This window comes from Pseudomaricurvus hydrocarbonicus, from assembly GCF_011602365.1.
In the GTDB taxonomy this organism is placed as follows: domain Bacteria; phylum Pseudomonadota; class Gammaproteobacteria; order Pseudomonadales; family Cellvibrionaceae; genus Pseudomaricurvus; species Pseudomaricurvus hydrocarbonicus.
Genome location: NZ_JAAONZ010000001.1, coordinates 1 through 115,343 on the forward strand (window position 1 = coordinate 1; position 115,343 = coordinate 115,343).

91 protein-coding genes and 2 pseudogenes (1 of these 93 running past the window's edge) are annotated in these 115,343 nt (G+C 52.5%); 37 read left to right on the plus strand and 56 right to left on the minus strand.

Annotated elements, in window-relative coordinates; all coding sequences use genetic code 11:
- Window positions 1-327: 327 nt before the first annotated feature.
- The 6 genes from G8770_RS00005 to G8770_RS00030 form a co-directional block, all read right to left on the minus strand.
- Window positions 328-2,718 (minus strand): CBM96 family carbohydrate-binding protein, encoded by a 2,391-nt coding sequence (locus G8770_RS00005; RefSeq protein ID WP_167180445.1) that lies wholly within the window; start codon window positions 2,716-2,718, stop codon window positions 328-330.
- A gap of 201 nt (window positions 2,719-2,919) precedes the next feature.
- Window positions 2,920-4,356 carry a mannose-1-phosphate guanylyltransferase/mannose-6-phosphate isomerase gene (locus G8770_RS00010; RefSeq protein ID WP_167180447.1) on the minus strand — a complete coding sequence of 479 codons (1,437 nt, stop codon included), beginning with the start codon at window positions 4,354-4,356 and terminating at the stop codon, window positions 2,920-2,922.
- A 58-nt stretch (window positions 4,357-4,414) separates the two neighbouring features.
- Window positions 4,415-5,728, minus strand: a complete 1,314-nt coding sequence (locus G8770_RS00015) for a nucleotide sugar dehydrogenase (protein WP_167180456.1) — start codon at window positions 5,726-5,728, stop codon at window positions 4,415-4,417.
- A 44-nt stretch (window positions 5,729-5,772) separates the two neighbouring features.
- On the minus strand, window positions 5,773-7,308 hold the full coding sequence (locus tag G8770_RS00020; RefSeq protein WP_167180458.1) for a glycosyltransferase: 1,536 nt from the start codon (window positions 7,306-7,308) through the stop codon (window positions 5,773-5,775).
- A complete protein-coding gene (locus G8770_RS00025; RefSeq protein WP_167180460.1) occupies window positions 7,305-8,339 on the minus strand; it encodes an alginate lyase family protein in 1,035 nt (344 codons plus the stop codon). The genes G8770_RS00020 and G8770_RS00025 overlap by 4 nt, the downstream gene beginning before the upstream one ends.
- Window positions 8,340-8,406: 67 nt before the next feature.
- Window positions 8,407-10,068 (minus strand): PilZ domain-containing protein, encoded by a 1,662-nt coding sequence (locus G8770_RS00030; protein ID WP_167180462.1) that lies wholly within the window; start codon window positions 10,066-10,068, stop codon window positions 8,407-8,409.
- Window positions 10,069-11,121: 1,053 nt separating this feature from the next.
- Here G8770_RS00030 and G8770_RS00035 point away from each other — a divergent pair.
- From G8770_RS00035 to gspM, 11 genes are read left to right on the plus strand one after another with little or no spacing between them, the layout of a single operon-like run.
- Entirely contained in the window at window positions 11,122-11,721 is a 600-nt protein-coding gene (locus G8770_RS00035) for a type II secretion system protein N (protein WP_167180464.1), read from the plus strand.
- A gap of 58 nt (window positions 11,722-11,779) precedes the next feature.
- Window positions 11,780-13,741 (plus strand): type II secretion system secretin GspD, encoded by a 1,962-nt coding sequence (gspD, locus tag G8770_RS00040; protein WP_167180466.1) that lies wholly within the window; start codon window positions 11,780-11,782, stop codon window positions 13,739-13,741.
- A complete protein-coding gene (gene gspE / locus G8770_RS00045; protein ID WP_167180468.1) occupies window positions 13,725-15,206 on the plus strand; it encodes a type II secretion system ATPase GspE in 1,482 nt (493 codons plus the stop codon). Before gspD ends, gspE begins: the two co-directional genes overlap by 17 nt.
- A 5-nt stretch (window positions 15,207-15,211) precedes the next feature.
- A complete protein-coding gene (gene gspF / locus G8770_RS00050) occupies window positions 15,212-16,450 on the plus strand; it encodes a type II secretion system inner membrane protein GspF (protein ID WP_167180470.1) in 1,239 nt (412 codons plus the stop codon).
- A 12-nt stretch (window positions 16,451-16,462) separates the two neighbouring features.
- Window positions 16,463-16,930: a type II secretion system major pseudopilin GspG gene (gspG, locus tag G8770_RS00055; RefSeq protein WP_208021951.1), complete on the plus strand. Its 468-nt coding sequence runs from the start codon at window positions 16,463-16,465 to the stop codon at window positions 16,928-16,930.
- Window positions 16,931-16,953: 23 nt separating this feature from the next.
- Window positions 16,954-17,520: a type II secretion system minor pseudopilin GspH gene (gene gspH / locus G8770_RS00060; RefSeq protein ID WP_167180472.1), complete on the plus strand. Its 567-nt coding sequence runs from the start codon at window positions 16,954-16,956 to the stop codon at window positions 17,518-17,520.
- A 12-nt stretch (window positions 17,521-17,532) separates the two neighbouring features.
- On the plus strand, window positions 17,533-17,925 hold the full coding sequence (gene gspI, locus G8770_RS00065) for a type II secretion system minor pseudopilin GspI (protein ID WP_167180474.1): 393 nt from the start codon (window positions 17,533-17,535) through the stop codon (window positions 17,923-17,925).
- Window positions 17,925-18,587, plus strand: a complete 663-nt coding sequence (gspJ, locus tag G8770_RS00070; RefSeq protein ID WP_167180477.1) for a type II secretion system minor pseudopilin GspJ — start codon at window positions 17,925-17,927, stop codon at window positions 18,585-18,587. The genes gspI and gspJ overlap by 1 nt, the downstream gene beginning before the upstream one ends.
- The gene (gspK, locus tag G8770_RS00075) at window positions 18,584-19,591 is read left to right on the plus strand and encodes a type II secretion system minor pseudopilin GspK (protein ID WP_167180479.1); all 1,008 of its coding nucleotides are present in this window, start codon (window positions 18,584-18,586) and stop codon (window positions 19,589-19,591) included. The genes gspJ and gspK overlap by 4 nt, the downstream gene beginning before the upstream one ends.
- Window positions 19,588-20,865 (plus strand): type II secretion system protein GspL, encoded by a 1,278-nt coding sequence (gene gspL / locus G8770_RS00080; RefSeq protein WP_167180481.1) that lies wholly within the window; start codon window positions 19,588-19,590, stop codon window positions 20,863-20,865. The genes gspK and gspL overlap by 4 nt, the downstream gene beginning before the upstream one ends.
- Window position 20,866: 1 nt before the next feature.
- Complete coding sequence (gene gspM / locus G8770_RS00085; protein WP_167180483.1) at window positions 20,867-21,421, plus strand: type II secretion system protein GspM; 555 nt, start codon at window positions 20,867-20,869, stop codon at window positions 21,419-21,421.
- A gap of 386 nt (window positions 21,422-21,807) precedes the next feature.
- Here the strand turns inward: gspM and G8770_RS00090 are convergent, their stop codons facing one another.
- From G8770_RS00090 to G8770_RS00105, 4 genes are all read right to left on the minus strand, one after another.
- Window positions 21,808-23,043 (minus strand): LssY C-terminal domain-containing protein, encoded by a 1,236-nt coding sequence (locus G8770_RS00090; RefSeq protein ID WP_167180485.1) that lies wholly within the window; start codon window positions 23,041-23,043, stop codon window positions 21,808-21,810.
- Entirely contained in the window at window positions 23,040-24,326 is a 1,287-nt protein-coding gene (locus G8770_RS00095; protein WP_167180487.1) for a hypothetical protein, read from the minus strand. Before G8770_RS00095 ends, G8770_RS00090 begins: the two co-directional genes overlap by 4 nt.
- Window positions 24,323-25,888: a phospholipase D-like domain-containing protein gene (locus G8770_RS00100; RefSeq protein WP_167180489.1), complete on the minus strand. Its 1,566-nt coding sequence runs from the start codon at window positions 25,886-25,888 to the stop codon at window positions 24,323-24,325. Before G8770_RS00100 ends, G8770_RS00095 begins: the two co-directional genes overlap by 4 nt.
- A gap of 546 nt (window positions 25,889-26,434) precedes the next feature.
- A complete protein-coding gene (locus tag G8770_RS00105) occupies window positions 26,435-28,273 on the minus strand; it encodes a DUF3604 domain-containing protein (protein ID WP_167180491.1) in 1,839 nt (612 codons plus the stop codon).
- A gap of 445 nt (window positions 28,274-28,718) precedes the next feature.
- Here G8770_RS00105 and G8770_RS00110 point away from each other — a divergent pair, with 445 nt between their 5' ends.
- On the plus strand, window positions 28,719-30,569 hold the full coding sequence (locus G8770_RS00110; RefSeq protein ID WP_167180493.1) for a DUF3604 domain-containing protein: 1,851 nt from the start codon (window positions 28,719-28,721) through the stop codon (window positions 30,567-30,569).
- Between the two features lie 389 nt (window positions 30,570-30,958).
- On the opposite strand, the gene G8770_RS00115 is transcribed toward G8770_RS00110, so the two are convergent.
- The 9 genes from G8770_RS00115 to G8770_RS00155 all read right to left on the minus strand — a co-directional run bounded on the left by G8770_RS00115 (window position 30,959) and on the right by G8770_RS00155 (window position 41,858).
- Window positions 30,959-31,312: a cupredoxin domain-containing protein gene (locus G8770_RS00115; RefSeq protein ID WP_167180496.1), complete on the minus strand. Its 354-nt coding sequence runs from the start codon at window positions 31,310-31,312 to the stop codon at window positions 30,959-30,961.
- A 37-nt stretch (window positions 31,313-31,349) separates the two neighbouring features.
- Window positions 31,350-33,683, minus strand: a complete 2,334-nt coding sequence (locus tag G8770_RS00120) for a heavy metal translocating P-type ATPase (protein ID WP_208021952.1) — start codon at window positions 33,681-33,683, stop codon at window positions 31,350-31,352.
- 28 nt (window positions 33,684-33,711) lie between these two features.
- Window positions 33,712-33,870 (minus strand): cation transporter, encoded by a 159-nt coding sequence (locus G8770_RS23800; RefSeq protein ID WP_208021953.1) that lies wholly within the window; start codon window positions 33,868-33,870, stop codon window positions 33,712-33,714.
- A gap of 163 nt (window positions 33,871-34,033) precedes the next feature.
- The gene (locus G8770_RS00130) at window positions 34,034-34,444 is read right to left on the minus strand and encodes a MerR family transcriptional regulator (protein WP_167180497.1); all 411 of its coding nucleotides are present in this window, start codon (window positions 34,442-34,444) and stop codon (window positions 34,034-34,036) included.
- A gap of 396 nt (window positions 34,445-34,840) precedes the next feature.
- Window positions 34,841-37,978, minus strand: coding sequence for an efflux RND transporter permease subunit (locus G8770_RS00135; protein ID WP_167180499.1), 3,138 nt, complete (start codon window positions 37,976-37,978; stop codon window positions 34,841-34,843).
- Window positions 37,975-39,576: an efflux RND transporter periplasmic adaptor subunit gene (locus tag G8770_RS00140; RefSeq protein ID WP_167180501.1), complete on the minus strand. Its 1,602-nt coding sequence runs from the start codon at window positions 39,574-39,576 to the stop codon at window positions 37,975-37,977. Before G8770_RS00140 ends, G8770_RS00135 begins: the two co-directional genes overlap by 4 nt.
- Window positions 39,573-40,952 (minus strand): TolC family protein, encoded by a 1,380-nt coding sequence (locus G8770_RS00145; protein WP_208021954.1) that lies wholly within the window; start codon window positions 40,950-40,952, stop codon window positions 39,573-39,575. The genes G8770_RS00140 and G8770_RS00145 overlap by 4 nt, the downstream gene beginning before the upstream one ends.
- The gene (locus tag G8770_RS00150; protein WP_243760205.1) at window positions 40,949-41,458 is read right to left on the minus strand and encodes a DUF411 domain-containing protein; all 510 of its coding nucleotides are present in this window, start codon (window positions 41,456-41,458) and stop codon (window positions 40,949-40,951) included. The genes G8770_RS00145 and G8770_RS00150 overlap by 4 nt, the downstream gene beginning before the upstream one ends.
- A gap of 133 nt (window positions 41,459-41,591) precedes the next feature.
- Window positions 41,592-41,858 carry a hypothetical protein gene (locus G8770_RS00155; protein ID WP_167180503.1) on the minus strand — a complete coding sequence of 89 codons (267 nt, stop codon included), beginning with the start codon at window positions 41,856-41,858 and terminating at the stop codon, window positions 41,592-41,594.
- A 266-nt stretch (window positions 41,859-42,124) separates the two neighbouring features.
- Between G8770_RS00155 and G8770_RS00160 the strand changes: the two are divergent.
- Window positions 42,125-42,244 (plus strand): annotated as a pseudogene (locus G8770_RS00160) (transposase); the annotation flags it as partial.
- 575 nt (window positions 42,245-42,819) lie between these two features.
- On the opposite strand, the gene G8770_RS00165 reads toward G8770_RS00160, so the two are convergent.
- The 7 genes from G8770_RS00165 to G8770_RS00195 all read right to left on the minus strand — a co-directional run bounded on the left by G8770_RS00165 (window position 42,820) and on the right by G8770_RS00195 (window position 51,890).
- The gene (locus tag G8770_RS00165; protein WP_167180505.1) at window positions 42,820-43,683 is read right to left on the minus strand and encodes a transglutaminase family protein; all 864 of its coding nucleotides are present in this window, start codon (window positions 43,681-43,683) and stop codon (window positions 42,820-42,822) included.
- Between the two features lie 315 nt (window positions 43,684-43,998).
- Window positions 43,999-45,387 (minus strand): Na+/H+ antiporter NhaA, encoded by a 1,389-nt coding sequence (gene nhaA / locus G8770_RS00170; RefSeq protein WP_341771037.1) that lies wholly within the window; start codon window positions 45,385-45,387, stop codon window positions 43,999-44,001.
- 807 nt (window positions 45,388-46,194) lie between these two features.
- Window positions 46,195-47,079 (minus strand): OmpA family protein, encoded by an 885-nt coding sequence (locus G8770_RS00175; RefSeq protein ID WP_208021955.1) that lies wholly within the window; start codon window positions 47,077-47,079, stop codon window positions 46,195-46,197.
- Entirely contained in the window at window positions 47,076-47,417 is a 342-nt protein-coding gene (locus tag G8770_RS00180; protein WP_167180507.1) for a DUF4398 domain-containing protein, read from the minus strand. Before G8770_RS00180 ends, G8770_RS00175 begins: the two co-directional genes overlap by 4 nt.
- Before the next feature lie 392 nt (window positions 47,418-47,809).
- A complete protein-coding gene (locus G8770_RS00185) occupies window positions 47,810-50,359 on the minus strand; it encodes a chemotaxis protein CheB (RefSeq protein ID WP_341771051.1) in 2,550 nt (849 codons plus the stop codon).
- 41 nt (window positions 50,360-50,400) lie between these two features.
- Window positions 50,401-51,003, minus strand: coding sequence for a PAS domain S-box protein (locus G8770_RS00190; RefSeq protein ID WP_167180509.1), 603 nt, complete (start codon window positions 51,001-51,003; stop codon window positions 50,401-50,403).
- A 683-nt stretch (window positions 51,004-51,686) separates the two neighbouring features.
- Window positions 51,687-51,890 (minus strand): CsbD family protein, encoded by a 204-nt coding sequence (locus G8770_RS00195; RefSeq protein ID WP_167180511.1) that lies wholly within the window; start codon window positions 51,888-51,890, stop codon window positions 51,687-51,689.
- Between the two features lie 876 nt (window positions 51,891-52,766).
- Here G8770_RS00195 and G8770_RS00200 point away from each other — a divergent pair.
- Together G8770_RS00200 and G8770_RS00205 are read left to right on the plus strand one after the other, a co-directional pair.
- Window positions 52,767-53,027, plus strand: a complete 261-nt coding sequence (locus tag G8770_RS00200; protein ID WP_167180514.1) for a hypothetical protein — start codon at window positions 52,767-52,769, stop codon at window positions 53,025-53,027.
- 444 nt (window positions 53,028-53,471) lie between these two features.
- The gene (locus tag G8770_RS00205; RefSeq protein ID WP_243760207.1) at window positions 53,472-54,230 is read left to right on the plus strand and encodes a Crp/Fnr family transcriptional regulator; all 759 of its coding nucleotides are present in this window, start codon (window positions 53,472-53,474) and stop codon (window positions 54,228-54,230) included.
- Here G8770_RS00205 and G8770_RS00210 read toward each other — a convergent pair.
- Entirely contained in the window at window positions 54,225-55,067 is an 843-nt protein-coding gene (locus tag G8770_RS00210; RefSeq protein WP_167180516.1) for a BON domain-containing protein, read from the minus strand. The genes G8770_RS00205 and G8770_RS00210 overlap by 6 nt on opposite strands.
- Window positions 55,054-55,209, minus strand: a complete 156-nt coding sequence (locus G8770_RS00215) for a hypothetical protein (protein WP_167180518.1) — start codon at window positions 55,207-55,209, stop codon at window positions 55,054-55,056. The genes G8770_RS00210 and G8770_RS00215 overlap by 14 nt, the downstream gene beginning before the upstream one ends.
- A gap of 444 nt (window positions 55,210-55,653) precedes the next feature.
- On the opposite strand from G8770_RS00215, the gene G8770_RS00220 reads away from it, so the two are divergent.
- The 3 genes from G8770_RS00220 (at window position 55,654) to G8770_RS00230 (ending at window position 58,114) form a co-directional block, all read left to right on the plus strand.
- Window positions 55,654-56,850, plus strand: a complete 1,197-nt coding sequence (locus tag G8770_RS00220; RefSeq protein ID WP_208021957.1) for a diguanylate cyclase domain-containing protein — start codon at window positions 55,654-55,656, stop codon at window positions 56,848-56,850.
- A 453-nt stretch (window positions 56,851-57,303) separates the two neighbouring features.
- The gene (locus G8770_RS00225; RefSeq protein ID WP_167180529.1) at window positions 57,304-57,468 is read left to right on the plus strand and encodes a hypothetical protein; all 165 of its coding nucleotides are present in this window, start codon (window positions 57,304-57,306) and stop codon (window positions 57,466-57,468) included.
- Window positions 57,469-57,565: 97 nt separating this feature from the next.
- On the plus strand, window positions 57,566-58,114 hold the full coding sequence (locus G8770_RS00230) for a porin family protein (protein WP_167180531.1): 549 nt from the start codon (window positions 57,566-57,568) through the stop codon (window positions 58,112-58,114).
- A 159-nt stretch (window positions 58,115-58,273) separates the two neighbouring features.
- Here the strand turns inward: G8770_RS00230 and G8770_RS00235 are convergent.
- A pseudogene (locus G8770_RS00235) lies at window positions 58,274-59,068 on the minus strand (IS5 family transposase); the annotation flags it as partial.
- Window positions 59,069-59,517: 449 nt separating this feature from the next.
- Here G8770_RS00235 and G8770_RS00240 point away from each other — a divergent pair.
- A complete protein-coding gene (locus tag G8770_RS00240) occupies window positions 59,518-60,012 on the plus strand; it encodes a PRC-barrel domain-containing protein (RefSeq protein WP_167180533.1) in 495 nt (164 codons plus the stop codon).
- 118 nt (window positions 60,013-60,130) lie between these two features.
- Here the strand turns inward: G8770_RS00240 and G8770_RS23805 are convergent, their stop codons facing one another.
- The 3 genes from G8770_RS23805 to G8770_RS00255 all read right to left on the minus strand — a co-directional run bounded on the left by G8770_RS23805 (window position 60,131) and on the right by G8770_RS00255 (window position 60,922).
- On the minus strand, window positions 60,131-60,325 hold the full coding sequence (locus tag G8770_RS23805) for a hypothetical protein (protein ID WP_208022004.1): 195 nt from the start codon (window positions 60,323-60,325) through the stop codon (window positions 60,131-60,133).
- A gap of 103 nt (window positions 60,326-60,428) precedes the next feature.
- Entirely contained in the window at window positions 60,429-60,767 is a 339-nt protein-coding gene (locus tag G8770_RS00250; protein ID WP_167180535.1) for a DUF4112 domain-containing protein, read from the minus strand.
- On the minus strand, window positions 60,764-60,922 hold the full coding sequence (locus G8770_RS00255; RefSeq protein WP_167180537.1) for a YqaE/Pmp3 family membrane protein: 159 nt from the start codon (window positions 60,920-60,922) through the stop codon (window positions 60,764-60,766). The genes G8770_RS00250 and G8770_RS00255 overlap by 4 nt, the downstream gene beginning before the upstream one ends.
- A gap of 351 nt (window positions 60,923-61,273) precedes the next feature.
- On the opposite strand from G8770_RS00255, the gene G8770_RS00260 reads away from it, so the two are divergent.
- The 3 genes from G8770_RS00260 (at window position 61,274) to G8770_RS23810 (ending at window position 63,766) form a co-directional block, all read left to right on the plus strand.
- Window positions 61,274-61,438, plus strand: coding sequence for a hypothetical protein (locus tag G8770_RS00260; RefSeq protein WP_167180539.1), 165 nt, complete (start codon window positions 61,274-61,276; stop codon window positions 61,436-61,438).
- A 268-nt stretch (window positions 61,439-61,706) separates the two neighbouring features.
- The gene (locus tag G8770_RS00265) at window positions 61,707-62,777 is read left to right on the plus strand and encodes an endonuclease/exonuclease/phosphatase family protein (RefSeq protein WP_167180541.1); all 1,071 of its coding nucleotides are present in this window, start codon (window positions 61,707-61,709) and stop codon (window positions 62,775-62,777) included.
- A gap of 734 nt (window positions 62,778-63,511) precedes the next feature.
- Window positions 63,512-63,766, plus strand: coding sequence for a hypothetical protein (locus G8770_RS23810; RefSeq protein WP_208021959.1), 255 nt, complete (start codon window positions 63,512-63,514; stop codon window positions 63,764-63,766).
- A 485-nt stretch (window positions 63,767-64,251) separates the two neighbouring features.
- Here the strand turns inward: G8770_RS23810 and guaA are convergent, their stop codons facing one another.
- Both guaA and guaB read right to left on the minus strand, forming a co-directional pair.
- Window positions 64,252-65,829 carry a glutamine-hydrolyzing GMP synthase gene (guaA, locus tag G8770_RS00275; protein WP_167180543.1) on the minus strand — a complete coding sequence of 526 codons (1,578 nt, stop codon included), beginning with the start codon at window positions 65,827-65,829 and terminating at the stop codon, window positions 64,252-64,254.
- Between the two features lie 120 nt (window positions 65,830-65,949).
- Window positions 65,950-67,425: an IMP dehydrogenase gene (gene guaB, locus G8770_RS00280; protein WP_167180545.1), complete on the minus strand. Its 1,476-nt coding sequence runs from the start codon at window positions 67,423-67,425 to the stop codon at window positions 65,950-65,952.
- A 306-nt stretch (window positions 67,426-67,731) separates the two neighbouring features.
- On the opposite strand from guaB, the gene xseA reads away from it, so the two are divergent.
- The 3 genes from xseA (at window position 67,732) to G8770_RS00295 (ending at window position 72,501) form a co-directional block, all read left to right on the plus strand.
- Window positions 67,732-69,081 (plus strand): exodeoxyribonuclease VII large subunit, encoded by a 1,350-nt coding sequence (gene xseA, locus G8770_RS00285; RefSeq protein ID WP_167180547.1) that lies wholly within the window; start codon window positions 67,732-67,734, stop codon window positions 69,079-69,081.
- A 130-nt stretch (window positions 69,082-69,211) separates the two neighbouring features.
- On the plus strand, window positions 69,212-70,150 hold the full coding sequence (locus tag G8770_RS00290; RefSeq protein ID WP_167180549.1) for a TetR/AcrR family transcriptional regulator: 939 nt from the start codon (window positions 69,212-69,214) through the stop codon (window positions 70,148-70,150).
- 389 nt (window positions 70,151-70,539) lie between these two features.
- Window positions 70,540-72,501, plus strand: coding sequence for a DUF3604 domain-containing protein (locus G8770_RS00295; protein ID WP_167180551.1), 1,962 nt, complete (start codon window positions 70,540-70,542; stop codon window positions 72,499-72,501).
- Window positions 72,502-72,512: 11 nt separating this feature from the next.
- Here the strand turns inward: G8770_RS00295 and G8770_RS00300 are convergent, their stop codons facing one another.
- From G8770_RS00300 to tilS, 9 genes are all read right to left on the minus strand, one after another.
- Entirely contained in the window at window positions 72,513-73,055 is a 543-nt protein-coding gene (locus tag G8770_RS00300) for a rhodanese-like domain-containing protein (protein WP_167180553.1), read from the minus strand.
- Window positions 73,052-73,411 carry an ArsR/SmtB family transcription factor gene (locus tag G8770_RS00305; protein ID WP_167180555.1) on the minus strand — a complete coding sequence of 120 codons (360 nt, stop codon included), beginning with the start codon at window positions 73,409-73,411 and terminating at the stop codon, window positions 73,052-73,054. The genes G8770_RS00300 and G8770_RS00305 overlap by 4 nt, the downstream gene beginning before the upstream one ends.
- A gap of 131 nt (window positions 73,412-73,542) precedes the next feature.
- Entirely contained in the window at window positions 73,543-74,022 is a 480-nt protein-coding gene (ispF, locus tag G8770_RS00310) for a 2-C-methyl-D-erythritol 2,4-cyclodiphosphate synthase (protein WP_167180557.1), read from the minus strand.
- Window positions 74,023-74,192: 170 nt separating this feature from the next.
- A complete protein-coding gene (gene ispD, locus G8770_RS00315) occupies window positions 74,193-74,906 on the minus strand; it encodes a 2-C-methyl-D-erythritol 4-phosphate cytidylyltransferase (RefSeq protein WP_167180559.1) in 714 nt (237 codons plus the stop codon).
- A 102-nt stretch (window positions 74,907-75,008) separates the two neighbouring features.
- Window positions 75,009-75,290, minus strand: coding sequence for a cell division protein FtsB (gene ftsB, locus G8770_RS00320; RefSeq protein WP_167180561.1), 282 nt, complete (start codon window positions 75,288-75,290; stop codon window positions 75,009-75,011).
- Between the two features lie 184 nt (window positions 75,291-75,474).
- Window positions 75,475-76,770: a phosphopyruvate hydratase gene (gene eno, locus G8770_RS00325; protein ID WP_167180563.1), complete on the minus strand. Its 1,296-nt coding sequence runs from the start codon at window positions 76,768-76,770 to the stop codon at window positions 75,475-75,477.
- 248 nt (window positions 76,771-77,018) lie between these two features.
- Window positions 77,019-77,870, minus strand: a complete 852-nt coding sequence (gene kdsA, locus G8770_RS00330) for a 3-deoxy-8-phosphooctulonate synthase (protein WP_167180565.1) — start codon at window positions 77,868-77,870, stop codon at window positions 77,019-77,021.
- Between the two features lie 22 nt (window positions 77,871-77,892).
- Window positions 77,893-79,518 (minus strand): CTP synthase, encoded by a 1,626-nt coding sequence (locus tag G8770_RS00335; protein WP_167180567.1) that lies wholly within the window; start codon window positions 79,516-79,518, stop codon window positions 77,893-77,895.
- A gap of 304 nt (window positions 79,519-79,822) precedes the next feature.
- Window positions 79,823-81,172 carry a tRNA lysidine(34) synthetase TilS gene (tilS, locus tag G8770_RS00340; RefSeq protein WP_167180576.1) on the minus strand — a complete coding sequence of 450 codons (1,350 nt, stop codon included), beginning with the start codon at window positions 81,170-81,172 and terminating at the stop codon, window positions 79,823-79,825.
- A gap of 304 nt (window positions 81,173-81,476) precedes the next feature.
- On the opposite strand from tilS, the gene G8770_RS00345 reads away from it, so the two are divergent.
- The 8 genes from G8770_RS00345 to G8770_RS00380 all read left to right on the plus strand — a co-directional run bounded on the left by G8770_RS00345 (window position 81,477) and on the right by G8770_RS00380 (window position 96,059).
- On the plus strand, window positions 81,477-83,555 hold the full coding sequence (locus tag G8770_RS00345) for a S9 family peptidase (RefSeq protein ID WP_167180578.1): 2,079 nt from the start codon (window positions 81,477-81,479) through the stop codon (window positions 83,553-83,555).
- Window positions 83,555-84,058 carry a transcription elongation factor GreB gene (gene greB / locus G8770_RS00350; RefSeq protein ID WP_167180579.1) on the plus strand — a complete coding sequence of 168 codons (504 nt, stop codon included), beginning with the start codon at window positions 83,555-83,557 and terminating at the stop codon, window positions 84,056-84,058. The genes G8770_RS00345 and greB overlap by 1 nt, the downstream gene beginning before the upstream one ends.
- A gap of 359 nt (window positions 84,059-84,417) precedes the next feature.
- Entirely contained in the window at window positions 84,418-85,617 is a 1,200-nt protein-coding gene (locus G8770_RS00355; RefSeq protein ID WP_167180581.1) for an efflux RND transporter periplasmic adaptor subunit, read from the plus strand.
- 133 nt (window positions 85,618-85,750) lie between these two features.
- Complete coding sequence (locus G8770_RS00360; RefSeq protein ID WP_167180583.1) at window positions 85,751-88,915, plus strand: efflux RND transporter permease subunit; 3,165 nt, start codon at window positions 85,751-85,753, stop codon at window positions 88,913-88,915.
- Window positions 88,916-89,171: 256 nt separating this feature from the next.
- Window positions 89,172-90,977 carry a putative bifunctional diguanylate cyclase/phosphodiesterase gene (locus tag G8770_RS00365; RefSeq protein ID WP_167180585.1) on the plus strand — a complete coding sequence of 602 codons (1,806 nt, stop codon included), beginning with the start codon at window positions 89,172-89,174 and terminating at the stop codon, window positions 90,975-90,977.
- A 361-nt stretch (window positions 90,978-91,338) separates the two neighbouring features.
- Window positions 91,339-93,552: a molybdopterin oxidoreductase family protein gene (locus G8770_RS00370; RefSeq protein ID WP_167180587.1), complete on the plus strand. Its 2,214-nt coding sequence runs from the start codon at window positions 91,339-91,341 to the stop codon at window positions 93,550-93,552.
- A 13-nt stretch (window positions 93,553-93,565) separates the two neighbouring features.
- Window positions 93,566-95,575, plus strand: coding sequence for a DmsC/YnfH family molybdoenzyme membrane anchor subunit (locus G8770_RS00375; protein WP_279537064.1), 2,010 nt, complete (start codon window positions 93,566-93,568; stop codon window positions 95,573-95,575).
- A 103-nt stretch (window positions 95,576-95,678) separates the two neighbouring features.
- Entirely contained in the window at window positions 95,679-96,059 is a 381-nt protein-coding gene (locus tag G8770_RS00380; RefSeq protein WP_167180589.1) for a hypothetical protein, read from the plus strand.
- Between the two features lie 104 nt (window positions 96,060-96,163).
- Here G8770_RS00380 and G8770_RS00385 read toward each other — a convergent pair whose 3' ends face one another.
- Together G8770_RS00385 and G8770_RS00390 are read right to left on the minus strand one after the other, a co-directional pair.
- Window positions 96,164-96,607 carry a DUF3237 domain-containing protein gene (locus G8770_RS00385; protein ID WP_167180591.1) on the minus strand — a complete coding sequence of 148 codons (444 nt, stop codon included), beginning with the start codon at window positions 96,605-96,607 and terminating at the stop codon, window positions 96,164-96,166.
- Window positions 96,608-96,726: 119 nt separating this feature from the next.
- Window positions 96,727-97,902, minus strand: coding sequence for an amino acid aminotransferase (locus tag G8770_RS00390; RefSeq protein ID WP_167180593.1), 1,176 nt, complete (start codon window positions 97,900-97,902; stop codon window positions 96,727-96,729).
- Between the two features lie 154 nt (window positions 97,903-98,056).
- On the opposite strand from G8770_RS00390, the gene G8770_RS00395 reads away from it, so the two are divergent.
- Entirely contained in the window at window positions 98,057-98,542 is a 486-nt protein-coding gene (locus G8770_RS00395; protein WP_167180595.1) for an Lrp/AsnC family transcriptional regulator, read from the plus strand.
- Window positions 98,543-98,652: 110 nt separating this feature from the next.
- Here the strand turns inward: G8770_RS00395 and G8770_RS00400 are convergent, their stop codons facing one another.
- Window positions 98,653-99,177 (minus strand): shikimate kinase, encoded by a 525-nt coding sequence (locus tag G8770_RS00400; protein ID WP_167180607.1) that lies wholly within the window; start codon window positions 99,175-99,177, stop codon window positions 98,653-98,655.
- A gap of 386 nt (window positions 99,178-99,563) precedes the next feature.
- Between G8770_RS00400 and G8770_RS00405 the strand changes: the two genes are divergently transcribed.
- Window positions 99,564-99,773 carry a cold-shock protein gene (locus G8770_RS00405; RefSeq protein ID WP_167180609.1) on the plus strand — a complete coding sequence of 70 codons (210 nt, stop codon included), beginning with the start codon at window positions 99,564-99,566 and terminating at the stop codon, window positions 99,771-99,773.
- A gap of 833 nt (window positions 99,774-100,606) precedes the next feature.
- On the opposite strand, the gene G8770_RS00410 is transcribed toward G8770_RS00405, so the two are convergent.
- The 4 genes from G8770_RS00410 to G8770_RS00425 all read right to left on the minus strand — a co-directional run bounded on the left by G8770_RS00410 (window position 100,607) and on the right by G8770_RS00425 (window position 105,292).
- Window positions 100,607-101,401, minus strand: a complete 795-nt coding sequence (locus G8770_RS00410; RefSeq protein ID WP_167180612.1) for an enoyl-CoA hydratase-related protein — start codon at window positions 101,399-101,401, stop codon at window positions 100,607-100,609.
- A gap of 211 nt (window positions 101,402-101,612) precedes the next feature.
- Complete coding sequence (locus G8770_RS00415) at window positions 101,613-102,800, minus strand: acetyl-CoA C-acyltransferase family protein (protein ID WP_167180614.1); 1,188 nt, start codon at window positions 102,798-102,800, stop codon at window positions 101,613-101,615.
- A 243-nt stretch (window positions 102,801-103,043) separates the two neighbouring features.
- Entirely contained in the window at window positions 103,044-104,300 is a 1,257-nt protein-coding gene (locus tag G8770_RS00420; RefSeq protein WP_167180616.1) for a CaiB/BaiF CoA transferase family protein, read from the minus strand.
- Between the two features lie 2 nt (window positions 104,301-104,302).
- The gene (locus G8770_RS00425; protein ID WP_167180619.1) at window positions 104,303-105,292 is read right to left on the minus strand and encodes an NAD(P)H-quinone oxidoreductase; all 990 of its coding nucleotides are present in this window, start codon (window positions 105,290-105,292) and stop codon (window positions 104,303-104,305) included.
- 297 nt (window positions 105,293-105,589) lie between these two features.
- On the opposite strand from G8770_RS00425, the gene G8770_RS00430 reads away from it, so the two are divergent.
- Window positions 105,590-106,363, plus strand: coding sequence for a glucose 1-dehydrogenase (locus G8770_RS00430; RefSeq protein ID WP_167180621.1), 774 nt, complete (start codon window positions 105,590-105,592; stop codon window positions 106,361-106,363).
- A gap of 91 nt (window positions 106,364-106,454) precedes the next feature.
- Here the strand turns inward: G8770_RS00430 and pdxH are convergent, their stop codons facing one another.
- Window positions 106,455-107,090 (minus strand): pyridoxamine 5'-phosphate oxidase, encoded by a 636-nt coding sequence (gene pdxH / locus G8770_RS00435; protein WP_341771052.1) that lies wholly within the window; start codon window positions 107,088-107,090, stop codon window positions 106,455-106,457.
- 231 nt (window positions 107,091-107,321) lie between these two features.
- Between pdxH and mobA the strand changes: the two genes are divergently transcribed.
- The gene (gene mobA, locus G8770_RS00440) at window positions 107,322-108,053 is read left to right on the plus strand and encodes a molybdenum cofactor guanylyltransferase (RefSeq protein ID WP_167180625.1); all 732 of its coding nucleotides are present in this window, start codon (window positions 107,322-107,324) and stop codon (window positions 108,051-108,053) included.
- Between the two features lie 44 nt (window positions 108,054-108,097).
- Here the strand turns inward: mobA and G8770_RS00445 are convergent, their stop codons facing one another.
- The 5 genes from G8770_RS00445 to cobA form a co-directional block, all read right to left on the minus strand.
- Window positions 108,098-109,855, minus strand: coding sequence for a bifunctional protein-serine/threonine kinase/phosphatase (locus G8770_RS00445; RefSeq protein WP_167180627.1), 1,758 nt, complete (start codon window positions 109,853-109,855; stop codon window positions 108,098-108,100).
- 286 nt (window positions 109,856-110,141) lie between these two features.
- Window positions 110,142-111,617 carry a NarK family nitrate/nitrite MFS transporter gene (locus G8770_RS00450; protein WP_167180629.1) on the minus strand — a complete coding sequence of 492 codons (1,476 nt, stop codon included), beginning with the start codon at window positions 111,615-111,617 and terminating at the stop codon, window positions 110,142-110,144.
- Window positions 111,618-111,990: 373 nt separating this feature from the next.
- Window positions 111,991-112,320 (minus strand): nitrite reductase small subunit NirD, encoded by a 330-nt coding sequence (nirD, locus tag G8770_RS00455; protein WP_167180631.1) that lies wholly within the window; start codon window positions 112,318-112,320, stop codon window positions 111,991-111,993.
- Between the two features lie 22 nt (window positions 112,321-112,342).
- Entirely contained in the window at window positions 112,343-114,877 is a 2,535-nt protein-coding gene (gene nirB, locus G8770_RS00460; RefSeq protein WP_167180633.1) for a nitrite reductase large subunit NirB, read from the minus strand.
- A 15-nt stretch (window positions 114,878-114,892) separates the two neighbouring features.
- Window positions 114,893-115,343 carry the 3' portion of a uroporphyrinogen-III C-methyltransferase gene (cobA, locus tag G8770_RS00465; protein ID WP_167180635.1) on the minus strand. The gene runs 416 nt beyond the window's last position, so only the last 451 of its 867 coding nucleotides appear in the window; the start codon falls outside the window, past its right edge — the gene reads right to left on this strand; it ends in the stop codon at window positions 114,893-114,895.

Sequence of the window (115,343 nt, forward strand, 5' to 3'; positions counted from 1 at the left end):
TCTTCACTACCATCCTGTCTCGTCTGAACACCTCATAACTCCTCAAAGAGTGCTGCCCCGGCATGCTGACAAATACTGGGGGTAAGGGGGAGTTGTGCCCTGAAAAAGGAAATCGTTCAAAGAGTAAACTGAATCAGGGCTTGAAGCTCAAACTGGCCGCTGGCGCGGCCTTGATTGCGACGGAGCTGGGTATTGGTGAAACATCCGGGCTAGTGTTTGCTGATTATGGCCGGCCAACAGATTTTGAGATTATCTGTTGGCCTTCCTGCCAGGCACCCAAATTAACAATCCCGCAACCTAGAGCTAAAACATCCCTAAGGATTATCTTCAGGGAACTATCACCAATTTACTCGATTGCTCTACAGATCCTTCTTTTGACCTTACCCGGGTAACCGCAGTACTTTCCTCAGGATTGATAAGCGCAAAACTCGCATGCCAGGTTCCGGAAGAAATCAGGCTGTTCACATACGCAGTCACATCGATCTCATAGAGCATCCAGTTATCAGAGGCAACGGTCTTCTCACCGATGTAGGAGCCCATCGTCGGAAAGTTATTCCAGGTTACGGAATTTTCCAACCATTCATCCTCAACGGCACGCACCTGAGTGGTGACCGAACCAGCCCTTGAAAGCTCCATGTTAAGCACGAGCGTCGCGCTGGACACTGGCGCGGTTAAGGTGGAAACATCAAACATCAGCAACCCGTAGCGTATATAATCCGCTCCCGACATTTTCACTTCCATGATTGAAGCATCACCATAGTTTGTATCCGGCAGACCATCTCTGACATGGGTATCGGCATAAACATCGAACGGCAACCCTACTGCATGCCCCAAAACTGCGTATTCTGCTTCCGCCGAAGTGACAATGTCCGAAAATACGATTTCTCCGGCAGTAGCCGTCACTTCCGTGAATGGAGCATTGTCCTTGAACACTTCATACAACACCCCATCTTCCATGCCAGTCACTTTGAAATCTGTTTGAACACTGTCGCTGGCGGAAGCTGCCTTCCAGCTCTTGGTTGGACCGGTGAAATCAGGTGACCTAATCGCGATTTCTCCAGAAGCCAGAGACACCCAGAAAGGTAAAGCAGTCACATCGGTACTCGAACCGATAATTGATGATGTTAATTCCAGAATCGTCGTAGTTCGCGGAGTACCATCCGAGATATCATAGGTTGCCGTTACTACGCCAGCGCTTTCTTCAGGATCAAGAATACGCCCGTTATGATTAATGAGAATAACAGTGGCATAGTCTGTCAATTTGACGTTCGTATTTTCATCAATTTCGAACACTACGTCAGACGGAAACATATCTGAGCCATCCAGTCGGACAGAAAGCTCCGAAAACAAATGCGTATTACCGACAATTTCTAAGTTAGACGAATCGTATAATTCGACATCGGTCGGTCCGTCAAAGATATTGTCTTTGAATACGATATTGTCTGAATCTCGTATCTTCATCAGGCGACCGTTATTGCTGAAGGTGTTGTATCTGAATATATTGTCGGCAGGTCTTCCATTGGTTGTCGCCGGAAGATCGGAGCCCGAATAAAAGTACGCACCATTCTTCACGTTATCTTCGATAATATTATTTTCGATGATATTGTCATGACTCCCCAGAGACAAACGTATGCCGTGTCTATTGCCAGTCACGGTATTATTTTTGATAATATTGTTATGGCTTTCAAAAACTGCAATACCATTTTCCCGATTATCGTACACAGTGTTATTTTCAACGACACTGTCGTTAGTGTCACGATGGAGCATTATCCCATGTCGATTCCTGTATGAAACATTGCCCGATATCAGCAAATTGTTACAGCGCTTTGAACAAATAATCCCGTGATTTTCGTTATCGTGTACATCATTACTTAAAATTTGGAGCCAATCGGAATCGTCATGCGGGTCTATTCCGTAACTTTCGTTAAATGAAAATTCATTATTTTCAATGGTCATTCCATAAGAACCAAAAGTATACATTCCCATATAGTTATGATGAATATAGCTATTAACTATGTCGCCATAAACTTCAAGCCTATCGTAGATAGTTTCATCCGAATCCCCTCCTCTCACTTTCCATACCAGCCCGTAGGATTCAGAATCATGAAACCCCAAATAGGAAACCTCGCTGTTACTGATGTCCATTCTTGATTCTTGAGCCAGTACGTTGGATTCGATGGAGTTTACATGAATGTAAGCCCGACCATTACTCGAGTCCACATCAGGACCATTAGCTGCCGGGTCCCAACTGCTTACGGTCGTCCCTTCTATTAAAATGTTTCCATATTTAGCCTGGATTTTTACATGTTTTGGTGCAGAGCCATTTTCACTCAATAGTAAAAAAGTATCAGCATCACCACCATCACTGGTGCCACGAATGATAAATGTTGATCCGCCCTCTAAGCGCATTTCTGACTTTAACAACCACACCCCTGGCTGAAGCTGCTCGATCAACTGACCCTGAGCAATGGAGCTGTATTTGGCAACGACGATAGTAGCAATCTGAGATATGCTACAGGTACCGCCATTTTCAACATATACCCTGTCACTCGAAGTGGAATATCGTATATTTGATTGGTCACAGGCAATCGCTGAAAAACCGGCAAACAGAAAAATCAAGCAGGCAAGAGCAGGTGCGTATCGTTGAAACTTTAAACATTTTCGGTGCATTACTGACAATTTTCTCTGTTTTTCAGATACTCTCAGCATAAGTGACATGGTTCATCCCTCGATAACTTGTCCAATGACTTATCTAGCCCGAACAACTATCGTTTGAAAACCTAAGACAGCTGTTGTGCACTTCGGTTGAATCAACAGGGGTGGCGGTCCTACTGTTTCACCTAAGCTAATTGATTCGGCTACAAGCATTCTTTGTTAAAAATGGTTGGCGTAGGTAAACTTTCTTTGCCAACCAAAAAATTATCCGGCTTTTTTCGTTTCCGGCACTCTATTATAGATATCCTCAAAACGGACAATGTCATCTTCCCCGAGGTAACTTCCGGTCTGAACCTCAATCAACTCCAAGGGTATTGTTCCTGGATTTTCCAGACGATGTGTAACACCAATCGGTATATAAGTGGACTCATTTTCAGACAACAGCCTCTCACTGTCCCCGATAACAACTTTTGCGGTTCCTGAAACTACGATCCAGTGTTCCGCGCGGTGGTGATGCATTTGTAAAGAAAGCTTACCCCCTGGTTTAACGGAGATTCTCTTTACCTGGTATCGTCCACCATGATCTATGCCTTCATAGTCTCCCCAGGGACGGTGTACGCGTCTATGATGAAGATGCTCGGTCCTACCCCTGGACTTAAGATGAGACACGATGGCCTTAACATCTTGAGCACGGTTTTTGTTTGCCACCAATACTGCATCCGACGTTTCAACAATTATGATATCTTCCAGTCCGACTGTGGCTACACAACGGCTTTCAGACATAATTAGAGAGCCTTTTGTTTCATGACATATAACATCGCCCTTTTTCACATTCCCACTCTCATCCTGATCCAGTAAATTCCAGATTGATGACCAGGAGCCAACATCAGACCAGGATAAAGGTAATGGCAGAACCACAGCGTTTCCAGTATTTTCCATGACGCTGTAGTCAATAGATTCTGCAGGGCAAGACAGAAAGCTCTCGCTGCCAATACGCATAAACCCTGAATCCAGGGTCTTTCCTTGCATCGATGTTTCGCAGGCTTTGAGAATGATAGGCCGGTGCTCATTTATCTCGTTTAGCCAAACATCCGCACGCAGAACGAAAATTCCTGCGTTCCAGTAATAATCACCTGATTCCAAATACCGTTTAGCCGTTTCCTTGTCAGGTTTTTCAACGAATTTATCAACAAGGTAGGCACGGGTCTCAGAGAGAACCTGGCCTCGTTTTATGTATCCATAGCCAGTTTCCGCCCTATCAGGAACGACCCCAAAGGTCACTAAACTTCCGCTATCCGACAGTACCGCAGCCTGCTCAACCAAGCGTGAAAAATTGGACATGTCAGGAATCATCTGATCGGCTGGCATAACAACAACAACTGCTTCTGGATCTCTTTGAACAATATCTAGTGTGGCAATGGTCAGTGCTGGCGCCGTATCGCGCCCCTTGGGCTCCAGTATAATGGAATCAAATTTCTTACCAATTTTCAGCAACTGGTCGGCGATAAGAAATCGATGCTCCTCATTACAAACGAGTATCGGATTTTGAATATTTGAGACTTCACCCAACCGAAGCACGGTCTCCTGTAATAGCGTTTTTTCGCCACCAACTGCTAATAGCGGCTTGGGATGAAACTCTCTTGACAATGGCCAAAGGCGGCTTCCCGCCCCACCACAAAGTATGACTGGATAGATTGTCATGGCTTGTTCCTCAAAATTCGATCATGAATTAGAATTGTGGATCCAATCCTATCTACATCTACCAACAAATACCTTTATACATTCCGCTGTTGGACAGGCTGTTTATTCTCACCAAATCAATGATAGTTTGATCAGGCCGAATTTTTGATGATAAATCCGTAAACTCAGCATCATTGGTTCCAAGTACCAGCGTTTCTGCGTGATCAAGTACTTCGTCGATACCACTGGCCATCAATCGGTGGATATGGGGAATCTGGTTGAGAATATAATCCTTGTTCGCACCCACCAGTGATGCTATCGATACATTTTTATCATATAACCTTATGTCATAACCTTTTCCCAGCAGGCGTTCGATGACTTCAACCAAAGGGCTTTCACGCAAGTCATCGGTACCCGCTTTGAAAGCAAACCCCAGTATTCCAATTTTCTTCTTGCCACCACCATTAATAACCATGCTGATGCCGCGGTCGATCTGATAGTTATTATTAGCCAAAATGGAATTCATGATCGGAAGATTCAAATCCAGGCTCTTTGCCTTATAGGTAAGAGCCCGTACGTCTTTCGGTAAACAAGATCCGCCAAATGCAAAACCTGGTTTCAGGTAATATGGTGACAGGTTAAGTTTGGTATCCTGACAAAAAATATCCATAACCTCATGGCCATCAATCTTCAATTCTTTACTAATATTTCCTATTTCATTCGCAAATCCAATTTTCAAAGCATGCCAGACGTTGTCTGTGTATTTCACCAGTTCGGCAACTTCAATCTTTGTTCGAATCATTGGAGCGTCAATGTCTTTATAAATGGCGGCCAGAAGATCACCGCTTACATCATCCATTTCTCCGATGACAGTCTTTGGTGGATTGAAATAATCGTAAACAGCGGTACTCTCTCTTAGAAACTCCGGATTGTTACACACACCAAAGTCTTTTCCTGACTTCTTTCCAGAAAATTTTTCCAGCGTTGGGATAACTGTCGACTGCATGGTTCCAGGAAGCACCGTACTTCGAACCACGACCACATGAAAATCATTCTTGTCTTTTAAAGCCATGCCAATTTGTTCACAGACATTAGTAACGTATTGAAGGTCGAGCCCACCGTTTGGCTGACTTGGAGTACCCACACAAATAAAGGATATTTCAGTATTGGAAATAGCATCCTTTACATCGGTTGTAGCTCTCAACCTTCCAGAGCCAACTCCGTCCTTAATCAACTCACCAATGTCTTTTTCGATAATGGGAGTGAGACCACTGTTAATGGAATCAATCTTTGGTTTATACGGATCCACACCGATCACATTATTGCCCTGAAATGCCAGGCATCCTGCAGATACTGCGCCGACATAGCCTAATCCAAAAATAGAGATTTTCATGATTTAGAACTCCTTAACACCCAAGTAGATAAACCCCTTAACACTTAAAAAACTTGTGATAAAGGTAACGGTTTGAATATTTCAAGATATATCAACAGCGAAAACGCCATCAACGATACCCAGAAAAATGTCAAATAGCTGGCCATATAATTACGAAACGATAAGATAAATCCTTCGCTAGCAGATGGTGCCTTTTGGTTACCACGGTTCATCCATCTCTGCTTCGGCAGTCGAAATACGATATAGACTTTCACCAGGGAGTTAATCAGTTGGTTAGCAAAAAGAAAGAAAGGGAATAACACATGTATACGGCCTGCATAGACAAATATCATCAATGACAATACCGTCCTGGACGTTAACACCCAAACCAGATAAGCCAGTATATAAACAGGAGATACAAAAATCGCTACAATGATCGCCGTCATCGGTCCAATCAAGGTGGTCCACATGGCAATTCGTTGATCCAGAATACACCACCAAGTGAATAGGCCAACGTGTCTGGGTCCCAGCGCTAAAGCTCGGGCCCCATTCCTAAGTACGTTTCCGGACCATCGTAATAGGTTCTGAACCATTCTTTCATAGCCATTACCCTCGATACTTTCAACAGTGATTACCAAAGCATCCGGAACGTAAAACATGTTGCCACCCTTTTTAAGTAACCAATACCAGGTACTTTTGTCATCACCAGACAGAAAACGAAAGTCATCCCATAACCAGTGGTTTAAATGATCGGACTCAACAGTGCGGATAAAGCTATAATTGACCACGTTTTCAGCCCGAAACACAGACATTCGACCAGTTAAGGTAAGAACCTTGTTAGAAAGTGCATGTGACTGCATAGCCATATGTCTCTGGGAAAATCTCAAATCCAACCAGGATTTTATCCAGCTAGGTCCCTTGCTGAGTTCAACTATCTCATCTGTTGTTAAAGCAAGGAGATTTTTGTCGAGTTCAAAAAACGGAAGGCATTTTTGCAAACACCCTGGAGCCATAATGGAATCACCATCCATGAATACGACCGGATCATCACCGCCAACCCCATATCGGGACATCGCTCTCAGTGCGAGGCCGATTGCAAATCTTTTACCCGGTTTATTTTGCCGTATGACAATGAATTCGATGTCGACGCCTCCACCATGTACTTTTATGTATTCCTCGATAATTTTTTCATCATAGATATCACCGCTGCCTACAAAAACTTTTGCCGGAACATCAACACAACGACTTTCTCTAAAAATACTGTCCAAAACCCTCACCGTAACGCTCTTATCCTCTTTATAAGTAGTCATCATGAAGATCAGATTTTTAGGACGCCATCCGCTTTCCCAAACTTTATCTGCCAGGGATTTTTTACGGGGATAGACAAAAAGTCCAAATATTTGCGCTCGAATAAAATGCGTTAACCACCAACCGTACCTCCAGGTTCCAATAATGCCCAGTGTAGCCGCTAGCTGTACGGTATTGTCTTGCCAAATTCGATTAGGTATAAATCGTAATAAAAAGAATATTGTGAATATCAATAAAGCCAATTGAATCACTTGGTTAATACTGCATTTAAACTCTCTGCCGGTGTGTTTCAACTAAGATCCTCCTCTAACAGGGCTCTCACCTTGTGAAAGAGTAGGCGCCGATCAAGGTTTTCTCTCGCGATACGAACCATTTCCTGAGGAATCGTAACATCTCGCTCCAAAGCAATGTATGCCAGAGTTGACCTGGCCATCCTTTTAATTTCAAATTTTTGCACCTTTGCATAATGAAATCCCGCTGCAGCCCTGTTTTCATCAATTGCTGCTGTTGAGTTTTTAAACTCATCACCTGTTTCATGTCGCTGAAGTTTATCCACAACATACCAGTACGCTGATTTTACCTGCTGGTCACAACACTCACTGATCAACGCAATATCTAGCCATGCTTCCAAATCGTAAACGTGATAGTAAAGGGCATCTCGTTGTATGTAGTCGATTGACTCGCCTGTACTGGCATCAATATTTATTTGTACATGTTCAGCTGCCGATTCGGAAGCGGATCGAAAACCATCCACATTACCTAGCGCCCTTGCTATCAACATCTGCATCTTAAGTTGATGTGTCTTGTGGTTATTTAAGGCCGTCTTCGGTCCAAACTTCCACTTTTTCTTGGCTTGATACATTGCCTCAAAATATTCACTAATTTTGTCGACTTCATCAGCATTTAACTCTTCACATATAATTGCGAATGCCCACACAAGCCCATCCAGCCTTGTTTCATCTATTGGATTTCCTGTCGGTATGTTTACCTCTGACCACTTCAACAATATAAATTTAGCCATTTCGTGAAATTCTTTTCTGTTAAAGGCTACATAGGACAAAGCCAGAATTACTGCGCTGTCTGAATCCTGTAAGGCCGCTCTAGAGGCAATAAAGTAAGGGTCATTTTTGTCTTCAACACCCGCACTCCTTAAACTTGATACGGGAGATGGCTGTCGCTTCAAAGCTTGCTCTGCTTGCACTAGAAGCTCTTCCTTTAACGTTGCTTGCTTCTCTAAAACTGAAGACAAATCCACTTCTTGCCAAAGTGAACTGCCACAGCCTGCATGGACACTAACAGACACCAACCCTGAAAGAATTGTCATGATAAAAACATTCATCACCACTGAGCAACGACACATATTAATTGCACTCATCTTTATAAAAAAAGGTTTATTCAGCTTTTGTCATTGCAGGAAAATCTAATTTAGGAATACTTTCTGAAAAGTTCGCGTCATCATTGTCTCCAGAATTAAACTCTGCAGAGCCTTTTATAATGTTGGCATCAAAAATTCTTGAGAACTCTACAGTGACGGGCAATCCAGGCGGCAGGTTATCGAGTTTTTTATTTGGATTTTTACTATGCAATATCAGATTTACTTTCACCGCCACCGCTGACTCTGGCAATACTGAATTAACATTCCTGAGGGATGACTCTGGAATCAAGCCCCGCTCTATGCTATCCACGGTTGCACTCAGCGAAGTTGACGAACCCTGTAAAAATATTGTTGCAGGCCTACTCAAATCAATTTTTTTAAGATTGTCTGCTGACACAAATGCTTCTATCAGCTTTTTTCCATTACCTTCTATCACAGCTAAGGGTTGGCCTTTTTCTACGAACTGCTTAGTCCCCGACAACACCGATACGATTCTCCCATCTACTGGCGACTGAATCTCCAGCCTAAGGCGACGCTTCTCCATCAACGAAAGCCGCTCTTTCTCAAGAAGCAAACGCTCTTTAGCTGCTGTCACAGCAGGCTTCAATTCACCAACTTTGCCTTCCAGTTTGTTATCCGTGTAAAACCAACCACTGTCTATTTGCTCAACCGCTTTTCGAGCCATTTCTTCATTGGCCATAGCCACAGATAAACTTGCTCTTAGACCGATATATTCTTCAGCCACTCGATCAACAACATCATCGCTGGCCAAATCTTTCTGGTGTAGCTTCAGGTTTCTTTCATATCTGGTTTTTGCCAAAGCCAATTTTTCTTTGAGTGCTTTTGTCTCTGCTTCCGCTATTTTCAGTTCGGCCACTCCAAATGACCTGTAAATTTCCAGCATTTGATATTCAGCTGAGAGCTTCTGCTCATTTTCCATAAGCTCATTTTCTGCGTCTCGAACAACAATCTTGGCCATCTCTATGCTTTCAATCGTGGCATCATCTCGAATATAGAACAGTGGCTCATCCAACTGAACTGCATCTCCGACCGTGACATACGTCAGATCAATTGTCCCGGAAAAGGGTGCTCGAATCAGATTATCCGGAGCTGATATCGCAGCTGACTGTACCCGTATTTTGAAAATGCTTGAATAGGCAATACCAAGAACATAGCTTCCAATCAGTACTCCGGCAGCAATGTAGGAAGAGGCAATAAGGATTGCTTTGCGTTTTTTTTCAGGTTGCCTTTCATTTTTCTTGGAATCCGGTTTCTCTGAAACCAACGTAACCGGGGTATCTATGTGCTTTAGTGTATCGCCTATACCTGCAATCTCACCTGAAATAAGCGCGTCAGCAAAGTATTTCAGTAATTCCTCTTTCCTATTGTCCAAGCTAATGAACTTTGCCGACAAACTATTTAGAGACTTATCAATACGTACTATTTTGACCTCCGTTTCAAAATTTATGTCGAAATCGCTGAAGGGAATATCTACTCTAACCGGAATGATGTTTCCTGCCTCGAAACCATCAACACCTTCAAGGTTATCGATGCAAAATCCTCCAATGCTCCAGTTCCTGGTTTTATAAAAATACAGGTCATCATCCATATTCATTTGTATTTTCAGAGGCGCCGTGATCCGGAAATGCCTACGCTGACTGGCTGTTTCTCGTTTCATTCTTGCAGACTTTACGTTCAAAACCGGATATCCCCTTAAGCACTATAAAGATGCATAGATGCACAGTAGAAGCACACTACTTCTTGCAACCCCAAACAAAAGAAACATTTGGTGGTCTGGTCTACCTAACCGCCACAACTCACCACATTATAAAATTAGCGATTGGTGTATCACCGAATTCACAACGGCTGTTCCATAAAAAGTCTTGAGTTAAATACAAACGGAAACAGGAGACCTACTTCTGTGTCTCACATGGCTTGTTATTGAGAGTAGGAACTCATAAGGGATTCAACAATAGCTCATTCGGGCTAATAGGACTTATTAAAACCGAGCGTCACGACGCGCACAGCCAATCTCGTTGCTATGCTTAAAACAACTAAAAATCACCAATCGTTTACGACTAAAGTCATGGAATTCATGTATGACATAATCTGGAAAAGGACTCAAAACCATGCTTTTCACAATTTTGGCCTGCCTAAAAAACTCTCAATAATGAAAAGCAGACCTTGAATCAGGATTCACAGGCGAGTATATGGGGTACTGGCATCTTTCAAGAATGTAAAGCTTTCAGCCTGACGAAGGCCAAATCAAACCCCTCCGTCAAATCTTTAAATATCCAAAGTATTCAGCGGCGCCAGCATGACAACGCTTATTTAGCGTGGCCTAAAACAGAAAATTTTGGAAATTGAGAACATTTTAAATCACGATAAGCATCATTCGAGCGTAAATTGGTATATACCTATAAGTAATACCACCAATAATTGCACCTTCGGTGTTGCAGTTAATTATTCAAATCAAGGTGTACTGAAATGGGATTAAGTTCAGGGTTTCTATACTGCTGTGGACCAATGATGAGGCCAAAAACAGGTGATTTTCTGTTTTTTGGCTAATTTTTATCTTTATACCTTAACGGAAATACTGGTACCAAAGCTTACCGTTGCAATCGACTTCCAGCGTGATTGAAAAATTATCGAGAAAGGACCATTTTGGCATGAGTAAAGTTTATGCCATCCATATGATGTGAATAAATTCTAATTGCAGGAATTTAAGCTTATGCATTCTGATGGTGAGGTATTACGTGCATTACAATGGATAAATACATCCAATTCTGTTGCGCTCCTGGTTCTGCTTGGAGTGGGTAATTTAGCCGCCTTGGTGTATAAAGATGTCCAACTCAATCTTCAGTCTGTCCCATCAAGACACAGCGCACGCCCCATTATGCCCAAAGTAAATATCCCGATTACAGAGCTTGCGAGCAGTGATCTTTTCGGTCAAATCGCAACGGAAATTCCGCTCAATCGGGAATCTAAAACCACACAGACTGATACCCGCTTGCAACTAGAACTGAGAGGAACATTTGCAAGCTCATCAACAGCAGAAGGCCGAGCGCTTATTGCAGAAAAAGGAAAGTCTGCTCGCTACTACAAAGTCTCCGATACCCTTCCGAGTGGTGCCAAACTTAAAAAAGTTGATCCCGAGAAAGTAACCTTTGAGTTTAACGGACGTTTAGAAAACCTGAGATTTAATCTGATTAAACAGCATGCCCAAAATCAACAGGAACAGATTACACCGACCAACAGAAACCCCGCCAGCTCCCCGGCAAACAATCAACATGGCTCCAGGAAAGCCCGTGAAGACTCAAAAATCCATTGAGATAACTGCGTCATGCGAAGGATGTATAAACTCTTAGCAAAAAATACGGACTTTGAACATGCAACACCGATACGGTATTATTACAGTGATTTTTTCTACTTTTCTGTTTGGCGCAGAAGGCGTGTATTCGCAAACTTTACCCAAGCCACCAGATGATCAAGCGAAAATCACTTTGGCACTGGACCATGCCGACATTCTTGACCTCATACAGTGGGCTCGGGAAGTAACTCATAAAAGCATCATTGTTCACCCAAACGTTAAAGGCAAGGTCACAGTTTTGTCAGGTTCCCCCATGACTACTGGCGAGGCCTATGAAGTCTTTCTTTCTGCTCTGCAAGTCCATGGTTTCGCCATTGTCGAAAGCGGAAACGCTCTGAAAATCATTCCTGACGCCCTTGCCAAACAGTCTTCTGTGCCTGTCATCAACAATGGTCCAGACAACAAAACACCTCCGGAAGAGGTAGTGGTTAAGGTGGTAAAGGTTAAAAACATATCGGCCACCCAACTGGTCAATCTGCTGCGTCCCCTGGTACCACAAGTCGGTCATTTGGCCGCCTACCCAACTACAAATGCCCTGATCATTGCCGATCGCGCCAACAACATCTCCAAGATAACCGGCATCATCAAACGTCTGGATACCGGCAACACGGTGGATATTGAATTGCTACCCCTGGAATTTGCCAGTGCGAAAGACGTCGCCAACGTCATTAACAAACTCCTGCCTCAACCTCAGGGGAAAAAAGAAGAAGTGAGCACTGTGCAATTGGCGGTGGATGAGCGCTCTAACAGTCTGCTGCTTACTGGCGACATTGCTACCCGCAGTCAAATCCGCAAATTGGTACAGAGGCTGGATCAACCTCTGACAGGTGATGGCAACACCCAGGTATTCTATCTGAACTACAGCAATGCGGCCGAGTTGGTGCCCATCTTGGAAAGCACCGCAGGCAGCCTGAAAAAAAATCAAAAAGATCAAGGCGCCATGACCACTGAAATTGGCATCCAGGCCAGTGAAGCTCTCAATGCCCTGGTCATCACCGCCCCCCCCGCAATGCTCAATACTATGAAAGGCGTCATCGCCAAACTGGACCGTCGCCGCGCTCAGGTACTGGTGGAAGCATTGATTGTGGAAGTGGGTGAAGAGCTGGGTAAAGATCTGGGCGTTGAATGGATGGCACACAACAGTGATACCAGCCTTGGATTTCGCTCATTCCCCCTCACACCAAAGCTCAATATTGATCAGGACGGTAATTTGGGCACGCTCGGTTCCGGCTTTTCATTTGGCTATTTTCGTGGTGGGGATATGCGAGCATTGATTAATGCCCTGGCGACTGAATCCAACGCCAACATCCTCTCTACCCCCACGATTATGGCGCTGGATAATGAAGAGGCAAGGATTCTTGTGGGTGAAAATGTCCCCTTTATTACCGGCAGTGAAGCGCGAGCAAATGATGATCCGTTCCAGACCATTGAGCGCCAGGATGTCGGAATCACCCTTAAAGTCAAACCCCGAGTCAATAACAACAATTCCGTCACACTGGAAATAGAACAGAGTGTAGAAAGCATTCGTGATAGTACCGATGTCAATGCCTCCGACATCATTACCAGCAAGCGAGAAATCAAAACCCGTGTGCTGGTGGACAACGAGCAGACACTCGTACTCGGCGGCCTGATCCGGGATGAAGTTCAAGAGACCGAAAACAAAGTGCCCATTCTGGGCAGCATCCCGGTTCTTGGACGCCTCTTTAAAAGCACCAGCAGCAACACCATCAAACGCAATCTGATGGTGTTTATCCAGCCAACCATTCTTAATGATAGCGCTGCAAGCTTTGAGGTGACGCGCGAGCGCTATGAACGCATTCGCAGCGAACAGGGCGCCTTCCGTGAGCGGGTAGATTCCTTCTTCGTGCCAAACCCTATTCCCCAACTGCCAGAAATTACCGCGCCAAAGCCCAGTCAGCCCCCAGGTGTCATTATACGTGCCAAATCAAAAGCGGATGCCCCAGATGCCCCCGATCCCTGAAACGATACTGAAATTGCCATTTGGATTTGCCAAACGCAACCAGGTTGTCCTCAATGGTGCAGACGGTAACAATCTGTTGTGCGTGAAGCTGCCTCCCCTGGAAGTCTTGTCTGAAGCCCAACGTCATCTCGGCAGACCGCTGCACATCACTCCCATCACGGCCGAAGAGTTTCACACCGCCTTGGCCAAAACCTACGAAAGAGATTCCAGCGAAGCCATGCAAATGGTAGAAGATCTGGGCGGTGATCTTGACCTTGCAAGCCTTGCCAACGCTGTACCTGAATCCGAGGACCTACTGGAACAGGAAGACGACGCACCGATTATCCGACTCATCAACGCCCTGTTGTCCGAAGCCATCAAGCTCAACGCCTCCGACATTCACATCGAAACCTTTGAAAGCCGGCTAATCGTGCGCTTTCGCATTGATGGGTTATTGCGCGAAGTTGTACAACCTAAGCGCGAATTAGCGCCCTTGTTAGTCTCGCGCATTAAAGTCATGTCAAAGCTAGACATTGCGGAGAAACGAGTGCCGCAGGATGGTCGTATCTCATTGCGGGTGGGTGGACGAGAGGTCGATGTCCGCGTATCGACCATGCCATCGAGTAACGGTGAGCGCGTCGTGTTACGCCTGCTGGACAAACAGGCCGGTCGGCTGAAACTCAGCAATATGGGCATGCAACCGCAGGATGAAGCACGGCTAACCGAGTTGTTGCACAAGCCTCACGGTATTCTACTGGTCACCGGCCCAACCGGCTCAGGTAAGACCACCACGCTGTATGCCAGCCTGGCCAGTATCAATCAAGCTGACAAAAACATCCTAACCGTCGAAGATCCGATCGAATACAACCTTGAAGGCATCGGCCAAACACAGGTCAATCTTAAAGCCGGTATGACCTTTGCCCGCGGCCTACGGGCCATGTTACGCCAAGATCCGGATGTGGTGATGGTGGGCGAGATCCGGGATAAAGAAACGGTTGAGATTGCCATACAGGCCAGTTTGACCGGCCATCTGGTCCTCTCAACCCTGCACACCAACACCGCTGTAGGTGCTGTAACCCGACTGGTGGATATGGGTATCGAGCCCTTTTTACTGTCCTCCAGCTTGATTGGTGTCATCGCTCAGCGTCTGGTCCGGCTGCTATGCCCGTACTGTAAATCCTCCTACACGGCAGACCAAGCCGAATGCGAGTTACTCCAGGTTTCCCTCGAGCAGTCTCCCTTGCTCTATCACGCCAATGGCTGTGAACACTGTAACCGACTGGGCTACAGAGGCCGCACAGGCATTTACGAAATCATTGCTGTTGATGAAGGCATGCGCGCACTGATTCACAATCGCGCATCTGAAGCAGAATTGGTGAGCTATGCCCGTCAATCCAGCCCCAGTATTCGCAGCGATGGCCGCACCCGTATTCTCAAAGGGCAGACCACAGTGGAAGAAGTCCTGCGTGTGACACACGAGGATTAATTATTATGGCAGCCTATGACTACAAAGCACTGACCCTGGACGGCAAGTCACGTAAAGGCGTCATCGAAGCCGACAGTCCGCGCCAGGCTCGCCAGTTACTGCGTGATAAACAACTGACGCCCTTAACTCTAGTCGAAGGCCGCGAAGATCGGAACAGGCATTCATCAGCTGGCCCAGGTAAACCGTTCGCGGCAACACTACTGTCACCCGGCCTGCCCAGCAAAACTCTGGCCTTGATAACACGCCAGATGGCCACTCTGATTCAGGCAGGTCTGCCACTGGAAGAGGTTTTGCAGGCCGTTGCTCAGCAAACTGAAAATCAACGCGTAAAAAGTATCATGCTTGCGGTGCGCAGCAAGGTGCTGGAGGGGCATACCCTGGCCCACAGTCTGGCCCAATATCCCCGCGCTTTTCCAAATTTGTACCGCGCCACGGTGTCGGCCGGCGAACACTCAGGCCACCTTGACAAGGTGATGAACCGACTGGCCGACCATACTGAAGAGAGTCAGCAATTCAAACAAAAAATTCAAATGGCCATGATCTACCCCTGCTTACTGATTGTGCTGTCGATGACGATGGTCACCGGTTTGATGATTTACATTGTGCCAGATGTCATCAAGGTTTTTGTCGGTTCGGGGCAGGAATTGCCTACACTGACTCGGGGCTTGGTGGCGCTGAGCCATTTTATCAGCCATTACGGCTGGCTGCTGTTGCTGTTGGCAGCAATAACCGTTGTTGCAATTACACAACTGTTAAAACGCGAAACCATGCGCCTGCATTTTCACCACTGGCTGCTAAACGCCAGCTTTATCCAGCGATTCAGTCGCGGCTTTAACACCACTCGTTATGCAAGTACCCTCAGCATTCTCACCAACAGCGGACTGCCGTTGGTGGAATCTATGAAAATCAGTTGTGACGTACTCAGCAACGACTTTCTTAAGCAACAATTGCATATCGCCACCCAACGGGTACAGGAAGGCAGCAGTTTGCATCATGCCCTAAAAGAAACTGGTTACTTCCCACCCATGGTATTGCACATGATTGCCAGCGGCGAATCCAGTGGCGAACTGGACACCATGCTTGAGCGCACTGCCGTCTATCAGGCCCGTGATTTACAAAACCTGGTCACCGTACTGGTGGGTCTGTTTGAACCCGCCATGCTGCTGTTTATGGGAGTGGCTGTGTTACTGATTGTGATGGCCATTCTTTTACCAATTTTAAACATGAATCAATTGGTGGGTTAATAGGAGTACATAATGAAAAGACACACAAAGACAACAACCAATACCACAAAAAAGAATGCTCTCAGTCAGATGCGGCAAAAGGGATTTACCCTGATCGAAATTATGGTGGTGGTCGTGATCCTGGGTATTCTCGCGGCCCTGGTGGTCCCCAACATTATCGGGCGCCCTGGCGAAGCCCGCATGACGGCTGCCAGAAGCGACATTAACAGCATCGGCAATGCGCTCGACCTCTACAAGCTGGACAATCACACCTACCCCTCGACCGATCAGGGATTGGAAGCCTTGGTCACTAAACCCAGCGGTTTCCCGGAGCCCGCCAACTGGAACCCCCAAGGTTACCTGAAATCGCTGCCGAAAGATCCCTGGGGCAATGATTACCTGTATGTCAGCCCAGGTAATAAGAGCGCATACGATCTCTACTCCCTCGGCGCGGATAACCGAGAAGGTGGCGAAGATGAGAATGCCGATATCTATAATTAACGCTACTTGTTGACGATTGAGTCATGCGAGCGTTCATCCGTCCCATCTCACCCAGGCACAGCCGAGGTTTTACCCTGCTTGAAATCCTGTTGGTGGTGATCATCATTGGTGTGATGGCCAGTCTCGCACTACTGGCAATCGGTGGCAACGATAGCCGACTATTGCAACAGGAAGCCAGTCGGCTGCAACAACGTTTACTACTGGCGCAAAATGAAGCGGTTTTCAATCAATGCAATCTTGGCCTTCAATTTACCGACAGCGGCTATACCTTTTTACACTTCGACGAGACTCAAGCAGATTGGCAAAAACTCAATGAATCCGGTCTGACACCCTATCAGTTTGAACTGCCCATACACCTGCGCCTGGAGCTGGAGGGCAAGGTGCTGCAGCTCCAACCCCAAAGCCAGGGTAATCGTAGTAATGGTAGTAATAGTGAACGGCTAAGGCCACAGGTTCTGTTATTAGCTGACGGCGAAATTTCGGCCTTTACCCTGACAATGAGTCTGAAAGGCGTTCAGCGCCCCGATCAGCAACGCCAGCAGCTGAGCAGTGACGGCTTTTCACCCATTAGCCGTCAGGCTTTACCCTAGGAGGGTCATCTTGTGGACAGCTCTACGAATCGTGGCTTTACGCTGCTGGAGGTGATGATAGCCCTAATCATCTTTGCCATCTGTGCCACCACCCTCATTCAACAAAGCGGTCGCAGCTTGCGACAGGCGAGTTTTCTGGAGAGCCGCACGCTCGCCAACTGGATTGCGGAGAACGAATTGGACCAACTGCGCCTGGAGCAACAATTCCCCGCTGTTGGCAAAACATCGCGACTGCTGGTTTTTGGTCTGCGCCAGTGGAACGTCATTCGTGATATCAGTAAGACCGCCCACCCGGACCTGCGACGGGTGGTTATTCATGTTCAGCGGGCAAAGCCCGACAAGACGCAGTCGTCTCAGGAAATGAGCGAAGGATATCGACTCACGAGCTTTTTAGGGCGTTACTGATGTTATCGAACACTGTGACTCACACTAAAATCACCACAGACTTGGGTCGGTGTAATGGTTTCACCCTGTTGGAAGTTTTGATTGCACTCAGTATTTTTGCCATTCTGGGGCTCGCCTCCTACCAACTGCTGGGCACAGAAGTCCGCACCCAATTGGCACTGCAAAATCAGAGCCTCGAACAGAATCACTGGCAGCTTGGCATGATGCGACTGACACGGGATTTGCAACAGGCGGTAAACCGCGGTATTCGTGAAGATTATGGACTCCGCGAGCCTGCACTGCTCGGCAACGAGGACAGCATTATATTTACCCGACATGGCTGGGTAAATCCTCTGCAACGCAGCCGCAGCGATTTGCAAAGGGTGGCCTATCGGATTCAGCAAGACACCGATGGTCAACCCTACCTGCAGCGCAGTTTCTGGTTTTATCTGGACAGAGCGCCGGCCACTGAGCCCGTAAATCAACAACTACTGCCCGGTATAGAACAACTTAAACTTCGCTACTTACAAGTCGGAAGCCAAGAATGGCTGACAGTATGGCCACCTTTGAATCAAGCCACTAGTGGTCTGCCAGAAGCCATCGAAGTAACGGTACACAGTTCTGACTGGGGTGACATCCAGCGCCTAGTCACCTTACAACTGACACGGGAGAAGCTTCAATGAGATTATCAGAACCGCAAAGCAACCCTAATTCACCCTGCCCAGCCAGGCGGGAACAAGGTGTCGCGCTGATCTCCATGCTCCTGATTTTTTCACTGGTAGTGATTCTGGTCAGTACTGCCGTCAATCGCACCAGTTATGATATTCGTAAGACCAGTTACTATCTGCTTAACAGCCAGGCTTACCAATACGCGCTGGGGGGGGAGGAGCTGGCCCGACAAATTTTGTACGCAGACTGGCTTAACGACCAGAAATTGGGCCAGGGTGATTATCTTGCGGAAAGCTGGCAAATGGAAAATCTGTTTGAACCCGAAGGTGGCTTGATACAAATTCACCTCCACGACCTAAATTCCCGTTTTAACCTCAACAACCTGGTCGATAGCAACGGTCAACCTGAACAAGATGCAATCAAACAGTTTCAGCGCCTGGCAGGCGAGCTAAAGCTGACTCAAGACCACATTGCTGCCATTGTCGACTGGCTGGATTCAGACACCCAACCGCAAACGGCCAACAGCGAGGATGTCTTTTTTTTGTCTCGTGATAACGCCTATCGTAGCGCTGATGGGCCGATGAGCGACACGAGCGAACTCAATGCGCTGGATATCTTCAAGCCCGATCAGCTGGAGCGCTTATTGCAAGTTGTGGTCGCTCTCCCCTCCGGCACCAGTATTAATCCAAACACCGCCAACGAGGCAGTACTCAACAGTCTGGCTCCAGAGCTTAGCGGCGCGAAGATAATTGCGGAACGCCAGCTAATGCCGCAAGGTTTTACCAGCAACGAAGCATTTCTGCAGCACGATGTCACAAACGACGTCGACCTGTCTCACACCAACCTGAACGTTCACAGTGAATACTTCCAGGCCTCGATCGTCGCCCGTTTTCAAGAACATACGACCTACTTAACCAGCCTGTTGTATCGCAACCCTTCCACCGGTGCTGTGACCACACTGCAACGCAGTCAGATGCGCCCCCATGAGGCCCTTACCGATACGAGCAATACGTTATGAGTGAATTTCTGTTTATCCACATCACCGATTTTCCACACAATAAGGATCCATTGACCGCTGAGTTAATCCCATGTGTGATTCGCTCTTCCTCTGAGTCGGCCTGGAATGCCTGCACGCTCGCCGATATTAACTCGGACGGATTCACAAGTGTCACCGTCTACATTCCAGGCTTGCATGTACTGTCTACTCATGTATGTGTTCCAAAAGCGCAACTCAAATACCTTCCGAAAATTTTACCATTTCTGTGCGAAGAGAAACTTGCATGCGATATCGACAGTGTCCACATCGCCACAGGGCGACCACAAGGCGAACTGGTTCCCGTACGTATTACCCAGCGTTCGCTGTTGGAAGGTTTACTGAAGTGCTTGCAGGCACTGGGACTTAGTCCTGACGCTGTTTATGCCGACAACGAGCCTTTTATCAGTCTCGTGCAGGGCGACCAGCAGCTATTGTGGGTAGATGAACAAGGCAGCCTGATCATCACCCATGAGGCATCACAACCCACGCCGTTTTGCAGTATTCCCGAACAGGCCCCCACCCTGATAAATACTCTCAACACCCAGCAGCCACTCTTCGTTTACAGGCAAACACTCAGCCCAGACACTCTCAACAGCACAATCACACTGGCACTGGAAAAATTGATCAGCCAAGGTATGACAGTCGTTGAACATAGCCTCCCCCGTTCAAACGGTAACATCAGTCACTTGGCTCGCCTGGAAGCCATTGACTCCTCTCCATTGAATACAGGCATCAATTTACTCACCGGCACCTACGCACCAAACAAGACCCAAGGCACGAATGTTCGCTGGCAGCTTCTGGCTCTGACAGCCACCCTGCTGTTGGGGCTGAATGTGTTATACCTAATGGCCAGTGGCTATTTTTTTTCAGCGCGAGCCGATCAATTGCAGGCTGCCACCGAAACACTCTACCGCCAATATTTTCCGCAAGACCAACGTATCGTCAATATACGTACACAAACTCAAAACCACCTTAACAGCACCACCGGTAACGGACAGAGTGATTTTTTCGTCTTACTCAATGAGGTTCATAACGGCTGGGGGCAATTCGATAACCAATTGACGCTAAAATCGATCCGCTTTAATAAAAGTCGCCAGGAAATGCTGCTCGATATTGAAAGTGATTCCATTCAACAATTGGACCAGCTGCGTCGCTCACTGGGTGACCAGGCCGAACTACTGTCAGCCAGTGAAAGCAACCTCCCCAATAACCCCAATGGAATACGCGGCCGGCTCAAGATAGCGAAGGGATCTTAATATGGCAGACTTACAGATGACACGTTTCAAATGGCAGGCAGCGTTGCAAAATCAATTCTCGCAATGGCTTGGACGCTTTCACAAACTCTCTCATCGGGATCAAATAGCCCTCAAACTATTAGGGGCATTTGGGGGGCTGCTTTTCCTGGTGTATGGAATCCTGTTGCCCGCTTTCGACTATCATCAAAACTCCCAATACGTCTTCACCGAGCAACAGCAACTGTTTAGCTGGATGAAAGCAAAGCAACCGGCGGTTGAACAACTTCAACAAACACCTCAGTCCCCAGGCACAACTCAAAAGCCATCCCGAAAAGAGGATGAAAACCCCATCAGCCTGATCAATAATTCCGCCAAAGATTTCCAGCTAAGCATCCAGCGGTTGCAGCCAGAAGCCAATGGCAACCAGCGTATCTGGATGGAAAAAGTCAGCTTTAAGAATACCATAGAGTGGCTCAATCACTTACAAGTAAACGGTTTAGAGCTGGTTGATGTCAGCCTTGACCAGCAGCAGCCCGGCATCGTTAATGTTAGAGCTACACTTCAGAGTATGGATTAGCCTTGAAACAAGCGGGTGCTGTCGAACGAATAGATTAACGCGTCAATTTAAAACATAAATGACCGCACTTAAAACGGAAATAACCCTCAATGGCGCAGGGCTTCGAGAGAGTACGGCTCATAGATATCTGACGCTGTTATAGCTGGAATCACTCCCACTCAAGGGTCACCCGCGGCTTGCTCGATACATCGTAACTACCACGCACACACCGGATATTTCACTTTTAATGCGATTGGATACAGTTTCCAGAAATTCCCCTTTGCCCCATTCCTAATAACTCGCTTCTTTCGCTAATAGGGCCTCCTCCAGGGGGCGAGCTGCTTTGATCGAGAGCACACCGTAGGACCTGGAGCACACCCACAAAAGCACCGTGGGACACAGCACAACTAATCCCCGATCAGACCCGTATGCCAAGCTGAAAGATCAATAAACTCTACTTCATTGAGCGCCGTGGGGGTACCGGATAGCCACATCACAATTCGCTTGCCGTCGGTGAAATAGGGATCGCCCGTGAGATTGCTGCGCGGCTCATCATAGCTGGCCGCACCTACGCCCCCCACGTAGCCAAACTGTCGCAAGCCCTGAGTGTAAGCGAGATCTTCCAGCAGGAATTCGCGGGTCTCGTCTACATCAGGATCAATCTTGTGAGTGGTTATGGTTCGCGTGGTAAACCGTACCCCAATATCCCGACTGATCTGGCCGAGCCAAACCGGCTGCCCGTCGAACTGCAGCGGCGTCATCCACAAGCGCAGGTGGTTACGCTCGTGGATGCTGCTGCGAGCCCGTTGCAGAGCAACATCCTGAGCGCGGTCGAACACATACAGAGCGCTCACCGGCGAATAGCGGTAACGGCCACCGGTTAACGCCGAGACCGCTGTTTTTATCAGGCTGTTGGCGTAGATGGTTTCGGTTTCGTCCCAGCCGGCACGCATAAAGGCGTAGTAAAGATCCTGAACCTGCCCGATCAACACCAAATTGAGGGGGTCGCCGCGGTCCTCTCCCTCCCCGTCGCGCACACAGCAGGGCATGCTCTCCAGCGCGGCCACCAGATCCGGTAGCGCCAGTTCACGGATCTCTTCTTGGCTATAAAGTGCATCGCGATCAAAATCATGATGATCCAGCTGCAAGCCGGGCACCGGGACGAAAAAGCTCATCTGCGAAACGGCGGTATCGCTGAACACATCCACGTTAAACGATTTGGTGCCCTCATCCACCCGAGTGAACACATATCCCGCTCGCTGCGAACGCGGCGGAATCTCAATGCGCCGTATGGCGGCATTCTCAAGTAGGGTTGTTCCCAGGGACTGGCCCGCGGCAAGTACCCTCTGCAACGCTTCTCGCGGGGCGTAGTACGCATGGTCGATGCCCATCGGCGAGAGAAATACCGGCACCTCGCCATCATTGCGCAAGCTCACCCAAACTGGCTGGATATTCTGTGCGTAGAGGTCAGCACCGAACAACTCACGCACTTCCGTCGCGTCGGGCACCGCAACATTGACCGTGATGTCACCTTGCGTACGCTTTTGCAAACGATCATTGGGTGGTGGCACAGGTGCACCAACGGCCATCATTGCATGACTCAGCAACAACAGCTGCACAACAATGCGCAGAGTGTAACTCATTGCATTGTCTCCTCGTCGGGCGGTTCAATGCCACCGTAAAGCAACTCAACGCCACCCAGTGGTACCGGCGATTCCGAAACCCGAAGCACGTGTCGATAGCCGTTGGTAAAATAGCCTACGCCATCGAACGTCAGCTCGGGCCGACTCACACTGGAAGCCCCTACGCCGGTAACGATACCAAAACCGGACAGCGACTGACTGTACCAGAGGTTCTGTAACAGAAATCGCTGTGCCTCATCGATATCGGCGGCGACACTCTCGCGGATAAAACGTGACAGGAACTCGGAATTACGCAGTGCCTCGTTCTGCGCGATCCCGCTCAACAAGCGCTGTGCGAGCTCCCGGTAATAGACCTGCCCCACCCAGATCGACTCACCCTCGAGGGTCCAGGGAGCCAACCACAGATGCAGGTTGAGCGATTCATTGCCGTCAGGGCGACTCCGATAGAAGACCGCGTCCGGTGAACGCCCGGCAAAGCGATGTTCGCGCGCGCCCTTCAACAGAGAGGCATCTGCGCGGGTTTCCAACCAGCCGCCCCGCAGCAAACTGCGACGCAGTGCGAGTGTGGTGCCCACCATGACCACATTGAGCGGTCCACCGTTGTCACCGGCAGCTGGCCCGCCGGCACAACACGACAACTCAGTCTCAAGCACTGTGCGCAGGCTCATAAAATCCAGTTCACGCAGGCGCTCGGGGGGATACAATTGGGAAAAATCGACCCGTGTGTAGTCAGCGGTAAAGCCGGGTAAGGGCACAAAAAAAGTAAACGTGTGGCCACGGCCCTTGCGGAACACATCGACATTGAAGCCCTTGGTGCCCGGCCGGTGGCGGGTGTAAACAAAGCCCGAGCGGCGCTCACCCGCCGGTAAGAGTCGCGGCAGGCCATGACGATAAAACCAGCGTTGCATGGCCTCGTAGCCCTCACCACTGTATGCGCCGCGATTCATGTAAGCGACCTCAATCGGCGAAAAGTATTCGCTGTCGATGCTGCGCAAAACAACGCGCAGGGGACTGTCACCGTGATTCTGAATGTCCAGCCACACGGGCTGGATACCCTGGTCGTAGAGGTCGATCCCCGTCAATTCCTCGGTCTCAACGGCGTCAGGCACCGCAGCGCTGATCGTAATATCGCTTTGACTTTGGCTGAGGGCACGGGACAAATACGCAGCCGAAACCGGATCAGTGCCGCGATACCCCTGTATGCCACACCCCGCACACAGCAGACACAGCAGCCATACCAACCCGCGCAGCTCAACTTGTACTTTTCTTATGTATGTTCTCAATACTGGTCCCGGGGCCCAAGCTTCATGATCACGTTCATCACCCGCTGCAGGCCATCTCTCGCGGGTTGTGAATCTCTGGTTTCCTCACTGTTACGCCATTGCAGATCGCCGCTATCGTCCAAGGTGACATGCCAGGCATTCTCACCCGACATGTCGCGTTCTATCACGGCCGCCATATCCTCGGCCAGTCCCGGGGAATCGACGATAGCGCCCATCTCCGTGTTGATCTTTGCCGAGCGTGGATCGAGGTTCATGGAGCCCACGAACACATATCGACGGTCGACCACCGCAGTTTTACTGTGCAAGCCGGAAAACTCAGCCTGCGCCGGAGGCACGTCGATCACACTGGACTGAATTGCGGGGTGGGCACGAAACTCGTAGAGATCGACCCCGGCGCCTATCAGTTCATCGCGCCAGGGTTCATAGTGACTGTTGACCGCAGGCACATCGTGGGAGGCCAGCGAGTTGGTCAGCATACGAACATCCACGCCACGCTGGTCCAGCTCACTCATAAACTCAATGGCCCGGCGAGAGGGGATGATGTAGGCATTCATCACCAATAACTCGCGCCGGGCGCGTCCGAACAGGTTGAACATGCTGGAAATCAGGGTCTGGTCGATACTATCGGTAGCCGTGGTATCGTAGATCAATTCGCTGGTGCCGATACGCAACTGCGCCGCCTGGGCACGCATCTCCTGCGACCAGTCGCGAGGCTGACGAGGGAATTGGGCCAACTGCGGGGCGTTGGCGCTGCTGTCACGGACGGCCTGCCACTGCTCTCGGGCCACTTCCGGGTCCGGCGACACCGTCAAATTCTGCGCCGAAACCACCCAGTCGCTGTTCCAGAAGCTGTCGAACATGCCCCCCGCCTGCTCCGCGATATGCCCCAGGCCGAGCAGGTCCGTGTCGTGAAAGTTGTAGACGTCATTCAAACCAAAGTAGTGATCGCCAATATTGCGGCCGCCAATGATTACCGCGCGGCCGTCGACAATCAGCAACTTGTCGTGCATACGGGTATTGAGTCGCTCCATTTCCACCAGCAGCTGCGCGGCTCGCTCCACCAAACTGCCGCGATCGGTCCAGGGATTAAAAATACGGAACTCGATATTCGGCTGCGCTTCAAGGTTAGCAATCAACTGGTCATGCCCCTGCAACAGCAGATCATCGACGATCAGACGCACCCTGACCCCGCGCTGAGCTGCCAGCACCGCTCTTTCCAGCAACAAATTGCCGCTGGCATCGGGATACCAGAGGTAAGTCTGGATATCCAGTGAGGACACTGCTGAGTCGATCAGCGCCAGCCGCCAGTACAAGCTGGAGCGGCTATCGTCGAGAATCCGGAAACCCGACGTTGCCTCGCCGTGCCTGGCCTGCAGCTCACGACCCAGCTCCGCCAGTAAGCCCTCCTGTGCCGGCGGGAGCGCATAACCCGGGAGCGAAGTGGAAATGTCGTCCTTGAGGCTGGCGCCGGAGCAGCCCACCAGCAGGGTTAAAAACCCAATACTGCAAAAGAAGAGAATACGGCAACGACGCAGCGAAGTCGGAGTAAGGGCAAGTCGCATCTGCAGGCTCCATGCGTCCAGTGTATTGTGCTAAATCTATTAAATAGGTACTAAGTAGATAGCAGAGCCCGCGCACTACTTCCAGTTCGGCGCCATTCAGTGACTCAGCCCCCCTCCTCGGCAACTCAATGCGAGCCACTTCTGACACGTGAGCCCGCTCCGTCACTGGCCTTTGAGGCAGACGCTTTGCTGCACTTTTAAATACCCATTGGACTCAGCTCTGACGGGCTGATTTCGATAGGTTATTGAAACTCACGCCTTGAGCGCCAGAAACCCTGCAAAGAGACCGCCATCGACCAGGCACGACCCACGCAATATCACCCCATCTGGAGACTGTCTGTGTTTGGTGATGGTCGCCAGACTAAAATGAAAAAAACAGCTTTGACGCGGGTTTTCTCGTTTCGGCCCTGGTGATTATCCGTCGCTGCAGGTTGCTACCTCATCCCATCCGATGACCGATAACAACTTACTATTTCAATAGCTTAAAAAGTCAAAATAACAAGACACCCTGCAAACACAAGGAACCACCCATACCTCAATGCCAAGTCAGGGCGTGTACCAAATGGGACTCGTCCAGGCGCGCTCCTGAATCGACGTCGGCAGATCCTCGGGCGGACTGACACCCAGCTTCACGGCATCATAAAGGGACCAGCGCGGCGTGGGGATTTGTAGTACCCGCACGTAATAGACCGCGTATTGCTCTGGATCAAATTCCGGGTCGGTCCATACGCTACTCAGCTGGGTATCACCGATGGTGTTGGTGTAGGTGGCGTTTTTGGTGTTGACAGTATTGCCCACCGCCGGCGCCTTGCCGTTACCGTCGAGCTTGCGGTTGTCAGACAGAGCCACATCATAAATTTGTTCCCGGGTTTCCCCCTTGTCATCGACCCAGCCCTTGATCATCTGAATACGATCCAGGTTAGCACCGTTGGCCTCTTTCATCGCCGCGATCAGGAACGTTGGCGCCTTGCCGGCAGGCGCCTTACTCAGGTCACCGCCCATGGGGGTACCTTTGGCGTAAGCGGCTTTTAAACCATCATTCGAATCAAGCTGGGTGTCGGCATAATCAAACCCGCCAAACAGTCGCACTTTCAACCGCGGTCCGGACGTGGCGAACGTTTCCTTGCGGGCAATGGCCGCAAAGATTTCCTCACGGGTATTGGCCTTCGCCCAGACACCGGCGACCCCGCCACTGCTGAATTGTCTCACCTGTTTGGCGGCAGCCTCACTGACCCCCGGAGGTCCATTGAGTCGGTGCTTGGGGTCATTCTCAAAGCCGAATTTACCGGTGTAGTTGTCCTCTTCGATCGTGGCGGCGGAATTGTGCGTGTCGGAGTCGCCGATCACACCGTACTTGAACGGGTTGCCCTTGCCCCCCTGCTCCAGCTGCAAACCGCGAATCAGAGCCTCACGAAAATAGCCGCCTTGCTTATGCTCCGGTGGCGTTGCGGTTGACGCCAGGGTGTAGTCCCACAATTCAAAGCTACCGAATTCATCCCGGGGCGACAGGGACGGATGGGTTTCAGAGGTACCTTTGATTTGACTGATCTCATACAGCGGCTCGTTGCGCATGCGCGTCTGCGCATAGTCAGCGGTCAGACTGCTGCCACCATAGGATTTGTCGACCGGAAACATCAAGCCGTCACTGGCGTTGCCATTGTGGGGAATCGCCAGCAGCTCGGAACCGTTAGCGCGCTGCTGATCCATCCACTGCCAAAGTTTTTCCGGCACGTCGGTGTCCACCGCCGACAGGGGTTTGTCAGGTAATTGTTTGGAATCTTTGAAAAACACCACACGGTGTAAATTTTTCCAACCGGGATTGGACGTCCATTCAAACCCCACAAAAGTGGTAAATTTTCCAGGTTCATAGTGATTGTCGGCATTCTCAATCACTTTCGCCCACATACTCTTGGACAACTCATCACCGCCAAGAATCGGGTCTTTACGCTGATGAGAAATGCCGTCGAGAATTGTGGTGTAGCCATCGAACGAGGCCTTGGGATCCCCCCCGGTGATATCTGCCGCCAACGGATGCTTGCTGACTGGGCTGTCCGGGTCGTCCATCAGCGGCAGAGCGCCAAGGTACTCCGCGTGGTCGGCCACGATATACCAGTCCAGTGGCACCTTGATCTGCAGCGGCGTGCCATCGCCACCGCCCGCAATCGACTCCCCCTTGGCCCAGCGATACGCCCCATCGGGATCGCTGGCGGCACCATTGATGTAAGCATCAAACGACCAGCGAGTGTGAATGTGGAAATTGCCGAAATAAACATCCTTGAGGGGGTTCAGTTCCGGTTCGGCGGCATGAGCCTGCCAGACCAGCCCCGGGGACAATAAGGTTGCAGCAAGAATCAGGGGGGCCGGGAAAATACGACGATGGTTCATAAGACTGCCTCTGCGGTTTGATACTTTTTAATTGATACTTTAATAGATGCTGAAGCGGGGCTCGGTCACAACGATTGACTAATACCAGCATAGATTAAACAAATAAAACAACCATAGTGACTAATGCGCCAGTGGCTAAAAGGATCGGACATTCTGCCGTGCACTCGACGAGACTTGGCGCACATCATCTCAAACAGAAGCATCATTATAAACCAGAGAACAGAGTGCCACCGACTTGGCACTGCAACTCGGCTAGGCCGATGTCGCCATTTTTTGCAGACAATGTAAATCCTGGACCAGCCAATCGCCACTCACCTGGCGCAATGCCCACTGTAAAAAGTAGTGTGATACAGTACTACCCTTGCACAACCAAACTATACTGAAACCCCATTGAACATAGATTCTTTGCTGCTTTCTTTTAAACATGATTATGCAGGTTTATGCCATGAAAAATTTACTGCGTTCCGTTGCTGTCTCTGCCCTGCTGGGCATTTCGATAAACCTGCACGCAGCAGATTATCCCAAGCAAGTACTGTGGGGTGACACCCATAACCACACGAGTTACTCGTTTGATGTTTACCTGTTTGGGACCCTGAACTCGACACCCGACATTGCCTACCGCTTTGCCAAAGGCGAGACGGTGAAAAACCCGGCAACCGGCACCCGCTGGCAGCTCAGCAAACCGCTCGACTTTCTCGTGGTCGCCGATCATGCGGAAATGCTGGGCTCAATCCCCCGCTTGTTCGTCGACAAGGACCCGAACCTGGTCGACACCAAAACCGGCCAGGCCATTTTGAAATTAGCCCCGAATCAGACCGAAGAAGAACTCCTGGAAGTGTACTCGGCCATCAACTATGTGGCCTCGAACAAAGCCAATAAGCTCAATGTCAGCGCAGCAGAATTAATGAAAGACATGCACGCGGGGGATAAACGACGGACGGCCTGGGATGACGAGGTTGACGCCGCGGAACGCCACAACCAACCGGGTAAATTCACAACCCTGATTGGCTTTGAGTGGAGCTCTAATACCGGCGGCGCCAATTTGCATCGCGTCGTTTTTCAGGCCGAAGGCGGTGATGTCGCCCGCCAATACCTGCCCTTCAGCTCGCTGGAAAGTGACGACCCCGAGAAACTCTGGCAATGGCTCGACAGTACCAGCACCGCCACCGGGGCGACCTTCGTGGCCATTCCCCACAACCCGAACATCAGCCTGGGCATGATGTTTCCATTGAAGCGACACAACGGCAACAACCTTGATGCCGCCTACGCCAAAGAACGTACCCGCTGGGAGCGGGTGGTAGAGGCGACCCAGATCAAAGGGGACAGTGAGTCCCACCCGCTGCTGTCACCCAACGATGAATTTGCCAATTATGAAATTTTCGACTTCGCCCTGACCCCGGACAAGACCCGGCCGGCCCCCACCTCCGCCGATTATGTACGCAGCGGATTACAGCGCGGTCTCGAACTCGGACAGAGTCTCGGCACCAACCCTTATAAACTGGGCATGATTGGCAGTACCGACAGCCATACCGGTATTGCAGCGATTGAAGAAACCAACTTTGCCGGCAAGGGCCAGCACGACAATGTCCCTGAAAAACGCGCCCATCTCACCGGCATTGGCGCCTCCAAAGGCTGGGATATGGGAGCGGCTGGCTGGGCCGCCGTGTGGGCAACCGAGAACACCCGTGAAGCCATCGTCGATGCGTTCAAACGCCGTGAAGTGTACGCATCCACAGGCCCTCGGATCAGCCTGCGGTTCTTCGCCGGTTCGGATTTTAACGTCCAAGACGCCCAAGGCGATATCGCCAAAACCGGTTACGCCCGCGGCGTTCCCATGGGGAGTGATCTGGAACTGGAAGGCGGCAAAGCCCCAACCTTTTTGGTGGGCGTAATGAAAGACCCCGATGCCGCCAACCTCGACCGCGCGCAGATCATCAAAGGCTGGGTCGACAAAGACGGTAAGTCTCACGAACGTATTTTCGATGTTGCCGTGTCTGGCGACCGCACCATCGCCGCGGACGGTCGCTGTAAAGAAGCCGTCGGCAACACCGTCGATCTGACAACGGGCCAGTACACAAATTCGGTGGGCGCCTCCCAGCTGACTGCTCAGTGGACAGACCCTGAGTTTGATCCCCAACAGGCGGCGTTTTACTACGTGCGCGCGCTGGAAATCCCCACACCCCGTTACTCCCTGCTCGACGCCATTAAACTGGGTATTGATGTGAAGGAAACAGGCCATCCCGCCACCATCCAGGAACGCGTATACAGCTCACCGATCTGGTACACGCCCAAATAACGGGATCTGCACGCCCAAAAACCACACACCAATCACGCCACCGATTATCGCCAGCGGCAAGTTAAGCATAATCAGCCCGGCATCCCGCATGGAATGAAAGGCCGTGGTCAGTCATGGTCTATCCTCCACTTGTGAGTATCGTTGGCCACTGTAACAAAAAGCCAAACATGATCATAATAAAGGCGATATTGACTATGTTTCATCAAATGATTTTCGTTGAAGCGGTCGAAGTATTCACCACGACCGCGCACCGGGTGCCGGGTAAAGCCCATTACATCGTGACTAATGAGCGTTTCTTCTACCTCCTTCAAACGAAATTCGTCAAAAATGTCGGTCGCTTATGAGCAACCATACGGCCTCCGATCCTTGCTTTCCCAGTTCACTATTCTCTAATAAACAGTGAGTTGACCGCGATACATCTGCATCTGACAGTGAAAGGCGTACTCACCCGTTTTCAACGCAGGGAGTTGTATGGACTTCAGTTTATTGAGGGGTAAGGTGTCACTGATTTGCAATTCGGGAATCAGCAACGTTTCTGAACAGGGTGATTCATCCTTACGTATGAATTTAAGCTCAACCGGCTCGCCCGCAGGCACTTTGATCCTGGACGGTGAGTAGGTGCCGTTTTCAACGGTAATCACCAGGTCATTTTCACCCAGCTCAGCCTCTTTGGGTTTGTACAGCCAAAACCACCATACGATGAGCGCGATCAGAATAACGCCCACAATATTGATTATTAACATACCTACTCTCCTGAACGGGGTACTGGTGAACCAGCCATTAGTGTTCCTGTGCTTTGAACAAGCGCAGCCGATTAGCATTCGTCACAACGGTCAATGATGAAAACGCCATTGCAGCGCCGGCTATCACAGGGCTTAGTAGCAAACCGAAAAAGGGATACAGCACACCCGCCGCAAAAGGAACACCCGCCACGTTGTAAATAAACGCACCGAACAGATTTTGTTTGATGTTGTGGAGTGTGGCCTTGCTGACCGCAATGGCATCGGCAAGCCCGTGCAATGATCCGCGCATCAAGGTGATATCGGCGCTCTCAATGGCAACGTCGGTACCCGTACCGATGGCGAAACCCACATTGGCAATCGCCAGGGCCGGCGCATCGTTGATACCATCTCCTGTCATGCCTACCACTTCGCCTTCCATCTGCAGCTCTTGAACTTTTTTGGATTTATCTTCGGGTAACACCTCGGCGAAGAACTCTTTAATGCCCGCTTTTTCGGCGACGGCTTTTGCAGTAGCTCGGTTATCGCCGGTCAGCATGACGACGCGAATGCCGTTGTGTTGTAACCGTTTAATGGCGACAATAGAGTCTTCCTTGATGGGGTCGGCCACGGCGATGATCGCGGAAAGCAGATTATCCACGGCGAAATACATTGGCGTTTTTGCTTCAGCGGCCAAGACTTGCGCCTTTTCGACAAAATCGCCGAGTTCGATATTGCGCTCACTCATCAGTTTTTCATTGCCGAACAGCAACGTTTTTCCATCCACTTCCGCCTGTACGCCGTGGCCGGCGATGGCGTTAAAATTGGACACCTTTCCTGTTTCAATACCTTTCTCCTGAGCAGACTCCACAATCGCCAGCGCCAGCGGATGTTCAGAGCCGGATTCGAGCGTTGCCGCCAGTTTTAGGATGGCGTCTTCATCCTGCTCGCCTGCGACCAAAATATCGGTGACCTTCGGCGCACCCAGCGTGATGGTGCCGGTTTTATCCAGAATCATGGCCGATATTTTCGATGCGGTTTGCAAGGCTTCGCCATTGCGGATCAGCACACCGGCTTCGGCAGCTTTGCCCACCCCCACCATCACCGACATGGGCGTCGCCAGGCCCAGGGCACAGGGACAGGCAATAATCAAAACGGTGGTCGCCGATACCATCGCGAATGCCACGGCGGGGTCCGGCCCAAAATTAAGCCAAGCCAGCGCACTGGTGACAGCGATAATCATCACCACAGGCACAAAGTAGGCGGAAATCACATCCGCCAGACGACCGATAGGCGGTTTGGAATTCTGCGCGCGTTTGACCATATTGATAATCTGCGCCAGGGCGGTGTCCTTACCCACGCGGGTGGCCTTAAACAGAATGGAGCCGCTTTTATTGATGGTGCCAGCCGCGACCGTATCGCCAATGGCTTTTTCCACGGGCATGGGCTCACCCGTTAACATCGACTCGTCAATGGCACTATGGCCTTCGACTACCTCACCATCGACAGGAATTTTTTCACCGGGACGCACACGCACCACGTCGTCCATCAGCACCTGTTCGATGGCGATATCCAATTCCTTATCATCGCGAATCACCCGTGCGGTCTTGGCCTGCAGGCCGATAAGCCGCTTAATTGCTTCCGATGTCCGTCCACGGGCTTTCAGTTCGAGAGCCAGTCCCAGGTCGATCAAACCAATAATCATGGCGCTGGCTTCGAAATAGACATGGCGTGCCATTTCCGGAACAACATGAGGCACAAACACCACAACCATGGAGTAAACCCATGCTGTCCCTGTACCCAAGGCAATCAGGGTATCCATATTCGCCGAATGATTTTTAAAGGACTGCCAGGCCCCCACAAAAAAGTGTTTGCCAGAAATCACCATAACGCCAAGGGTCAGAAGTCCAACGACCAGCCACGCAAGACGTTCACCGGTCGTGCTTACGGTCATCTCGCCGCCGACAACGCTGTAGATCATCAAGGGCACGCCCAGTGATAATGCGATGGTCATCTCACGCATTAACCGTTTGTAGTAAGCCCAATCTGCTTGTTCTTTTTCTGCCAGCGCATCATCTTCGCTCTCAGCAGCAGCGAGCTTGGCGTTATAGCCCGCTTTCTCCACTGCACTCACTAATGAATCAGCTTGCGCATTCCCTGTAACGCTGACCGTGCGCTGGGCGAAATTCATCTCTGCACTTTCAACACCCGGCACTGCCTTTAAGGCAGATTCAATTTTCCCCACACAACTGGCACACCCCGCACCCTCAATGATGAGTTCCTGCAGTCCAGCATTGTCAGCTTGACCGTGATGGGGCGCCTCATGTGCATGATGATTTGTTGTCCCACCGTCATGGCAAGAGTCGCTACCAGATTCCGTATTGGTTGAACTCATACTCTTCTCCCGGTTTGGTCAATATCAGTTAACCGATGACGGCCGCGGGAAAGCCCGCGCGTTGCAACGCTTCAACCAGATGATCTGCCTCAACCACGCCAACGACTGACGCGATACCCGTTGCCAGATCCATGGATGCCTCACCAACCCCAGCAACGGACTTCAACGTGTGCTCGATACTTTTCACGCAGCCACCACAGGTAGCCCCTGAACCTGTAACCGGTGGAGGGGTTGCGATGATTCACTAACCTTGTTGGCATCAGAGCTAGTATAGGTAATGGATGACTTACTCGCGCAGCAACAACCACCTTGCTGCTGACTCGCGTTCGACGTTTGCTGCGTCTTCATACTCATTCCTCCAACGTGAATTCTTCAATTAAATGGCAAAGCATATGACCCGTCGGTGCCTTGTCAGGTTTCTGATTCCACTCCAACACGGCCCGTTGCATCCGATCCTTCAGTCTCAAGGTCTCGGTGAGCCTCTCTTCGGTTTCATGCAAGCGCTGATCGATCAGGCGGCGCACTGTCGGACAAGGTGTTTTTTTCTTGTCCGCATGATCGAGAATTTCCTGAATATCCTCTACCGAAAACCCCAACTGTCGGGCACTCAGTACAAACCGCAGACGATTTACCTCTTTGTCGCTGTATTCCCGATAACCGTTGGCCCTGTTTTTGGTGGGATTCAGAATCTTGATCCGGGTATAAAACCGAACCGTGTCAGCCGTAATCCCCAATAACCTGGCGACCTCAATTACCTTCATACAGCCCTCCTCTTACTCCAGTCTCAGCAGTTAGACATCACCCTAAACACTACTTGGGTTTAGGACCTTGATCTGTGTCAGTCACCGGTTATAAACCTGAGTGATAGACCTAGCTCTGTAACAGTCTATATGAGGGGGGTTATACACCTGTGTCCATGACACAGGTCAAGCAAAATTTCTCTGGCTCACCACCTTATTTCTACACGGAGCAGGCAATTATGCGCTTATGTCGACAACGCATTTTTACTGGTAATTTCGACCAAGCCTGCCCCTTTAGTCATAGTAAGGTGATGATCCTCACTCCCGGATGAGCTGAGGATTACATCTCAGCCATCCTTAGGTCATCTTTCGGGAAAGAATGAAAACCTCTGTCAAAACAGCCCAGCAGCAGTTTTCTTACTTCATTGGATTTTTACCGCTCAAGGTTGCCTGTTTCCACAACAGGTAAACGGCCGGCAACACGAACAAGGTCAGAATGACCGCACTCAGCATTCCGCCGACCATAGGTGCCGCAATCCGGCTCATGACTTCCGAACCGGTACCGGTGCCGTACATGATGGGTAATAACCCCACGATAATGGCTGCTGCGGTCATCATCACCGGACGCACCCGCAGTCCAGCGCCATGCAGTACGGCATGGCGTAGTGTATCCAAACGAGGCTCTACCCCCGTCTGCTCGCACTCTTCCAGCAGATGACAATAGGCCTGGTTGAGGTACACCAGCATGATCACACCAATTTCCACGGCGACACCGGCGAGAGCGATAAAGCCCACGCCCACGGCCACGGAGAAGTTGTAGCCAAGCAGGTACATCAGCCAGATTGAACCCACCATCGCCAATGGTAACGTTCCCATGATGATCGCGACCTCAACAAAGTTGCGGAAGTTGAAATAGAGCAATACGATAATGATGGCCAGTGTCAACGGGACCACATAGGTGAGCTTCTCTTTAGCGCGCAACATGTATTCGTACTGCCCCGACCAGTTCAGAGAATAACCCGCCGGCAACACCACCTGACGGTCTACCACGGCCATGGCCGCTTTGACGTAACTGCCAATATCCACCCCGTCGATATCGACAAAGGTCCAACCGTTAAGGCGGGCGTTTTCACTTTTAATCGCAGGCGGGCCATCTTCCACATAAACGTTCGCCACATCGGCCAAGGCAATGCGCTGGCCACTGGTGGTCACAATCGGCAGCAGTGCCAGTTGCTCCGGTGAATTGCGAAAATCTTGCGGATAACGCAAATTCACCGGGTAGCGCTCCAGGCCTTCAATGGTCTGGGTGACGTTCATACCACCGATGGCGGTGGCCACTACCTGCTGCACATCCGCAATATTGAGCCCGTAGCGAGCGGCTTTTTCCCGCTGGATATCCACCTTGATATAGCGCCCACCGGCCACACGCTCTGAATAAACCGATGCCGTTCCTGGCACATCTTTTAAGACCTGCTCCAGGCGCCGGCCGATTTTTTCGATCTCCTTGAGATCGGGTCCGGCTACTTTTATGCCCACCGGAGTTTTAATGCCAGTGGCCAGCATATCAATGCGGGTTTTGATCGGCATGACCCACGCGTTGGTGAGGCCCGGAAATTTCACCAGCGCATCCAGCTCTTTTTTGAGCGTATCGGGGGTCATTCCATCGCGCCATTCATCTCTCGGCTTGAGTTGGATAAAGGTCTCGATCATGGTCAGCGGTGCCGGGTCGGTGGCGGTTTCTGCCCGGCCGATTTTGCCGAACACGCTTTTTACCTCCGGCACCGTGGCAATCAGCTTGTCGGTCTGCTGCAGGATCTCTCTGGCTTTACCGATGGACAGCCCGGGATAGGTGGTGGGCATGTACATGATATCGCCCTCATTGAGCGGAGGGATGAATTCGCTGCCAATTTTGCTCGCTGGCCAGAAGCCAATGATCGTCACTACCAGGGCCAATACCAGTGTGGATTTGGGGTAATGGAGCGCCGTTTTCAGCGCAGGCATATAGACGGCGATCAATGCCCGATTCAGAGGATTTTTGTGCTCAGGCAAAACCTTGCCACGAATAAAGTAGCCCATCAGCACCGGCACCAGGGTCACAGCTAATGCAGCACTGGCCGCCATGGCATAGGTTTTAGTGAACGCCAGCGGTGAAAACATCCGCCCCTCTTGCGCCTCCAGGGTAAACACCGGCACAAAACTCACAGTAATGATCAGCAGGCTGAAAAACAGCGCCGGCCCCACTTCGGCAGCAGAATCTGCGACCACCTGCCAGCGGTTTTCCTTTGTCAGCGGCGTACGCTCCATGTGCTTATGCATGTTCTCAATCATCACAATCGCACCATCGATCATGGCACCGATAGCGATGGCAATACCGCCGAGGGACATGATATTGGCGTTCAACCCTTGCAAATGCATAACGATAAAAGCGGTGAGAATACCGACGGGCAGACTGATTATGGCCACCAGGCTGGAGCGGATATGGAACAGGAAGACCACACACACCAAAGCCACAACGATGAACTCCTCCAGCAACTTATGCCACAGGTTCTCAATGGCCCGCTCAATCAGGCCGGACCGATCATACACCGTCACAACCTCAACTCCATCGGGAAGCCCGGCCTTGAGGGTCTCCAGCTTGGCCTTGACTCCGTTAATGGTTTTTTGGGCGTTTTCGCCAAAACGCATCACCACAATGCCACCCACGACTTCGCCTTCGCCATTAAGCTCGGCAATGCCCCGGCGCATCTGTGGCCCCACATCAATATCAGCCACATCTTTCAACAGCAGTGGCGTACCCTTTACATCAAGCCCCAAGGGGATATTGGCTAAATCCTCGCGCCCCTGGATATAACCGGTGGCACGCACCATATATTCCGCTTCGGCCATTTCCACCACCGATGCGCCCACCTCCTGATTACCCCGCTGGATAGCCCTCTGGATATGGGACAGCGGGATGTTAAAGGCGCGCAGTTTATCTGGATGCACTTTGACCTGATATTGCTTCACCATGCCGCCCAGGACGGCAACCTCTGACACTCCCGGAACGGTTTGCAGTTCGTATTTCAGGAACCAGTCCTGCAGGCTGCGAAGCTGACTGATATCGTGTTGGCCCGTGCGATCCACCAGCGCGTAGAGATAGACCCAGCCCACGCCGGTGGCGTCCGGACCCAGTTGCGGCCGGGCATTGGCGGGCAAGGTCGGGGCGACTTGCGACAAATATTCCAACACCCGCGAGCGGGCCCAATAGGCGTCGGTGCCCTCGTCAAAAATGACGTAAACATAGGAGTCACCGAAGAAGGAATAACCGCGCACGGTGACTGCACCCGGTACCGAGAGCATGGCCGTGGTCAGCGGATAGGTGACCTGGTCCTCCACCACCTGGGGTGCCTGTCCGGGGTAGCTGGTTTTAATAACCACCTGCACGTCCGAGAGATCGGGAATCGCGTCCACCGGCGTATTTTTCAGTGACCAGCCGCCGGCACCCACCAGGATCAGCGTAGCCAACAGCACAAAGATCCGGTTTTGGACGGACCAGCGGATAATGCCTTCGATCATGGTTTCTCCACCCCGTTGTGCTGGCTGTGATCCATCTCCATGCCGTCGTGATTCATGGATTGATGCTGGCTGTGATCCATAGACGGATCACTGTCGGTCGTCGGCATGTCGTCAGTAACGGCCTCGGGCCGATGAATTTGGCTGATCACATAGTGGTCGTCGCCCTCTTTTGTAATCTCCACATGCAGTGTCATGCCGGGATTCAGGCCTTCAAGGTCTACGTTTTTTTGAGCGATGAAATCCATGGTCATGGCCGGCCATTGCCAGTCATCGATGGCCTCATGCGCCAGCGTCAACATCCGGTGCTCGGCCATCAGGCTTTTAATCTGTGCGCCAACCCAGACCGACGTGGGCGCCACAGTCTCCGCCTTATCGTCCGAACCATGGCTCATACGCCGAAAGTCCGAGGTCTTGCTGGACTCTGAATCAATCAGGAATTGCGCTGACGTCACGATACGGTCGCCCTCATCGAGCCCAGAGGTGATTTCCGCCTGATCATCGGTGATATGCCCCACCTGCACAGTCACCGATTTGAAACGGCCTGCGCCCTTGGCCAGCACGACACGGGCTTGACTGCCGGTGCGAATCAAGGCCTCACGGGGGATCAACACGATGTTGTGCATAGGTGCCGTTTCAATCCGCATCTGCGCAAACATGCCCGGTTTCAGATATCCATCGGGGTTGTTGAAGTGCACTCTTACCTGCGCGGTACGGGTGGTGGCGTTAAGGCTCGGGTAGACATAATCCACCTTGCCCTGCCACTCGCGCCGCGGTAAATAATCCAGCTGCATGTGTACTCGATCACCGACCTGCACCAGGGAAGCCTGCCGCTCAAATATCTCACCAATCACCCAGATATGCTCCAGCTGCCCGATGGCCATGATTTCCATTCCTGGTTTTACAAACATACCTTCGCGCACCATGAGGTTCTCCAACACGCCGGATTGCGGGGCTGAAATCGTTATGGTCTGGCTCACCTTGCCAGATTTTTTCAGCCGCTTGATCTCTGATTCTGGTACCTGCAGGGATGCCAGGCGCTCCATCGCGGCATCAATCAGCGCGACGTTATTGCGCTTTAGCGCCAGCAACAACTCTTCCTGGGCATTGACCAGGGTCGGGGAATAGAGTGCATAGAGCGGCGCTCCTTGTTCCACCGGATCGCCGGCGGCTTTGATGTAGAGCTTTTCAATCCAACCCTCCACCCGCGGGTGAATGTGTATCAAATGATCTTCGTCGTATTGCACATAACCCACGGTATTGACGGAGACATTCATCGGGCCCCGGGTCACTGGTGCCGTGCGGACGCCAAGGTTATTAACCACATCCGGTGAAATGGTGACGGTGCCAATCTCCTGATCGCCACCGGCTTCTTCGTACACCGGTATCAGATCCATCCCCATGGGGGATTTACCCGGTTTGTCGCGTTGGTAATTGGGATCCATCGGCGCAACCCAGTAGAGCGGTGCCTTTTTGGCTGTCGAATCTCCGCCGTCTGCAGCGTCTTTCATACGCCACAAGGCCGAATAATAGGCAAGGGCTGCGGTCGCAATTAACAAGGCAATCGTCATAAAAAACGATTTATTCAATTGAATCTTCATCGGGTCATTCCTTCCGCGCGGTTGCCGTTGGTGGCAGGGGACATCGTTAAGTTGTCTTTAGGCAGCCCTGAGCGGCTTTGAGGCAAGAGATAGTTCAGCTCGGCAACCATCTTTAGCCGGTCAATCTTGATGGTTAAGAAATCGATCTTGGCGTTTAGCTCGGCGATGCGGGCGCGCACGGCTTCGGCAAAGTCACCATGGTCGTTGTTATAGGCAGTCAGGCTCGCTTCAGCCTGCTCCGCCATTTGCGGCAGTAGTTGCCGGTCATAGAGTCCACGGCGCTGATTCAGGCGCTGGATACGCACGATAGTCGTGTTCAATTCCGCCATCAGTTTTCGCGCCAGTAGTAACCGGTCTGTTCTCAGAGCCTCGGCTCTGGAGGTAGCGGCATTGACGTCCTTATCCTGTCGATTGCCCGTGAAAAGCGGCAGATCAAACGTGACGCCGACCGAGAACAAATCGGCGCGGTCCCGGCCCATGGGGTCATCGTCCCGATAGCCATACTGCGCGGTGAGTCCCCACTCGGGCTTGTACTTTTGCTGTACCAACTCAACTCCGGTCTGCATCGCCTCGATACGCTGGTCAAAGGCCAATAACAGGGGATGCCGATTGATCTGCTCAAAGAGCCAGCGATCATTATTCATCTGACTCGTGGCCAGGCTTGGCTCATCCTCCAAATTACTGGATAAGGACCGCGCCAACGGTAGACTGGCTTGACCACCAATCCACTCGGACAGCCGTTTACGGGCCGATTCCAGCTGTTGTCGCAACACGGTCAGGCGATCTTCCAGCTGTGTGAGTTCCAGCTGTGCCCGGATAATATCCTGCTGGCGGGCGCGCCCCAGCGCGGAGGAATATCTGGCCTTGGTTGCATCCACCAGGTGTTCAAATAACGAGCGATCCTGTTCAATCAGACGGATACTTTCCTGCGCCCGGTAGGCATCCAGCCATAACTGAGTTACCGTCGCTGTCACCTTTTCCTGGCGGTCCTGTCTGAGCAAGGGCTCCTGGGCCGCCAACTCCTGTTTCTGGCGTCTGGTCAATTCCAGACTGTCGCCGCGCGGAAACATCTGGCTAACACCCACAGTCAGCTGCGTCATGGCTTCCTGGTTGATATCGAAGCTGTCGGTCGGGAAGTTGGCCGCCATCAGGCTGACCTTGGGGTCAGGCAGGGTGGCAGCGGAAATTGATTCGCTGGTCAGTGCCTCTTCACGGTAGCGGCTGCCGCTCAGCCAGGGGTCGGAGGCAATCGCCTGGGCAATCGCCCCATCCAGGGTCAAGGTATTGGGCTGGCTTTGAGCAAACTGCCCCTCAGCAAACACTGGAATCCCCACCAGCACGAGCATCAAAGGTATCCATCGTATATTCATCGTCATATGCCCTGTTGCTGATCGCGACTGATCACAGAAGCAAACACTTCTGCCAAACTGTCCTGTTTAAGCAGCCACACCTGGTTAGGCATAAACCTGTCCCCCATCGCCATACCAGGACTGCCCGCCGGCATGCCTGGCACGCTCAGGCCGATGGCAGCCTCTGGTGGGTTTTCCAGCAACGGCTGAACAACGCGTGCTGGGATATGACCTTCAAATACACAGCCTTCACTCGTCACCGCCGTGTGGCAGGATTGATAACCGGATGCAATGCCATAGTCGTTTTTTACTCGATTCAAATCCGCTGAGGGGTAAGGTTGGTGGCCATAGCCGTCGTCTGCCATATCGCGAAGCCATTGCTGGCAGCTATCACAGGTGCGACTTTGGTACACATCCAGCGTGGCAATAGACGCAGTTTTAGCTGGGTAATCTTCACCGCCTGAACAGGCGGCGAGCAATAACGGAAAAACAATCAGCGCCAGATAGCGCGGATAACCAGGTGACGGTTGCATGGTGACTCCCAACCAAAATCTGCAGTAACCGCGCTCAGCAGCGATCACGCGTTTTAAACAAAGGGTATGGGAGCGTTACACTCCCGCTTAATGGTTGGCCAGACGCCTGAATTTCAGGCATACCAACCCTACGTCAGCGGGAAATGGGGGGACGAAACAGTGAGGAGGCTTGCGGGTTGATGAAGGAAGCCAAATACTCTGTGATGAGCAACTGGGAAAACTGAACGGAAAAAGGCGACTGGGTGCTCACTGCCGCAACGCTCGCAGAGACGCAATCCATCTGAGAGCAGTGCTCCTGACTGCAACAGCCGCCAGCATCGGCTTTATCGGCTTTATCGGCTTTATCGGCTTTATTGAACTTGGTGTGGCCCATATGATCCATGTCCATTGTTCCTGCCATTATTGTTCCAGCCATTACAGGAGCAGTGGATGTATGCACCATCTGTTCGCAGGGCAATTTCACAACAGCAAACGACTGGCTGGTAAAGGCCAGTAATGCGAAAATTGCCATGTAAAATTTTAACCGACTGAGCCGCATAATCTGAAAAATAGTGATATCAAGGATTGAGAAGATACCTGATTTTGTTAAAAGTTCAAACTGTAATTTCCCCGAAAAATAATCGAAGTTTTGAATAGAGACTTTGACAATACTCGCACAAGGAGCGAATGATGATGTCTCGACTTTCTGACAGCCAGATCCTGGCGATTATCAAGCAGCACGAGGCCGGGGTGCCGGTCGCCGAGCTTTCCCGCGAACACAACGTCAGCACTGCGCTGATCTACCAGTAGCGAGCCAAGTTTGGCGCCATGGACGCATCACTTATGAAGTGGCTTAAAGAGCTTCCGGGGTACTATGGGCAGAGTACCTCTCACAGGCGCTGATAACAACGAAAAGCTACTCGCGGGTTGGAAGTCTATTGTTACATTAAGCCAGTAATCGGCTGCTTTTCCCTGATCGTATCGAGGTTGTGGATTAGCCGTTACATCAGACACCATATTGCCCAAACGGCCAGACTCGCAATAGCGGCTGGATAGCAAATATTTCAGCACCTGCCTGGTAGGTTTTGAATATCAGCATAGAGTCTACCAGCCGCTTGATCCACACAGTCGGTAGTCATAATTCGAGCAGATGTATAAATCGTGAAATCGCCTGGTGGAGCAATCAATTGCTGGTAGAGGAAACCATAGTCATCATTAAATTCAAAAGCGGGCACACTGGGGTAAAGGCGGTATATCTCACTGGCAATCCATTGTTGTGCGCCGCTCCATGGCAGAAGCATGAAAACCAATGGCGTAGAAAAATCGATGGCAAATTTTAATTCTCAGCGTGTCTGTAACCACATCGAAATATCTTTTGAGATTTAGTCTAATGCTGTGACCCATACATTCACCACCATATTTGCGCCAGATGGCCCATGAAAAGACCCTGCTATGGGCGGCACGGATTCCGGTAATCTCGCCACCGCGACAGTAATATGTTCAGCCCCAACAATGTTGCCAATGGTTGGGTCAAAGCCCTTCCATCCGGCACCAGGAATAAACACCTCCGCCCATGCGTGAGTGGACCCTGATTGACCTAATGAATTAGTGGTGGTATGAGAATAGATGTAGCCACTGACAAACCGAGCGGCAAAACCCAATTGTCTTGCAGCGGCCATAAAAAGGCTGGCTGAATCGCGACAGGAACCTGAGCACAAGGACAGGGTTTGCTCAGGGCTTTGTACACCTTCTTCATCGCGACTTTGATAGGTTAAGGTTTGATAGATGCGTTGGTTTAGGCGAAGCAATAAGGCGAATATTTGAATTTTCTCCTCTCCCTGCCAAATATCATCAATCCAACTTTTTAGCACGTTGCTTTCTGGTGTAGCTGATGAGCACATATAAGGCGATAACAGCACTTTGTCTTCATCGCTATAGTGGAAGGGATAGTGGACCGCATAATCGGCAACAAGAAAGTCGTGGGGAGTCTGGTCATATTGCTGAATAGTGACTTCGCTTTGTATCCTCAAGCTTTGTGTGCTGCCTTCGAATGTTACTGTGGCAACTGAATTTCCTTCCACATCACGATGCCAGCGCAGTCTAGCAGGTGGATAAATATCAAGCGTCGAACTCTCTATACGCAACTCGTGCCCTTCCCTTGGCCGCAACCGCAAGGTGTGTGGTTGTAACTGAACCCGTCCCGAAAAGTTGTACTGGGTGCTGTGCACAATCTTGTAACGTTTCATATAATCTTCGCCAACTCAGCTTCCAACAGCTTTACATGCTTTCTGGTTTTCACGATAAGGTTTGTTACAGTTCCAGCCATCCCCCCATCGAATCGAGGTGTGCATTCGCCGGGATATTAATGAGTGAGCAGGTCCCGGATTTTTTCACACCCTCTGATACAGCGCCAGTCAAGGAAGGGGCTGCTCGGACGCTGGCAGGTCGTCCCGGGTGGCCACCGCGTGGGGCATAATCCGCGCCCTCACCTTACAGTGCTTTTACAGTCTACCGCTCAACTACTGAGCCTTGAAACCTCATCTATGAGGCCAGACAAAGAATTACTTTTTCGTAACCGTGTTCTGTATAAAGTCATGGTCAACGGTATTCTCGAGTGGGGTGTCGGCCCCGGAAAATACCCTTAACAGCGTCCATCCGGCCACTGCAGAAATTAGCGAAGCAGACAATATACCCAATTTCGCAGTATTAATTTGCTCCTCACCAAAAGCCAGGTTTGCTATAAACATAGCCATGGTGAATCCTATGCCTGCCAGCAATCCGCCACCAAGAATTATGCGCCAAGTTAAGTCTTTGGGTAGGATTGCCATGTGCAGCTGAACCGCCAGCCAACTGAATAACAGCACACCAACCGGCTTCCCCAAAACAAACCCAAGGAAGACAGCGATAGTGAGCGGGGTTGTGAAATCTGTGACTGTAATCGGAATCCCAGCATTGGCAAAAGCAAACAACGGCATGACCAAAAAACCCACCCAGGGGTGAAGCAATATCTCTAGGCGTTCTACAGGGGAAAGTGCTTCACGTGCGGCGGCTTCGGCCGTTCGCAGTGCTTTTCGATCAAGCTTATTACCACTCTCATGATCCCCTCGGGGATATGCCACCACACAGTCCATAATGGTATGCAAGCGATCATCGCTGATCCACTTAGTCGTGGGGGTCATCAAGCCCAAAATGACCCCGGTAACTGTAGGGTGAATACCCGATGCGTCGACGGCCAACCAAATCCCTCCACCGATCATAAAAAACAGGGTAATGCTGCGAACTCCGAGCAGTGCCATCGCTTTAACGGCCGAGAAACCCACGACCGCGAGCGCAATAGCGAGCCAATCAATTTGATTGCCATAACCCAGTGTCACCACAACAATGGCGCCCAAATCGTCCACGATGGCCAGCGACAACATAAAGACCCGCAAACTTTTGGGTATGCGAGTTCCCAGCAAGGCCAGGCAACCGATCACAAACGCCGTATCTGTGGCCATCACTGTTCCCCAGCCGTGCTGACCTGGCTGTCCCCACTGAAAAAAAAGATAAACCAGTGCGGGAACTAACATACCGCCTATAGCGGCGGAAATCGATAACATCGCCACTTTCAAATCGTTCAACTCTCCCAACACCAACTCGCGTTTAAGTTCCAGCGCAATCAGGAAGAAAAACATCGTCATCACAGCGTCGTTAATCCAGTGATGCAAAGTACGCTCAAACTCAAAGGTGCCAATGTTGACACCCACAGAGATATCCCAAAAGTGAACGAATGATTCGCTTAATGGTGAATTGGCTAGATACAACGCCAGCATTGTAAAAAATAACAAGACAATGCCAGCAGCGGCTTCAACTTGAAAAAAACGTGCGAGCGGCTGAGTTAACCTGTCAATATATTCCTTGGGCAGGTGTGTGGCATGATCTTGATTAAAAGTAGTCAATTTATTACTCACTCTCTCCAACACACTTATTTGACGATCTCTTTTCAGCTTATCATAAATGACCTAGAGGCCTCTCATCCAAATCAAGCCTGGCATACGTCACTGCACCCTGAAGCCTGTTGTATTGGAATTTTTAAATGACAAACACTTCATTGCTCGCAGGTAATGCCATATCCAGTCATCATCTCTTTGTGAGTCTTGCGCATATTTTTTAGTCAGGAGGTTTATTGCAGCCAGACTTTTTGGCCATAACAGCGCACCTTCTCTGATCTGAAGTTTTGCCAAGATCACCAACCGAATCTTTCCCTGAACCACCACCAGAAAATAAGCCTTTTAATCGGTCAAAGGCTTGTTGAGGGTTCTGTTCTATATCGGGAGGTGATTGGGGCAGAGCCCCCCAGGTGTATCAGAAACGTCATTTCGGGACAGCATTTAGAACGCTTTTCGATGGGAACAGACAAAATTGATTGTCTTTGCCTATACTGGGGCCCGATTCCAATTTACAGTGCATGGTGCGCGAATCGTCCCTGTCGGACAGAAATCTAGCCGGTATCATTTACCCACCTTATTGAGAGCAAGGTTGGTGAGGCTACCGCCCTCACCCTCCCAATCGGCTAACTCCATGCAATATGGCTCTTGCTCCCCAAAAAGGATGCATAGTCGTCTGCGCCAAACCGGACGCAGTATTTATGCTGGCGCTTTCATTGATTGCTGGCAGGAAGATAAATCTCCTGCAGCTGTTCTTAGCGCGTTTCATACCTCTTCCTGAAATTCGACCATTGCAACAACCAGCAGGACCAACAAACGTTTTAATATTTCTTACAACGGTTTTTCAACGATAATCTCGACACGACGGTTCTGCTGACGCCCGGTACCAGTGTCATTACTGGCAACCGGTCTGTCCATACCCATACCTGCTGCGGAGAGTCGCTGCGATGAGAGACCCTGCTCGATGAGATAATACCTAACAGAATCGGCACGACGCTGGGAGAGCCCATGATTGTATTCGACGCTGCCGACATTATCGGTATGCCCTTCAATCTGAACACGCCGCTTGGGATACTGGTTCAGAAAGCTCACCAGCTTGTTAAGATCGCTGTTGGCGCCTCCCCTCAGCTCTGCACTACCCGTGGAGAACAAAACATCGCCCAAGGTCAGAACAACTCCACGGTCGGTTACTTCTGCCTTAAGGGCGTCGATCTGGCGCTGATATTCGCTTGCTTGCAACGCCGCAGCAGCAGCCGCTTCCTTCTCCGAACTTTGCGCGGCATCAGCTGCACTGCGTGCCCGCGATGCTTCGTCACGGGCGTTGTCCGCTTCGCGAGTGCGTGCCCGTAGCCGCGCTTCATCACGCTCTTCACTCAGCCACGCGCGCTGATCCTCAGTGTAGCGGGTGACTGCCTTCGCCTCAGCAATCGCTACCTTTCGATCCGCCATATAGACCCGATGTTCGCCCAATGCGGTTTCCGCGTTTGGCAATGGCTGCTCGGCAATGCGTACGGCGGCATCTGCCTCCCGAATTTCAATCCTGGCGCGATCAGCCAGGGTTGGATCATTCTGCAGCGCGGTCAATTTGTTACGCACCTCCGCAGCGCCCTGGGGACTTGAAGGCCCGGTGGCACACGATGCGATGACCAGCGACGAACATACCAGCCCGGTAACCATTGTTCCGCGCCTTACATATTTCGTAATTGAAAAGTTCATTGCTGATCTCCTGTCCGTCGCATTTCTTCGATAAGAGCATCTGCTCCATGGGTCATTTCCCTGTTGATTGCCGTCGCCTTCGCTGACTCAGTTCGCGCCAATGCGAGCTCCGCCGCCACCAGCGACTGTCGGGCGAAACGCTCTGCGTCAACCATCTGCTCCTTACTGACGAAGCCTTCCGCTTTCTTAAGTTGCTGCTGAGCTTCATCCAACTCGGCCCCTGCATACTGACGCGCACCCAGCTGTTCGGCACTCGCAATAGCCTCTTGGGCCTCCGTCAGAGCTGCTGTAGGATCCATTGGCGTTGAGGCGCAGGCACTGATCAAAACGATTGCCACCGCCAAAACCATACCCCTACAGCTAAACTTTCTGTTCTTTAAGCGGTACATTTCCATACTCCTACTAGGTGACGCATTATCCCGTTTAACCCCACAACTTACGCGGAGAACGGCAAAAAAAGAACAGGAGACCTCCGATCGCTATCGCGCCCGCACCTGCCCAGATCGGAAAATTGACTCGTTCCTATCTTCGACCATTTCGTAGTTTCAATTGTGAAGGAGTAATGGCTGTTCTTCTGTACGATAGCGCACGTCCGCAAGGGCTTATACGGCCAATGCCTGAATTCCAACGGTTCCACGAAGTATTTGAAAGCGGCATGACGACGATGGTTTTTATTGTGCTGTTGCTGCCCGAGTGTGATATTTCCGTGAAAGAGGTGAAAACCTTTTATTCACGATTGTAAATCCTTGCGCAGCGTCTGTTCCAACTCCTTGGTGGCGGTGATATCCAAAAGGGTGATCACCACCCCGTCAATCACATTGTCCAGTCGGCGGTAGGGCATGATCCGTACCGTGAACCAGCGGCCATCGGTCGTAAGGATCTGCTTTTCGGAAATGGCCAGGGTGTTGAGCGTTGCAAGGGAATCATCGTTCAATTCCGGATACTGCAGGCTGGTGGTGAGGTCACTGAGGGGGCGGCCAATATCGCTTTCCCGAAGATTGATGATTTTCGCTGCCCTGTCCGTGTAGCGGCGCACATTAAGGTTCTGGTCGAGAAACAGAATGGCGATCTCGATGCTGTTCAGTAAATTCGTCATATCGCTTTGTGCGAGAAACAGATCATCAAGCTTGGTCTGCATTTCCGTGTTGATGGTTTGCAGCTCCTCGTTCATGGACTGCATTTCTTCCTTGGACGTGGTCAATTCTTCATTGGTTGACTGCAATTCCTCATTGGTCGATTGCAGTTCCTCGTTGGCTGACTGGAGTTCTTCACGGGATGCCCGGTTTTCCTCCCGCAGGGCCTGAATTTCATCCTGGCATTGTTGCAGTTCCGCATCATGGGACTGCTGTGTTGCTGTTCTGGACGTTTTTTTGTGTGCCGGGCTGGCCTTAGCCGTGGTGATATCGCGAAACACGATCATCTTCATGCCGCGCAGGGCCGTGGGCTCCTGTAGTGCCTGTACGGTGACATCGACGCTCTGCATAACGCCGCCGGGCAATTGTATCTGGAGGTTTTGCAAGTGCAATGGTTCGCTCTGGTTAGCGGCGCGGTGCAGGGCACTGGCGATGGGTGTCCGTAGGCCTTCCCGGACCATAGCGTGAAAATTCCAGTTGACCTTGCCGGCGGCAGGCTCCAGGTATTTACCCGTGCGCCCACTGATATAAACGATATCACCTTCATCGTTGACCACGACGGCGGCCGGGGCGTAGACCTGCAGCAGTACCTGGTCGGCCGCGGCCTGCAGATTATCACTGCTCTGGCTGGATGTATTGCTGTGGGTCACGGGAGACTCCTTGGCTGTCCTGGATAAGGGCGGGAACGATTTTAGCGGCAGCCTGAGGTCACCGCTCTCGGCATCATCCCGGCGCAGATAAAGTCGCAGTTTGGGTTCGATGGGGGCAAACAGCTGATGGAAGCGGCCCACAGTCTCGGCGCTACCCAGCAGCAGCCCCCCTCCGGGGCGCAGGCTGTAGTGAAACAGGGGAAGCAGTCTTTGTTGCAGGCTCTGGTCGAAGTAAATCAGCAGGTTGCGGCACGAGATCAGATCGAGGCGGGTGAACGGGGGGTCGAGCACAACATCCTGTTGGGTGAACAGCACCAGGTCACGGATATCACTGTTGACCTGGTAGCCGTCACCATGGCGGCTGAAAAATCGGGCCAGCCGCTCGGTTGAAACGCTGCTGGTGATGCCGCCGGGGTAATATCCTCGGCGCGCTGTGGCAATGGCGTCCGGACTCAGGTCGGAGGCGAAGATCTGCAGCGTGAAATGATGGGGCTGGGGCAGATCTTCTAGCACTTCGGTGAACACCATCGCCAGGGAATACGCCTCTTCCCCGGTTGAGCAGCCAATCGTCCAGGCACGCAGGCTCGGTTCTGCCTGATGCCGTGCCAGTAACGCCGGAAGCATGACGTCTTTCAGATGTTGCCAGACGCTTGCATCACGAAAAAAGCTGGTCACCCCGATCAAAACTTCCTTGAACAGTAAATCAATTTCCTGGGGGTTATGCTGGAGAAAGTCAGCGTACAGTGTCGCCGTCGCGATGTTGTGTATCGCCATACGCCGTGCCATTCGGCGCTGCAGGGTGCTCGGTTTGTACAGCGAGAAATCGTGGCGGGTGTGCTCCCGCAGCAGGCGCAGAATGCGCTCCACGGGGGTAGATTCCTGTTCGGTATTATTTACCTTGGGCATACTCAGGTTGTGCATCTGATCAATGCAAACCCGGATGCGGGCGGGCAACTCGTCAGCAGGGGCAACGATATCGGCACAGTTTCCAGCAATGGCGCTTTTGGGCATGGCGTCGAATTGTGCCGTGCCGGGGTCTTGTGCCGCCGTTAGCCCTCCCACCGCCTTGATTGCCTGTAAGCCCTGGGTGCCATCGTACCCCATCCCTGACAGCACCACGCCGATGGACCGCTCACCCCGGGCGCTGGCCAGAGAAGAAAACAGCACGTCAATAGGCAAACGCAGTCCCCGGGGTTCCATGGGTTCGGCGAGGACAAGTAAGTCATCGACGATGCTGAGTTCTCTATTGGGGGGGATCACGTAGACGCAGTCAGCCTCTATGGGCATCCCCTGAGTGGCTTCTTTTACGGGCATTGGAGTGACCCGCTGGAGCAATTCGGTGAGCAACGCTTTATGTGTAGGGTCGAGATGTTGCACCACCACATAGGCCATGTGACTTTGAGGGGGAATGTGGGCAAGAAACTGTTCCAGCGGCGCTAGCCCCCCGGCCGACGCGCCAATTCCCAGGATGCGTATCGCATCAGTTGACTTTATCACTGACTTCAAAGGTATCTCAGCCGCCTTGGTGCGTGACCGGGTTACGCGGCACAGGTTTGCTCGCAGCATGCCAGCAGAACATAGGCGCTACTCGGCGACCTGGATGCCATAAACTGTACTTGCCCTGAGGTTTTCCCATCTCCACTTAGCTGTACCGTGCATGAAGCCTGACCGCGGCTTTCAGCTACTCGTCTCAGCAACTCAAGCAACTGTGGCCGGTCAGGGGGGAGGAGGAAGGAGTCGATACGCTGACCAGCCAGATCGTCCCTGGCAACCCCAAAGAGATTGATGGCGGAAAGATTACCCAGAATGACATTGCCAACAAGATCAACTAAAAAATAGGCAAGTGGAGCGGCGTCGTAAAGTTCCCGGTAAAGGCTCAGGGTCTTGACGAGCTCCATTTCATTGATGGCAATTTCCTCGTTCTGCAAATCAAGTTCCACCTGATGAACCTGCAATTCGTGGAGCAGCTTAAGGGCGTCCTCCGCGCTTTCGGGATTACTCGACAGGCGATGGAGCAAACGCAGGGCGTCTACGCCCATCGACCAGTGGCTTGTAGAAGGAGCAGTTCCCATTAAAAGCTGTTCTTCAGCTTTGTCCCGCAATTGGGTATAAACGCTGGGTTCATAAGCGGTTGTGGACATGTGGCCTCCGGGCCTGATTTCGGCATACGTCACTCATAGTAGCCTATCGCGACAGGGTTTAGTATGGCGTTCTCCTTTATATTCAGAACACCTGCAGTTTCTGATTTTTGGCTCTGAATTTTGCTGCGAGCCAGAAGCCAGAAGCCAGAAGCCAGAAGCCAGAAGCCAGAAGCCAGAAGCCAGAACTATAAACCATAGCGTATTGCAGTTCGCCAGACGTGTAACATGGTGTAGTTAAAACCAGATGAGGGTTTAGCATACCTTCATTCTCTCTATCGGTGCAGGAGATTGACCGCCCTTCGGCGCAATCACCAGGAAAATATCTCCATTAATTTAACGCGAGTCATGGAATTAAAGCGTTGCGGAGTCGCGAAGTATCTCGCCAACGTTCATCTCCTCCTTCGACCATTACGCAGTTGCATTTTAGTGTCTATGCCATGACAAGAATTCGAAGTCATGTTTTGCCATTGATCTGCGTGGTGGTGATACGACGTAACTGCCCTAGCAGTCAAACTCCTCTTTCAGTCATGGTATGGGCGGCAGACCTTGTGTAGAAATGGATAACTCAGGGCGAATATCGTCGGGCATGACTTTATCAAAACCTGTCGAGAGGCCGCATTCCCTCGGCAATCAATCTCTCTGCGCCATCGATCCAGCAATGAACCCTCAACATCCCACCAAAGTCAGTCTTTGATAATCTTTTCAAAGCTTTTGATCTGCTTTTCGGCTTCGTCTTTTGTAATACCGTAAGCCTTCTGGATTTCGCCGCGCAATTGGTCACGGTTGCCGGCGATCACATCCAGACGATCATCGGACAGCTTGCCCCAGTTCGACTTGGCTTTACCCTTGAATTTTTTCCAGTTACCTTCAACAATATCCCAGTTCATACTTCTCTCCTGTGTGCCTATCTGGCGTTATCACCAGCCTGTGAAACAGACGAAAACTCTTCTTCATTCTCAAGCTCGACACATTTCGTCGTCGGCCAGTAAACGAGTCTTACCTTTTTCCGTCTCTCTCATTGTACTGGCATGGATAGTTTGCGTTTTGGTCACGTCCAATGCCTGTGTCAGCTCACCCGACAAGATGCCCATCGTTTGCCGGATACTTCTCTGCCGTTACTTCTACCTTGAAATTGGTCCATTTTCCAAGCTCGGTATTCCAGTTCATATCAAAGCCTTTTCTTTCAGTGACTCCGGTTATTTTTTCTCCGGACAAACATGACTGTAACGTTTTTCTGCTCCTTATTGGTCAGATCAGGGGCAGGCTTACGGAGTTGAATATTTCGGCCATTGCCAAATGACCTTCCCACAATAGGGGTTTTACGTAATCACAAGACCTCAACCATTATCGGTCCATAGTGCGACTATAGGAATAGGATATCTGTGCGCTGTCACACATAAGTATTTCGAATGGGTCTACCGGTAGATTCAGAAATAGTGGTTTATTAATCAACCTGTCAGGATTTTTAAACTTGCTCGCCTCTAAACTTGCTCGCCTCTAAACTTACTGCCTCTATGGCATGGCAAATTGCTGGCTTAGGCCTCCTATAGAACTGCCAGTGCTATGCTCGGGTGTTCATACCTTCGCCCGTGCGGTAATACCCCCTGCTGAACGCCCAAATCGATTGGCGAATGTTATTTCATCAACAAGTCAACGCAGCCATCAAGCTGCGCGGACCTTTACATGGGTCCTTCATACGCCGTGCCCGCCACATTATCAGGGAGGTTTACCTCCCGAACTGTGGCTAGCCGCGGGTTCCATCGATGCTGACGACGTGGGAAAACGACGTGGGAAAACAATGGAAACCCGGCCGGTTATTGGCCCACAATCCCGTTCAAACCGACCATGCGCCAGGCAAACAACAGTTCATCGCTGACATGATTGGTATGCGTAGGGGCGACTCGGTACGGTCTCCAGAGGATACTGCGGCGAAAGCACAAGAAAAATACGGCGACATCCGTTCCTACACGCCCGTTCCGGGCACTGGCCTGATGCCGGTTTCAATAATCTCGAAAGTTGGGTGACACTATAACGTTCGATAGCGTACAGATCCCATGCCCTACCTGGACTAAACTCCCCAGTCACAGGCATGACGTAAAGCAGTGGGCTATCAGTTTCCCGGGCCGTCTACTCTAAGGATGAGGAAAGACGCGCCTACAGGACGTAAAGGAGAAAGGGAACATTAAGGGACGACAGGGAGGTATTATGGTGAGCCCGGGAAACTGATAGCCCATTGTGCGGCGCCTTGTTTTTTGTTCGATACGGCCAGGGTTCCCTTGGCGCCGCAACCCAGCTTTGTAGACAACCCGCCCAGAAAGTGTATCAACCCATCAGTTTCTGTTATTAAAATAAGGTTTTTAATACGAAGAGATTGTTGACTGCATAAAATATTATCCTTGCACGCCGTAAAGAAACTACAATGAAAAGACTGTAGACTATAGGATGCCCCCTAAAGGAAACCTCAGAGGATGCCCTTGCCTTTACAACCAACTCAAATGCAACCAACTCAAATACAACCAACTCAAAACCATCTCCTTGCAGCATTACCATCTGAAATCCAGGAACGTATTTTCCCACATCTTGAAGAAGTTCCGATTGCCTTGGGCAAGGTACTGTACGAAGCAGGCGACAAAATGCGCCACGTGTTTTTTCCCATTGACTCTATTGTGTCGTTACTCTATGTGATGGAAAGCGGGGCATCGGCGGAAATATCCGTCGTCGGTAATGAGGGCCTGGTGGGTATCTCACTGTTTATGGGCGGCGAAAGCACTTCCAGCCGCGCCGTGGTCCAGAGTGGCGGCACAGCTTACCGACTACTGGGGCAACGACTTGTTGATGAGTTTCATCGGCACGGGGAGTTAATGGGGCTGGTATTGCGCTACACCCAGTCGCTGATCACCCAGATGGCGCAGACCGCAGTATGCAATCGCCACCACTCCATTGACCAGCAATTGTGCCGCTGGCTGCTGCTCTCCCTCGACCGCTTACCCTCGAACCACCTGGTTATGACCCAGGAGCTTATCGCCAATATGCTCGGTGTACGCCGCGAAGGGGTGACAGAAGCGGCTGGACGGCTGCAAAAACTCGGTGTCATCGAATACCGCCGGGGACACATCCAAGTAATAGACCGGCCCCAACTCGAGCAATTGAGTTGTGAGTGCTACGCCGTCGTAAAAAAGGAGACAGACCGTTTGCTGTCTCCGTCCCGCAGCGGCGGGCGACTATGAAGGTTTCAGGCCACTGGCGTCCACTTCGCTGACACCGCGCACATTGTTGGCGAGCGCAACTACCAGGTCATGCTCTGCGCCGCTGGCCACCTTACCGGTCAGTGTGACCACACCATTCCTGCTCGTTACCGAGATAGCCGAGCCTTCGACATTGCTTGAATACATCAGGGTCGACTTGACCTTGGTGGTAATCCAGGTATCAGAGATACCCTGCCCCATTTCGGATGCTGTCTCTTTGGCAGTTTCTGTCATCGTACTCTTCCCCTCTTCCACGACCAGCTTGTTCTTTACCGCTTCAACCCCGTGAGTTTTGGTCGCCAGAAGACCTGCCATCTCTTTCGCTGCCGAACTGTTGGCAGTACCGAGTAAGGTGACTTTACCGGATTGTGTTTCCACGTTGGCAGACAATCCCTGGGCATGCTTGCTCCAAAGCAACTTGGATTTTACTGCGGCGGAGATAGAGGCATCTTCAACCACTTGAGCGTAACTTCGACCACTCCAAGAACTTGACGGTATAGCGTCAGCTTCGACCTCAATCCCGTTATCCACATCCTTGATACCTCTGACACCCAGAGCAATCTGTTGGGCCAACTCTTTACTGATATCCTCATTGACTTTGCCGGTCAGGGTTGCGAGTCCGTGGTCCACGGTGACTTTAATGTCGTGGGCATCCAGGTGCCGATTCAGGGCATAGGTAGTCCAGATCTGGCTCTCCTGGCGGGCCTCGGTGATATCTTCTGCCAGCTTTGGAGCCGCCAGGGTACCGGCACTGACGACCATAACCAGCGAGATAGCCGAGGCGAGGGCGAGTTTGCGGGATTTTTTACACTTGTTCATCTTTTAACGCTCCATTAGTGAAAATCCGCTTGCTGTATTTACCATCGGATTCGGGTTTGTCGGTTTTGTCTCTTTTTTCAGGAGGAACATCGGAAGGACTGATCTTTTCAGCGGCTGAACCCGGTGGATCAACCGCAGACACCTCTTTCCGTTCCCCGGATAAACTCGCCGATGCGCAGTTGGCCCTGTAAATCTTGTAATGTTTCTTCGTCGTCTCCAGGAAAGCTTACATTCTGCAAAACAATCGAGTTGATTTGGCTTCTACGCAAAGATTACCTGCAAACAAAACGACGATCAGTGCGCTGGCACACCGATTGGGGGGATGGCGACATTTCGTTGACGATAGCAACTTTATGACCCGGGGCACCCTGCGTCACCGGCCTGACCTTTGTGGTATTGCGTACAGACCCAGGTTAACTGCCTCTCTAACATGGTCTACATGGCTACTATTACCAACAAATTTCTGTCTTCAGTATCCGGGCACAGTGTCAATGGCGACACGCCCGTCAAACTGAGTCCTGTATGTCCATCTTGCAACGGTCCTTTATACCGGATTCGGCGTCGCCACCTCGATCGACTATTGTCAATGTTCGTGCCCGTCAAGCGTTACCAATGCCGCGCGGTGAAGGATGATTCCACTTGTCACTGGCAGGGGATTTTGCCCGTACCGGCTTATGGTGGAATAAAAGCAGGTTACGATGTTTCTGGCAGGACGGGGACAATAGCTAATAGGATTTACCTGAAAATAGCCAAACAGTGGACTGAATCAATTCGCTACATCGCGAGACAGGCCCCCCCCCAGATCGATGAATCGGTCATGGGTAACTTTGTGGATGTCTCGTTCGAAGAGATGGCACAGATCACACTTGATTGCATTGGCGACGCCGTGCTTGTTGTAGACCCGGCGGGTAACGTGATCTATCTTAACAAGGTCGCTGAAACTCTTACCGGCTGGTCAAACGCAACGGCGCTGGGACGTGCACACCAGGACGTCTTTTATATTATCGATGGCAATACCCAACAGCGGGGCACAAGCCCCTCACTCCGAGCCATTAGCGAAAATCGGATCGTAGCGCTGGCTCTGGGTAATGTCCTGATCCGCCGCGACGGCACCGGGATCTCGATAGAGGATTCCGCGGCGCCCATACATAATCGCTTCGGAAAGATCGCCGGCGCAGTGATTGTTTTCCACGATGCCTGCCACTCCCGGGTTGCTATAGAAAAAATGGGCCATCTTGCCCAACACGACTTCCTGACCGGCCTGCCCAATCGAGTGCTAATGATGGAACGACTTACACAGGCGATTGGAATGGCCAGTCGGCATGGCAAGCAGGTGGCGTTGCTTTTTCTCGACCTGGATCATTTTAAGCAAATCAACGACTCCTTTGGCCATGCGGTTGGAGATCAATTGCTGCGAGAAGTTGCTGCGGACATCGTGGCCTGTGTGCGGTCCACAGATACCGTCAGCCGGCACGGCGGCGATGAGTTCATTGCCCTGTTGCCCGAAATCGAACATATTCAGGATTCCGCTCAGGTTTGCGAAAAATTAATCACTAAGTTATCTCTGCCGCGGGTTATCGGGGGTCTGCAGTTGCAGATTGGCCTGAGCATCGGCATCAGTATTTATCCAGACCACGGACTCGATGCCCGCAGCTTGGTGGACAATGCAGATACCGCAATGTACACCACTAAAGAAACCGGTCGAAACGGCTATCGATTCTTTCGCGTGGACGAACGACGCCACCTTTCGTCGGTGTCCGCATTCAGCGCACGATCCGATTAGTCATTACGCAACACCTGCACAGTGTCGTAAAAAAAGTATTGCGATTGCGGTACCTGTTCTGGTTTGTATTACGCTGATCCTGAGCTGGTCAGACTCATTGGCCCCCTTGCTCTGGCTGATTGATAGCCGGGTTCGATCTGATCAAATCATTTCCTTAACACAGCTGCATAACTAGGAGTTTGGATGGTCGTCCATGTATGCCAGCAGACAGACCTCACTCCATTCTCCCCGTACACTGCTGTTACATAGCCAATCAGCATGCAATTTCCGTATGAGAAAATGTCCGGCTACTTCCCTCAATACGCCGGCTGACACTCAAGTGAATCTGCAGGTTTACTCTGATATTTTGGTAAAGAAGCAACAATACATTGTGGTGGTAAGTCAGAACTCAGATTTTGCCGCCTGAATAGCTGTGAATACAACGGAGGTAATTCCATAAAAATGATTAATAGTATGACCGGCACTGCAGCGCTTTTCGCGGTGATAGTGACGGTTACCGGTTGCTCCGGAATGTCCCGGCGGGACAAGAACACTGCCGTGGGCGCTGTGATCGGTCATGAGGTCGATCAAACGTTCGGAAAAAGCAACCTCAATGGTACTGCAGCGCCGTCTGATTAAGCGCGTGGCTGTAAAAATCTGAAAAATTCAAGCGCCTCACGATTTTAAATATGATGGCTTGATTTAGTCAGCTTGTTAAATTAACCAGGAAAACCATATGAAATATTTCAATCAAAAAATTCTTACATTAAGCCTGCTAGCGGCCGCTGTTCCGGGTTTGGCATTAGCAGCTGAACGCACCTATGGACCTGATTCAGGTGACCGGGAATTTTCATTGTCAGGAACTGGCAGCAGTGCCAAAGATGGTGATAATAGCAACTTTGGGGTAACCGGTGAATTAGGCTGGTTCACATCAGATAATATGGTGTGGGGTATCCGCCAGAGCGTCAACTTCGCAGATATTGAGGGCGAAAATACCAAGAATGACTATTGGAACGGGAGTACTCGCCTCTACACTGATTACCACTTCGGCTCCAATAAGGCCAGGCCCTTTATCGGTGCTTCATTAGGCGGTATCTATGGCGACGGAGTTAATGACACAGGCTTTGCCGGTCTTGAAATTGGACTGAAGTACTACGTACTTGAAAATACCTACATTCTGGGTCGTGGGGAATACCAATTTTTCTTTGAAAGCGGCAGCGATGCAAACGATAACTTTGATGATGGAGCCTGGGCCTATGCTGTAGGTATTGGCTATAACTTTTGATCACTAACGATGCCTGAGAAATCTAAGGAACCTCTGAATAACGCTATATTTCACAACATTTCTTGATAGAGGTTCCGTTTTTCGGGCTAAATATCTCCGCATTTCTCATTTTTCCATCTGAAATTGGCCTTTTGGCCAATTTCAGATGGAGTTATCCCATTAGGGCATCATATAAGGCTCAGCGCGAAGCAAATTGGCAAAGCCGGCCAGAAGATACAAACGGTTGCTGTTCTTTGCCAAACCGCGATAGCGGACTTTGCTATGACCAAATTGGCATTTCATTCGGTGGAAACAATACTCGACTTTGGCTCTAACACTGGCCTTAATTTTTTCCGCCTGTGACATCGGATCTGATTTAGCCGGCGTCGAGCGCTTCCCCGGACGCGTGGCAATCTGCCATTCTATGTTGCGATCTTTGTGTTCCTCACGCTTGTCTGAACCTTGATAACCCGCATCACCCCAGATCCGCTTTTCATGGCCATGTAATAACTGATCTACCTGGGTGATGTCATCAACATTGGCGGGTGTCGTCGTCAGGCTGTGAATGAGGCCCAGCGATTCATCAACAGCCACATGCATCTTCATGCCGAAGTGCCATGCATTGCCTTTCTTAACTTGATGCATCTCAGCGTCGCGCTCACCCTTTTCATTTTTGGTCGAAGAGAGCGCGGCAATAATGGTCGCATCCACGATACTGCCTTCTTGGAGCTTCAGCCCCTGGGAAGCCTGATGGCCCTGGATGATGTCGAATAAACGCTGGCCAAACTTAGGCTTCTCCAGAAAATGACGAAAGTTAAGAATGGTCGTCTCGTCTGGCAGGTTATCTGACATCCTTAGCCCGGAAAAACGGTGCATAGACTCAATTTCATATAGCGCATCTTCCATCGCCGGATCGCTCAGAGTATACATAAGCTGCATAACGTGAATGCGCAACATCACCGGCAGTGGATAGGGCTTGCGGCCAGTAAAAAACGGTTTCTATTACTGGCAGAAAATCCTCGGCTGTTAAAGCATCGCTCGGGTTTCATTGAGGGATACGATAGTTATCCGCAGGGTCAGCATGTCATCTTTTGCCTGATTGGCCAGGGATGCATTGAGATCATTGGTATTCCTCACAAAAGAGATGGATATCGTCTAATATTTCCTGCCTCACTGATCACTCTACTCTTACCTTTCCTCCCATCCGTTAAATTTTCTCAACCTTTCTGTTCCCGCTTGAGTGCGTCAGCGAACCGACTGCCCCTCTCCCCTAGCGTATTGTTGAATTTGATCGTGAATTCCATGTTTCGTGACGATTCAGAACCCTCCCGGTAATGATGCCGGAGAAGAAACGCTTAGATGAAGCGGTTAACCAGGACATTTTGTCCGACTAACACACTCTGCTCTACTCGAAGGAAATTCGTATGAAGAAGCTACATTCATTTGCACTTTATGCATTGGTCACACCAGCCATAACATTAGGTGCGGGTTCTTTGCTGGCCGAAAAACCCACTCCCTCAGTTACCCAAGATAGTCAAAGCACACAGCGCGCCGAGCAATCCGATTCGCGGACAGCGGCAGATCGTCAAGACACCCGCGATCAGTCTCGCATGCAGCACCGGGGCTATATGAGCTCGGCTCCGGCTAATGGTATGCAGGCGAGCGACCTCATCGGGACTGAGGTTAAAACCACTGGTGATGAAGATGTGGGCCCGGTGAATGATCTGATTATTAACAAGAACGGTCAGGTCGTGGCTATTGTGGTCAACGTGGGCGGATTCCTCGGTATGGGTGAGGAAGCTGTAGCCATTGGCTGGGATGACGTAACGAGATCAGGTACTTCTGATAAGCCAGAACTGCGAATTGACCTGACCCGTGAAAATCTGCGCTCTGCGCCTGAGTTTGAAAAGCAGAAGTGAATTCCAGCATCCCCACTTATGGTGGAATGAACAGACGGCAGGGGCGAAAGCCTCTGCCGTTTCCACTATGCTAGTGGGCCGACACACACTCTTTGTAGATGCGACCACGGTGCATCCCTCAATGCTTTGATATCAACATGTCGTCGCGTAGGTTCTCCGCCCACGAGGCAACGACCGCGGCTTCCACCTTCTTCATTTCCTCTACGGGCGGCAGCACAGCCGGCAACCCGAGCGTCTCGATCCATAATTCGTCTTCAGTCACCCGCGCTTGCCGCAGGGCCGCTGGCATGAACTTACCGCAATAAAGCAGCATCAGCGGCTCCCCTGTCGCCAGCCACCACGCCCAGACGCAGGGAGATCAAGCCGCGGCCGTGGACGGAGAGCTTCTGACGCAAGACACAGCGCGGTGATCGCGATCAGCGCGGTGCGCTTCGATCCAGATACGCATCCATCAGCCTGGCGTTGCGCAGATTGGCCTTGAACGCGATATCGAACACGTCCCCGAGCACCGGTACCGCGCCGACCACGGCATCCAGTGCGACGTTCAGCACCATGCGCGTGAGCACCCTGGAGGGCACGCCGGCACGCGCCGCTAGCGCGACGATGTAGAACGACGCCCCGGCCGTCGCGAAATCGCCGACCACCGGCAGCAGCCCGATGAGACCATCGACCCCGATTCGGAAACCGCCGGGCAGACGGATCGAACTGTCCATCAGCCGCGCGAGCTGGTGCACGCGTGCACGCGCCGTGTTCATCGCTTGGTGATGATCCTCACGGCGTGGACGATGCCGGGAATATAGCCGAGCAGCGTGAGCAGAATGTTGATCCTGAAATGCTTGCCGATACCTTCCTGCAGGAAGACGCCTAACGGCGGCAGGAAGATCGCGATGATGATGCGTAACAGGTCCAATGGCTGTGCTCCTTAATACGATTGCCGTTTGGTCACCGGCACGTGGCCGTTCTCAAACAGGTCGAGAGACACTGCATCTTGACCCGTCGGGCCCGAAGGTTCCGTGCGACATCCCACACTAGGCCCGCGACTGGGATGACGTAACGGGATCAGGAACTGCGAATTGACCTGCCCCGTGAGAATCTGCGCTCTGGGCCGGAGTTTGAAAGGCAGAATTGAACTCCAGCACCCTTACTTGTGGCGGAAGAAATAGACGGGCCTCGAGCGACTGTGTACACCACCGCACAGACCATCCCACGACATACTGCCATGCTCCAATCCACCCTTATTGATAATTGAAGAAGAATCACCATGAAACTCAGCAAATTTATTATAGTAGCCCTGCTCGCGAGTACCCTGATGATCACGTTGTCTGCCTGCGAGAAGCAAGGTCCACTCGAGGAGGCTGGTGAGCAAATTGACGACACAGTCGAGGACGCGGGCGACGACATCGAAGATGCCACCGACGGCGGCTGATCGCTGTCTCTTCTCAATTGCGCGCCCCACCAGATGCTGAAATTCAGGTGCTCCAGTTCCGGTAGTATCCGCGCTCCCGAGCATCACGATCGGGAACTGGCTTGCAGTTACTCAGGAGCGGGACGCATCTACCGTGTATGGTCGCTATCGCAGCACGGAACGAGAGAGATGCTTTTTGCAATCACTACGGATTTCCGATTGAGAACACTCTCGTATTGATAGCATCGCGGGTCAAGTCAAGGTCCGCCGGGAGGCCCTTTCGGTTCCTATGAAAATAGTTCTGGTCGTACTGGCCCTGCTGCTGGTGATTGCTACAGCCCTTCCGTTACTTCGTTTCGACCAGTGGTGGATTCGCGTCTTTGATTTTCCAAGGGCGCAAATCACCATCGCAGGCCTCGCACTCCTTGCCCTCTATCTCTATTTCTGGAAGGCGCGACGCGTCTACGAATCCGTCGTACTCGCGCTATTGGTGCTGGCCGTGGGATACCAGGCAGTGAAGATGTTTCCTTACACGGTGCTGATGCCCAAGCAGGTACTAGCGGCTGAGTCGCGCTCGGACGACACCGACCTCAGCCTGCTCGTTGCAAACGTGCTGATGGAAAACCGGGATTCCGAGGCCTTTCTCGATGTCGTGCGCGAGTATGATCCTGACGTAATAATGGCCGTGGAGACAGACGAATGGTGGGAGGAGGCACTCAGGACACTGGAACAGAGGTATCCGCACACGCTTAAGAGCCCGCTCGGCAACACCTATGGCATGCTCGTGTATAGTCGACTCGAGATGATCGACCCCGAGATCCGGTTTATTCTCAAAGACAGCATCCCGTCGATGCATCTGCAGGCGGTGTTGCCGTCATCTGACCGGGTCTTTATGCATTTCCTTCACCCCGATCCGCCCAATCCGAAGTATGCAACCGAGACAACCGAGCGAGATGCAGAACTGCTGATCGTGGGCCGGGAAGTGGAAAAGCGCGATAAGCCAACAATTATTGCAGGAGACTTCAACGATGTAGCATGGTCCTATACCACCAACCTGTTTCAGAAAACCAGCGGCCTGCTCGACCCACGCGTCGGGCGGGGAATGTACAGTACCTTCAACGCCAAGAACCCCCTCCTGCGTTGGCAGCTCGACCACGTCTTTCACTCCGATCATTTTAAGCTCGTCCGCATGGAGAGAGGACCCGCCTGGGGATCGGATCATTTTCCCATCTTCATCGAACTGAGCCTGGAGTCCGGAGCAGAAGCAGAAGCAGAGCAGGAAGAACCGGATACGAACCGGACGGAAGGGGAAAAGGTAGATGAGAAGATCGAAGATGGTAAGGAGCACAAGGACGAATGACCCTGTCGGGAGCGGCGTCCGGCAGAATCCTGATATGCCGCCGGCCACAACTGCCGGCGCGCGCATTCCCGGGCTCTCCGTTTCATCCGGGAACTGGGGATCGAACCGTTCGGTTTGCCGCGGTCCTTCCTGCGCCCGGGCCGAGGACGTCCGCAACAGCATGCCGAAGGCGATGCATTGACCGGGCAGCCGCGTCGTGGAATCTGGCAAAGACCGTGCGGCAGCAAGGTAGTGCATGCAATCGCATACCAGATGGACCTCTGAGCACACCGGCGAGATGCTCTTACGCAATACTGCCCACGACTTCCATTCCTGGACGGTCGCAGCGCTGCTGACAGCCCATGAAGGAAGTCGGGTCCAACCCGGGACGTGGCCGCCGGTCGCGACGGCAGATGAAATTATCGAGCATAACCATCAGAGCATGAGCCAGCGTTCGCTAACGCACCGAAGCAGGATTCGTGCTGTGGTACAAAGGAATACACTCAACTGTTAAAGAAAACGAATCATGAACTCAATAATCTGGATTGTAGGTGCCGTCGTCATTGTTTTGTTTGTTTTGGGATTACTGGGGTTGCGCTGAATCCCTGGAGACCTCAGCCATGGGGACGCTCGCGATTCTGCAGCCGAAAATACCGATCGCTTATACAACTCGCCCCAGCGGAGTGGCAAGAAGCGTCGCGACCCTCGGCGTTGTCTGGCGTGTTACACAGCTGAGATGAGTAGCGGGAGGCGCGGTGGATTTGAAGAGCGACTATCCCTACTGGGCGGTCAAGAATGGCCTGATGTACGCCTTCCCCCAGCTCGATGCCGACATCAGTTGTGACGTGGCGGTGGTCGGCGCTGGCATCACTCGCGCACCATTCGCCGATGAATTGGCTGGCCACGATCACCATCTTATGGTGCTCGATCAGCGAGACGTGTGCTGGGGCAGCACCTCGGCCAGCACGCGGCGTTTAGGCATACCAGTCCAGCCTAAACGCCATGTGTGAGAGCTTGTACTACGCCAGTAATCGCAGGGGCCATCCGGTTCTGGCAGACGAATTTTCCTGGCGCAAACAACACGGTTTACCGGTTCGTTGGTTAAGCCATGCCCGACTCAAGAATCAGTACCGACTGACTGCTCCAGCGACCATCCTCTGTTCGGTGGCCGCTCGGGTTGATCCCTCCCGGCTTGGTTGCGCAGAATGCAGCGACAGGGCACGCAGGTGTTCGAGCGCACGCAGGTGAAAGCCATCGCGGCGAGGGCGCGTTCGCTACAGCTCACCATCGCCACTGGTCTGTCGACCAAGGCAAAGCACGCAGTGATTGCCAGCGGCTACGAAACGCAGGGCTGGTTGCGCCAGCGCGTTATACTCTCCACCGGCAGGAAAATTTTTACACCAGCCCAAACAACAAAACCCAGCCGGCCGGCTGGGTTTTGTTGTTTGGGTAGCAAGTGTTGCCCGTAGTGCCAGACATTGCCTGGCAGTGCGGGCTACTCCCACTCAATGGTCGCTGGCGGCTTGCTCGACACATCGTAGCTGACCCGGGAAACGCCCGAGATTTCATTGATGATGCGATTGGAGACGGTCTCCAGCAGCTCATACGGCAGGTGCGCCCAGCGCGCGGTCATGAAGTCGATGGTTTCTACCGCCCGCAGCGCAATCACCCACTCGTAGCGACGCTGATCACCGACGACACCGACAGACTTGACCGGCAGGAACACGGCAAAGGCCTGGCTGGTTTTGTGGTACCAATCGGCTTTGTGCAGCTCTTCCAGGAAGATCGCATCGGCTTCACGCAGAATGTCGGCGTACTCTTTTTTCACTTCACCGAGGATGCGAACCCCCAAACCCGGACCCGGGAACGGGTGACGGTAAACCATGTCGTAAGGCAAGCCCAACTCCAGGCCAATCTTGCGCACCTCGTCTTTAAACAATTCGCGCAGTGGCTCAACCAGCTCAAACGCCATGTCGTCCGGCAGGCCACCCACGTTGTGGTGCGACTTGATCACATGGGCTTTACCGGTTTTTGACGCAGCTGACTCAATCACATCCGGGTAGATGGTGCCCTGGGCCAGCCATTTAACGTCTTTCAACCGGGCGGCTTCTTCATCAAAGACCTCGATGAAGGTATTGCCGATGATTTTACGTTTCGCTTCCGGATCCGCCTCGCCTTTCAGCTTACCGAGGAACAGATCGGCCGAATCCGAACGAATCACGGTCACGCCCATGTTTTTGGCAAACATGTCCATGACCTGGTCACCTTCATCTTTGCGCAGCAGGCCGTTGTCCACAAACACACAGGTCAGCTGAGAACCAATGGCCTTGTGCAGCAAGGCTGCCACCACAGAAGAGTCCACACCGCCGGACAACCCCAGCAAGACCTTATCAGTACCGACCTGTTCACGGACCTTGTTGATGGCATCTTCCACAATATTGGCGGGTGTCCACAAGGCTTTACAGCCACAGGTTTCCAGCACAAAGTGTTCAAAGATACGCTTGCCTTGCAGGGTGTGGGTCACTTCCGGGTGGAACTGTACGCCGTAGAAATCTTTCTCTTCGTGGTACATACCGGCAATGGCGCAAGAGTCGGTTGACGCCATCAGTTCGAAACCTGCCGGCATTTCGGAGACCTTGTCGCCGTGACTCATCCACACATCCAGCAACGAGCTGCCATCGTGCTCTACGTGATCACGGATGTCGTGTAACAAGGCGCTGTTGCCATGTACCTTGACCTGGGCATAGCCGAACTCACGAATGTTGGACGATTGCACGCTACCCCCCAGCTGCTCGGCCATGGTCTGCATGCCGTAACAGATACCCAGAACCGGAACACCCAAAGTAAATACGACCTCAGGAGCGCGAGGCGACAGGCCCGCGGTCACGGATTCCGGGCCGCCGGCAAGGATAATACCCCGGGGATCAAAATCGCGGATTTCTTCTTCGCTCATATCAAATGCGCGAATTTCTGAATAAACGCCAATCTCTCGCACACGGCGAGCAATCAACTGTGTGTACTGTGATCCAAAATCGAGAATCAAAATACGTTGAGCGTGAATATCCTGGGTCATTGCCTATCCCGGTTGTTGAGTAATAAAAGTTGTCAAAATCAATGCTATGAAAAAGGGCCAGATTGCTTAACGGAATCCAGCCCTTGATGGCCTCATTGTGGAGACGTGCTCACATAAAAATTAGCGACCACCCACAGGGTAATTAGGGGCTTCTTTGGTAATCTGCACATCGTGTACGTGAGACTCACCCATCCCCGCTGCCGTCACCCGGACAAATTCGGGCTTGGTGCGCATGGTATTGATGTCAACGCTACCAGTGTAACCCATGGCCGAACGCACACCACCCATCATCTGATGCACGATGGCCGCCAAAGGCCCCTTGTAGGGAACACGACCTTCGATGCCTTCCGGCACCAGCTTTTCAGCGCCCTGACTGGCGTCCTGAAAATAGCGGTCGGAAGAACCCTGAGTTTTGGACATAGCCCCCAGAGAACCCATGCCACGGTAAGCTTTGTAGGTACGCCCCTGATACAGCTCGACCTCACCGGGCGCCTCTTCGGTACCGGCCAGCATGGAGCCCATCATCACCGCGTGCGCCCCGGCCACCAGTGCCTTGGCAATGTCCCCGGAAAAACGAATGCCGCCATCGGCAATCACCGGCACCCCGGTGCCCTGCAGAGCGTCCACCACATTGGCAATCGCCGAGATCTGGGGAACCCCCACACCACTGACGATACGCGTGGTACAAATAGAGCCCGGACCAATACCGACCTTGACACCATCCGCACCGGCATCCACCAGCGCCTTGGCAGCCGCAGCTGTGGCGATATTACCGCCAATCACCTGAACCTGAGGATAGTCTTGCTTGATTTTACGAACGCGCTCAATCACGTTTCTGGAGTGGCCGTGCGCTGTATCCACCACCAACACATCCACACCCGCTGCAACCAAAGCCGCTACCCGGTCATCTGTGTCAGGGCTGGTGCCGACGGAAGCACCAACACGCAAACGTCCCTCAGGGTCTTTACAGGCGTTGGGGTAACGCTCGGCCTTATTAATGTCTTTTACGGTAATCAAACCGCGCAATTCGAAATTGTCGTTCACCACCAGGACTTTTTCGATGCGGTGCTTGTGCAACAGCTCGCGGACTACATCCGCTTCGGCGCCTTCCGCAGCCGTGACCAGCTTTTCTTTGGGGGTCATGATGCTGGAGACACTGGCTTCCAGATTGGTCTCAAAACGGACATCACGGCCGGTCACGATACCCACCAGATTGCCATTTTCCAGCACGGGTACGCCGGAAATGTTGTGTTGCTGCGTCAGAGCAACCAGATCGCGAATACTGGCACTGGATTCAATAGTAATAGGATCCTTAACAACACCCGCCTCAAACTTCTTAACCCCACGCACTTCCAGTGCCTGCTGCTCAATGGTCATGCTTTTATGGATGATTCCGATGCCACCTTCCTGGGCAATGGAAATCGCCAGGCGCGCTTCCGTTACCGTATCCATGGCCGCTGACACCAACGGTATATTCAGGTGAATATCGCGAGTCAGTTGAGTCTTCAGGGATACGTCCTTTGCTGTAATATCCGAATAACCGGGCACTAACAAGACATCATCAAAAGTCAACGCTTCTTGGGCGATACGTAACATAGGGATCCAACCTCAATCACAGAGTTTGGGAACGGCAAATACGCCGAAACCGGAGCTAGTGTACTCATTTCTGAGGCCCCTTAAGTCGACGTACTGGCGGTTCCAAGATAAACGCGCAATTATAGGCTAAAACGCACCTCAGGGGAAACTGTAAATAGCCTGCCACGCCGCAATGGCTGTGATTGTGCGGCACTCTAATGACAGTTTAATTAACTTTTGGAAAAGCGCGTGCCTGGGCGCTAAAAATGACCATCCCTTCACCGTTAGCGCCTTCCCTGCGTGACAATTGAATGCCACAATACGGCCATGCAGACACAAAATCCCATACAAGCTCAACGAGACATCATCAGCGTCTCACAACTCAATCGCCGCGCCCGCCAACTGCTGGAAACTCACATGTCACTGCTGTGGGTCGAAGGGGAAATTTCTAACCTGGCCTGCCCCTCTTCCGGGCACTGGTATTTCACCCTGAAAGACGCCAACGCCCAAGTAAAATGCGCCATGTTTCGCAACCGCAACCAGCGCGTTCGCCATATGCCGCAACACGGACAACAAGTTTTGCTGCGGGCCCGAGTCAGCCTTTATGAGGGCCGTGGCGATTACCAGCTGATTGTCGAACACCTGGAAGATGCCGGAGAGGGCGCACTTCAGCGCGCATTTGAAGAGCTTAAGCTAAGACTGCACCAGGAAGGCTTGTTTGACCCCGCCTATAAAAAACCACTGCCGGCCTTACCCCGTCACATTGGCATTATTACCTCACCCACAGGTGCCGCGATTCGGGATATATTGCACGTCATGCAGCGACGCTTTCCGTCCATCCCCGTTTCTATCTTTCCCGTTGCGGTGCAAGGGGCGGAAGCTGCCGGTCAAATTGTACGTGCCCTGCACGCCGCCAACACCCTGAGCAGCTGTGATCTGTTGATTGTCGGTCGCGGCGGCGGCTCCCTGGAAGACCTGTGGCCTTTTAACGAAGAGATTGTCGCCAGGGCCATTTTCGCCAGCCAACTGCCCGTCATCAGTGCGGTGGGCCATGAAGTCGACATCACCATCGCCGACTATGTCGCCGATGCCAGGGCTCCCACGCCGTCTGCTGCGGCAGAAATCTGCACCCCTGACGGTCGTGACATGCTGCAACAGTTCATTGGGTATGGTGCCCTGCTTGAAGACGCCATAGCCAGACGATTGTCGCGGTCAAAGGAACGCCTCACCGCCCTCTCTGCCCGCCTGCAGCATCCGGGGCAGAAACTTCGCGCCCAGGCACAGCAACTGGACAATCTGGAAATTCGCCTTCGGCAAACCATGCACAGGAAACTGCAGATAAACAACCATCAACTGCAAAACCTGACCTTGCGCCGCGAAGCACTTAACCCTACGAGGCTACTTCAACAATACGCTCAACAGGTTTCGTACCTTGGGCAACGCCTGCAAGCCAGCATGCAACATAAGCTGCAAAAATCACAACAAGTGTTTGAAAAAAATACCGCACTGCTCGACAGCGTCAATCCCTTGAGTATTTTAAAGCGTGGTTACTCAGTCACCACCGACAAACATCAGCGCGTTTTACGCAACACCCGGGAATTACAAGTGGGTGACGCACTGGTCACTCAATTGTCCGACGGGAAAGTTCAATCGACTGTCGACAAAATTATTCCCTAAAATTCTTCAAAATGTGACAAATAGTGCGCATAAACTGTTGTGTTTACATTGACCTGTCTCATGGCTTTGTATACCTTTCTTTCATCATCGTTATAAGGAGATCCGGCGATTAGGTTTCCGGATAATATCAATGGAAGAACGAGAACTTCGGCAGGACGCTTCAAACCCGCAAAACTCCTGTGCAAATAACACACTGAGAGCCGCTAACCCGCACGATAACAGCTCAGTCGAATCCCGCGAAAATTCGACCACAGCGCAGAACTCAGCGGCTCGTGACGATCAAAGCCATCGACTCTCACTGGATTCAGAGCTCTCTGCCAGCACAGAAGCCCCCCCGACAACGGACGGTCGTCCCACAACAGAAGAGCCCGTCAACAACGAAATTGCACCCAACAAGAAAGCAGAAAAGCGTTTGCGGGCAAAGAATAAAATCATCGCCGCCACACTCGACATCATTGCCACCAAGGGACTTTCTTCCCTGTCTCACCGCACCATTGCCAAGATGGCAGGTGTTCAACTGGCCATGACCACCTATTACTTCGGCACGCTGGAAAACATTATAGAAGCCGCATTTGATGCATTTATAGACCAGACACAGCACTACCGCGAAAGCATCAATAACAAGATCGAAGCAATCTACAAAAAACATTCTGCCAACCACACCAAACTTAACGACATACCCGCTTACATAGAGGATCTGGCTGAGTTTTTCACGGATCACATAGATTCAGAGACCACCAACCATGCTTACCTGCAAGCGGTAAAATGCCAATTTCTGTTTGAGTTAAACACGACAGATCCAATGACGGAAAAAGTCCAGGTCATTAATCAAACCCTGTTAGACCTTGCTGAACTCACCTGCTTAAGGATTGGCAGCAATGCCCCACGAATTGATGCACACCTGTTGATATACACTATCCGCCAGCTTGAATTGTCGAACGTCAAAGAGAAGCAGCGTACCGATCGCCGATTTAACAAGGAGGCCATCCAACGCCTGCTTCAAGGCTTTCACCTGCAAGGCCCACCAGAAAAATCCTTACCCGTTTCTCAATGCCAGACCAGCCGTTAGCGGCACCAAACGCCACGAAACATCCAGAAGACAATAAATACGACAAGCGTCCCCCCCCCCCCTCACCGGCCACTTCTTAGCTGACTCGGGCCCCAGCCAGACTATCCGGCTATCGGCACTGCCCCCCACTGAAATACCTGGCTGACAAGTCAAGCCGCACTGCGAGCTAAAAATTGTCTACACTGATTAGACAAACTCGGGCCACCACAATCTGTTTTATTTGGCCATCACCATGTGTTTTATTTGGCCATCACAAAAGAACCACCCACTTTGCCACAGAAAACGAAGAACACACCCGCGCCCCTGTCATCTCAACCCCAGAGCACGCACAAAAAAACGGAACAGCGAAGGAATAAAGAACGGAGCAGCCACAGAGACCTCAAGAGACAATGCCACAAAGATTTTTAATACAACTCACAAAAAAAATCTTGCTGAACACAGCTGCCATCATGGCATTAGCTCACAACTTGCTTGCAAACGCTGACCCACCAACGCGACAGGTATTCTTCGGAGACTTACACCTGCACACCGCCTGGTCCTTTGATGCTTCCGCTTTTCATGTCACAGCAACACCCGAAGAGGCTTACCGGTACGCACTTGGTCAAGCCATTGCACACGCTTCCGGCACCCCACTACAAATACACCGCCCGCTGGACTTCCTGGCGGTCACCGACCACGCAGAATACCTGGGCATGGTAAAAGAACTCAAAAAACCCAACAGCCCCCTGAATAAGACGCTTTTAGCAAAACGTTTTGCTTCCGACCCGACAGCGGTCTATATCGAACTTGAGCGCTCCACCGCTGAGAACACCCCGTTCCCGGAACTTGAAAATAGAAAACTTCGCGCTGCAATCTGGAAAGACGTCGTTGACGTGGCCAACAAGTATAACGACCCAGGCAAGTTCACCGCGTTAATCGGGTACGAATGGACAGCCAACATCCCCATTAGCCCACTCCCCTTTAGGCGCAGCTTGCATCGCAACGTTATTTTTCGAGGTGATAATGTCCCTCTGCTGCCCTTTACCGCCTTTGATTCCAATAAACCTGAAAGACTGTGGCAGTGGATGGATGCACTTCGCCAGAAGGGCCAGGACGTATTAGCCATCCCTCACAGCGGCAATTTAAGTCACGGCAGCATGTACAGCGTGAAGAACTCTTACGGTAAGACCCTGTCCCAGCAGTACAGTGAAATGCGCAGACGCAATGAACCCATCAACGAAGTGATTCAGAGCAAAGGGCAGTCCATGATCCACCCTGCCCAGTCCGAAGAAGATGCATTTGCCAACTTTGAAACCTACCGCTACCTGAGCGGCGATGTTAGCGAAGAGCGGCCTTACCTGCTTGGTAGAATCAACGGCAGCTATATCCGCCCGGCACTGAAGGCGGGATTAAAAATTGAAAAGGAGACGGGCGCAAACCCTTTTGAATTTGGCTTTATCGGCTCTTCGGATAATCACAATGGAACAGCCGGGCCGTATCAGGAAGATGACTATTTCGGCAAGCTGGGCTTGCTGGACGCCACACCAGAGCAGCGCCTGTTTCCCACTTCCAGGGTACTCCGGGCTCTCGCCAAGTTCGGCACCGGTGGCATGACGGCAATCTGGGCAGAAAAGAACACCCGTGCAGCCTTATTTGACGCACTGAAAAGAAGAGAAGTATACGCCACGTCTGGACCCCGTATGCGCCTGAGAGTGTTTGGCGGCTTTCACTTCACTGCCGATTTGGCGGAACAGCAGTGGAGCCAAATCGGCTACGATCACGGAGTCCCGATGGGTGGCACCCTGCCCCGGGAAGAAATCGGGGGAGGTGACGACGCCCCTCCCGAGCTGCGTTTATTAATCACTGCAGAAAAAGACCCGGAGGGCGCTAATTTAGATCGCCTACAAGTCATAAAAGGCTGGATAGACAGTGATGGAGAAACCCATGAGAAAATCTACAACGTGGCCCTTGCGGACAACCGTCCCAGCCAGCCGAACCAGGTAACATCGATTGGCAACACCGTCGACCTGAAAACTGCGGCCTACACCAATTCTATTGGGGACTCGAAATTAACAGCGAACTGGCAGGATCCCGAGTTTGACGCCACGCAATCCGCTTTTTATTACGTCCGGCTGCTGGAGATTCCCACCCCACGCTGGACAACCATACAGGCTGTCCAACTGGGTAAAGAGCTGCGCAAAGACGTTCCGCCGACCATACAGGAAAGGGCCTGGAGCTCTCCAATATGGTATCGAGGCCATTCCCCAGAAGTAGAAACAGAAACAGAAACAGAAACAGAATATATTCCGGCTCCTAAAACCGATAACCTACCCCCACAGGCTACCGGCAGCCCTCCAAAACCGACCCCATGACACGCATCAAGCTAGGCGGTCTTTTTGTTCCAGGGCATACGCGCCAACAACATCCCCATGAAACAGGTGTCCGTCAAGCCGGCAAACACCAATCCCGCCCCCACCAAGGCGGGAACAAAAAAGCCCCATGACCCTACTGTAAAACCCAACAGCACACCCAACAAACTCAAACTTCCGGCAGCGATCAGCACCTGTCGCTCCAAAGGAATAATCCCTCCTTCGCCCTGCTGAATGACATCAACCGACAGCCCTTGAACGCCCCCCGACACTACGCATACAGGATTGGCCAGTCCCAAGGTGACTTTTTCGGCCGCCATGATACTGCGTTTGCCCGCCTGACAAATCAAATGTACAGTAGCGTCTTCCGGCAGATTCAAACGCTTTAACTGAGCCTCTACCTTACCGGGGTCAATCTCCTGCAGCGGTATATTAATACTGTTCAAGCAACGGGCACCGGCAAATTCTGCTTCGGTACGCACATCAATACACAGGGCAACATCGCCGCCCTTTAATTGCTGAGCAAACATCTCAGCGGTTTGAGTTTTGTAACTCATAAACACTCCTGTACATTATTGTCACCATGACAAAATAACTCTTTTAATAACGACACCACTTTGATGGCATGATCACCTTGCAACCGATAAAAAACCGACAAGCCTTCACGGCGCGCTGACACTAGCCCGGCTTTACGCAAGCCAGCCAAATGTTGTGACAAAGACGATTGGCTTAAGGGGATTCGCTCATTCAATTCACCAACCGACAGCTCGTCATTCATCAAGGTACACACAATCATCAACCGGTTGGTGTTGGCAAATTGCTGCATCAAAGCCGCAGCTTCATCAGCGTGCTGCTGTAACTTGATTAACTGCTGCTGTAAATCGTCCTGAGCATGCGCTTGAAAGGTAGTCATACATCACCTGCTAATTTCACCAGGCCATTATATTAGATTCCACTAATTTATAAACAATTAAATTAGATTTTTCTAATATTATGCGACGAAATTTTCCCTCAGCGGGCACAACAGACGATTAAATAAAGGAATTAAGCGACAACAGGCTGCAACAGGACCACAGCGTGAGCCGCAATGCCCTCTTGGCGCCCGGTAAAGCCCAGCTTTTCCGTCGTCGTGGCTTTGACGTTGATCTGATCGCTACAGGCCTCCAGATCCTGGGCAATGGCGTGAACCATCGCGTCGATATACGGCGCCATTTTGGGAGCCTGGGCGACAACGGTCATGTCGGCATTGCTCAGGGCATAGCCTTTGGCTTTTACCTTGGCGAAGACCATTCTGAGCAGCGCGCGACTGTCCGCATTTTTGTAGCTGGCGTCGGTATCGGGAAAATGCTTGCCTATATCCCCTAAAGCCACCGCGCCCAACAACGCATCGCAGAGTGCGTGCAGGAGTACATCGCCATCCGAGTGCGCGACGAGGCCACGCACGTGGGGGATGACCACTCCGCCAATGACAATTTTTTCACCGTCACCAAACGCGTGAACATCGTAACCGTGACCAATTCTCATACTGTCTCCGTTAATTGAGCTCGCTGCTCGCTGCTCGCTGCTCGCTGCTCGCTGCTCAATGATTATTTCAATTACTGGGGAATGAAACCCTCGTGCCTCTCAGCCCAATCACGTTCAGACCCAGAGTCAGCGCCTGCAAGCGAAGAATCAGCTCTTCTGCAAACGAAGAGTCACCTCTCCTGCAAACGAAGAATCAGCTCCGCCATGGGGATGTCTTCCGGGCGGGTTACCTTGATGTTGTCCCGACGACCTTCCACCATCAGGGGCACATAGCCCGCAGCTTCCAGTGCAGAGGCTTCATCCGTGATGGGGATACCCTGCTGCAAGGCTTCACGCAAAGATTTTGCCAGTACACCGTAGCGAAACATCTGCGGAGTCTGCGCCAACCACAACACCCGGCGATCGACGGTTTCTTCAATGCCGTAATTATCATTCAGCCGCTTGACGGTATCGCTGACCGGCACCCCGAGAATGCCACCGACCAAATGCTCATCGAGCTTTTCGATCAATTCCTCCACGTCACTCAGCTCGAAGCAAGGCCGCGCGGCGTCGTGTACCATGACCCAGTCCAAGGGTTGCAAGTGTTCATCCAGCGTGTCCAGACCGTTCAAGACCGAATCACAACGCTCCTGGCCCCCTTCGATCACCTTGATTTTGGGATTTTCAAAAATCGGCAGTTCAGACCAATAGGCATCCAGAGGATGCACCACCACCACAATGCCATTCAGTGCGGGCAATTGAAGCAGGCGTTCCAGCGTGTGTTCAAGGATGGTTTTATGGTTCAGGGTGAGATATTGCTTGGGCTTATCGGCCCCCATACGTGAACCTACACCAGCGGCAGGAACGATGACCCAATAACCTTCTGAGGATTGAAAGTGAGACATACTGAGGGTGTTTTACCTGTGCGTAATTAAGGGTGGCGGTGCAAATGCAGAGCGGCTGCCAGCCACGCGGACCCGGCGAGCCAGTCGCTTAGGAGCGTCCATCTATTTTGACGCGGGCTCGACGACCATGAAAAAGGTTTCGCCAGGCTTGATCATTCCCAGGTCTTCACGCGCGCGCTCTTCCACTGCATCCAAACCGGATTTTAACCCACCCACCTCGGCCGCCAGAATACGATTGCGCTCACGCAGTTTCTCATTCTCCACTGCCTGCGTCTGAATTTCCTCATTCAGGCGTACAACGTCGGCCAGACTGCCTTCACCTACCCACAAACGGTATTGGAGGCCAGCCAGGAGAATCAGCAATATTGGGATGAGCCATTTCATACGAGAGACAGACACACGTTAAAAGACGTAAACGCTACGATACCACAATCATCAGAGACGAACACCGTGGCCACAATCATACATCCAAAACTGGCCGTCAGTGTAACTCCAGCGGTCAAAACAAAACAGGCCGGAAAAACCGGCCTGTTTTGTCACCTGTGATTGCAGCCGAAGCCGATCATCATCAAACCTTTTTAAATTCTGCAATACCGCGGTACGGGGCTTTTTCTGCACCCAGTTCCGCTTCAATACGCAGCAGGCGGTTGTACTTGGAGACGCGGTCAGAGCGACACAGGGAACCGGTTTTGATTTGACCCGCCGCCGTTGCCACCGCCAGATCAGCAATGGTGGTATCTTCAGTTTCGCCGGAACGGTGTGAAATCACCACGGTGTAACCTGCATCTTTGGCCATTTTGATGGCGTCCAGAGTTTCAGACAGGCTGCCAATCTGGTTGAACTTAATCAGAATGGAGTTGGCCACACCCTTCTCAATACCTTGCTTGAGAATCTTGGTGTTGGTCACGAACAGGTCATCACCCACCAACTGGATTTTGTCACCCAGCTTTTCAGTCTGGTATTTCCAGCCGTCCCAATCGGATTCGTCCAGACCATCTTCAATGGAAATGATCGGGTACTGCTCGCACAGTTCAGCCAGAAAATCGCTGAAGCCTTCAGAGCTGTATACCTTGCCCTCACCCGCCAGGTCGTACTGACCGTCTTTGTAAAATTCGGAGGCCGCACAATCCAGGGCCAGAGTGATGTTGTCACCCAGCTTGTAACCGGCGTTTTCAATGGCTTCTTTAATAACAGCCAGAGCATCTGCATTGGAAGCCAGATCCGGAGCAAAACCACCTTCATCACCGACGGCGGTGTTGAGGCCTTTGCTGCTCAACACTTTTTTCAGCGAGTGGAAGATTTCAGCACCGGCTTGCAGGGCTTCAGAGAAAGTCTTGGCACCGACGGGCTGCACCATAAACTCCTGGATGTCGACGTTATTGTCGGCGTGCTCACCACCATTGATGATGTTCATCATGGGAACCGGCATGGAGTACTGACCGGGAGTACCATTGATGTCGGCAATGTGCTGATACAGAGGAATGTTCTTGTCGGCGGCAGCGGCTTTGGCTGCAGCCAGAGACACAGCCAGAATGGCGTTAGCGCCGAAGTTTGCTTTGTTCTCGGTGCCGTCGGCGTCGATCATCACCTGATCCAGCGCGCGCTGATCCGCAGCATCCATACCCACCAGCAAGTCTTTGATCGAGGTGTTTACGTTGGCAACGGCCTTCAAAACCCCTTTGCCCAGGTAACGACCCTTATCGCCATCACGCAATTCCAGGGCTTCGCGAGAACCGGTTGATGCTCCAGAAGGTGCACAAGCTGAACCAACCACACCTGACTCCAGAATCACATCAGCATTGACGGTTGGGTTACCACGAGAATCGAGCACCTCGTAGGCTTTTACATCAACAATCTTACTCATTTCAGCAAACTCTCCGTTTGTATAATGGTGAGACGCTTAACGAAAGACAGGAACTGCCACCCTTTCCCTCGAATCGCTTCTCGTTGTATTAAATTCTTTTAAACTCTTCGGTTAACACTTAACAACCCGCCCTTGCGAGGAGCAACGCGACGCGGCAATCTCCTGGCCTTGTAGCAATCTGCATGAGATTGCTTCGTGCCTCGCAATGACGTGTGCCGCCCCACAAAGTTCTTTGGGTAAATGCGCTGTTAGCGAATATCCAAAGCCGGCAGATTCTTGATGACATCATCCACGGCTTTCATCTCCGCCAGAAACGGCTCCAGCTTGTCCAGCGGCAAGGCACTGGGGCCATCGCACCTGGCCTGATCCGGATTGGGGTGCGCCTCCAGGAACAAGCCCGCCAGGCCCGTGGCCAGACCCGCCCGGCCCAGTTCGGCCACCTGATGACGACGACCACCGGAAGCGGCGCCCATCGGGTCACGGCACTGCAAGGCGTGGGTCACATCAAAGATCAGAGGGGCGCCGTTACTCACTTCTTTCATGGTGCGAAAACCCAGCATATCCACCACCAGGTTGTCGTAACCAAAACTGCTGCCACGCTCACACAACATCACTTGCTCGTTGCCGCATTCGGCAAACTTCTCAACGATGTTTTTCATCTGACCGGGGCTCAGAAACTGGGGTTTTTTGACATTAATCACGGCACCGGTTTTGGCCATCGCCTCGACCAGATCGGTCTGGCGCGCCAAAAACGCGGGCAGTTGAATCACATCGCAAACCTCTGCCACGGGTTGGCACTGGTAGATCTCGTGCACATCGGTAATCACCGGCACATTGAAGGTCTGCTTGATTTCGGCAAAAATCTTCAACCCTTCTTCCATACCGGGGCCGCGATAGGAGTGAACGGACGAGCGGTTGGCCTTGTCGAAAGAGGCTTTAAAGATGTAAGGGATACCCAGCTTTTCGGTCACCTTGACATAGTGCTCGGCCACCTGCATGGCCATGTCCCGTGACTCCAGCACGTTCATACCGCCAAACAGCGTAAACGGTTTGTCATTGGCAACGTCCAGGCCCTGAACGGTAATGGTTCTGTTTGTCATCGTTTCCACTTTTATTCCGCCCTTATGACTTCTTGTTATCCAGTGCTGCCTGGATATAGCTGGTGAACAACTTGTGTCCGTCACGCGGCGTTGAGGTGAATTCCGGGTGGAACTGACACGCCACAAACCAGGGGTGATCAACAATTTCGACCATTTCTACCAGGTTATCATCGGCAGACCAGCCACCGATCTTCAAACCGGCTTTTTGCAACTGATCCACATAGTTGTTGTTCACTTCGAAACGGTGACGGTGGCGCTCCATGATGACATCCGCTTCGTAGATGTCGCGGGCCTTACTGCCGGGCACCAAACGACACTCCTGACCACCCAAACGCATGGTGCCGCCGAGATCCGAAGCTTCATCACGTTTTTCTACATCGCCGTCGGAGGTAATCCACTCGGTGATCAAACCAATCACCGGGTTCTTGGTGTCCTTGTCGAATTCCGTGCTGTTGGCGTCTTTCAGACCCAGCACGTTACGGGCAAATTCAATCACCACAGACTGCATCCCCAGGCAAATGCCCAGGTACGGAATCTTATTTTCGCGGGCGTACTGAACCGCTTGCAGCTTGCCTTCGAGGCCGCGCTCGCCAAAACCGCCGGGAACCAGAATGGCATCAACGCCTTCGATCAGGGAAATGCCCTGAGTTTCGACATCTTCCGCATTAATGTATTTCACATTCACTTTGGTGCGAGTGTGAATACCGGCATGAATGAGGGATTCGTTCAGAGATTTGTAGGCGTCCAGCAGCTCCATGTACTTGCCGACCATGGCCACAGTGACTTCATGCTCTGGGTTCAGCTTGCCATCCACCACCCGGTCCCACTCGGACAGATCGGCGTCTGGCGCCTCCAGGCCGAAGTTTTCCAGAACGATCTCATCCAGCTTGTAATCTTTCAGCATTTGGGGAATGGAATAGATGGTTTTGGCATCCGGTAACGGCACCACGGCGCGCTCTGCCACGTTGGTGAACAGCGCAATTTTACGACGGGAGTCTTCATCCACTTCCCGCTCGGAGCGGCACAGCAGAATTTCCGGCTGTACCCCGATAGAACGCAATTCTTTCACCGAGTGCTGAGTCGGCTTGGTTTTGGTTTCTCCCGCCGTCGCGATGTAAGGCACCAGCGTCAGGTGAATCCACTGCGCGCGCTCGCGCCCCAGCTCAACCTTCAACTGACGGGCCGCTTCGAGGAATGGCTGGGATTCAATGTCACCCACGGTGCCGCCGATTTCAACCAGCGCGATGTCCGCATCCCGACCGCCTTCCAGTACGCGGCGCTTGATTTCATCGGTGATGTGCGGAATCACCTGCACGGTTCCCCCCAGATAATCGCCGCGGCGCTCTTTGCGCAACACGGTTTCATAAACCCGACCGGTGGTAAAATTGTTGCGGCGACTCATTTTCGTGCGGATAAAACGCTCGTAATGGCCCAGATCCAGGTCGGTTTCAGCACCGTCTTCGGTCACATAGACTTCGCCATGCTGAAATGGGCTCATGGTACCGGGGTCGACGTTGATATAGGGATCAAGCTTTAGAACCGTGACTTTCAGGCCCCGGGATTCCAGAATGGCACCCAGGGATGCGGAAGCGATGCCCTTGCCCAAAGAAGAAACAACACCACCAGTAACGAAGATATATCGCGTCATAAGAACCTTGCTGAATTAACGATCAAAATTGGGGTAGGCCGCGCTGAAGTCGTTGTGTAAACCATGTTGAAATAACGGTCACAACCACAGTCGTAAAAAACAGTCATATCAAGTGTTACAGCAAGCCCTGAAGATGGGACGCCAGTCTACCGGAAAGCCCCCCTTGTCTCAATCGGAAATAGGCGAGTCTCAAGGGGAAATCGGGGCCTAAAACGATCAATCGAAGAAGTTTAGGCAAACATTTCGAGAATTGCCGCACCCGACATGCCGAAAGCAGTCGCGGGACATCGGCCTGCAGAAGCCTTCAGCGGTCGCCAAGCGCCTGCCAGCAAAGGCGGTAACCGGGCTCTGCCCCCCCTGCTGCCGTGGCGGATGCCTCCCAGCCACGACAAAACCACAGATCGCCCACCACCGCAATTTCTCCATCCACTCGCAGAATCGGCAGTTGCGCACGGAGCCACGGCTCAAGGCTCGCCTCCTGCAAGAGTTTTTTCAGTGTCTGGGACTTGTTGCGCCAGAACGGCTGGCAGCGCTCCCCCCCCTGGCGGCTCACCACCTGAAAGCCTTGCGTCGGACGGCGGAATCCTCCTTCGGCTTGCGGCTCAAGGCGCAGCTGCCAATGCCCCCACACCAAAGGGGTCAAGCCATCCCAGCACTCAGCAACGGCCGGCTGGGCAGTGATCAGCTGTGGCGGCAACAGGTACAGGCGTTGCCGAAAGCGCCTCAGGCGACTGCGCCCCCACAGCACTTCGGCCTCACTGTCTTCTCGTCCCCACACCAGTTGAGCTTCTACTTGCTGTAAATGGACCCGCTCCGGCAAGTCCCGCCCCTGTTGCTGCAGCCAATAGCGGATGACGTTGCCCCGGCGAAATTCAGACAACCCCTGCAACACCGACAAATCCAGACTGCTGCCCAGCCGCTCTGCCTGCCACCCGGCTTTCTGCCAATCCTCTGCAGCGATTTCTTCAATCAGCTCATGCGACTGACGACAGACCTCACTGCTCTGCCGCCAGCGCTCGGCCACGTCCGGCCAGCGCTGCTGAATGGCGGGCATCACCGCATGGCGCACATAGTTGCGGTCAAATCCCAGCGAACGGTTGCTGTCATCATCAACCCAGGACAAACACCACTGCCGGGCCTGCTGTTCCAGCGCTTCACGATTCAACCCCAACAAAGGACGGTACAACCTGCCCGCGCCAACAACCCGTTCGCTGGCCATACCCGCCAGGCCTTTGGGGCCGCTGCCGCGCAGCAAACGCAACAACACGGTTTCTGCCTGATCATCCTGATGGTGTCCCAGCAACAGCCCGTCACCCGGCTGCAGATACTGCTCAAACACCTGGTAGCGGGCTTGTCTGGCCGCGTCTTCCAGGCCTCGCCCCTGCACTTCAACCCTGACGGTTTCAGCCGTCAGCGCCACCCCCAGGGCGTCACACTCCCTTTGGCAGTGCTCTTGCCAGGCATCGGCTTGCGCCGACAAGCCATGATTGACGTGCAATGCCAGCACAGGACGCGACCGCTCAGCTTCCACCAGTGCCCGCAGCAATACCGACGAGTCCAGCCCACCACTGTAGGCTACCCACCAGCGCTTCACCGACGGATTCTCTCGTACGAATTGGTGCAATATTTCAAGGACGGCTGGCATGTCTGGCATTCACGCTTACTCTATTGTTTCACTGAAGGTATCCCGTCGACTGTTGCGACATGAATTTGGACTTCATTACTTCAGACCACAGCAATTTAACGACTTATCAACTACTTTGATTCTGCCCAGGTCGATGCTGACCCGATCGATGATTTATGGCACAGCCGCTGACTGCACCAAAACTGCGATTGGTTGAGCGGGAAAGTGCTACGGCGCAGTTCACCGGGAATCGTTGGCCTGATACATTGTCCCCATTCTATCAGCTGAAATACAATGCTCCCATTGAAGGATAACTAATGGTGATATCGACCCTATGAGCAACCGCAGCAGCGACACCCAAACGCTCCCTTATGGCAGCTGGCCCTCCCCCATCACCAGCGATCTGCTCACCCGGCAAAACGTACGCTTGAGCGAGCCCCAGATTAGCGACAGCGGCAGCTTTTGGCTGGAATCCCGGCCGCAGGAACAAGGCCGCAATGTGCTCATGTTTCAAGCTTACGAGGTCTCAGGAAACAAAACCGAAGCCGAGGAGGTCCTGCCCCAAGAGGTGAGCGTACGCAGCCAGGCACACGAATATGGCGGCGCCAGCTATTTAGCCACCGGGCAAGGTGTATTTTACGTCAATGCCGCCGATCAAAGGGTCTACCACTGGAGCGAAACCGAATCGACGCCCCTTACTCCCGAAGGGCCGTTTCGCTATGCCGATTTTTGTCTTGACCCCCACCGCAAGCGCCTGATCTGTGTGCGAGAAGATCACCGTCAGGCCGGCCAGGAAGAAGTCAACGAGCTGGTGGCGATTGCGCTCAGCGACACCCCCGCGGCCACAAACGATCAGGTGACGGTCCTGGTGAGTGGCCACGACTTTTTTTCCAACCCACGGCTATCCCCCGACGGGGCTCACCTCAGCTGGCTCTGTTGGGACCATCCCTGCATGCCCTGGGATTCCTCCGAATGCTGGTTAAGTCCACTGGACAGCGACGGTCTGCCCGACAACCCCATGCTGATTGCCGGCGGTAACGGCGAATCCGTGTTCCAGCCGCAATGGAGCCCTGCGGGTCAATTGTTTCTGGTATCCGACCGCAGCAACTGGTGGAACCTGTATCGACTGGATGAAGAAGGACTGACCGCCATTACCCAGCTTGAAGCCGAATTTGCCACCCCGCAGTGGGTCTTTGGCATGTCGACATACAGCTTTCTCAGCGGCCATGAAATCCTCGCCTGCTTTACCCACTCAGGACAGTGGCAACTGGCTTACATCGATACCTATCAATACACCTGCCAGCCATTGGCCACCGACTTTACCGACCTCAGTCAAATTCAAAGCCTGAACCAACGCAGCGTATTTTTGGCCGCCAACCCCAACCAGGCCAGTCAACTGGTACACCTGTCGGGCACACTGGTTGACTCCATACAACGGTTGGCGCAATCCAGCACCACCAACCTCGACAAAGCTCTTATCAGCCAACCTCAGGCCATTACCTTTGTCACCGGCCACGAGGCCAATCAGGACAATCAGGACAATCAGGACAATCGGGACAATACCCACCAGAATAATGCCGGCGGCGACTCCGGCAGCACGGTGGCCCACGCCTTTTATTACCCGCCCTGCAACCCTGCAGCCATCGCCCCGGAAAACACGGCCCCACCTCTGATCGTGCTTTGTCATGGCGGTCCGACCGGCGCAACCGAAACCGGCCTCAATCTTAAAATCCAATATTGGACCAGCCGAGGTTTTGCGGTGATCGATGTGAACTATCGCGGCAGTACCGGCTACGGACGTGAATATCGCGAGCAACTCAACGGCGCCTGGGGAGTACACGACGTAGAAGATGTCTGCGCCGCCGCCCATTATCTGGTCTCACAGGGCCTGGCAAATCCCGAACAGATTGCCATCAAAGGCAGCAGCGCGGGCGGCTATACCGTACTGGCCGCACTGACGTTCAGTGACACCTTCAACGCCGGAGCCAGCCTGTATGGCATTGGCGACCTGGAAACCCTGGCCACCGACACTCACAAGTTTGAATCCCGATACCTGGACACGCTCGTCGGTGCATACCCGCAACAACAAGCCCTCTACCGCCAGCGCTCTCCCATTCATCACGCCCAGCAACTCAATTGTCCGGTGATTTTTTTTCAGGGCCTGGACGATAAGGTGGTGCCCCCCAATCAAGCAGAAGCCATGGTCAGGGCACTGGATGAAAAGCAGGTTCCCGTCGCCTACGTCCCCTTTAGCGGTGAGGGTCACGGTTTTCGCAGGGCCAGCAGCATTGAACGCTGCCTGGAAGCCGAGTGGAGCTTTTACGGCCAGGTTTTTGGCTTTCAGGTCCCCGACAGCATCCAGCCGGTGGAGGTGAAAAACCTGCCCTCCGACACCACCGCGGGGGAACAGTGATGGGACGCTGGCGACCACCCCGCGGGCGAGGCTCAGCCTACATCACCCCCAAGGGGGCCCAACGGCTACAGGAAGAACTGACGCATCTGTGGAAAGTGGAACGACCGCAGGTCACCGACGTGGTTCATGAAGCCGCCAAGAACGGCGATCGCTCTGAAAACGGTGATTACATTTATGGCAAACGCCGTCTGCGTGAAATCGACAGCCGGGTACGCTTTCTCACCAAGCGGCTCGACGAACTGACCGTGGTTGACCGAATTCCCGACGACCGTGACAAGGTGTTTTTCGGTGCTTACGTCACCCTGGCGGACGACGACGGCAACGAAACCACCTACCAGATCGTAGGACCAGATGAATTCAATGTGAAAGCGGGCAAACTCAGTATGGATTCACCCTTGGCGCGACAACTGCTGGGCAAGCGACTGGACGATGAGATCCTGTTGCGATTGCCGGATGGCGAACAGCGATACGATATCGTAGAAATTGAGTACCGGGAGTACTAGCCTGAACGAACCCACACGTTTGAGGCCAATGGCTTGAACTGCATCAACGTTGAGGCCGACACCTGGTTGAGGCCTGCCCTGAATGCCATCGGCCCCAATAAAATGCGAATCTGATGGCGTGCACGGTGCGCCGCCATCATTCACTAACCCGCCGGTACAATTAAGCCCATTCACCCCGGCGACAGCTGCCCTTAACCTGGCTCAACCGGCGTTCTGGGCCAGGGGTTAATCAATCCGATCAAGCGCAGCCTCTCGCTAACCCGCCGCATGATGTAATATCAGTGGCCAGTAAGTTACTATCTACGCTCAATGACGAACTCATGGTCATGAGCGCAACAATGAGCCAGGAAAGGAATCACATGCAATTTCGATTGCCCAGCCCTCTCTTTTTTTTGACAACGCAACAGAGGCTATCGCCAACGGCCTGCAAGTTGGACAGCGCCACCACGCACACTTGCCCTGATTTTTCGACATTGGCCCGTGGCCGTCGGATGCGTGCGGTGCGGCGGTTGCTTTTCCTGCTGCTCACAGTGGCACTTCCCAGTCCAGCCCAGAACGCACTGCCCGTTGCAGTCGTGCCCCCCAAACTCGCAATCCCCACTTACGAACTCCGTCTGACCGGCAACCTCAACGCCGCACAAACCGCCAGCTTGTCCACTCGAGTGGGCGGACTGGTCTCAGGCATGAACGTCGATGTGGGCGATCAGGTCCAGACCGGGGACATACTGCTAACGCTGGATCCCACGATTGAGCAACACCGCCTGCAGCAAGCCAAAGCGACGACCGCAGCGGCACAAGCAGATTACGAAGAAAAAGCCCGGCTGGTGAAAGAAGCTGAGCGCCTCACCAAAACCAACCATCTGCCCATGAATGAACTGACGTTACGCCAGGCGGCCCTGGCGACGTCCAGCGCGTTACTGGATGCCGCCAAAGCGGAACAACAGGCCCAAGCGGTCAGGGTAAATTGGCATGCACTGAAAGCGCCCTTCAGCGGCGTCATCAGTCAAAAGTTCACTGAAACCGGCGAGTGGGTAACACCGGGGACAGCGGTTCTGCAATTAGTCTCCATCGACACCGTCTATCTGGATGTTCAGGTTCCACAAGTGCGCTTTAATCGCATCACCCCCCAAACCAGGGTCAACGTCAAGCCCGATACTCACCCCAACCTGATGGTTACAGGTCGTATCGGTGCCATTGTCCCCGTCAGCAATTCCGGTACGCGCACCTTTCAGGTCCGCGTTATGATGGACAACACCGAAATGCAATTGCTGCCGGGGACATCGGCCACCGCGGAATTCCAATTTACCCAAAGCGATGAACCCGCTCTGCTGATTCCAAAAGATGCCTTACTGCGCGGGCCGGATGGCAGTTACAGCGTCTTCATTGTGACTGAAGCAGACGGCAAAACCATTGCGCAGCGACGACGCCTGGAGCTGGGCGAAGAAAGTAATGGCTCTGTGGTGGTGAAAGACGGATTGCAAACGGGTGACCTGGTGGTGATTCGGGGGAACGAAATACTCCGCCATGGCCAAGCCGTCAACATCCTGTCTGACCGCTAACGGCCAGATGACAAGCTAACCGTGCACTATTGCGACCCACCACTGATATAACAGCATTTGACTTAACGCCGGCGCAGATCATGACGGACACTCGTCACAGACTGCAGGTCAAAAGCCCACACAGAGGTTAATCATGTTTCAAGCCAGTATTCGGCAAGGCATTGTACTCACCGTCTTCGTCCTGATCATGTGCGTGCTCGGTATGGTGGCCGCCTTTCGCATTCCGATTCAAATGATTCCAGACCTGGAAGTCCGCACCATCAGCGTGGTCACCGGCTGGCCCGGAGCCACCCCACAGGACATCGAAAAAGAAATCCTGATTGAGCAAGAGCGCTACCTGCGCACCGTACCCAACCTGCAGCGCATGACGTCGCTGAGCGAGACCGGCAGAGCCTCCATCGAAATGGAATTTCCATTTGGTGTAGACATTAACGAGGCCCTGATACAAGTCAGCAATGCACTGAGCCAGGTCTCATCGTACCCTGAGAACGTTGACCAGCCTCGCCTGCTCAGCAGTTCCTTTTCACAAAACGCCTTCATGTATTTCAGCGTCATGCCGCTGCCGGGTAACCCGTTCAAAATCGACATGGACATGATGTACGACTTTGTCGATGACCATGTCCGCCCGCGCATGGAACGCGTGAGTGGCATCTCGGAAGTGCAGATCCGTGGCGGCTCTCAACGGCAGATACAAATCCAGCTGGATCCGGCCCAACTGGCGCAGCGCGGCTTGACCTTTAGCGATGTACGCGATGCCGTGCGGCAGCGCAATCGCGATACCTCTGCCGGCGATATTGACAGCGGCAAGCGTCGCTACCTGATGCGCACCATTGGCCGCTTTGACGATGTAGAGGATCTGGAAAACCTGATTCTTACCCGCCAGGGCAATGCCAACGTCCGCTTAAAGGATGTCGGCAGCGTTAAACTGGATCACTTTGAAGTGCGCAATGTCTCCTATCAGGGCACAGAAAACAGTATTCGCCTGGCCGTCAACCGGGAGGCCGGCTCCAACGTCATTCAGATTAAAACCGACCTGCTGCCCATTGTGGAAGCGATGAAAGCAGATTTGCTGGCGGCAAACGGACTCACCATTGAATTGATTGGCGACGATGTCCGCTACGTGCAGGAATCCATCAAAAATGTCTGGACCAACCTGGCACTGGGTGCCTTGCTGGCCACGCTGGTTTTATTTCTGTTTTTGCGTTCTGCGCGGGCCACGCTGGTGGGCGTTATGAGCATCCCTATCTGCACCATTGCCGCCTTTGTCGGGCTCCTCGCCTTCGACCGCACCATTAACGTCATCTCTCTGGCCGGTGTCGCCTTTGCCATCGGCATGACGGTGGACAACACCATAGTCGTTCTGGAAAGTATCGAACAGGCCCGTCGGCGCGGCCTGAAACTTTTCGATGCAGCTCTGTTGGGGGTTCGGGATGTATGGCCTGCGGTCCTCGCCTCGTCCCTCACAACGGTACTGGTGTTTGCCCCGGTGTTGTTCGTTCAGGAAGAAGCCGGACAGCTTTATTCGGACATCGCCATTGCCATTTCCTCCGCCATCCTGGCTTCCATGCTGGTGGCGGTGACGGTCGTTCCTTCCGCCACTGCACGTCTGGGCTTTGGCAGCATTACCAATGCAACCAACCTTACCCCCAACACAGATGAACCTCATTCCCGCAACCGCATACTACACGGAATTACCTGGCTTATTGATACCCCATGGCGACGCACGGTCTGTCTGATCAGCACGCTATTGTTGACCCTCGGCGTTGCCGCGACGTTTATGCCTCCGGCTGAATACCTGCCGGAGGGCGAAGAGCCCAAAGCGTTTTCGCGAATGATTGCCCCGCCGGGCTACAACCAGGCCGAAATGTCGCGCATAGGCAAAGAAGTTCGCACCCTGCTGGACGCCACCGTGAATGCAGACCCGCAGGCCTTTGAACGGGGGGAAACACCGTTTCCTGCGCTCAAGTACTACAGTCTAAGCGTGTCCTCATCCATGATCTGGGTAATGAGTGAGCCGATACGCGAAGAAGATATCAACCCCATGATGGACTCCCTGACCAAGCTGTTTCGCAGCTATCCCGGTATGCGCGCGTTTGCCTCAAGAGGCTCGATCATTTCCAGCAACAATGGCGGTACCCGTGCCGTCAACCTGGACATCTCCGGCTCGGATTTAAACGAACTCTATGCCGCCGCTGAAAATGCCTATCAGCGTACGCAAACATTATTCGACAACCCGCAGATTCAATCCGAACCTTCATCTTTGAGCCTCGACCAGCCACTGGTCGAGGTAAAACCCAACTGGGAACGGCTGGCAGAATATCAGTACAGCTCCGACGATTTCGGCTATGCCGTAGCCGCCCTGAGCGACGGCGCCTATGTCGACGAATTTTTCCTCAACGATGATAAAGTCGATATCTTTATCCAAAGCAGCGCGGGTCAAAACCAACAACTGGATCAACTTGGCCAGCTACCCATCATGACCCCCTCCGGAATTATCCTGCCCCTGAACGCCCTCGCCACACTTAATGAAACCGTCGACAGCACCTCCGTCCGCAGAGTGGACGGTCGTCGCACGGTCACTCTCAGAATCATTCCGCCGCGCGATGTGGCACTGGCAACCGCCGTCGCCAAAGTCCAACATGAACTCATACCGACCATGCAGGCAGAGGGTGAGATCAGCAATACCGTCAGCATGGACATATCCGGTGCCGCAGATCAGCTGGAGGCGACACGCAACGCCCTGTCTGGCAATTTCATCGTCGCGGTGGTCATTATTTACTTACTCCTGGTGGCGATATTCCAGCACTGGGGATACCCATTGATTATTTTAACCACCATCCCCCTTGGGCTGGCCGGCGGTCTGGTTGGACTGATCCTGCTCAACGGCGCAGGAACCCTGCTTTCTCTGGTGGGACTGACTGGCATTCACCAGCCTTTCGACATGATCACCATGCTGGGGTTTTTAATTTTATTGGGTACTGTCGTCAACAATCCGATTTTGATTGTGGATCAAACCCGCAAAAACCTGGTCAATCCTGACACACCGGTAAAAGACGCCGTAATTTCGGCCATCGACATTCGCCTGCGGCCTATATTGATGTCCAGCCTGACCACCATCTTTGGTCTGGCACCACTGGTGTTGATCCCCGGCGCCGGTACAGAACTCTATCGAGGGGTAGGCATCGTGGTCTTGATGGGAATCTTTTGCTCCACCATCATCACTCTGACTTTTCTCCCCTGCCTGTTAATGGCACTATTCCAAAGACGGGAATTGCGACGACAGCCAGCACAGCTTTAGACTAGCGTTTTAAACCATTAGATGAGCGCCTGGAACCATGATCGATCATTGTCAGGACGATGGTCATCCGCGCCACGGCTGTTCTGACGTCATGACACTGAATTTTTTTACCGAATTCCCACCACAAAAAATGTGACACAGTTTGCTACTGCGACACCTGGAAACCTGAGTTGCCATGAAGGCTGACTATACTGAGACCAAGCGCTGAATAACGCTCAGTACGCTGAGACCCGGTCGCGAATAAACAAGGGATGTTATGAACAAACTCGACCACTTACAGGCAGACAGCTCCACCGGATCACACGGCACGCGCGCGGCCGGTACGCCGGCTACCGGAAAACCTCGCTGGCCCTCGACCGTCGCCGTATTCGCTTTTGTTCTGTTCAGTGCGGTGTTCGTCAGCATCCTGTGGTTTCAGTATCAAACAGACAGCCGCACTCTTCTGAAACTCACGGAGTCTCCACTTGCCGTGGGCGGTATTTACTTCGGACTGAGCCTTACTCTGGCCCTCTGCATCTACTTCATTGCCCGCCAGGTCAGCCAGCGACTGAATAACCACGCGAAGCTACTGCCTTTGCTGGGGCAAAAGCAGTATCAGCAGTTTCGCGATCAATTGTCCCGACTCAGCAAAGATCACTGGATCGGTGAATTTGATGAAATTGAAGACTCACTCAACAGACTGTCGCTCCAGTTAGAAACGCAAGAAAAAACCGTCGACAGTCGCAATCAAGAGGTCGAGCGCCTTTCCCTGTTTGATCCACTCACCGGTCTGGCCAATCGTCAGCTACTGCAGTATGAGCTGCAAAACGATCTTGCTCAGCCAGCCCTCAATTCCCGGGAAAACATCGTCGCAGTCATTTTGCTGGATCTGGATAATTTTAAACGCATCAATGATTCTCTCGGCCATCATTTGGGGGATGTGGTTTTGGAAAAAATGGCCAGCCGCATTAAAAGCTCGGTTCATTCACTGGGGCTGGTCGCGCGCCTGGGGGGCGACGAATTTGCCATTTTATTGCGCTCTGCCAAGCACCCTGAACAAGCCCACCTGCTGTGCCAAAAAGTACTTCAGCTGGTACGCAAACCACTAAAAGTCGAAGGCACCACGCTGGTCATCAGTTGCAGCATCGGCATCTCTACAGCCACCCTCGGCAATACCTCCGAAGATCTTCTCAAACACGCTGAAATTGCCATGTACAAAGCGAAAAAAGCGGGCGGCAACGCCCACTTGATGTTCAACGCTCACATGGCTGCCGAAGCTCACGATAACCTGTACCTGGAAAGTGAAATCAGGCACGGCCTTGAACAAAGTCAATTCACCCTGTACCTGCAACCCAAGGTCAATATGGATGGGATGACCAAAGGCTTTGAATCACTGGTACGCTGGGACCACCCCGAGCGCGGTATCATTTCACCCGCAGAGTTTATCCCGGCCATGGAGTCCATGGGCTTCATCAGTCAACTGGACAACTGGATTCTGGAGGCCAGTTTCCGTCAGCTGAAGGTGCTTGAACCCCATCACCCTGAGATTGTCATCTCGGTCAATATTTCATCCACTCACTTTACCAAACACAGCTTTTTGGTGTTTCTCAACGAATGCCTCCAAAAATACCCCATCAACCCCAACCGCCTGGAATTGGAAATTACTGAAACACTGCTGATGGAAAATATGAATGAGGGTCGTGAAGTCATCAACACGATCAAGCAAATGGGCGTTCGCATTGCTATTGATGATTTTGGTACAGGCTACTCGTCACTGAGTTACTTGAAAAACCTTCCCGTTGACACCTTGAAAATCGACAGGGTATTCATCAAGGACATCCCCGACAGCGAAAGCGATAAACAAATTTCTTCCGTCATCATCTTCCTCGCCAAGCAACTGAACTTTACCGTGGTGGCCGAAGGCGTCGAAACCCTCGCACAGCTGAATTTTCTCAAAGACAACCATTGCGACCAGGCGCAAGGCTTTTATTTCAGCAAACCCATTGCTTCACATAAAGCCATCATCATGCTTGAGAGTGAGCGCATTAATCAGCTCAATACCGACACGGCGACCCCGCTGTAACGCCTACAGCAGCCGCCCAACAACCCGCCAAAAGAACCATAAAGGTGCAGCGAAGCACAATATAAGCGCACACCTGGACAATACAATTGACCAGACACCAACATTCCCCTCAAGAAAACTCATTATTTGGCCCCACAACAGTGCAAATAACATGCAGTGGGCGCATAAGAGCCTGAAAACAGCCTTACATCAGAGATTGGTACGGTCCTTGCTTAATAATCAACTCCACAGCCTCAGTCCCACCAACACGGGACGCGGAAACCGTGACACAGAGGGCGTTCAATTTAAACGCCGCCCCAGACAACGGAAAATGTGAACGCTTAGCCTGAAACCGCCCAGCAGAGAGAGAATAGGTAGAGATATGATATTTGGCCGCAAGAACCGCAAGCCGATTGTGATCCCTCAAAAAAAGGTTGCCGAGTGGAAGTACAGCACCTGTAACTATTGCTCTACAGGCTGTGCCATTGAAATTGGCCTCGGCGACGATGGCAAAGTGGTTACCAGTCGCGGACATGCCGGTGCTGACGTGAACCGAGGCAAGTTGTGCATTAAAGGCCTGCTGGAACACGAATTGTTCGAGTCTCCAGGTCGCGGTACCCAACCACTGATGAGAGACAAGTTCCATCACGCCTTTCAGCCCGCCAGCTGGGACCAGGCCATGGACAAAACCGCCGACAAAATCAAGGAAATACAAACCAAATACGGCCGTGACGCCTTCGCCGTCGTCTCCACAGGCCAATTGCTAACCGAAGAATTTTATACCCTCGGCAAACTGGTTCGCGGCTGCATCGGCACCAACAATTACGACGGCAACACAACGCTGTGTATGGCCTCGGCAGTGTCCGGCTACAAGCGTTCCTTCGGTGCCGACGGCCCCCCGGGCTGCTATGGCGACTTCGAACACACCGAATGCTTGATGGCGTTTGGTTCCAACCTGCCCGAGCAACACCCCATCATTTACTGGCGCCTGAAAGAAGCCAAGGAAAAACGCAATTTCCCCCTGATTGTGGTTGACCCCCGCGTCACCATGCTGGCGCAGTTTGCGGACATTCACCTGCCCATTACTCCCGGGACAGACTGCGTTCTGATCAACTCCATGTTGCACGTGATCTTTAAAGAAGGCCTCGAAGATCGAGCTTACCTGGAAGCCCACACCAACAACCTCAGCGAATTGGAAGCCCTGGTTCTGGACAAGCGCTATGATCCCATCCATGCCCAGCACGAATGCGGCATCGATGAAGACCGCATTCGCACTGTGGCCCGCCTGTACGCCAACGCCGGGGCCGCCATGTCCATCTGGACCATGGGCATCAACCAAAGCACCCACGGCTCGGACGGTGTCGCCAACATCAATAACCTGAACCTGTGCACCGGCAATATTGGCATCCCCGGCGGTACCAGCCTGTCCATCACCGGACAATGTAACGCCATGGGAACCCGGGAATGGTCCTCTTGCTCTGGCCTGCCCGGTTATCGCGTGCTGGAAAACGCAGAGCAGCGCCAGGAAATTGCTGACTTCTGGGGAATTGACCCCGAGTTCTTTCCGAAAAAACGCGGTCTGACCGAAACTGACATCTTCCCGGCCATTGAAACCGGAGAGATCAAAGGCCTGTGGTTGGTTGCCACCAACCCCATGACCTCCATGCCGAACACACCGCGCATCCGCAAGGCCATGGAAAAACTCGAATTTTTGGTGGTCCAGGATTGTTATGAGGATGTTGAAACCAACCAGTATTCACACGTTTATTTGCCTGCGTCTGTGTGGGCGGAAAAAGAAGGCTGCCACACCAACACCGAACGCCGTGTGAATCTGGTGCGCAACGCCCTGCCATCTTACGCCGACTCCAAACCGGATTTCTGGATTTTCAACCAGATGGCCAAACGTTTTGACAACGGTCATGTCATTCACTTCCCGGACACTCCGGAAGGCGCGTTCGAAGAAATGAAAACGCTGTCGGTAGGCAGTGACCGCACGCTGGACATTTCCGGCATGAGCTACGACAAGATCGAGCAAGCGCGCGGCATTCAGTGGCCCTACCGTGCCAGTGAGGAAGGCCGCAAAGGCCAGCAAGGCTTGCGCGGTGATCCACGTCTGTACACCGACGGCAAGTTCCAGACACCAAACGGCAAAGCCAATTTGATCTGTGTTGACTTTGTGAACAATAACGAACAGCCCTGTGACGAATACCCTTTCTGGCTTAACAGTGGTCGTGTGGTGGAGCATTTTCACACCCGTACCCGTACCGGCAAAATCGGCAACTGCAATAAATACAGCCCAACGCCCTACATGGAAATGAATCCTGACGCCGCTGAAGAGCTGGGCATTCAGCATCAGCAATACGTGCGCCTGACCTCCCGTCGCGGTGACGCTGTAGTGATGGTGCAATTGACGCACCGGGTAGCGCGCAACGCAGTCTTTATTCCGTTCCATTTCCACGACTGCGTCAACCGACTGACTCTGGGGCTGCTTGATCCCTACTCACGCCAACCTGCGTTCAAGCAGTGTTCTGCGCGCATTGAGAAGGTAGACCAGCAAGAAGCCGCACGCCTTAACGCTGAACGCCGCGCGTTTTAATCCGGGGAAAAACATGAACGATCAATTGAAAGAAAGCATTTTAAATACCAGTAACACCGTTGATGTGGTTGAGGTGTTCGACCCCCGTGACATGACACCGGTGGTCAAGCCCGAAGACGCTGCCGCAGCAAGCCATTGGGAAGTGCGCACCCAGGAACAGCCTTACGCTTTTTTAAGCGATAAAAAAGTCGATGAGGCCAACCGCTACGGCCAGAAAATCGATCTGGTGGACCTGACTGGCCTGCCGGCAAACCGCTCCATGTTCATCAATGACAATCCCGAGGTGGGCGTCAACCCCAATCGCAACAAGCAGCACGGTTTCTTCTTTACTGCCGACAACTGTATTGGTTGTCACGCCTGTGAGGCGGCCTGTAGCGAAAAGAACGAAAACCCGGCTCACCTGGCTTTCCGCTCGGTGGGTTATGTAGAAGGCGGCAGCTACCCCGACTACAAGCGCATGAACATCTCCATGGCCTGTAACCACTGCGACAACCCGGTCTGCCTGAAAGGTTGCCCGACCCGCGCCTACACCAAACACGCCGAATACGGCGCAGTGCTGCAGGATCCCGAGACCTGCTTTGGCTGTGGCTACTGCACCTGGGTCTGTCCTTACAACGCCCCACAGCTCGACCCCATTAAAGGTCAGGTTTCCAAATGCAACATGTGCGTGGATCGCTTGGAAGTGGGTCTCAAACCTTCCTGCGTATCTGCCTGTGTCGGTAACGCACTGGACTTCGGCGTTATTGAAAACGTACCGGAGAACCGCGAACAGGCGAAAACGTCGATCCCGGGATTCCCGACACCAGAAATCACCCACCCGAACATTCGTTTCCAGCAGACACGTACCATGCCGGACGAAATGAAACGTACGGATTCCATGCCGCTCAAATACCACAAGGAAGAGGACGGCTCCTACACGCCGATGGTGGACCAGAAAAAAGGCAAAACCAAGCACTGGAATGTCGGGCGTTTGAGTTCACGGGAGAATCCGCTGGTCCTGTTCACCCTCGCCATGCAGGCGGTAATGGGCGCCTTTGCCCTGACCTTCCTCGGCGATCAGCTCCACATTGATGTTCTGAGTCAATTTAAAGCCAGCAGCATGTATGTTCCCCTGCTGATCGTTTGTCTGGTGATCGGCGGCGCCGGTAATTTCATGTCGGCGATGCACCTGGGCAAGCCTCATCGTTTTTATCGGGGCTTCAACAACCTGCGCCATTCGCCCATGTCACGTGAGATTCTGGGTGTCGCCGGCTTTATGAGTACCCTGGGGTTGCACATATTGTTCTCCTTACCTGCCAATGACATGTTCCAATCGCTGTACAATGGGGTGATCGGCAGCGACATCGGCGACCTGATTCCCATGACAACCTCAGCCACCATCGCCACCGTGTTTGGCTATTTGTGCATTGCTTTCACCCTGTTCGCCCTTTACTACATGACCCGCTGCTACCGCATTGAGGCCCGCCCATTCTGGAACCATTATCAGGTGAGCACCTCCTTTGTGGGCAACTTGCTGTCGCTGGGTTCCTTGCTCGGCGGCGGCGCAGTGATTGCCACGCTGGCGCTTGGCGGTTTCGACATTCAGGCTGCCCTGGTGATCTGCGGGGCTCTGGTGACGCTGGGGATTGCCCTGGAAGGCTTTGGCCTGGTTGGTCACCATCGCGACATGTCGAAAGCCAGCCACGAGGGCGCGGCGTCTCACTACATCCAGTGCACCACGTTCGGCAAAACCTACATGCTGCGCAATGTCCTGTTGAGCGTGAACCTGCTGGCCGCTCTGGTGCTGACGTCAGGCGTCTTTGGCGATGCATTCAGTGACTCTCTGGCACTGGCTGGCTGGGGTCTGGTCAGTGTGACACTGATCGGCACCTGCCTGGTCAGCCGCGCCCTGTTCTACGTCCTGGTCGTCCCCACCACCATGCCAGGCGCCTTCTTCTGGAAGAACAAGGGCTTTGAAGAACATGCTCGGGATATTGGTCTGGCGAACATGCCACAGGTAGGGGTTGTCCCCAACCTGCATTGATACGCCAAACACCTGCCCTACCATCATTGCGTTAACCGACCCGACTCCCGGCCGGTTAACGCTTTATACTCCATACCCATTCACAACCTCAGGTGCCCTGCCCATGACGTTAACAGACCTGCTTAATAAAACCTGCCTCATTGGCCTGAGTTATTTCGACCTGGATGGTGAACTGTTGAAACGATCTCAGCTCTGCGGCACCGTCATCGGCAGCGATGCAGAGGAAGGCATATCCGTCAATTTACAGGGAAAAGCCGCACCCGCGGGTGAAAAGGAGCCAGTGTTTATCCTGCCGCCCACGCTCAGCGCCTGGTTTACGGCACCACCCGGACACTACCGAAATCCGGAAAGCGGCGTGGACATTAAAAACCCCGACTACCTGGTGACCTGGGATATTTACAAAACTAAAAAAGATACGCCCGAAGGTGAGCATGAATGGTGGGAATGGGTACCGCGTACGGTAGCACCTCAGGTGGGCAGCTAAACCGGCTCAAGGGTGAAAAATCCACGAAACCTCAAGATCACTGGTCAGCAGCAGCCTTTGCCCCCCAGTTACAGTTGTAATTACGGTTACAGTTACAGTTACAACTACAAGTGCATCCGATAAATCACGATATTGACGGAACCATCGGCCAGATTGGGCTGGAGCGTACCGACAAACACACCGTAATTCAGCCACTCGTACTCGCCCTCGGGAGCAATGAAGCGAGGCGTCGTTAACACCACCGGTGCAGCTCCGGGTTGGTCCCCGTCAATCAGCGTCACGCCACTGTTGTAGACCTGGATAATGGTGCCATCGCTGGTCTTAATGGCGTAGCGGGCATCCACCACCACACGGCCATCGTCTTTCATAATCGCCCAATCGGCGCCACCGGGCATCACTTCACCGCTGAGTTTCTCCCCGCGTATCGCGCCACCCGTGATGGCAATCATCATGGCATTGCCGCCGTCGCGGCGACCAATGGGCGTTGGCAGTTCGCACGTCACCTGAAGTTCAAAAACGGGCTCAGCCCTGGGGATCGAATAGCTCATCAAACACACCTAAACAGCAGTGATGGAGAATACCCACTCAGCATAGAACACATGCTCCGCGCTCGTAAATATTGTCCTGTCGATTTGAAAACCCAGGGCCCGTGACACTGACCAACCGCTTATAAAACCTGTCCGATCGATTCAGCCAGATACATCAGGTTTGATTGATTAATGCCGGCGAGATTGATGCGGCTGGAGCCCACCATATACACACTAAAGTCGGTTTTTAAGCGTTCAACCTGAGTTTCATTCAAGCCCAGGAATGAAAACATGCCACGCTGGCGAGGAATAAAACTGAAGTCGCCATAGGGCACCAAAGCCGCCGCCAGGTTTTCGCGCAATTGTTTGATCCGTATTCGCATCCCGGCCAGTTCCCCTTCCCATTGCTGGCGAAGTTCGGCATCAGTCAGGATCGTGGCAACCAGCGCCGCTCCGTGGGAAGGTGGCATGGAATAGATACCCCTTGCGACACTTTGCATCTGGCCAAACGTGTTCGCGGCGGCTGAAACCGTACTGCCAACAACAGACAGCGCGCCGACGCGCTCGCGGTATAAGCCAAAGTTTTTAGAGCAGGAACTGGCAACCAGCATTTCGGGTACGGCATCAGCCAGCAAGCGCAAGCCCTGAGCATCGTCGTTTAACCCCTCGCCAAAACCCTGATACGCCAGGTCGACAAATGGGGTAAATCCCTGTTTATTGGCCAAATCGGCAATCGCCTGCCAATGCTCCAGGGTCAAATCGGTGCCACAGGGGTTGTGGCAACATCCGTGCAACAACACCAGATCACCGGCCGGCACCTGCGCCAGACAGGCCAGCATGCCCTCGACATCCAGGCTTTGTGTGTCTGCCTGATAATAGGGGTATTCTTTAATTTTCAGGCCGGCACTGGACAGCAAAGGAATATGATTGGCCCAGGTCGGGCGGCTCACCCAAATGGTTGCACCCGGCGCTGCCCGCACAATCACCTCGGCAGCCACCCTTAATGCCCCACACCCACCCGGCGTTTGCAGGGTTTTTAAGCGGTCTAGCTGTGGGCTGTCTGCCCCAAAAATCAATTTTTGAATTTCCGTGTTGAACACCACATCGCCTGCGGGGCTCTGGTACGCTTTGGTGGTTTCCTGCGCATGGCATCGCACCTGTGCGGCCGTCACGCTCTGGAGAACCGGCGTGTTGCCCGCCTCATCCTTATAAACACCTACGCCTAAATCCACTTTGTGGGGGTTGGTATCTTGCTGATAGGCCAGTGACAATCCCAGTATGGGGTCGGTAGCGAGTGGCTCGAACTGCTCAAACATAGTATAACCTCAAGGCAACTGCCGAAATTTAGGCGCGTATTATAAAGAAAACAGCGGCTTGGATTGAAGGACTCAAATTGAAACCTATAATGTCTTAATAGCCCATTATATTCCAACCCTAACAATGCATTGGGCCATCAAAAGAGATGTGATTATGTCAGATGGACACCAGCTTGATGATTTCGACATGAAAATCCTCAAAGCCCTGCAGGAAAACGCCGACTATTCCATGAATGAGCTCGGTGATTTGGTGGGGTTATCACACACACCTTGTTGGCGGAGAATTAAACGACTGGAAGCAGAGGGTTTCATCAAGGGTAAGGTCACCTTATTGGAGGCCTCCAAGCTCAACCTCAGCGTCACTGTTCACGCCTACATAACCATTAAAAACCACGATGAAAGCTCTTTGAATGCGTTTGAATCTGCCGTATTGGCGGTGAAAGAGGTGGTAGAGTGCTACTCCACCACCGGGGATAAAGATTACTTACTGCGGGTGGTCGTCAATAGCGTTGATCACTATGAACAACTCCTGAAACAAACCTTGGTACACCTGCCCAATCTGGATTCAGTCAACTCCACCTTTGCCCTGAAGCAGGTTAAGTACACCACGGCCCTGCCACTGGACTCTATCCGGCGCTGAGGCTTTTGTGCCAGTAATGACGCTGTGCCGAAGGAGCCTTTCCTGCGGCTGAAGGCTCCTTTCAGCCTCCAAACACCCAATCAGGCTAAAGACACTCTGCAGGACCTTCATCAGCGCATAGAAGCCGGAAGCTGCTCAATCACTGCGGCCATGGCGTCTTCCTGAGACAAGCCCGCGCAATTGACAGTAATGTCAGCGTATTGCCGATAGAGCTGGCGTCGCTCCTCAAACAAAGATTCAAAACTCTGCCCCGGACGTTTGGCAATGCCCCTTGAATCGTAATCGTGGATACGGCGCCGAAGTTCGTCCAGGGCCACATCCAGATAGACCACCGGCCCATAGGTTTTGAGATGATCCATGCCTTTGGCGCTGTACACGGCACTGCCACCTGTCGCGACAATATGATTGTCAAAATCACAACTCAGTAACGTATCTTCTTCCAACTGGCGCAACGCCAGGTAGCCCTGTTCATCCAGCACTTGCTGCAGGGTTGCGTGCGATCTCAATTGTATCAACAGATCGGTATCCACAAAGTCTTTGGCAAGGGCTTTCGCCAACATCACACCGAGTGTGCTTTTACCGGCTCCCGGCATCCCTACCAAAATTATGCTGCCATTCGAATTTTCACCCGACATACTGACCACCTCCGAGAACGAAACAAGAATTATAACGAAAACAAGCAGTTATGCGTAAGCCATTTTCCGCACCCCACAGACCTCTTGAATCGATACCCAAAAACCGCACAAGAAATACTTGCAACCTTAAATTCTACTGCTAGGATCGGAGTTGAGAGATTCTGGTTTCGCGCCTGCGCAACTTTTACAAATGGTCATATTTCTCTTGAATGTGTTTATCAGAAAGAAGAAAGATTAGTTGGTCAATGAAAAGCCGCACAGTAATTATGATGAATTCGTCAAACCGCCATTCGGCACCTTCTTGTCAGTCTCGTCATATGCCCCGCCTGATTTTCCTCGCTCAATCCCTTTCGGGGGCCCTATTAAAACAGTTTGAGATCTAAGTTATGTCTACAACACACACTGGACAAGTGAAATGGTTTAATGAATCTAAAGGATTTGGTTTTATCGAACAGGAATCCGGACCTGACGTATTTGTCCACTTCAGTGCCATCCAAGGCAGTGGTTTTAAAACTTTGGCTGAAGGGCAAAAGGTCACCTTCAATGTCACTGATGGTCAAAAAGGGCCTCAGGCAGAGAATGTAGTACCGCTATAAAGTACCGCTATACGCTATAAGCAGCACCGCTATTAACAGTAAGTAGGTTAATTAATCAGTCGTGTTTCAACACCGACAGAGTCATGCCATACACTGCCGGGTGAATGGTGCCAGAAGGTAGCTTCTTGTTGAGGTATTTTCTTCAGCGGTTGAGGTATAAGTTTTAGACAGAGTTTGTTACCCGCAAACAGTTTGTCTGAAACCAGTGGTCCGTGTGAATAAACAAGTTGCTACCTAACTTACAGCGCACTTGCGCCGCAAACACACCGCGTCAGATCCCGATGATGCTCCCGACGCTAAGCCCCCCGGGCAACACATGGAAGCCCCACCCCACCCTGATCAAGCACTACAAAACCCTGCGCTGGATATTAATATGGCCTTGGGCAGACCAGCGGCGCTCACGAAAAAATTTTTTTGAAGAGAAAAGCCCTAGTGAATAGTTTTCGGGGTTTATTTTTTCATTCCGGGAGTTTCTGTTTGCCTGAATGTTTCATCGCCGCCAACAACGATTTGCCAAAAGGGTTTGGCAAAAGTCTGTGCGCCTTCAGGCTGACGCTTTCAAGTGCCCCGCCCCCTCCAGAACCTAACCAGATCCAAGCCCAGATTGTCCTGATCACTGGCAGATCCTGGTGACCCCTGTGGAGCCACCCTGCCAGAAGGGCATGATGTTAAGACTCGCAGACGCCTATAGAAAGGGCTGCAGTTGATCGGGTCTCCTTTGCCAACGGCGCTGGTCCACTCCTAAGAGACATCACTCCCCACTTCCCCAAGACATCACTCCCCACTTCCCCGAGACATCACTTCTAGTTGTTCGCGAATCGCGCCACTGACGGCTATTTCATGGACGACAGCATTTTCTCAACGGCCACCAGGTGTTCAGGGTTGTTGTGGCAAATCCCCTGAAATACTGCACACACATCGAGGAAATCCGGCAATTGTTGACGCTGGGCCATTTTCATCAAGCGCTTGGTCATTCGCACAGCGTGGGCCGGCTTGGAGGCCATCTCCTGCGCCAGCTCACCAGCCCGGGCCAATAACCTGTCGGCCTCTACCACCTCGAGCACCACCCCGTATTCCAGCGCTTCCTCCGCGGAAATAATTCTCCCGGTAAACGTTAACTCTGCCGCGCGCTGATAACCAATCAGACGTTGCATAAACCAGGCGCCGCCATCGCCCGGGATAATCCCCAAATTAATGAAGGTTTCCCCAAACTTCGCTTTGGTAGACGCCAGGCGAATGTCACACATATTGGCCAAATCAAAGCCGGCACCAATCGCAGCGCCGTTAACCGCCGCAATCACCGGCACTTCCAGCTTTTGCATCGCCAGGGGAATGCGCTGAATGCCTTGTCGATACAGCTCTGCCTGGGTCTCAACATCACCGCTAAAATCGCCTTCGCGGGCGGCCATGTCTTTCACGTTGCCCCCTGCCGAAAAAGCACTGCCTTCGCCAGTCAGTACCAATACCGAAATGGCTTTATTGGCATTGATCCAATCAACGACTGAAATAATGTCATCCCCCAAATGGGTGCCGGTCAGGGCGTTGCGCACATCGTGACGCTGGAAAGTCAGCGTCGCTACCGCGCCATCAAGAACCAGCGAGGCATCGCTCAGTTTGGGCTGCTTCATGTTAATCCCCTATGTCCAAGGTAGTCATTGTTTTTGTGTAAAACCATCATGGCAGACAGCAAAAAGCCACTCATAAGAGTGGCTTTTTGTCAGTTCGTCAATCGACTGCAAGTAAATTATTCTTCTCAGCACTCAGACGGTTTAGCTTACCACACTGAAACTGTTTCACTTGCAGTCCTCAAACCCTGTTACTCGCAACGTTCAAACCGTTTCACTCGCAACGCTCAAACAAGGCAGCAATGCCCTGGCCACCGCCAATGCACATGGTCACCACCGCGTATTTACCCCCGATGCGTTCCAGCTCGTACAGCGCCTTGATGCTGATAACGGCGCCGGTAGCTCCAATCGGATGCCCCAGTGAAATACCGGAACCGTTTGGATTGACTTTATCCATCGGTAAACCCAGGTCTTTGGCAACGGCCAGCGCCTGAGCCGCAAACGCTTCGTTCACTTCCCAGGTATCAATGTCCTCAACGGTCAATCCGGCTTTTTCCAGCAACTGACGAACGGCTGGTACAGGTCCGATGCCCATGTACTTAGGCTCAACCCCGGCAAAGGCATAACCCTTTATTTTGGCCATAGGTTTCAACCCGCGCGCAGCGGCAGCTTCAGCATCCATCAATACCAGCGCAGCCGCCGCATCGTTCAAACCCGAAGCGTTGCCCGCAGTGACGGAACCATCTTTCTTAAACACCGGACGCAATTTACCCATATCTTCGGCTTTCGCGTCAAAACGCACATGCTCGTCCTGCGTATATTGAGTCACACCTTTGCGGGTTTTCAATTCTACCGGCAGAATCTGCTCTTTGAAGTAGTTGTTTTCGATGGCATTCTGGGCGCGGTTGTGGCTCATGGCAGCCAATTCGTCCTGCTGCTCACGAGTGATGCCCCACTTTTCGGCCACGTTTTCAGCCGTGACGCCCATGTGATAATTTTCCATGGGACAAGTGAGCGCGCCAGTCATGGCATCCACCATTTGAGAATCCCCCATACGCGCCCCCCAACGAGCGGTGGGCAACCAGTAGGGTACACGGCTCATGGATTCGGCGCCGCCCGCCACGACCGCCTCGGCGTCTCCCAGCAAGATCAGCTGAGCCGCGGAAATCACAGCCTGCAAGCCCGAACCACACAAACGGTTCACGGTGACCGCCGGCGTTGACTCGGGTAAACCCCCTTTGATGCCCGCCACACGACTCATATACATGTCGCGACGATCAGAGTGGGTCACGTTACCCATGGTAATGTGGCCAATATCCTCTGGCTTCAGGCCAGATCGAGCGACCGCTTCTTTCACCACCTGACCAGCCAGGTCCGTTGGCGCAACATCTTTCAAACTGCCGCCATAGGTACCAATTGCTGTACGCACACCACTCAAAACGACCACTTCACGCTGACTCATTGCAAACACCTCTGATTTCTTGTCTCTGGTTATGACCGAACCGCCGGTTCCATAGTGGCATACACCCACTATACCCAAACGGTCCGTTTTGTTGTCTGTGGAGGATTATACCCTAAAGTTAATACATTCGTTTAAACAGAGGCGCGGCTTCGCCACACCCCTGAGAAAGCCCATTAAAGAGGGAGTGCATAAGCACGGAGCCCTTCATCTTTAGCCCGTGTTGATCGTCTTTCGCCCCAGGCGTTATGAGTCAGAGACCACCCCGGCGGTGGCCAGCTGCTCAAGCTCTGAAGCCGACAACCCCAGAATCTGTTCGAGAACTTCCTGATTATGGCTTCCCACGTCGCCACCAGGCCACTGGGTGCAGCCAGGGGTTTGACTCAATTTCGGCAACATCGCCGGAATATCCAGGGGCTTACCATCAATCTCAACCCGCTCAAACATGCCCCGGGCCTGAAAATGGGGATCATTAAACATGTCTTCCACGTTGTAGATCGGCCCAGCTGGTACCCGCTGCGCCTCAAGAATCGCCAGAATGTCCGGCAACTCTCTCGCCATACACCACTGCGCCAGCACTTCGTCAATTTCAGCTTCGTGCGTAACCCGGCCGGCATTGGAGGACAATCGCGGGTCGACACTTAAATCCTCACGCCCAACAGCCGACATAAGGCGCTGAAAAATGGAATCGCCATTGCCACCAATCACCACGTACTTGCCGCCTTTACAGCGATAGGTGTTGGTGGGAACAATGCCGGTGACGGTCGTTCCCGATGGTTCGCGAATCACGCCGGCACCGGAAAACTCCGGCACCACTGCCTCCATCAGATTGAACATGGACTCATACAGAGCCACGTCCACAACCTGCCCGGAGCTGTTGCCTTTCTCTTTGCCCAGCAGCGCCATCACAATGCCCAGTACCGCATGAAGCCCAGAAATCGTATCGCCGATACTCAGATTCGGACGCACCGGCGCCTGATCCGGGAAACCATTGACATAGCGAAAGCCGCTAATGCCCTCACACACTGACGCAAAACCCGGGCGAGACGCATAGGGACCGTCCTGCCCATAGCCCGAGATGCGGGCATACACCAGGTCCGGGTTACTGGCTTTGAACGCCTCTGGACCCAGCCCCCACTTTTCCATCACCCCCGGGCGGAAGTTTTCGATCACCACATCCGCCCCGTCTATCAATTTTCGAGCCAGCGCTCTGCCGGGCTGTTGTTTTAAATCCAGGGTAACGGACTTTTTGTTACGCCCTAAGCTGCGCCACCAAAGTGAGGTTCCATTGTCCAGCACGCGCCAACCGCGAATCGGATCGCCCGCATTGGGCGCTTCGACCTTAATCACTTCGGCCCCAAAATAGGCCAGCATGGCTCCCGCAAACGGGCCCGCCAGTAACTGCCCGACTTCAATCACTCGGATCCCCGTTAAGGGGCCATGTTTCACAGCAGGCACAGCCCCTGAAGGGCCAGTCGATGTTTCCACGGTACGGTCGACCATGCTTAAGATTCCGCCTTCATGTCCAGAACCACTTTTCCAATCAGGCTGTTGCTCTCCATCATTTGATGGGCCGCCGCAGCTTCATACAATGAAAACACTTTTGCCACTTGGGGCTTGAGCTTGCCGGCTTCGATCAATGACCACACGTGTTGCCGAAGATCGTCCGCAATACGGGCTTTGGCTGCCGGCGATTGTGGGCGCAAAGTAGAACCGGTCAGGGTGAGGCGTTTGAGCATCACCGGCATAAAGTTTACCTCGGCTTTAGGACCGCGCAGGAAAGCGATGCTCACAACGCGACCATCCATCGCAGCCACCTGAATGTTGCGATCAATATAGTCGCCTCCCACCATATCCAAAACAACATCAACACCGCGCTGCTCCGTGAAATCCCTGATCACGGCGACATAATCGTCTGTGTGATAATTAATCGCCAGGTCAGCACCGAGCTTCAGGCAAGCCTGGCACTTTTCCGTCGAACTGGCCGTTGCAATCACGGTTGCACCCAACCCCTTGGCCATTTGGATGGCGGTGGTGCCTATGCCGCTGGCGCCCCCGTGAACCAAAAATGTTTCCCCCGCTTTCAACCCACCGCGATCGAAAACATTACTCCAGACCGTAAAACAGGTTTCCGGCAATGCGGCCGCCTCCGCCATCGACAAACCTTTGGGAACCGGCAAGCATTGTCCGGCGTCCACCACCACCCGCTCCGCATAGGCGCCGCCATTGGTGAGAGCACAAACGCTATCACCAATGGCGAAGGCACTGACATCACGACCGACTTCCACCACGGTTCCTGACACCTCCAGCCCCAGAATGGGCGACGCTCCTGGCGGCGGCGGGTAGGCACCCAGACGCTGAAACACATCCGGTCGATTCACTCCGGCATAGGCCACTTCGATAAGAACCTCGCCGGCGCCGGGTGTTGGGGACTCAATCGTGTCGACCTGCAGGACATCTGCTTGTCCGGCTTCACGCATAGCGATATAGCGCATAGGGGCTCTCCTGTAGTTGCTGTAAGTTATTGTCGTTGCTGATGTTTGAATTTTTATTCAACTGTTTGATTTTTGATCCCAAGGGATAAGTCAGTGCCTGGGTGTTTGATCGCTGACTGCCATGGCAACCGTCCCGAGGACCGCCATCCCATAACCGGACATCCCATGACTTGGACAGAGGGTCGCCGTAGCACTACGCTCATCAGCACCTTGAACGCTTCATTCTAGCAGCTGGTACCCTCGCGGGGAAAACCACAAGCTAACATCCAGTCCAATCAGAGAAAGAAGGTAACGTCCATGAAAAACCTGTTCAACTTGCAAGGCAAAGTCGCTGTAGTCACCGGAGGCTCGCGCGGCATTGGCGCCATGATTGCCCGTGGCTTTGTGGAAAACGGCGTAAAAACCTACATCACGGCGCGCAAGCAAGAGGAGCTGGACGCAACGGCCGGCGAGCTTGGTCAATATGGAGAGTGTATCCCCCTGGCTTCAGACCTGTCCACGGTCGAAGGGGTGACGGCTTTTGCTGATGCGGTGAAAGCCCGGGAAGGCCGGGTAGACATTCTGGTCAATAATGCCGGTGCCACCTGGGGAGCCCCGATTGATGAATTCCCCGAGTCCGGCTGGGATAAGGTGATGGATCTGAACGTCAAATCCCTGTTCTTTTTGACGCAACAATTCATGCCGGCCTTGCGTGCCGCCGCGGATCAGGAAGATCCCGCCAGAATCATCAACATCGGTTCCATCAATGGCCTGTTCAACCCCAACATGACCAACTACTCCTACTCCGCCAGCAAAGCCGCTGTGATGCATTTGACCAAACACCTCGCGGCGGATCTGGCCAAAGACAACATCAATGTCAACGCCATCGCGCCGGGGTTATTCCCCAGCAAGATGACTGCATTTGCCCTCAGTGGACACGAAGAAGAAGTGGGGGAAACAATCCCCCGAGGCAGAATCGGCAGCCCTGAAGACGCCGCCGGCACCGCGATATACCTCTGTGCACGAGCCTCCGCCTGGGTCACTGGCCACACCGTGGTACTCGACGGAGGCAGTTTCGCAGCGGCTCATTAACTACGTGCAGCAGCCGGTTAACTACGTGCAGCAGCCGGTTAACTGCGTGCAGCAACCGGCCTGAAAGCCTCTTTACGCCAAATCAGACACCTCAAGGTGCCAGTCGCTGGATCTCCCAACCGCTGTCGGTGCGGGTGTACTGAAAGCGATCGTGCAAGCGATGGGCACCGCCCTGCCAGAACTCAATGCTGCTGGGAACAATGCGGTAGCCCCCCCAAAAATCCGGCAGGGGAATTTTCCCCTGCTTGAACTTGTCTTTCATGGCATTAAATTGCTGCATCAGTAGCTGACGCGACGACACTGGACGGCTTTGGGCTGACGCCCAGGCCGCCAACTGGCTCTCCTCGGGGCGGGACGAAAAATACTTCAAAGACTCCGTCAGGCTGACCTTTTCCGCCTTGCCACAAATTTTTACCTGCCGCTCCAGAGCATGCCAGGGAAAGTGCAGACTCACCAGAGGATTGACCGCGATATCCTGAGCTTTGTGACTTTCGTAATTGGTGTAAAACACAAATCCGGCACGGTCCACCTGCTTCAGTAAAACAATGCGCTGGCTGGGTTGACCGTCGGCGTTCACCGTAGCAACGGTCATGGCCGTGGGGTCTTCCATCCCGGCATCTATGGCTTGCTGTAACCACCGCTCGAACTGATCAATGGGATCTGCAGCCAGATCTTCGTACTTGAGCCCACCTTGCAAGTAATCCCGGCGGACCTGATCAATGTCTATCATGGCTGTCTTCTCTCTCGCATGGCGATTTTCAGTGACGTCACCCGTCTCTGCCTTAAAGATAGACCGCGCCGCTCAACCATCATCGCTGACAGCGGCCCTACCCCCCACAAATGCCAGTAAAGCACTGAAAATCGGTTAATCAATCGGTAGGGGGAATTGTAACGGGATTCCCAGTCAAAAGCAGGCGTGTTTAAATAACCACACTGCAGAGCTCCGAGGCCTTAACGCTTGAAACAACATCCGAACATCACAGGATTAATATTGGCCGGTGGCCAATCGCGGCGCATGGGCACCAATAAAGCCCTGCTTGAAGTGAATGGCCAGACACTGGTTGAGCGCGCCATAGAAAGACTTCACCCTCAGGTAACGCAACTGCTGGTCAGCACAAACGTGCCTCTGGAGCTGCCCGCAAACATACCCCAGCTGGCCGATACCCTGGACGACGCCGGCCCCTTGGCGGGCGTATTCACCGGCCTGCTTTGGCTGCAAAAGCGACAGCGGAAATGCTCACAACAGCGGCAGCGACAGCACAAGCAACGGCACCAAGTGCCGCCGGCCAGCGCATGGCTATTAACCGTAGCCGTGGACACACCACTGTTTCCCCAGGATCTGCCACAGCAATTGTGGGAACACGCCTCAACCAACCGCGATCGCCTCAAAATCATTGCGGCCTGCAGTGGCAAGCGGGAACACCCAACGTTTGCACTGTGGCACACCGATCTTATCCCGGCCCTGTCAGAGTACCTGGTTGAGAAACAACAGCGCCGGCTAATGACCTTTATCGGGCAGCAATCTCACCGCTACGTAGACTTTTCAACAGCACAAGCCCACTTGGAATCGGTCGGACTGGGTGCAGGGGACCCGTTCGACAACATCAACGATCCGCCCGCGCTGTTGCGCCTGGCCAAGCGCTTACAATGTGAACGCCCTTTAACACAGCCCGTTAAAGTGCCAGTGTAAGCAAGCCACAGAGCCAGCCCAGACACCACTCCTCAAACCCATCCCTACTGACTGAGCAGCCAGGCTTCGACCAGCACCAGTACCAGCAATGCCATCGACATACACTGCCAGAACAACAACGGATTGCGTTTGAGCAGGGGGGCGCCCTGGCGCTCTTTCACCAATTGATGATTAGGCGTTGAGATGTCCGTCAGAAATTCCGACATCACCGCATAACGCTGTGCCGGCGATTCTGCACAGGCTTTTTCCAGCGCCAGGTCCAACCATAGCGGAATGTCCTTGCGGTGATTTCTCGCCGAGGTGTAATGCCAGTCCTGGTAGCGCTGCGGATTACGCTGCTGCTGCACAGACGTTTTGTAAGGCAGTTTGCCGGTGAACATTTCATACACCATCACGCCCAGTGAAAAAATGTCTGACTGATGCAAGCCCCTCTCCCCCCGAAGGTATTCCGGAGCAATATAGTCCACTGAGCCAACGGGCACCTCCTCCCCCAGCGGTGAATCGATTTCATCCAATCCGTCCACTTTTACGGTGCCAAAGTCGATGATCACCATTTTCTTCTGCGGGGTAATAATGATGTTTTCGGGTTTTAAATCGCGGTGCACCATGCCCATCCGCTCAAACACCCGAATGCCACGAATCATGGTTTCTGCCATGACACGAACCTCATCAAAACTCGGCGACGGGTTGTCGTGCATCCACTGCCGCAGGGTTTGCCCCTCAATAAATTCACACAGATGATACAAAAACGGAGAGCTTTGAGGGTGCTCAAAAATCTTCATGACATAGGGACTGTTGAGTCGCCGCCCTACCCACTGTTCGCGGATAAAACCTTCCAGGTACTGAGGGTCTTCAGAAAAATTCTCTGACGGCGCCTTCAGAATAAGCCGGCGGCGCGTCACCAGATCTTTAACCAGATACAAGTGGCTGCGTGTGCCACTGTGAATAACCTTTTGAACTTCAAAGTGATCGATCTTGTTACCGACATCCAGTACCGGTGGAATCACCAGCTCGGTAAGCTGGCGATACACTTCATCCACATCCGCCTGGGGCAAAGCCTCAATTCGCACCAGCAAACAGCTCAGGTTATCATCACTGCCGTTTGCCAGCGCCAGTTCCACCGATGCTTTCGCGGCAGCCTCAAGGTCTTCACCGGCGCCCCCCAGCAACTCGAGAGCTTGCTGGCTGGATAGAAAATCATGCACGCCATCGGTGGTGAAAACCAACAAATCGCCCACCTGCAAAGACTCTTGTCGATAGTCCACTTCCAGGCGACTGTCCATCCCCAACGCCCGGGTGATGAAGCTTTTCCGGCCATATTGGTTGTGGCTGTGGTCCCGAGTCAACTGCTCCAGCGCCCCCTCCCGAAAGCGGTAAATTCGACTGTCCCCGGCATGCAATATATGCGCGGTAGTGGACTTAAACACCACCCCGGAAAAGGTGGTCACCAGGCCGTTGTGACGCAAATCGCTCTGCTGACCGTGATGAAACAACCAGGCGTTTAAAGAGGTCAGTACCCTGGCCGCTGACTTTTTGACGCTCCAGCTGTCGGGTGTACTGTAGTAGTCTGCAATGAATTGTGTGACGCTGGTAATGCTGGCCTGCTGAGCGTTATCACTGCAACTGACGCCGTCGGCGATGCAGGCCACAATCCCCTTGTAATTCACCACCCCGGGACTGCTCGGCAGTTTCGCGGCAAAAGCATCTTCGTTGCGCTCTTTGACACCCGCCGTTGTGTACCCACCCACACTGACTCTCAGTACTTGCGGCACCTGGGCCTTGATATCCTCAATCATGCTCATATCTTTCCTATCAGAACGCGGGTGAACCCTCACTGAGTTCGGCACAGCGACACAATTTTAAACTGCGACACTATTCGACAGCGCCATACAATGCATAGTGCCACAAAATTCGACAGTGCCATAAAATTCGACAGCGCCACAAAATTCAGCAGCGCCCTAAAATTCAACAGCGCCACAAAAAAACGGCCATCGTGGATGGCCGTTTTTAGCTTTGCGTTAACAAATGCTCAGAGTGGGTGCCCGGCGTTCCTGGTGCGGGCACCCACCTCGACAGGAGTTTGCCGCATCACGCCTTGGCAACATCAATCAACTCGACACTGCCATCCTCATTGACTTCTGCAATCTGGCCAGAGGGCTCTTCCATCATCAACAGGGTCACGAAACCCAAAACAGCGGTAGCCGATATCACCAAAAAGAAGGTGCTGTAATCCACCAGCGACAAAACCGTCAGATAGACAACCGCCCCCACATTACCGTAAGCCCCGGTCATGCCCGCGATCTGACCGGTCATGCGACGCTTGATCAGCGGCACCGCCGCAAAAACAGCACCCTCACCCGACTGGACAAAGAAAGAACACGCCATAGCCGCGACAACTGCTAACCACAAAGGCCAGGTGCCATCGATGTACCCCATCGCGAAATACCCAATCGCCAAACCTGCCGTCAAAATCAGTAAGGTGGGTTTACGACCAAATTTATCCGACAACCAACCACCGCCGGGACGAGACATAAGGTTCATAAAGGCGTAAGCCGAAGCGACCATGCCGGCCACCACCGGAGTCAGTTCAAACGTCTCGGAGAAGAACAATGGCAGCATGGAGATCACCGCCAACTCAGAACCAAAGGTGGCAAAATACAGGACATTCAATACCGCTACCTGCTTAAACTTGTAGCGATGAATCTCGGGAACCGGCTCAGAGAAGATAGACTTGTTCACTTTCCAGACGTGCAAACAGTCATAGAGGTACAGCGCCGTCAGGCCGCCATAAATAGTGTTAACAACGAAGGCGCTCAACATACCCACACCGTTGGGAGAAAGTTTCCAGGCCAGTAAAGCCAAGGCCGCGTACATAGGAACCTTCATCACCAGCAGAAGGAAAAAGTCGCCGGTCGACGTCACTTCCATCGCCCCCAAATTTTTAGGACGGAAGTACGTTGACCCCTTTGGCGTATCGCGAACATTGTGGTAAAAAACAAAGGAAAACAACAAGCTCATCAGACCTGTCACGCCCATGGCATAGCGCCAGCCATCGTCACCACCAAACATCAATGCGACCGTCGGTAACGTAAAAGCGGCGGCAGCAGAACCAAAGTTACCCCAGCCACCATAGATACCTTCGGCCGTGCCCAGCTCATTGTGAGGAAACCATTCGGACACCAGGCGGATACCCACCACGAAGCCGGCGCCGATACAGCCCAGGGCAAACCGGGCGATGGCCGCCTGAATGAACGTGTCCGCCAGGGCAAACATAAAGCAGGGAATCGAACAGATCGCCAATAATGCAGAATAAACCGCCCGAGGGCCGTATTTATCCGTCAACATCCCAATCACCACGCGCGCGGGGATCGTAAATGCGACGTTTAAAATCAACAGCGTTTTGATTTCTTCGGTGGTCAAGCCCAGTGACTCTTTCAGGGCCTGAAGCAGTGGCGCGAAGTTGTACCACACCATGAACGTAATAAAGAATGCCATCCAACTGAGATGGAGGATTTTCATCTTTCCCGTAAACGAGATAAGGTTAAATTTTTCAGCGGAGTTCATAGTAGCGTATCCCCATGGGTAAAAGTCGTTATTACCACCAAATAATGCACACACCATGCCATATAGATAAAACCCTTATTTATCAATAGATTAGAAATAAATTCCGTCACCATCGCCTCATTAAAGCCCCACAAAAACGCACATTCACAAAATGGTGCACCATTCGGGTCACCCAAATAACCGAAAAGCCTCATGGATTCCTGGGGGAGTGCGACAAAACAGCTCTCAAGCGCACCACAAGAGGGCCCGTTCAGATCCGTTAAAAGAATTTTCTGAACAGCCGGTAAATGACACAGCCGGTAAATGACAGGCAAAAAAAGGGGGCGCAAATGCGCCCCTAGTGCAGAGAACAACTTAAATTGCTTGAGGAAGGTCAAGCGGCCTGCAACTGAACCTCACCCGCCTCAAGACGAACCGGATAAGTTTTCAGCATATGCTCGGGTTCCTCCAGACACTCACCCGTCTGAAGATTGAAATGTTGTTTGTAAAGCGGTGAAGCCACAACCGGCACATCACTCAATGACCCCATAATGCCCCGACTCAACACATAGGCGTCACCGATGGGATCGTAATTGGATACCGCGTACAACGCCCTGGTTTTGCCGCAATAGAAGACAGCCACCTGCTCACCGTCGAGCAGCGCACACAAACCGGTGTTCGGGGTTAAATCACTTTCACTGCAAATAGTTTTCCACTGACTCATTGTAAAATCTCCTCTACCGGCCTTAGTCGACCAACTCAACTGATTGGATACGCTCTTCCCTGGTGGCCGGGCGACGCTGGCCGCGCTCAGCCACATAGGCAAGACTGCCGTCTGTTTCATCTGAATTAACAAAGTGCTTAAAACGCTTCAGCTTTTCCGGATTCTCAATGGTGGTTTGCCATTCACACTGGTAATTACCGATATTGGCCACCATCTCCGCTTCCAGCTCTTCTCCCAAGCCCAGCTTGTCGTTGATCACCACCTCCTTCAGATAGTCCAGTCCACCCTCCAGATTTTCCAGCCACACCGAGGTGCGCTGCAAGCGATCGGCCGTGCGAATGTAGAACATCAAGAAGCGATCCACGTACTTGATCAACGTCTCATCATCCAGATCCGTGGCAAACAGATCGGCGTGGCGAGGGCGCATACCGCCATTACCACACACATACAGGTTCCAACCGTTTTCTGTGGCAATCACCCCCACATCCTTACACTGCGCCTCGGCACACTCGCGGGTACAACCGGAAACCGCAAATTTCAGTTTGTGTGGTGAACGCAGTCCCTTGTAACGATCTTCCAGATTGATAGCAAAGCCCACGCTGTCATTGACACCGTAACGACACCAGGTGCTGCCCACACAGGATTTAACGGTACGCACTGACTTGCCATAGGCGTGCCCGGTTTCGAAGCCCGCATCGACCAGCTTCTTCCAGATCAAAGGCAATTCATGCAACTGCGCGCCAAACAAATCGATCCGCTGCCCCCCGGTGACCTTTGTGTAGAGGTCGAATTCTTTTGCCACCTCGCCCAGGACAATCAGTTTCTCAGGCGTAATCTCACCACCGGCGACGCGCGGAACCACTGAGTAGGTACCGTCTTTCTGCATATTGCCCAGAAAGATGTCATTGGTATCCTGCAGACCGATGTGCTCATCCTTCAACACGTAGTCGTTCCAGAACGACGCCAGAATAGAACCCACGGTGGGCTTGCAAATCTCACACCCCAATCCATGACCGTGACTGTCCAGCAGTTCGTCAAAGGTTTTGATCTGCTTAACGCGAACAATGTCAGCCAGCTCTTTGCGGGAATAGGCAAAGTGCTCACAGAGGTCGTTTTTCACTTCGTAACCCAGGTTCGCCAACTCGGCATCCAACACCTGCTTGGTGAGGGCCGCACACCCGCCACACCCGGTGGAAGCTTTGGTGGAGCCTTTAATGCCGCCCATGTCCACACAGCCATTGGCAACCGCCTCCTTGATCTGCCCCTTGGTGACGTCATAGCACGAACAGATTTGAGCGGTGTCTGGCAGGGCATCAACGCCCAACCCCACCGAAGCGGCGCCGTCGCCAGCGGGCAAAATCAGGCCTGCCGGGTTGTCGGGCAAATCCATGTCATTGAGCATCAGCTGCAGCAGGTTACCGTAGGCGTCCACATCCCCCACCAGCACCGCACCCAAAACTTTTTTGCCGTCCTCAGAAACGATCAAGCGCTTATACACCTGCTCAATTTCATCGTTATAGGTGTAAGACTGGGCTCCCGGTGTATTGCCGTGCGCATCACCGATGGAGGCAACATCGACCCCCAGCAGCTTCAGCTTGGTGCTCATGTCGGCACCCTGGAACGTCTCGCTGCCGCCAGTTATATGAGAGGCAGCAACCTTGGCCATGGTATAGCCTGGTGCCACCAACCCGTAAATTCGGCCACTCCACAGTGCGCACTCACCAATGGCGTAAATGTTCTCAACGTTGGTCTGACAATTGTCATTGACCACGATGCCGCCGCGCTCACCAATCTCAAGATCAAACTGACGAGCCAACTCATCCTGTGGGCGAATACCCGCAGAAAACAGAATCATGTCGGTTTCGAGGTGACTGCCATCGGCAAAATTCATGCGGTAACGACAGGTTTCGCCCGGCACGATTTCAGAGGTGGCTTTTTCCGTGTGAACGGTCACCCCCAGATCCTCAATTTTACGGCGCAGCAAACTGCCGCCGCCTTCATCCAGCTGAACCGCCATCAGACGCGGAGCAAATTCCACCACGTGCGTTTCAAGACCCGCCGCTTTCAAGGCATTGGCCGCCTCCAGACCCAGCAGACCACCACCCACAACGACACCCACCTTGCTCTGTGACGCCGAAGTCGTAATCGCTTCCAGATCCTCAATGGTTCGGTAAACCAGGCAATGCTCCTGATCGTTACCCGGAATGGGTGGAACGAAGGGGAATGACCCTGTGGCCAGAACCAGCTTGTCGTAACTTTCTTTACGGCCGCTGGCCGTCACCACATAATTTGCCTGGGTATTCAGTTCCACCACTTTATCGTTGAGAACAAAGTTCACGCCGTTGTCGTTGTAGTAACCCTCATCGGTGAGCGCCAGGTCCGCAGCCGTGGCACCGCTGAAGTAACTGCTCAACTGCACACGGTCGTAAGCCAGTCTCGGCTCTTCAGAAAAGGTGATGATGTCGAAATGCTCGGACTGCGGATCCTGCACCAGGTTATCAATAAACTTATGGCCAACCATGCCGTTTCCGACGACCAAAACACGTTGCTTACTCATGACGTTTCCTCAATATCAGGCTGACAATTTTTGAAGTTGTTTGCGGGAAGTAATCTCTTCTGACGAGAGATTTGTAAACCAATCCAGTTGCTCGGCCAGGTTCACCACCTGACCGACGACAATTAACGCGGGTGACTGTACCGCTTCACGCTCGACCAGCTCGGCCAACTCGTGCAGCTGTCCACGCACCACTCTTTGCTGCGGGCAGCAGCCGTTTTCAATCAAGGCAGCGGGCGTATCCCCACTCAACCCTGCAGCCTGCAATTTCTGGCTGATCATGCCGGCCTTGCTCAACCCCATATAAAACACCAGGGTATGATCCATCTGTGCCAGCGAAGCCCAGTTAATGCCCAGTTCTTTTTCAGCGTGCGCCGTGACCAGAGTACAGCCCTGCGACACCCCCCGATGGGTCAAAGGAATACCCGCATAACTGGTACACCCCGCCGCTGCCGTCACTCCGGGAACC

What these genes read in the sequence shown, in the direction of transcription:
- G8770_RS00005 (WP_167180445.1), bottom strand. Translation starts at nt 2,718, where the DNA reads ATGTCACTTATGCTGAGAGTATCTGAAAAACAGAGAAAATTGTCAGTA.
- G8770_RS00010 (WP_167180447.1), bottom strand. Translation starts at nt 4,356, where the DNA reads ATGACAATCTATCCAGTCATACTTTGTGGTGGGGCGGGAAGCCGCCTT.
- G8770_RS00015 (WP_167180456.1), bottom strand. Translation starts at nt 5,728, where the DNA reads ATGAAAATCTCTATTTTTGGATTAGGCTATGTCGGCGCAGTATCTGCA.
- G8770_RS00025 (WP_167180460.1), bottom strand. Translation starts at nt 8,339, where the DNA reads ATGACAATTCTTTCAGGGTTGGTGTCTGTTAGTGTCCATGCAGGCTGT.
- G8770_RS00030 (WP_167180462.1), bottom strand. Translation starts at nt 10,068, where the DNA reads ATGAAACGAGAAACAGCCAGTCAGCGTAGGCATTTCCGGATCACGGCG.
- G8770_RS00035 (WP_167180464.1), top strand. Translation starts at nt 11,122, where the DNA reads ATGCATTCTGATGGTGAGGTATTACGTGCATTACAATGGATAAATACA.
- gspD (WP_167180466.1), top strand. Translation starts at nt 11,780, where the DNA reads ATGCAACACCGATACGGTATTATTACAGTGATTTTTTCTACTTTTCTG.
- gspE (WP_167180468.1), top strand. Translation starts at nt 13,725, where the DNA reads ATGCCCCCGATCCCTGAAACGATACTGAAATTGCCATTTGGATTTGCC.
- gspF (WP_167180470.1), top strand. Translation starts at nt 15,212, where the DNA reads ATGGCAGCCTATGACTACAAAGCACTGACCCTGGACGGCAAGTCACGT.
- gspG (WP_208021951.1), top strand. Translation starts at nt 16,463, where the DNA reads ATGAAAAGACACACAAAGACAACAACCAATACCACAAAAAAGAATGCT.
- gspH (WP_167180472.1), top strand. Translation starts at nt 16,954, where the DNA reads ATGCGAGCGTTCATCCGTCCCATCTCACCCAGGCACAGCCGAGGTTTT.
- gspJ (WP_167180477.1), top strand. Translation starts at nt 17,925, where the DNA reads ATGTTATCGAACACTGTGACTCACACTAAAATCACCACAGACTTGGGT.
- gspK (WP_167180479.1), top strand. Translation starts at nt 18,584, where the DNA reads ATGAGATTATCAGAACCGCAAAGCAACCCTAATTCACCCTGCCCAGCC.
- gspL (WP_167180481.1), top strand. Translation starts at nt 19,588, where the DNA reads ATGAGTGAATTTCTGTTTATCCACATCACCGATTTTCCACACAATAAG.
- gspM (WP_167180483.1), top strand. Translation starts at nt 20,867, where the DNA reads ATGGCAGACTTACAGATGACACGTTTCAAATGGCAGGCAGCGTTGCAA.
- G8770_RS00090 (WP_167180485.1), bottom strand. Translation starts at nt 23,043, where the DNA reads ATGAGTTACACTCTGCGCATTGTTGTGCAGCTGTTGTTGCTGAGTCAT.
- G8770_RS00100 (WP_167180489.1), bottom strand. Translation starts at nt 25,888, where the DNA reads ATGCGACTTGCCCTTACTCCGACTTCGCTGCGTCGTTGCCGTATTCTC.
- G8770_RS00105 (WP_167180491.1), bottom strand. Translation starts at nt 28,273, where the DNA reads ATGAACCATCGTCGTATTTTCCCGGCCCCCCTGATTCTTGCTGCAACC.
- G8770_RS00110 (WP_167180493.1), top strand. Translation starts at nt 28,719, where the DNA reads ATGAAAAATTTACTGCGTTCCGTTGCTGTCTCTGCCCTGCTGGGCATT.
- G8770_RS00115 (WP_167180496.1), bottom strand. Translation starts at nt 31,312, where the DNA reads ATGTTAATAATCAATATTGTGGGCGTTATTCTGATCGCGCTCATCGTA.
- G8770_RS00120 (WP_208021952.1), bottom strand. Translation starts at nt 33,683, where the DNA reads ATGAGTTCAACCAATACGGAATCTGGTAGCGACTCTTGCCATGACGGT.
- G8770_RS00130 (WP_167180497.1), bottom strand. Translation starts at nt 34,444, where the DNA reads ATGAAGGTAATTGAGGTCGCCAGGTTATTGGGGATTACGGCTGACACG.
- G8770_RS00135 (WP_167180499.1), bottom strand. Translation starts at nt 37,978, where the DNA reads ATGATCGAAGGCATTATCCGCTGGTCCGTCCAAAACCGGATCTTTGTG.
- G8770_RS00140 (WP_167180501.1), bottom strand. Translation starts at nt 39,576, where the DNA reads ATGAAGATTCAATTGAATAAATCGTTTTTTATGACGATTGCCTTGTTA.
- G8770_RS00145 (WP_208021954.1), bottom strand. Translation starts at nt 40,952, where the DNA reads ATGACGATGAATATACGATGGATACCTTTGATGCTCGTGCTGGTGGGG.
- G8770_RS00150 (WP_243760205.1), bottom strand. Translation starts at nt 41,458, where the DNA reads ATGCAACCGTCACCTGGTTATCCGCGCTATCTGGCGCTGATTGTTTTT.
- G8770_RS00155 (WP_167180503.1), bottom strand. Translation starts at nt 41,858, where the DNA reads ATGGCAGGAACAATGGACATGGATCATATGGGCCACACCAAGTTCAAT.
- G8770_RS00165 (WP_167180505.1), bottom strand. Translation starts at nt 43,683, where the DNA reads ATGAAACGTTACAAGATTGTGCACAGCACCCAGTACAACTTTTCGGGA.
- G8770_RS00175 (WP_208021955.1), bottom strand. Translation starts at nt 47,079, where the DNA reads ATGAACTTTTCAATTACGAAATATGTAAGGCGCGGAACAATGGTTACC.
- G8770_RS00190 (WP_167180509.1), bottom strand. Translation starts at nt 51,003, where the DNA reads ATGTCCACAACCGCTTATGAACCCAGCGTTTATACCCAATTGCGGGAC.
- G8770_RS00195 (WP_167180511.1), bottom strand. Translation starts at nt 51,890, where the DNA reads ATGAACTGGGATATTGTTGAAGGTAACTGGAAAAAATTCAAGGGTAAA.
- G8770_RS00200 (WP_167180514.1), top strand. Translation starts at nt 52,767, where the DNA reads ATGCTGACGACGTGGGAAAACGACGTGGGAAAACAATGGAAACCCGGC.
- G8770_RS00205 (WP_243760207.1), top strand. Translation starts at nt 53,472, where the DNA reads ATGCCCTTGCCTTTACAACCAACTCAAATGCAACCAACTCAAATACAA.
- G8770_RS00210 (WP_167180516.1), bottom strand. Translation starts at nt 55,067, where the DNA reads ATGAACAAGTGTAAAAAATCCCGCAAACTCGCCCTCGCCTCGGCTATC.
- G8770_RS00220 (WP_208021957.1), top strand. Translation starts at nt 55,654, where the DNA reads ATGTTCGTGCCCGTCAAGCGTTACCAATGCCGCGCGGTGAAGGATGAT.
- G8770_RS00225 (WP_167180529.1), top strand. Translation starts at nt 57,304, where the DNA reads ATGACCGGCACTGCAGCGCTTTTCGCGGTGATAGTGACGGTTACCGGT.
- G8770_RS00230 (WP_167180531.1), top strand. Translation starts at nt 57,566, where the DNA reads ATGAAATATTTCAATCAAAAAATTCTTACATTAAGCCTGCTAGCGGCC.
- G8770_RS00240 (WP_167180533.1), top strand. Translation starts at nt 59,518, where the DNA reads ATGAAGAAGCTACATTCATTTGCACTTTATGCATTGGTCACACCAGCC.
- G8770_RS23805 (WP_208022004.1), bottom strand. Translation starts at nt 60,325, where the DNA reads ATGCTGCTTTATTGCGGTAAGTTCATGCCAGCGGCCCTGCGGCAAGCG.
- G8770_RS00250 (WP_167180535.1), bottom strand. Translation starts at nt 60,767, where the DNA reads ATGAACACGGCGCGTGCACGCGTGCACCAGCTCGCGCGGCTGATGGAC.
- G8770_RS00260 (WP_167180539.1), top strand. Translation starts at nt 61,274, where the DNA reads ATGAAACTCAGCAAATTTATTATAGTAGCCCTGCTCGCGAGTACCCTG.
- G8770_RS00265 (WP_167180541.1), top strand. Translation starts at nt 61,707, where the DNA reads ATGAAAATAGTTCTGGTCGTACTGGCCCTGCTGCTGGTGATTGCTACA.
- guaA (WP_167180543.1), bottom strand. Translation starts at nt 65,829, where the DNA reads ATGACCCAGGATATTCACGCTCAACGTATTTTGATTCTCGATTTTGGA.
- guaB (WP_167180545.1), bottom strand. Translation starts at nt 67,425, where the DNA reads ATGTTACGTATCGCCCAAGAAGCGTTGACTTTTGATGATGTCTTGTTA.
- xseA (WP_167180547.1), top strand. Translation starts at nt 67,732, where the DNA reads ATGCAGACACAAAATCCCATACAAGCTCAACGAGACATCATCAGCGTC.
- G8770_RS00290 (WP_167180549.1), top strand. Translation starts at nt 69,212, where the DNA reads ATGGAAGAACGAGAACTTCGGCAGGACGCTTCAAACCCGCAAAACTCC.
- G8770_RS00295 (WP_167180551.1), top strand. Translation starts at nt 70,540, where the DNA reads ATGCCACAAAGATTTTTAATACAACTCACAAAAAAAATCTTGCTGAAC.
- G8770_RS00300 (WP_167180553.1), bottom strand. Translation starts at nt 73,055, where the DNA reads ATGAGTTACAAAACTCAAACCGCTGAGATGTTTGCTCAGCAATTAAAG.
- G8770_RS00305 (WP_167180555.1), bottom strand. Translation starts at nt 73,411, where the DNA reads ATGACTACCTTTCAAGCGCATGCTCAGGACGATTTACAGCAGCAGTTA.
- ispF (WP_167180557.1), bottom strand. Translation starts at nt 74,022, where the DNA reads ATGAGAATTGGTCACGGTTACGATGTTCACGCGTTTGGTGACGGTGAA.
- ispD (WP_167180559.1), bottom strand. Translation starts at nt 74,906, where the DNA reads ATGTCTCACTTTCAATCCTCAGAAGGTTATTGGGTCATCGTTCCTGCC.
- ftsB (WP_167180561.1), bottom strand. Translation starts at nt 75,290, where the DNA reads ATGAAATGGCTCATCCCAATATTGCTGATTCTCCTGGCTGGCCTCCAA.
- eno (WP_167180563.1), bottom strand. Translation starts at nt 76,770, where the DNA reads ATGAGTAAGATTGTTGATGTAAAAGCCTACGAGGTGCTCGATTCTCGT.
- kdsA (WP_167180565.1), bottom strand. Translation starts at nt 77,870, where the DNA reads ATGACAAACAGAACCATTACCGTTCAGGGCCTGGACGTTGCCAATGAC.
- G8770_RS00335 (WP_167180567.1), bottom strand. Translation starts at nt 79,518, where the DNA reads ATGACGCGATATATCTTCGTTACTGGTGGTGTTGTTTCTTCTTTGGGC.
- tilS (WP_167180576.1), bottom strand. Translation starts at nt 81,172, where the DNA reads ATGCCAGACATGCCAGCCGTCCTTGAAATATTGCACCAATTCGTACGA.
- G8770_RS00345 (WP_167180578.1), top strand. Translation starts at nt 81,477, where the DNA reads ATGAGCAACCGCAGCAGCGACACCCAAACGCTCCCTTATGGCAGCTGG.
- greB (WP_167180579.1), top strand. Translation starts at nt 83,555, where the DNA reads ATGGGACGCTGGCGACCACCCCGCGGGCGAGGCTCAGCCTACATCACC.
- G8770_RS00355 (WP_167180581.1), top strand. Translation starts at nt 84,418, where the DNA reads ATGCAATTTCGATTGCCCAGCCCTCTCTTTTTTTTGACAACGCAACAG.
- G8770_RS00360 (WP_167180583.1), top strand. Translation starts at nt 85,751, where the DNA reads ATGTTTCAAGCCAGTATTCGGCAAGGCATTGTACTCACCGTCTTCGTC.
- G8770_RS00365 (WP_167180585.1), top strand. Translation starts at nt 89,172, where the DNA reads ATGAACAAACTCGACCACTTACAGGCAGACAGCTCCACCGGATCACAC.
- G8770_RS00370 (WP_167180587.1), top strand. Translation starts at nt 91,339, where the DNA reads ATGATATTTGGCCGCAAGAACCGCAAGCCGATTGTGATCCCTCAAAAA.
- G8770_RS00375 (WP_279537064.1), top strand. Translation starts at nt 93,566, where the DNA reads ATGAACGATCAATTGAAAGAAAGCATTTTAAATACCAGTAACACCGTT.
- G8770_RS00380 (WP_167180589.1), top strand. Translation starts at nt 95,679, where the DNA reads ATGACGTTAACAGACCTGCTTAATAAAACCTGCCTCATTGGCCTGAGT.
- G8770_RS00385 (WP_167180591.1), bottom strand. Translation starts at nt 96,607, where the DNA reads ATGAGCTATTCGATCCCCAGGGCTGAGCCCGTTTTTGAACTTCAGGTG.
- G8770_RS00390 (WP_167180593.1), bottom strand. Translation starts at nt 97,902, where the DNA reads ATGTTTGAGCAGTTCGAGCCACTCGCTACCGACCCCATACTGGGATTG.
- G8770_RS00395 (WP_167180595.1), top strand. Translation starts at nt 98,057, where the DNA reads ATGTCAGATGGACACCAGCTTGATGATTTCGACATGAAAATCCTCAAA.
- G8770_RS00400 (WP_167180607.1), bottom strand. Translation starts at nt 99,177, where the DNA reads ATGTCGGGTGAAAATTCGAATGGCAGCATAATTTTGGTAGGGATGCCG.
- G8770_RS00405 (WP_167180609.1), top strand. Translation starts at nt 99,564, where the DNA reads ATGTCTACAACACACACTGGACAAGTGAAATGGTTTAATGAATCTAAA.
- G8770_RS00410 (WP_167180612.1), bottom strand. Translation starts at nt 101,401, where the DNA reads ATGAAGCAGCCCAAACTGAGCGATGCCTCGCTGGTTCTTGATGGCGCG.
- G8770_RS00415 (WP_167180614.1), bottom strand. Translation starts at nt 102,800, where the DNA reads ATGAGTCAGCGTGAAGTGGTCGTTTTGAGTGGTGTGCGTACAGCAATT.
- G8770_RS00420 (WP_167180616.1), bottom strand. Translation starts at nt 104,300, where the DNA reads ATGGTCGACCGTACCGTGGAAACATCGACTGGCCCTTCAGGGGCTGTG.
- G8770_RS00425 (WP_167180619.1), bottom strand. Translation starts at nt 105,292, where the DNA reads ATGCGCTATATCGCTATGCGTGAAGCCGGACAAGCAGATGTCCTGCAG.
- G8770_RS00430 (WP_167180621.1), top strand. Translation starts at nt 105,590, where the DNA reads ATGAAAAACCTGTTCAACTTGCAAGGCAAAGTCGCTGTAGTCACCGGA.
- G8770_RS00445 (WP_167180627.1), bottom strand. Translation starts at nt 109,855, where the DNA reads ATGAGCATGATTGAGGATATCAAGGCCCAGGTGCCGCAAGTACTGAGA.
- G8770_RS00450 (WP_167180629.1), bottom strand. Translation starts at nt 111,617, where the DNA reads ATGAACTCCGCTGAAAAATTTAACCTTATCTCGTTTACGGGAAAGATG.
- nirD (WP_167180631.1), bottom strand. Translation starts at nt 112,320, where the DNA reads ATGAGTCAGTGGAAAACTATTTGCAGTGAAAGTGATTTAACCCCGAAC.
- nirB (WP_167180633.1), bottom strand. Translation starts at nt 114,877, where the DNA reads ATGAGTAAGCAACGTGTTTTGGTCGTCGGAAACGGCATGGTTGGCCAT.